The sequence below is a fragment of the Clostridium gasigenes genome, assembly GCF_900104115.1.
GTDB lineage: Bacteria > Bacillota > Clostridia > Clostridiales > Clostridiaceae > Clostridium > Clostridium gasigenes.
In genome coordinates, this window is the sequence record NZ_FNJM01000010.1 from 1 (window position 1) to 108,829 (window position 108,829).

The 108,829-nt window shown below is 28.2% G+C and carries 114 protein-coding genes, 1 tRNA gene, 2 pseudogenes and 2 other annotated features; of the genes and pseudogenes, 98 read left to right on the forward strand and 19 right to left on the reverse strand.

What is annotated here, in order from left to right; translation table 11 throughout:
* The first annotated feature begins 30 nt into the window (after positions 1-30).
* From rplT to BLS77_RS14100, 20 genes and pseudogenes are all read left to right on the forward strand, one after another.
* Positions 31-390 carry a 50S ribosomal protein L20 gene (gene rplT / locus BLS77_RS14010; protein WP_089971157.1) on the forward strand — a complete coding sequence of 120 codons (360 nt, stop codon included), beginning with the start codon at positions 31-33 and terminating at the stop codon, positions 388-390.
* Between the two features lie 161 nt (positions 391-551).
* On the forward strand, positions 552-890 hold the full coding sequence (locus tag BLS77_RS14015) for a PadR family transcriptional regulator (protein ID WP_089971160.1): 339 nt from the start codon (positions 552-554) through the stop codon (positions 888-890).
* Positions 883-1,422 carry a DUF2812 domain-containing protein gene (locus BLS77_RS14020; RefSeq protein WP_175490866.1) on the forward strand — a complete coding sequence of 180 codons (540 nt, stop codon included), beginning with the start codon at positions 883-885 and terminating at the stop codon, positions 1,420-1,422. Before BLS77_RS14015 ends, BLS77_RS14020 begins: the two co-directional genes overlap by 8 nt.
* Positions 1,423-1,523: 101 nt before the next feature.
* Positions 1,524-2,417 carry an ABC transporter ATP-binding protein gene (locus BLS77_RS14025; protein WP_089971168.1) on the forward strand — a complete coding sequence of 298 codons (894 nt, stop codon included), beginning with the start codon at positions 1,524-1,526 and terminating at the stop codon, positions 2,415-2,417.
* Complete coding sequence (locus tag BLS77_RS14030; protein ID WP_089971171.1) at positions 2,417-3,739, forward strand: ABC transporter permease; 1,323 nt, start codon at positions 2,417-2,419, stop codon at positions 3,737-3,739. Before BLS77_RS14025 ends, BLS77_RS14030 begins: the two co-directional genes overlap by 1 nt.
* Positions 3,740-3,951: 212 nt before the next feature.
* Positions 3,952-4,368: an MFS transporter gene (locus BLS77_RS14035; RefSeq protein WP_089971174.1), complete on the forward strand. Its 417-nt coding sequence runs from the start codon at positions 3,952-3,954 to the stop codon at positions 4,366-4,368.
* Positions 4,369-5,076, forward strand: a complete 708-nt coding sequence (locus tag BLS77_RS14040) for an MFS transporter (RefSeq protein WP_089971178.1) — start codon at positions 4,369-4,371, stop codon at positions 5,074-5,076. It abuts the gene before it with no gap.
* Positions 5,057-5,239, forward strand: a complete 183-nt coding sequence (locus BLS77_RS14045) for a hypothetical protein (protein ID WP_089971182.1) — start codon at positions 5,057-5,059, stop codon at positions 5,237-5,239. The genes BLS77_RS14040 and BLS77_RS14045 overlap by 20 nt, the downstream gene beginning before the upstream one ends.
* Before the next feature lie 28 nt (positions 5,240-5,267).
* Positions 5,268-5,750, forward strand: coding sequence for a GNAT family N-acetyltransferase (locus BLS77_RS14050; protein ID WP_089971187.1), 483 nt, complete (start codon positions 5,268-5,270; stop codon positions 5,748-5,750).
* 217 nt (positions 5,751-5,967) lie between these two features.
* Positions 5,968-6,672 carry a hypothetical protein gene (locus BLS77_RS19950; protein WP_089971190.1) on the forward strand — a complete coding sequence of 235 codons (705 nt, stop codon included), beginning with the start codon at positions 5,968-5,970 and terminating at the stop codon, positions 6,670-6,672.
* 150 nt (positions 6,673-6,822) lie between these two features.
* Complete coding sequence (locus BLS77_RS14060; protein ID WP_089971193.1) at positions 6,823-7,656, forward strand: alpha/beta fold hydrolase; 834 nt, start codon at positions 6,823-6,825, stop codon at positions 7,654-7,656.
* Positions 7,657-7,757: 101 nt separating this feature from the next.
* Positions 7,758-8,567, forward strand: a pseudogene (locus BLS77_RS14065) (ABC transporter ATP-binding protein).
* A 107-nt stretch (positions 8,568-8,674) separates the two neighbouring features.
* Positions 8,675-9,391: an ABC transporter permease gene (locus tag BLS77_RS14070; protein ID WP_089971468.1), complete on the forward strand. Its 717-nt coding sequence runs from the start codon at positions 8,675-8,677 to the stop codon at positions 9,389-9,391.
* Between the two features lie 32 nt (positions 9,392-9,423).
* A complete protein-coding gene (locus tag BLS77_RS14075) occupies positions 9,424-9,915 on the forward strand; it encodes a GNAT family N-acetyltransferase (protein ID WP_089971197.1) in 492 nt (163 codons plus the stop codon).
* A gap of 53 nt (positions 9,916-9,968) precedes the next feature.
* On the forward strand, positions 9,969-10,280 hold the full coding sequence (locus tag BLS77_RS14080) for a hypothetical protein (RefSeq protein ID WP_089971201.1): 312 nt from the start codon (positions 9,969-9,971) through the stop codon (positions 10,278-10,280).
* An 87-nt stretch (positions 10,281-10,367) separates the two neighbouring features.
* Entirely contained in the window at positions 10,368-11,141 is a 774-nt protein-coding gene (locus BLS77_RS14085) for an MBL fold metallo-hydrolase (RefSeq protein ID WP_089971204.1), read from the forward strand.
* Between the two features lie 116 nt (positions 11,142-11,257).
* Complete coding sequence (locus BLS77_RS14090) at positions 11,258-11,734, forward strand: GNAT family N-acetyltransferase (RefSeq protein ID WP_089971206.1); 477 nt, start codon at positions 11,258-11,260, stop codon at positions 11,732-11,734.
* On the forward strand, positions 11,731-11,853 hold the full coding sequence (locus BLS77_RS20590; RefSeq protein ID WP_278336673.1) for a hypothetical protein: 123 nt from the start codon (positions 11,731-11,733) through the stop codon (positions 11,851-11,853). Before BLS77_RS14090 ends, BLS77_RS20590 begins: the two co-directional genes overlap by 4 nt.
* 1 nt (position 11,854) lies before the next feature.
* Positions 11,855-12,442 carry a DUF6434 domain-containing protein gene (locus tag BLS77_RS14095; RefSeq protein WP_089971209.1) on the forward strand — a complete coding sequence of 196 codons (588 nt, stop codon included), beginning with the start codon at positions 11,855-11,857 and terminating at the stop codon, positions 12,440-12,442.
* Positions 12,443-12,528: 86 nt separating this feature from the next.
* Positions 12,529-13,245, forward strand: a complete 717-nt coding sequence (locus BLS77_RS14100; RefSeq protein ID WP_089971212.1) for a glycerophosphodiester phosphodiesterase — start codon at positions 12,529-12,531, stop codon at positions 13,243-13,245.
* Positions 13,246-13,354: 109 nt separating this feature from the next.
* Here BLS77_RS14100 and BLS77_RS14105 read toward each other — a convergent pair whose 3' ends face one another.
* On the reverse strand, positions 13,355-13,777 hold the full coding sequence (locus BLS77_RS14105; RefSeq protein WP_089971215.1) for a zinc ribbon domain-containing protein: 423 nt from the start codon (positions 13,775-13,777) through the stop codon (positions 13,355-13,357).
* Between the two features lie 151 nt (positions 13,778-13,928).
* Between BLS77_RS14105 and BLS77_RS14110 the strand changes: the two genes are divergently transcribed.
* The 10 genes from BLS77_RS14110 (at position 13,929) to BLS77_RS14155 (ending at position 21,890) form a co-directional block, all read left to right on the forward strand.
* On the forward strand, positions 13,929-14,312 hold the full coding sequence (locus BLS77_RS14110; RefSeq protein WP_089971218.1) for a hypothetical protein: 384 nt from the start codon (positions 13,929-13,931) through the stop codon (positions 14,310-14,312).
* Positions 14,313-14,345: 33 nt separating this feature from the next.
* Positions 14,346-14,580, forward strand: a binding site (T-box leader).
* 53 nt (positions 14,581-14,633) lie between these two features.
* The gene (locus BLS77_RS14115) at positions 14,634-15,293 is read left to right on the forward strand and encodes an amino acid ABC transporter permease (protein ID WP_089971221.1); all 660 of its coding nucleotides are present in this window, start codon (positions 14,634-14,636) and stop codon (positions 15,291-15,293) included.
* The gene (locus BLS77_RS14120; RefSeq protein ID WP_089971224.1) at positions 15,274-15,951 is read left to right on the forward strand and encodes an amino acid ABC transporter permease; all 678 of its coding nucleotides are present in this window, start codon (positions 15,274-15,276) and stop codon (positions 15,949-15,951) included. Before BLS77_RS14115 ends, BLS77_RS14120 begins: the two co-directional genes overlap by 20 nt.
* Positions 15,952-15,975: 24 nt before the next feature.
* Positions 15,976-16,722 (forward strand): amino acid ABC transporter ATP-binding protein, encoded by a 747-nt coding sequence (locus BLS77_RS14125; RefSeq protein ID WP_089971227.1) that lies wholly within the window; start codon positions 15,976-15,978, stop codon positions 16,720-16,722.
* 61 nt (positions 16,723-16,783) lie between these two features.
* Positions 16,784-17,617 (forward strand): cysteine ABC transporter substrate-binding protein, encoded by an 834-nt coding sequence (locus BLS77_RS14130; RefSeq protein WP_089971229.1) that lies wholly within the window; start codon positions 16,784-16,786, stop codon positions 17,615-17,617.
* A 181-nt stretch (positions 17,618-17,798) separates the two neighbouring features.
* The gene (locus BLS77_RS14135) at positions 17,799-18,395 is read left to right on the forward strand and encodes an NUDIX domain-containing protein (RefSeq protein WP_242873991.1); all 597 of its coding nucleotides are present in this window, start codon (positions 17,799-17,801) and stop codon (positions 18,393-18,395) included.
* Between the two features lie 223 nt (positions 18,396-18,618).
* Positions 18,619-18,801 carry a (2Fe-2S)-binding protein gene (locus BLS77_RS14140; protein WP_089971235.1) on the forward strand — a complete coding sequence of 61 codons (183 nt, stop codon included), beginning with the start codon at positions 18,619-18,621 and terminating at the stop codon, positions 18,799-18,801.
* Positions 18,802-19,081: 280 nt separating this feature from the next.
* Positions 19,082-19,951: a radical SAM/SPASM domain-containing protein gene (locus BLS77_RS14145; RefSeq protein WP_089971237.1), complete on the forward strand. Its 870-nt coding sequence runs from the start codon at positions 19,082-19,084 to the stop codon at positions 19,949-19,951.
* Positions 19,952-20,032: 81 nt separating this feature from the next.
* On the forward strand, positions 20,033-20,863 hold the full coding sequence (locus BLS77_RS14150) for an HAD family hydrolase (RefSeq protein ID WP_089971240.1): 831 nt from the start codon (positions 20,033-20,035) through the stop codon (positions 20,861-20,863).
* 46 nt (positions 20,864-20,909) lie between these two features.
* Positions 20,910-21,890 carry an aromatic acid exporter family protein gene (locus BLS77_RS14155; RefSeq protein ID WP_089971242.1) on the forward strand — a complete coding sequence of 327 codons (981 nt, stop codon included), beginning with the start codon at positions 20,910-20,912 and terminating at the stop codon, positions 21,888-21,890.
* A gap of 34 nt (positions 21,891-21,924) precedes the next feature.
* On the opposite strand, the gene BLS77_RS14160 is transcribed toward BLS77_RS14155, so the two are convergent.
* Positions 21,925-22,845: a DUF1002 domain-containing protein gene (locus BLS77_RS14160; protein ID WP_089971244.1), complete on the reverse strand. Its 921-nt coding sequence runs from the start codon at positions 22,843-22,845 to the stop codon at positions 21,925-21,927.
* A gap of 256 nt (positions 22,846-23,101) precedes the next feature.
* Here BLS77_RS14160 and BLS77_RS14165 point away from each other — a divergent pair, with 256 nt between their 5' ends.
* Both BLS77_RS14165 and msrB read left to right on the forward strand, forming a co-directional pair.
* Entirely contained in the window at positions 23,102-23,281 is a 180-nt protein-coding gene (locus BLS77_RS14165) for a hypothetical protein (protein WP_207713944.1), read from the forward strand.
* A gap of 196 nt (positions 23,282-23,477) precedes the next feature.
* Positions 23,478-23,939 carry a peptide-methionine (R)-S-oxide reductase MsrB gene (msrB, locus tag BLS77_RS14170; RefSeq protein WP_089971249.1) on the forward strand — a complete coding sequence of 154 codons (462 nt, stop codon included), beginning with the start codon at positions 23,478-23,480 and terminating at the stop codon, positions 23,937-23,939.
* Between the two features lie 88 nt (positions 23,940-24,027).
* Here the strand turns inward: msrB and BLS77_RS14175 are convergent, their stop codons facing one another.
* Positions 24,028-25,995, reverse strand: a complete 1,968-nt coding sequence (locus BLS77_RS14175) for a sensor histidine kinase (protein ID WP_089971252.1) — start codon at positions 25,993-25,995, stop codon at positions 24,028-24,030.
* A 332-nt stretch (positions 25,996-26,327) separates the two neighbouring features.
* Between BLS77_RS14175 and BLS77_RS19955 the strand changes: the two genes are divergently transcribed.
* The 19 genes from BLS77_RS19955 to aspS all read left to right on the forward strand — a co-directional run bounded on the left by BLS77_RS19955 (position 26,328) and on the right by aspS (position 46,483).
* Entirely contained in the window at positions 26,328-27,557 is a 1,230-nt protein-coding gene (locus BLS77_RS19955) for a transglutaminase domain-containing protein (RefSeq protein ID WP_207648695.1), read from the forward strand.
* 305 nt (positions 27,558-27,862) lie between these two features.
* Positions 27,863-28,729 (forward strand): DegV family protein, encoded by an 867-nt coding sequence (locus BLS77_RS14185; protein WP_089971255.1) that lies wholly within the window; start codon positions 27,863-27,865, stop codon positions 28,727-28,729.
* A 126-nt stretch (positions 28,730-28,855) separates the two neighbouring features.
* On the forward strand, positions 28,856-29,476 hold the full coding sequence (locus BLS77_RS14190) for a hypothetical protein (RefSeq protein ID WP_089971258.1): 621 nt from the start codon (positions 28,856-28,858) through the stop codon (positions 29,474-29,476).
* A 240-nt stretch (positions 29,477-29,716) separates the two neighbouring features.
* Complete coding sequence (locus BLS77_RS14195; protein WP_089971261.1) at positions 29,717-30,124, forward strand: hypothetical protein; 408 nt, start codon at positions 29,717-29,719, stop codon at positions 30,122-30,124.
* A gap of 163 nt (positions 30,125-30,287) precedes the next feature.
* Positions 30,288-30,884, forward strand: a complete 597-nt coding sequence (ruvA, locus tag BLS77_RS14200; protein WP_089971267.1) for a Holliday junction branch migration protein RuvA — start codon at positions 30,288-30,290, stop codon at positions 30,882-30,884.
* A 9-nt stretch (positions 30,885-30,893) separates the two neighbouring features.
* The gene (ruvB, locus tag BLS77_RS14205; RefSeq protein WP_089971269.1) at positions 30,894-31,922 is read left to right on the forward strand and encodes a Holliday junction branch migration DNA helicase RuvB; all 1,029 of its coding nucleotides are present in this window, start codon (positions 30,894-30,896) and stop codon (positions 31,920-31,922) included.
* A 12-nt stretch (positions 31,923-31,934) separates the two neighbouring features.
* Positions 31,935-32,960: a tRNA preQ1(34) S-adenosylmethionine ribosyltransferase-isomerase QueA gene (gene queA, locus BLS77_RS14210; protein WP_089971272.1), complete on the forward strand. Its 1,026-nt coding sequence runs from the start codon at positions 31,935-31,937 to the stop codon at positions 32,958-32,960.
* Positions 32,961-33,041: 81 nt separating this feature from the next.
* On the forward strand, positions 33,042-34,184 hold the full coding sequence (gene tgt / locus BLS77_RS14215; RefSeq protein ID WP_089971274.1) for a tRNA guanosine(34) transglycosylase Tgt: 1,143 nt from the start codon (positions 33,042-33,044) through the stop codon (positions 34,182-34,184).
* Positions 34,185-34,338: 154 nt separating this feature from the next.
* Positions 34,339-34,617 (forward strand): preprotein translocase subunit YajC, encoded by a 279-nt coding sequence (gene yajC, locus BLS77_RS14220; protein WP_089971277.1) that lies wholly within the window; start codon positions 34,339-34,341, stop codon positions 34,615-34,617.
* 51 nt (positions 34,618-34,668) lie between these two features.
* Entirely contained in the window at positions 34,669-35,037 is a 369-nt protein-coding gene (locus BLS77_RS14225; RefSeq protein ID WP_089971281.1) for a TIGR04086 family membrane protein, read from the forward strand.
* Between the two features lie 200 nt (positions 35,038-35,237).
* Positions 35,238-36,512, forward strand: coding sequence for a protein translocase subunit SecD (gene secD, locus BLS77_RS14230; RefSeq protein WP_089971284.1), 1,275 nt, complete (start codon positions 35,238-35,240; stop codon positions 36,510-36,512).
* A complete protein-coding gene (gene secF / locus BLS77_RS14235) occupies positions 36,505-37,377 on the forward strand; it encodes a protein translocase subunit SecF (protein ID WP_089971286.1) in 873 nt (290 codons plus the stop codon). The genes secD and secF overlap by 8 nt, the downstream gene beginning before the upstream one ends.
* A 191-nt stretch (positions 37,378-37,568) precedes the next feature.
* Positions 37,569-38,423: a DHH family phosphoesterase gene (locus BLS77_RS14240; protein WP_089971290.1), complete on the forward strand. Its 855-nt coding sequence runs from the start codon at positions 37,569-37,571 to the stop codon at positions 38,421-38,423.
* Between the two features lie 44 nt (positions 38,424-38,467).
* On the forward strand, positions 38,468-38,986 hold the full coding sequence (locus tag BLS77_RS14245) for an adenine phosphoribosyltransferase (protein ID WP_089971303.1): 519 nt from the start codon (positions 38,468-38,470) through the stop codon (positions 38,984-38,986).
* Positions 38,987-39,154: 168 nt separating this feature from the next.
* Positions 39,155-41,344 (forward strand): RelA/SpoT family protein, encoded by a 2,190-nt coding sequence (locus BLS77_RS14250; protein WP_089971306.1) that lies wholly within the window; start codon positions 39,155-39,157, stop codon positions 41,342-41,344.
* A gap of 40 nt (positions 41,345-41,384) precedes the next feature.
* Positions 41,385-41,984 (forward strand): MBL fold metallo-hydrolase, encoded by a 600-nt coding sequence (locus tag BLS77_RS14255; protein ID WP_089971309.1) that lies wholly within the window; start codon positions 41,385-41,387, stop codon positions 41,982-41,984.
* A 9-nt stretch (positions 41,985-41,993) separates the two neighbouring features.
* Positions 41,994-43,418 (forward strand): coproporphyrinogen III oxidase, encoded by a 1,425-nt coding sequence (locus BLS77_RS14260; RefSeq protein WP_089971311.1) that lies wholly within the window; start codon positions 41,994-41,996, stop codon positions 43,416-43,418.
* A gap of 13 nt (positions 43,419-43,431) precedes the next feature.
* Positions 43,432-44,679: a histidine--tRNA ligase gene (gene hisS / locus BLS77_RS14265; protein ID WP_089971314.1), complete on the forward strand. Its 1,248-nt coding sequence runs from the start codon at positions 43,432-43,434 to the stop codon at positions 44,677-44,679.
* Between the two features lie 16 nt (positions 44,680-44,695).
* Positions 44,696-46,483, forward strand: coding sequence for an aspartate--tRNA ligase (gene aspS, locus BLS77_RS14270; RefSeq protein WP_089971317.1), 1,788 nt, complete (start codon positions 44,696-44,698; stop codon positions 46,481-46,483).
* 189 nt (positions 46,484-46,672) lie between these two features.
* Here the strand turns inward: aspS and BLS77_RS14275 are convergent, their stop codons facing one another.
* Positions 46,673-47,401, reverse strand: coding sequence for a phosphatase (locus BLS77_RS14275; RefSeq protein WP_089971320.1), 729 nt, complete (start codon positions 47,399-47,401; stop codon positions 46,673-46,675).
* A gap of 315 nt (positions 47,402-47,716) precedes the next feature.
* On the opposite strand from BLS77_RS14275, the gene recQ reads away from it, so the two are divergent.
* The 3 genes from recQ to BLS77_RS14290 all read left to right on the forward strand — a co-directional run bounded on the left by recQ (position 47,717) and on the right by BLS77_RS14290 (position 51,793).
* On the forward strand, positions 47,717-50,155 hold the full coding sequence (gene recQ, locus BLS77_RS14280) for a DNA helicase RecQ (RefSeq protein ID WP_089971323.1): 2,439 nt from the start codon (positions 47,717-47,719) through the stop codon (positions 50,153-50,155).
* A 142-nt stretch (positions 50,156-50,297) separates the two neighbouring features.
* Entirely contained in the window at positions 50,298-51,476 is a 1,179-nt protein-coding gene (locus tag BLS77_RS14285; protein WP_089971324.1) for a pentapeptide repeat-containing protein, read from the forward strand.
* Positions 51,477-51,520: 44 nt separating this feature from the next.
* Positions 51,521-51,793 (forward strand): metal-sensitive transcriptional regulator, encoded by a 273-nt coding sequence (locus BLS77_RS14290; protein WP_089971326.1) that lies wholly within the window; start codon positions 51,521-51,523, stop codon positions 51,791-51,793.
* Between the two features lie 104 nt (positions 51,794-51,897).
* Here BLS77_RS14290 and BLS77_RS14295 read toward each other — a convergent pair whose 3' ends face one another.
* Together BLS77_RS14295 and BLS77_RS14300 are read right to left on the reverse strand one after the other, a co-directional pair.
* Positions 51,898-52,356, reverse strand: coding sequence for a threonine/serine exporter family protein (locus BLS77_RS14295; protein ID WP_089971329.1), 459 nt, complete (start codon positions 52,354-52,356; stop codon positions 51,898-51,900).
* Positions 52,353-53,123, reverse strand: a complete 771-nt coding sequence (locus BLS77_RS14300) for a threonine/serine exporter family protein (RefSeq protein ID WP_089971332.1) — start codon at positions 53,121-53,123, stop codon at positions 52,353-52,355. The genes BLS77_RS14295 and BLS77_RS14300 overlap by 4 nt, the downstream gene beginning before the upstream one ends.
* A 312-nt stretch (positions 53,124-53,435) precedes the next feature.
* On the opposite strand from BLS77_RS14300, the gene glyA reads away from it, so the two are divergent.
* The 8 genes from glyA (at position 53,436) to BLS77_RS14340 (ending at position 60,595) form a co-directional block, all read left to right on the forward strand.
* Positions 53,436-54,668: a serine hydroxymethyltransferase gene (gene glyA / locus BLS77_RS14305; RefSeq protein WP_089971335.1), complete on the forward strand. Its 1,233-nt coding sequence runs from the start codon at positions 53,436-53,438 to the stop codon at positions 54,666-54,668.
* Between the two features lie 233 nt (positions 54,669-54,901).
* A complete protein-coding gene (locus BLS77_RS14310; protein ID WP_089971338.1) occupies positions 54,902-55,282 on the forward strand; it encodes a GntR family transcriptional regulator in 381 nt (126 codons plus the stop codon).
* 3 nt (positions 55,283-55,285) lie between these two features.
* The gene (locus tag BLS77_RS14315) at positions 55,286-56,149 is read left to right on the forward strand and encodes an ABC transporter ATP-binding protein (RefSeq protein WP_089971342.1); all 864 of its coding nucleotides are present in this window, start codon (positions 55,286-55,288) and stop codon (positions 56,147-56,149) included.
* Entirely contained in the window at positions 56,142-56,783 is a 642-nt protein-coding gene (locus BLS77_RS14320; RefSeq protein WP_089971344.1) for an ABC-2 transporter permease, read from the forward strand. Before BLS77_RS14315 ends, BLS77_RS14320 begins: the two co-directional genes overlap by 8 nt.
* Before the next feature lie 381 nt (positions 56,784-57,164).
* Positions 57,165-57,920 carry an exodeoxyribonuclease III gene (locus tag BLS77_RS14325; protein ID WP_089971346.1) on the forward strand — a complete coding sequence of 252 codons (756 nt, stop codon included), beginning with the start codon at positions 57,165-57,167 and terminating at the stop codon, positions 57,918-57,920.
* 247 nt (positions 57,921-58,167) lie between these two features.
* Positions 58,168-58,905: a tRNA pseudouridine(38-40) synthase TruA gene (gene truA, locus BLS77_RS14330; RefSeq protein WP_175490869.1), complete on the forward strand. Its 738-nt coding sequence runs from the start codon at positions 58,168-58,170 to the stop codon at positions 58,903-58,905.
* A 219-nt stretch (positions 58,906-59,124) separates the two neighbouring features.
* The gene (gene mscL, locus BLS77_RS14335) at positions 59,125-59,553 is read left to right on the forward strand and encodes a large conductance mechanosensitive channel protein MscL (protein ID WP_089971349.1); all 429 of its coding nucleotides are present in this window, start codon (positions 59,125-59,127) and stop codon (positions 59,551-59,553) included.
* A 298-nt stretch (positions 59,554-59,851) separates the two neighbouring features.
* Positions 59,852-60,595, forward strand: coding sequence for an N-acetylmuramoyl-L-alanine amidase family protein (locus BLS77_RS14340; protein WP_089971352.1), 744 nt, complete (start codon positions 59,852-59,854; stop codon positions 60,593-60,595).
* 682 nt (positions 60,596-61,277) lie between these two features.
* Here the strand turns inward: BLS77_RS14340 and BLS77_RS14345 are convergent.
* The gene (locus BLS77_RS14345; RefSeq protein WP_242873992.1) at positions 61,278-62,429 is read right to left on the reverse strand and encodes an amidase domain-containing protein; all 1,152 of its coding nucleotides are present in this window, start codon (positions 62,427-62,429) and stop codon (positions 61,278-61,280) included.
* 236 nt (positions 62,430-62,665) lie between these two features.
* Here BLS77_RS14345 and BLS77_RS14350 point away from each other — a divergent pair, with 236 nt between their 5' ends.
* The 10 genes and pseudogenes from BLS77_RS14350 (at position 62,666) to BLS77_RS14390 (ending at position 70,887) form a co-directional block, all read left to right on the forward strand.
* The gene (locus BLS77_RS14350) at positions 62,666-63,640 is read left to right on the forward strand and encodes a metallophosphoesterase (RefSeq protein WP_089971355.1); all 975 of its coding nucleotides are present in this window, start codon (positions 62,666-62,668) and stop codon (positions 63,638-63,640) included.
* Between the two features lie 2 nt (positions 63,641-63,642).
* On the forward strand, positions 63,643-64,578 hold the full coding sequence (locus BLS77_RS14355) for a dipeptidase (protein ID WP_089971358.1): 936 nt from the start codon (positions 63,643-63,645) through the stop codon (positions 64,576-64,578).
* A gap of 52 nt (positions 64,579-64,630) precedes the next feature.
* Entirely contained in the window at positions 64,631-65,374 is a 744-nt protein-coding gene (ymfI, locus tag BLS77_RS14360) for an elongation factor P 5-aminopentanone reductase (RefSeq protein WP_089971361.1), read from the forward strand.
* 47 nt (positions 65,375-65,421) lie between these two features.
* Entirely contained in the window at positions 65,422-66,072 is a 651-nt protein-coding gene (locus BLS77_RS14365) for an HAD family hydrolase (RefSeq protein WP_089971364.1), read from the forward strand.
* 253 nt (positions 66,073-66,325) lie between these two features.
* The gene (htpG, locus tag BLS77_RS14370) at positions 66,326-68,206 is read left to right on the forward strand and encodes a molecular chaperone HtpG (protein ID WP_089971367.1); all 1,881 of its coding nucleotides are present in this window, start codon (positions 66,326-66,328) and stop codon (positions 68,204-68,206) included.
* 413 nt (positions 68,207-68,619) lie between these two features.
* On the forward strand, positions 68,620-68,958 hold the full coding sequence (locus BLS77_RS14375; RefSeq protein WP_089971370.1) for a GNAT family N-acetyltransferase: 339 nt from the start codon (positions 68,620-68,622) through the stop codon (positions 68,956-68,958).
* A gap of 112 nt (positions 68,959-69,070) precedes the next feature.
* Positions 69,071-69,331 (forward strand): annotated as a pseudogene (locus BLS77_RS20785) (GrpB family protein); the annotation flags it as partial.
* A gap of 51 nt (positions 69,332-69,382) precedes the next feature.
* On the forward strand, positions 69,383-69,502 hold the full coding sequence (locus tag BLS77_RS20660; protein WP_341423477.1) for a hypothetical protein: 120 nt from the start codon (positions 69,383-69,385) through the stop codon (positions 69,500-69,502).
* Entirely contained in the window at positions 69,483-69,821 is a 339-nt protein-coding gene (locus BLS77_RS14385; RefSeq protein WP_089971374.1) for a hypothetical protein, read from the forward strand. Before BLS77_RS20660 ends, BLS77_RS14385 begins: the two co-directional genes overlap by 20 nt.
* Positions 69,822-69,942: 121 nt before the next feature.
* Positions 69,943-70,887: a phosphotransferase enzyme family protein gene (locus BLS77_RS14390; protein WP_089971376.1), complete on the forward strand. Its 945-nt coding sequence runs from the start codon at positions 69,943-69,945 to the stop codon at positions 70,885-70,887.
* Positions 70,888-71,317: 430 nt separating this feature from the next.
* Here BLS77_RS14390 and BLS77_RS14395 read toward each other — a convergent pair whose 3' ends face one another.
* Positions 71,318-72,031, reverse strand: a complete 714-nt coding sequence (locus tag BLS77_RS14395; protein WP_139164848.1) for a GxxExxY protein — start codon at positions 72,029-72,031, stop codon at positions 71,318-71,320.
* A gap of 241 nt (positions 72,032-72,272) precedes the next feature.
* Between BLS77_RS14395 and BLS77_RS14400 the strand changes: the two genes are divergently transcribed.
* The 4 genes from BLS77_RS14400 (at position 72,273) to BLS77_RS19960 (ending at position 76,202) form a co-directional block, all read left to right on the forward strand.
* On the forward strand, positions 72,273-73,223 hold the full coding sequence (locus tag BLS77_RS14400) for an alpha/beta hydrolase (protein ID WP_089971382.1): 951 nt from the start codon (positions 72,273-72,275) through the stop codon (positions 73,221-73,223).
* Between the two features lie 175 nt (positions 73,224-73,398).
* Positions 73,399-75,597 (forward strand): DNA topoisomerase III, encoded by a 2,199-nt coding sequence (locus tag BLS77_RS14405; RefSeq protein ID WP_089971385.1) that lies wholly within the window; start codon positions 73,399-73,401, stop codon positions 75,595-75,597.
* Positions 75,598-75,616: 19 nt separating this feature from the next.
* On the forward strand, positions 75,617-75,808 hold the full coding sequence (locus BLS77_RS14410) for a YwbE family protein (RefSeq protein ID WP_089971388.1): 192 nt from the start codon (positions 75,617-75,619) through the stop codon (positions 75,806-75,808).
* A gap of 250 nt (positions 75,809-76,058) precedes the next feature.
* Positions 76,059-76,202, forward strand: a complete 144-nt coding sequence (locus tag BLS77_RS19960; RefSeq protein WP_167867277.1) for a hypothetical protein — start codon at positions 76,059-76,061, stop codon at positions 76,200-76,202.
* Between the two features lie 80 nt (positions 76,203-76,282).
* On the opposite strand, the gene BLS77_RS14415 is transcribed toward BLS77_RS19960, so the two are convergent.
* On the reverse strand, positions 76,283-77,782 hold the full coding sequence (locus BLS77_RS14415; protein ID WP_089971390.1) for a sensor histidine kinase: 1,500 nt from the start codon (positions 77,780-77,782) through the stop codon (positions 76,283-76,285).
* Positions 77,775-78,452 (reverse strand): response regulator transcription factor, encoded by a 678-nt coding sequence (locus BLS77_RS14420; RefSeq protein WP_089971391.1) that lies wholly within the window; start codon positions 78,450-78,452, stop codon positions 77,775-77,777. The genes BLS77_RS14415 and BLS77_RS14420 overlap by 8 nt, the downstream gene beginning before the upstream one ends.
* 183 nt (positions 78,453-78,635) lie before the next feature.
* Here BLS77_RS14420 and BLS77_RS14425 point away from each other — a divergent pair, with 183 nt between their 5' ends.
* From BLS77_RS14425 to BLS77_RS14435, 3 genes are all read left to right on the forward strand, one after another.
* Positions 78,636-79,877, forward strand: coding sequence for a M16 family metallopeptidase (locus BLS77_RS14425; protein ID WP_089971393.1), 1,242 nt, complete (start codon positions 78,636-78,638; stop codon positions 79,875-79,877).
* 13 nt (positions 79,878-79,890) lie between these two features.
* Positions 79,891-80,529 (forward strand): recombination regulator RecX, encoded by a 639-nt coding sequence (gene recX / locus BLS77_RS14430; protein ID WP_089971396.1) that lies wholly within the window; start codon positions 79,891-79,893, stop codon positions 80,527-80,529.
* Positions 80,530-80,612: 83 nt separating this feature from the next.
* Positions 80,613-81,680 (forward strand): transglutaminase-like domain-containing protein, encoded by a 1,068-nt coding sequence (locus BLS77_RS14435; RefSeq protein WP_089971399.1) that lies wholly within the window; start codon positions 80,613-80,615, stop codon positions 81,678-81,680.
* A gap of 29 nt (positions 81,681-81,709) precedes the next feature.
* On the opposite strand, the gene BLS77_RS14440 is transcribed toward BLS77_RS14435, so the two are convergent.
* Positions 81,710-82,066, reverse strand: coding sequence for a tetratricopeptide repeat protein (locus BLS77_RS14440; protein ID WP_089971402.1), 357 nt, complete (start codon positions 82,064-82,066; stop codon positions 81,710-81,712).
* 388 nt (positions 82,067-82,454) lie between these two features.
* On the opposite strand from BLS77_RS14440, the gene BLS77_RS14445 reads away from it, so the two are divergent.
* The 5 genes from BLS77_RS14445 (at position 82,455) to BLS77_RS14460 (ending at position 88,544) form a co-directional block, all read left to right on the forward strand.
* The gene (locus tag BLS77_RS14445; RefSeq protein ID WP_089971405.1) at positions 82,455-83,402 is read left to right on the forward strand and encodes a carbohydrate kinase family protein; all 948 of its coding nucleotides are present in this window, start codon (positions 82,455-82,457) and stop codon (positions 83,400-83,402) included.
* Positions 83,403-83,610: 208 nt separating this feature from the next.
* Positions 83,611-83,742, forward strand: a complete 132-nt coding sequence (locus BLS77_RS20595; RefSeq protein WP_278336674.1) for a CPC_1213 family protein — start codon at positions 83,611-83,613, stop codon at positions 83,740-83,742.
* 17 nt (positions 83,743-83,759) lie between these two features.
* The gene (locus BLS77_RS19965) at positions 83,760-83,927 is read left to right on the forward strand and encodes a hypothetical protein (protein WP_167867273.1); all 168 of its coding nucleotides are present in this window, start codon (positions 83,760-83,762) and stop codon (positions 83,925-83,927) included.
* Between the two features lie 195 nt (positions 83,928-84,122).
* Positions 84,123-84,390, forward strand: a binding site (T-box leader).
* A 471-nt stretch (positions 84,391-84,861) separates the two neighbouring features.
* Positions 84,862-87,504, forward strand: a complete 2,643-nt coding sequence (locus BLS77_RS14455; protein ID WP_089971410.1) for a valine--tRNA ligase — start codon at positions 84,862-84,864, stop codon at positions 87,502-87,504.
* A 497-nt stretch (positions 87,505-88,001) separates the two neighbouring features.
* Positions 88,002-88,544, forward strand: coding sequence for a GNAT family N-acetyltransferase (locus tag BLS77_RS14460; protein WP_089971413.1), 543 nt, complete (start codon positions 88,002-88,004; stop codon positions 88,542-88,544).
* Positions 88,545-88,609: 65 nt separating this feature from the next.
* On the opposite strand, the gene BLS77_RS14465 is transcribed toward BLS77_RS14460, so the two are convergent.
* On the reverse strand, positions 88,610-89,041 hold the full coding sequence (locus BLS77_RS14465; RefSeq protein ID WP_089971414.1) for a hypothetical protein: 432 nt from the start codon (positions 89,039-89,041) through the stop codon (positions 88,610-88,612).
* Between the two features lie 211 nt (positions 89,042-89,252).
* Here BLS77_RS14465 and BLS77_RS14470 point away from each other — a divergent pair, with 211 nt between their 5' ends.
* Complete coding sequence (locus BLS77_RS14470) at positions 89,253-90,551, forward strand: bifunctional folylpolyglutamate synthase/dihydrofolate synthase (protein ID WP_089971417.1); 1,299 nt, start codon at positions 89,253-89,255, stop codon at positions 90,549-90,551.
* Between the two features lie 46 nt (positions 90,552-90,597).
* Here the strand turns inward: BLS77_RS14470 and BLS77_RS14475 are convergent, their stop codons facing one another.
* On the reverse strand, positions 90,598-90,849 hold the full coding sequence (locus BLS77_RS14475) for a TIGR03905 family TSCPD domain-containing protein (RefSeq protein WP_089971420.1): 252 nt from the start codon (positions 90,847-90,849) through the stop codon (positions 90,598-90,600).
* A 255-nt stretch (positions 90,850-91,104) separates the two neighbouring features.
* On the opposite strand from BLS77_RS14475, the gene BLS77_RS14480 reads away from it, so the two are divergent.
* Positions 91,105-91,983 carry a YncE family protein gene (locus tag BLS77_RS14480; protein ID WP_089971423.1) on the forward strand — a complete coding sequence of 293 codons (879 nt, stop codon included), beginning with the start codon at positions 91,105-91,107 and terminating at the stop codon, positions 91,981-91,983.
* Here BLS77_RS14480 and BLS77_RS14485 read toward each other — a convergent pair.
* Complete coding sequence (locus tag BLS77_RS14485) at positions 91,980-92,513, reverse strand: DUF4364 family protein (RefSeq protein ID WP_089971426.1); 534 nt, start codon at positions 92,511-92,513, stop codon at positions 91,980-91,982. The two genes, BLS77_RS14480 and BLS77_RS14485, sit on opposite strands and share 4 nt — an antisense overlap.
* Positions 92,514-92,642: 129 nt before the next feature.
* Here BLS77_RS14485 and BLS77_RS14490 point away from each other — a divergent pair, with 129 nt between their 5' ends.
* From BLS77_RS14490 to BLS77_RS14520, 7 genes are all read left to right on the forward strand, one after another.
* Positions 92,643-93,401 carry a polysaccharide deacetylase family protein gene (locus BLS77_RS14490; protein ID WP_089971429.1) on the forward strand — a complete coding sequence of 253 codons (759 nt, stop codon included), beginning with the start codon at positions 92,643-92,645 and terminating at the stop codon, positions 93,399-93,401.
* A gap of 115 nt (positions 93,402-93,516) precedes the next feature.
* Entirely contained in the window at positions 93,517-94,179 is a 663-nt protein-coding gene (locus BLS77_RS14495; RefSeq protein ID WP_089971476.1) for a single-stranded DNA-binding protein, read from the forward strand.
* A 606-nt stretch (positions 94,180-94,785) separates the two neighbouring features.
* Positions 94,786-95,712, forward strand: coding sequence for an ABC transporter permease (locus BLS77_RS14500; protein WP_089971432.1), 927 nt, complete (start codon positions 94,786-94,788; stop codon positions 95,710-95,712).
* Between the two features lie 13 nt (positions 95,713-95,725).
* Complete coding sequence (locus BLS77_RS14505; protein WP_089971434.1) at positions 95,726-96,688, forward strand: ABC transporter permease; 963 nt, start codon at positions 95,726-95,728, stop codon at positions 96,686-96,688.
* Positions 96,689-96,699: 11 nt separating this feature from the next.
* A complete protein-coding gene (locus tag BLS77_RS14510; RefSeq protein WP_089971437.1) occupies positions 96,700-97,704 on the forward strand; it encodes an ABC transporter ATP-binding protein in 1,005 nt (334 codons plus the stop codon).
* On the forward strand, positions 97,704-98,687 hold the full coding sequence (locus BLS77_RS14515) for an ABC transporter ATP-binding protein (protein ID WP_423231038.1): 984 nt from the start codon (positions 97,704-97,706) through the stop codon (positions 98,685-98,687). The genes BLS77_RS14510 and BLS77_RS14515 overlap by 1 nt, the downstream gene beginning before the upstream one ends.
* A 93-nt stretch (positions 98,688-98,780) precedes the next feature.
* Complete coding sequence (locus tag BLS77_RS14520; RefSeq protein ID WP_089971443.1) at positions 98,781-100,421, forward strand: peptide ABC transporter substrate-binding protein; 1,641 nt, start codon at positions 98,781-98,783, stop codon at positions 100,419-100,421.
* A gap of 181 nt (positions 100,422-100,602) precedes the next feature.
* Here BLS77_RS14520 and BLS77_RS19970 read toward each other — a convergent pair whose 3' ends face one another.
* From BLS77_RS19970 to BLS77_RS14535, 4 genes are all read right to left on the reverse strand, one after another.
* Positions 100,603-100,755 carry a hypothetical protein gene (locus tag BLS77_RS19970; RefSeq protein WP_167867269.1) on the reverse strand — a complete coding sequence of 51 codons (153 nt, stop codon included), beginning with the start codon at positions 100,753-100,755 and terminating at the stop codon, positions 100,603-100,605.
* Between the two features lie 134 nt (positions 100,756-100,889).
* Positions 100,890-101,642, reverse strand: a complete 753-nt coding sequence (dapB, locus tag BLS77_RS14525; protein ID WP_089971445.1) for a 4-hydroxy-tetrahydrodipicolinate reductase — start codon at positions 101,640-101,642, stop codon at positions 100,890-100,892.
* Between the two features lie 16 nt (positions 101,643-101,658).
* A complete protein-coding gene (gene dapA, locus BLS77_RS14530; protein WP_089971448.1) occupies positions 101,659-102,537 on the reverse strand; it encodes a 4-hydroxy-tetrahydrodipicolinate synthase in 879 nt (292 codons plus the stop codon).
* A gap of 28 nt (positions 102,538-102,565) precedes the next feature.
* Positions 102,566-103,555: an aspartate-semialdehyde dehydrogenase gene (locus tag BLS77_RS14535; protein WP_089971451.1), complete on the reverse strand. Its 990-nt coding sequence runs from the start codon at positions 103,553-103,555 to the stop codon at positions 102,566-102,568.
* Between the two features lie 219 nt (positions 103,556-103,774).
* On the opposite strand from BLS77_RS14535, the gene BLS77_RS14540 reads away from it, so the two are divergent.
* The 3 genes from BLS77_RS14540 to hslO all read left to right on the forward strand — a co-directional run bounded on the left by BLS77_RS14540 (position 103,775) and on the right by hslO (position 106,003).
* Positions 103,775-104,026, forward strand: coding sequence for an alpha/beta-type small acid-soluble spore protein (locus BLS77_RS14540; protein WP_089971454.1), 252 nt, complete (start codon positions 103,775-103,777; stop codon positions 104,024-104,026).
* Between the two features lie 268 nt (positions 104,027-104,294).
* Entirely contained in the window at positions 104,295-105,035 is a 741-nt protein-coding gene (locus BLS77_RS14545) for a class I SAM-dependent DNA methyltransferase (protein ID WP_089971457.1), read from the forward strand.
* 95 nt (positions 105,036-105,130) lie between these two features.
* Positions 105,131-106,003: an Hsp33 family molecular chaperone HslO gene (gene hslO / locus BLS77_RS14550; protein WP_089971460.1), complete on the forward strand. Its 873-nt coding sequence runs from the start codon at positions 105,131-105,133 to the stop codon at positions 106,001-106,003.
* A gap of 136 nt (positions 106,004-106,139) precedes the next feature.
* On the opposite strand, the gene BLS77_RS14555 is transcribed toward hslO, so the two are convergent.
* Positions 106,140-106,213 (reverse strand) — tRNA-Cys (locus tag BLS77_RS14555).
* 157 nt (positions 106,214-106,370) lie between these two features.
* Here BLS77_RS14555 and BLS77_RS14560 point away from each other — a divergent pair.
* Both BLS77_RS14560 and ytxC read left to right on the forward strand, forming a co-directional pair.
* Positions 106,371-107,054 carry an HDIG domain-containing metalloprotein gene (locus BLS77_RS14560; protein ID WP_089971463.1) on the forward strand — a complete coding sequence of 228 codons (684 nt, stop codon included), beginning with the start codon at positions 106,371-106,373 and terminating at the stop codon, positions 107,052-107,054.
* Positions 107,055-107,656: 602 nt separating this feature from the next.
* The gene (ytxC, locus tag BLS77_RS14565; RefSeq protein WP_089971466.1) at positions 107,657-108,547 is read left to right on the forward strand and encodes a putative sporulation protein YtxC; all 891 of its coding nucleotides are present in this window, start codon (positions 107,657-107,659) and stop codon (positions 108,545-108,547) included.
* The last annotated feature ends 282 nt before the right edge of the window (positions 108,548-108,829 follow it).

Sequence of the window (108,829 nt, forward strand, 5' to 3'; positions counted from 1 at the left end):
AATAGATATGTATATAGGAGGAATTGAAACATGGCAAGAGTTAAAAGAGCCGTCAACAGTCGTAAAAACCATAAAAAGGTTTTAAAAGCTGCAAAGGGTTATTATGGTGGAAAAAGCAGACTATTCAAAACTGCTAATGAATCAGTAATTAGAGCTTTAAGAAACGCATACGTGGGTAGAAGATTAAAGAAGAGAGATTTCAGAAGTTTATGGATAGCTAGAATAAACGCTGCTACAAGAATTAATGATCTTTCATACTCAAAATTCATGAACGGAATGAAGTTAGCTAATATAGATATCAACAGAAAAATGTTATCAGAAATAGCTATAAATGATCCAAAGGCATTTGCTGACTTAGTAGAAGTTGCAAAAAGCCACATAAGTAAATAACATATTAATGTCACCGAAAGGTGGCATTTTTTTGCGTTTGAAATTATTTATATATTTCCATAAAAAACTATGTACATATTTTCCAAAATAGGATATAATATTTTATAGATAGTATCGGAGTGCGATATAACGCATAACGATGTTGTGTGTGAGGTGATGTTATGTCAAAGGAAGCTATACAGTTTCTGCCATTAACTGAGACAACTTATTTAATTTTATGTTCGCTAAGTAGGCCTTTACATGGGTATGGCATTATGCAACAGGTTTCTGATGTTACAGAAGGAAGAATTCTACTTGCACCTGGAACTCTTTATGGTGCATTAAGTAAATTAAGCAAGGATAATTTAATTTCAACTGTGAGCTCAGTAATGAATGAGGATAAAAAGAAAAACTATATTTTAAGTACTTTAGGTAGTGAAGTAGTTAAATTAGAATTAGTGAGATTGGAGAAACTTTTAAGAGAGTCTAAAATATTATTGGGGGTAAATGAAAGTGAGTGATTTAAAAAGAGTTTTTAAATTATTTTATATTTTTGACATTCACAAAGAAGAAGAATGGCTAAATGAAATGGCAAATAAGGGGCTTCATTTTAAAAATGTAAAGTTCTTATGTTTATATACCTTTAAAAAGGATACATGTGAAGATGTAATATACAGAATAGATTTTAAAGAAAAAATATATGATATAGAGGAATATTACAAGCTTTATAGAGAATATGGATTTGAATATATAAGCAAGATGAGGTATTTTAACTACTTTAAATACACTGGTGAAAAAGAAAATTACAAGAGTGTAGAATTATATAATAATCCGACGGAAGAACTAAAATGGCTAAAAAAATATCATTATTTGATTTTAGGTTGCTTTGTGTTAGAACTTGTAATTCTAACAAATATGATTATAGGAAAGCTTAATGATAATTCTATATCTATTTTTCCAATATTGTTAATTGGATTAGTTTGTATATTAATTTTATTTACAACTACTAGACTAAAAAAGATCGTAAAAAAAACAGGCGAAGTAGAATACTAATAAAACAATTCAATAATGGATGTATTAAAATGTTAAATGGAAGTGCACTCTACATTGAATTGGATTAGTTTAAATATATTAATAAATGAGGGGGAGAAAAAATGGCTTTAACAGTTACAAATTTAAATAAAAATTACGGAGAAAATAAAGTTGTAGATAATTTAAGTTTTTCAATTGATAAACCAGGAGTTTTTGGGTTACTTGGAACTAATGGTGCAGGTAAAACAACTACTATCCGTATGATACTTGGAATGATTAATAAAGATGGGGGAACAGTTACGTGGAATGGAGAAAAGTACACTCCAAATACAGTTTCAACAGGGTATCTTGCAGAGGAACGTGGAATTTATGCTAAATTCTCAATTATAGATCAGTTGGTTTATTTTGGAGAACTTAAAGGGATGTCTAAAGCTGATGCTATAAAAAGTATTGATTATTGGCTTGAAAGATTAGAAGCAACGGAGTATAAAAATAAAAAAGCAGACCAACTATCAAAAGGAAATCAACAAAAAATACAATTTATTGCAGCTCTTATTTCTAATCCATCATTATTAATTTTAGATGAGCCATTAAGTGGATTAGATCCTGTTAATACTGATCTTTTTAAAGAAGTTATTAAAGAACAAATTAGTAAAGGAAAATATATTATAATGTCTAGTCATCAAATGAATACAATAGAAGAGTTTTGCGAAAATCTTCTAATATTAAATAAAGGAAAAACAATATTACAAGGTAATTTGAAAGAGATTAAAAAAGGCTATGGAAGAAACAGGTTATTAGTTAAATGTGATGAAGATATTAAACATTTAATAAAAGAATGTAATATGGAAATTGAAAGTGAAAATGCTGAGGAAATAAATTTAATGGTGAAAAGCCAAGAGGAAGTTAATAGGTTATTAAAAAGAATAACTGATGAAAATATATCTCTTGTAAAATTTGAATTAAGAGAGCCAAGTTTACATGAAATATTCATAGAAAAGGTTGGTGGACAATAATGGATTTGAGAAAATTTTGGAAAGTTGTTAAGTTTACAATAACGCAGCAAGTAAAAGGGAAATCTTTTAAAGTATCAACAATTATTATTTTATTAGCAGTAGCTATTATGACGTCTTTAGTTAATATTATTCCAGCTATACAAGACAAAAAAGCTAATAATAAAGAAATTGTTAATAGTGAAGAAACAGAATTTAAAATTAATACTGCATATTATAATGATAATTCAGGATTAAATATAGATATTTCAAATGATATTAAAAATTCTTTTAAAGATTTAGACCTTGTAAATACATCAGATAGTAAGGAAATTGCAAGCGAAAAGCTTAAAGATACTGAAGAAAATATGGTATATATTTTTGTATCTAAAGGTGAACTTGGATATTCAGTAGAACTTCTAAAGCCTGGTAATGATAAAATTGTAAAGGCTGATGCTAAAGTGCTAGTAGAGGCAGTTTCATCTTCTTTAGATGCTGGTAGATTAATAGGGGCAGGTGTAAACCCTGAAGCATTGCAAAATGTTATGGCACCGATTGGAACTGATATTTTAGAGGCTAAAGATGCAACAATTACAATGGAAGAAAGAATAATGAAGACTATATTACCAATGGTTGCGTGCTTTTTATTATTCTATATTATCTACTTTTATGGATATTGGGTTGCAAATTCAATAGTAGCAGAAAAAACATCAAGAGTAATGGAACTTTTGCTTACATCAACAAAAGCTATGGAACTTTTGGTAGGGAAATGTGTAGGAATGGGATTGTTAGCAATTTCACAATTTGCAACTATAATATTAACAGTGATTCTATCGTTAAAAATAAGTGGGCAACTTGCACAAAAATTAATTTTTGAGGGTGCAAAAGCTATAGATATTACAGGTATAATAGCTAAAATACCACTTATGCAAATGATAGCTGTTATAGTATTCTTTATACTAGGATATGTATTATATTCAATTTTAAATGCATTAGTTGGGGCTACGGTTAGTAAGTTAGAAGATTTACAGATGGCTATGATGCCTGTAACTTTAGTTGGTATATTTGGTTTTTACTTAGCGTATGCAGCGGTAATAGCACATGGTAGTAAAGCTGTTGCAACAGCAGCTGCATATATACCTTTTTCATCACCATTTTATATTCCATCAGCAATTTTAGCTGGTAATGCAGAAATGTCACAAATAATAATTGGATTAATAATATTAATAGTTACAATTGTGTTATTAATGTTATTTACAGTAAGAGTATATTCAGTAGTGATATTACACACCGGAAATAGAGTAAAAATAAAAGATTTAATATCAATTTTTACAAAAGAACAATAAGATATAAATTTAATAATATTTATATTATAAAAGAATATAATAAATATAAAATCTCTGGAACGTAATGTTCCGGAGATTTTTTCTGCGTATTAATATAATAGTAATCAGTGATTTTACTTTTGAAAAAATTGTAATAAATATTAAAAATAATGTTATAATTATTATATAATGTGAAATTAAGTAATAATTAAATTAATGATTGGGGTTAAATAATGAATTTTAAAATTTTAAAAGATAAAAACTTTTCACTTTTAATGTTTGGGAAAATAACATCACTAGTAGGTAGTTCAATGCAGACATTTGCATTATCCCTATTTGTCCTTGCAACAACAGGGTCAGCTACAAAATTTGCATCAATACTTGCAGTTACAATGATTCCACAGTTAATACTTGGGCCATTTGCAGGCGTTTTTGTTGATTGGTTTGATAGAAAGAAAATAATAATTAGCCTAGACATATTAAGTGGGGTGGTAGTATCAACTTTTGCAGTAATATATTTTATAACTGGACAAATGCCAATAGGATATATTTATATTTTAGCAATAACTCTTTCACTTATTTCAACACTATTTCAACCAACTATCCAAACAATTATTCCAACAATAACTAAAAAAGATGATTTAATATAAGTGAATTCAATAAATTCACTTATAATGTCTCTTGGAAATGTGTTAGCACCATTGCTTGCGGGGATACTTTATGGGCTAGTTGGATTAAAAATTATATTTGTTATAAATGCAATAAGTTTCTTTGTTTCAGCATTCTCAGAGTGCTTCCTAAAAATTCCGAAAACAAACAACATGAAAGAGGAACCATCGTTGAACTTGTTTTGGAAAGATTTTTCTGATGGAATAAAGTTTTCAGTAAAAAACAAATCTATTTTAGCAATAACAACTTTAGCTATGATGCTAAATTTTGCACTTGGGTCTTTTACAATAGGTACAGTATATATATGTAAAAGGATTTTAGTAGTTTCAGACTTTCAATTCGGATTAGCAGAATCCGTTGGTGTAGTAGCAATGATTATAGCAAGTTTTACAACGAGTTATTTGGGAAAAAAATATTCAGTAGGAAAGAATATTTATCAAAGCCTATTAGCAGTAGGAATAATAACTACACTTTTTTCAGTGGTAATCTTTGGTCCATTTAAAGATAGCTTTGCAAGTAACCTTCCACCATATAGTCTTCTTCTGGTAATAATATCTTTATTATGTTTATTTATTGGAATAGCAAATATATTTATAGGAACACTTTTTCAAAAAAATTGTACCACTAGATTACATGGGGAGGGTTGGAACAGTTTTAGGAACTATTTCTATGGCGGCAATACCTTTTAGTAGTATGATTTTTGGAATATTATTTGATATAATGCCAGCAACTATAATATTCCCGATATCAGGAATTATGGTTATAATACCGGTATTGTTATATAAAAAAGTTTTATTATCAGTAGAAACTGGAAAATGTGAAGATAAAGAAATAGAGGGGGTTATTGGGTAAGGAATTAAGCACTGTAAGGAGGAGTTTGATGATTGAAAATATTATATTTTCAAAAATTATAGTAGATGATTATGAAAAATTAACTGATATTATGACTAGGGCTTTTAATGAGGATACAAGTATGCATACAAAGCTAAAAGAAGATGGACCAAAAGGTTATAATGATGGAAGCTTAATTAAGAAATTAAATGAAAATATTAGAAATACTAGTATGAAAATACTTTATAAAAATGAAGTTGTAGGTGCTTATACAATTTATGAAGGGGATAATGAGACATTTTATTTAGATATGTTATTTATAGATCCTAATTATAAAAATAAAAGTTTAGGTAAGTTAACATGGCAACATGTTGAGGAGACTTATAGAACGGCTAAAAAATGGAACGTTGAAACACCTGAATACTCAAAGCGGAATCATTATTTTTATAGAGAAAAATGTGGATTTATATTAACTGGTGAAAAAATATATGAAGATGGAGAAAAATCATATGTTTTTGAAAAACAATTTTAATATCAGTTAAAAAATCGCAAACATTATTTCAAAAATACTTTATACCAATGCATCTAGATATTGTTCCAAGATTTAAAATTATTAACTCTAAAATATCTATGAGTGAACGGAGCAACCAAATAAAATTAGAGAAATTACTAACTAAATTGGTACATTTACAAAATGGAGAAATTTTCAATGTAAATGATAATTGAAAAAATATTATAAGGGGTAAATGATGATAGGTAGTATAATCTTAAAGTATATTTTGATTTCTATTTTAATTAGTCTTATTTTTGGAATAACTGTATTAACTAATAACATTACTAATAAAATTAACAGAGGTAAGTTGATAAATCCATATTCTTTTCAGTTAGGGAGTTTGTTGATTTTTATAGTAATTTGGTTTTTTAATAAATCTAAAATAGAAATATTTGAAGTAAGTAGGTTAGTTAATTGGGATAATATAGTACTTATGTTGATTACTATAATACCAACTTCGGTTATTGTATATTGGAAAAACACAGATAGAACAGAGAAACTATTTAGGTTAGTTGATTTCCTAGATGGAGCATCAATGGAGATACCACAAAGATTATTAGTTCAGAATATGTTTGTGATTTTAAATGTTAATACAATCATTTATGGTTCAATGACACTAGCAATAGTTTTGAATTCATTGATATGGGTACAATTTATTATTGTACAAGAATTCATATGTGGTAGAAAAGTCACAAAGAAAATAATGCCAGAAGTTATTGCATCAATTTGGTTTTCGATTTGGGTTGGGATTCTTTATAGTATATCAGGTAATATTATAGTTCCAATGATTGCACATGGATTAGAAAGAATGGTTGCTCACTGGCTAAAAGTAAACTTGAAAGAAGCTATAATAAAATGTCTCAAGAAAGCAAGGAATATTGTAAAACTAAAAAGGATTTGATTCAATCTATATTAAGCTAATGAGCAATATTAACTTTATCATTATAAAGTTAAGTCATATTATACATTAAAAAGTATATAAAATGAAAGGGGGATAGGTTTAGTGAGGGTTTGGTACTTATAATGCACTCTCTCTCACTAAAGATAAAGAATGGAATGTAGGATTAATAATATATCTATAAATTATGAAATAATAGGTGAAGGAAAGCCGATTATTATGTTGCATGGCTATTATGTAGACCACAGGGTAATGGTTGGATGTATGGAACCTATATTTAGCGATAAAGATAGATATAAAAGAATATATATTGACTTGCCAGGTATGGGCAAATCAGAGAGTGCAGAATGGATTAATAACTCTGATACTCTACTTGATATTGTAATTGGGTTTATCGAAAAAATCATTCCCAATGAAAATTTTCTACTTGCAAGTCAGTCATATGGGGGATATCTGGCAAGAGGAGTAATCTATAAAATGACAGATAGGGTAGATGGTGCTTTATTAATTTGTCCAGTTATAATAGCAGATTATAACAAACGAAATGTTCCTGAACATATTATTTTAGTAAAGGATAATAATTTATTATCTAAACTGACACCAGAGGATGCTGAAGATTTTAATTCTGGGGCAGTAGTTCAAAGTGAAAAAATCTATGAAAGATATCAAAATGAAATAATGGCAGGTGTAAAAATTGCAGATGGTAAGTTCTTACAAAACGTTCAACGAAATGGTTACGCTTTTTCCTTAGATGTAGATAAGTTAAATAATAAATTTGATAAACCTGTTCTTATATTGTTAGGGAGACAAGACAATTGTGTTGGTTATGAGGATGCTTGGAATATCTTATCAAACTTTCCTAGAGCAACTTTTGCTGTGATGGATAGATCAGGACATAGTTTGCAGATAGAACATGAAGAACTATTTAATTCATTAATTAATGAATGGCTTGTTAGGGTAATGAGTCATAATATTCGTATAAAATGAACTAATAACATATTATACAGTAAAAAGCGTATAAAATGAAAGTGGGATAGGTTTAGTGAGGGTTTGGTACTTATAATGCACTCTCTCACTAAAGATAAACTATGAAAGAAGTTGATGAATTAAAGTCTGCGTTATTACAAGTGAAAAATATTGTGAAGATCTATGGGGATAATACCGTTCTTAAGGGAGTTAGTTTTACTGTGGAAAATGGGGAAATCTTTGCTCTTCTCGGGGTGAATGGAGCTGGTAAGACAACTATATTATCTTGTATAGAAGGTATTCTAAAATATGATTCGGGAGAAATTTCTATTATGGGACACTTTCCTAGTAGTAGAGAAGTTAGAAAGAATATAGGGGTGCAATTAGAGTCTACATCATTAAATAATAATATAACTGTATTAGAAGCCTTAAAGCTTTTTTAAAAATGGAACAAGGTTAAGGTGAATTTGGAATTACTAAATACATTTGGACTTATTAGTATAAAAAATAAGCAGTATGAGCAATTATCAACAGGGCAAAAACGAAGATTACATTTAGCGTTAGCTCTAGTAAATGACCCTAAGGTGATTTTCTTAGATGAGCCAACAGCAGGATTAGATGTTGAGGGTAGAATAGCCCTGCATCAAGCTATTAGAGATTTAAAGAAACAAGGTAAGACCATTATTCTGGCTAGTCATGATATGGCAGAAGTAGAAGCTTTATGTGATAGAATAGCTATTTTAAAGGGTGGGACAATTGTATTTACAGGTACTACTGAAGAAATAACATCAATTTATAATAATGTGGTCAACATTTATGTTAAAACATTAAAGCCAATTAGTAATAGTTCTTTTAAATATATAAAATTAATAAATGAAGAAAGTGATTATAGTATTTATTCCACATCTAATGTACAAGAAGGGTTATTTTAACTTTTGGAAAATATTAAAGGTAATGATAATAATATTATTGATATTAAAATAGAACGTCCAACCTTAGAGGATAAATTTATGGAAATATCACAGGAGGTAAAATGTTAATGGAAGCATTTATGTATAATGTGGGGTTACAATGGAAATTAGATTTTAGAAATAAGGGAATTTTACTTGTATATTATATAATACCATTAGTATTTTTTCTATTTATGGGAGGGGTATTTTCTTCAATTAATCCGGAGTCAAAAAATACATTAATTCAGTCAATGAGCATATTTACAGTTACTATGGCAGCAGTGATGGGATCACCAACGCCACTAATAAACCTTTATAGAAGTGAGACAAAGAAGGTATATAAAGTTGGAAACATTCCATTATGGGTAGCAGCAGTAAGTAACTTTATATCAGCATTTATCCATATATCTATAAGTTTCATAATAATATTTGCAATTGCTCCAATTATATTTAAAGCTAAGATTTCAGATAATGTGCTAGTATATTTTATCTTACTAGTCCTTTGTATAATTACTTCATTATTAATTGGAACAATTTTAGGGTTATTAATTAAAAATACATCAAAGTTAACAATGATTTCACAACTTGTATTTCTGCCATCAATAATGTTATCAGGAATTATGTTTGATTCGGCACTTTTACCAAAGGTTTTCCAAAAAGTTAGTGAAATATTACCTGCTACACAATCAATGAAACTAATGACTAGTAGCTATATTGATTTTAAATTAATGTTACCTATTATTTTAATAACCATTGCACTTATTATAGTAACCGGGATACTGTTAAGAAAGATTTCTGTAGAATAATATATATTTTGTGGAGGAGGAAAGAATTTGATATGTTAAAGTTTGAGTTATTAGAAGAGAAGGATATAGAAATATTAACACCAATTATGGAGAAATCTTTTGATGAAGATGCAAGAATACATCTTAATGAGCCAAAAGGTGGACCACCAGGGTATGATAATGGTGATTTTCTGCGAGAATATGGATTAAGTAAAGAGGCTACTTCATACAAAATATCATTAGAGGGAACGGCAATAGGTTGTGTAATATTATGGATAAATAACGAAACTAAAATTAATTTCTTAGGTAATATTTTTATTGATGTAAGTCTTCAAAATAAGGGGCTTGGAAAAAGAGTTTGGAGATTTATAGAAGAAGAATATCCAAATACAATTAAATGGTGTACAGATACTCCAGGTTTCTCAAAAAGGAACCATAATTTTTATGTGAATAAGTGTGGATTTCATATTGTAAGAATTGAAAATCCTATGGATAAATATGAATGTAGTTATATTATGGAGAAGGAAATTAATCTGAAATATTAAAAAAATATGGTTAATAAATAGTTTAAGGTACACGGTATATAGGAGTGATTATAATGAAAAATAAAGGATATCTAATATTTGGAGTTTCGTTAAGCATAGTATCCTTAATATTAGTATTTATAGGAGCTATATTAAATATAGTAGTATGTATTATAAGCTTGATTTGTCTTTTTATTGGGATATTAATAGTTATGCATTGGAGTACTAGTGGTTATATGTGGGTCTGTGACAAGTGTGGAGAAAAATTTAGAATAACACTAAAAGAAAATATTATAGGGGTTAATTCTGGAGTGAATTATAAAAATTTATATTGTCCTAAATGTAATAAGAAAACCATGTGTAAGGGGATAGTATATAAGAATTAATAAAAAATACTAGGATAGATAGTATGTTGATTTAAAAAAATTATCTGAATGATATTAATTATAATGTAGAATAGGCGGAGAGTAGAGATGTATAATTGGTTTACTATTGAAAAAATTGATGATATGACATTTGCCATAAGTGAATATGGACATTGGGAAAAAGTACACTCCTATCTTTTAATTGGAACTAAATATGCACTTTTAATAGACACTGGGTTAGGTATAGGAAATATAAAAAATGAAGTTGATAAATTAACTAGTCTACCAGTTAAAGTCATTACTACTCATTGTCACTGGGATCATATAGGCGGGCATAAATATTTTAAAGATATTTATATACATGAGGATGATGCAGAATGGCTTAAAAGAGGGCTGCCAATACCAATTGAAGTAATAAGAAATAGCATAGTTAAGGAGCCGTTTAGTAAAGAAACACCTAAAAAGTTTGATATAAAAAAATATACCGTTTATAAAGATGAATCAACGAAAATATTGAAGGATAATTATATTATAGATATTGGTTCAAGAAAAGTAAGAGTATTACATACACCAGGACATTCACCAGGGCATATTTGTCTCTTTGAGGAAGAAAAAGGTTACTTATATACTGGGGATTTAATATATCTAGGAACACTTTATATATTTTATCCAAGTACGAATCCTATAGAATTTAAAAAATCTATTGAGAAAATATGTTGCTTGAATAATATAACAAAAATTTTACCAGGTCATAATGAGTTAGACTTAAAGTTAGATATTATAAGGCAAATTCAAAATTCGTTTATATTAATAGAAAAAAATAATTTATTAGAACATGGCAGTGGAACTTTTGATTTTGGAGATTTCAAAATACAACTATAGATGATATAGCTATATAATAGTTTGTTAAATGAGTAAAATAGAGTATCGATTGATAATATATATAGTTGAAGATTTAGTTATAATGTACATGAAATAATGGTTGGGGGAATAAACTTATGAATATATCTTTAGTAAAAGCAAAGTTAAAGGACTCAGAAGTTATCCATAAGATGCAAATTGAATCATTTAGTACATTATTGAATAAATATGAGGATTTTGAGACTAACCCTGGAAATGAACCATTAGAAAAAATAATTAATAGAATAAAACAGCCTTTTACAGATTACTATATTGTTAATTGCGATAATATATCTATTGGGTGTATTAGAATAGTTAAAATGGATAATAAGCACTATCGTATCAGTCCTATTTTTATATTGCCAGAATATCAAGGAAGAGGAGTTGCTCAAAAGGTTTTTAATATGGTTGAAGAGATATATTATTATACAAAAATATGGGGATTAGATACAATATTACAGGAAGAGGGAAATTGTTATTTGTATGAGAAGGTAGGTTATAAAAAAACTGGAGAAACTAAAGTTATAAATGATAAACTTACATTAGTATTTTATGAAAAGGACATTCTTATATGAAAAAATCAAAGATATTGGTCTATGATTGTATTATTTTAGTTGCTTATGGGGTAACAATTGAATATGTTATACAAAAAACAAGGGCTAATAAAGATAAAAAACGACAAAAGGATGGATAAAATGAGAACTAGACCTATATTAAGCAGTGAGTTAGATGGCGAGACATTTAAATCATATTATTATTTAAAAGAAGAGTTGCTGTTGTTTTGTAAACAAGTAGGACTGCAATCAACTGGAGGGAAAGAGTCATTAACAGAACGAATTTATTGCTTTTTGGATACTGGTAAAAAATTAAGGGTTACAAATAATAAGAAAGTAACAGTTGATATTGGTAAAATCACATTGGAGAGTGTTATTGAAGAAAATTTTGTGTGTTCAGAGAAACATAGAGCTTTCTTTAAAGAGGTTATTGGAAGTGGATTTTCATTTAATGTGATATTTCAAAAATGGTTAAAATCTAATACAGGAAAAACATATTCAAGAGCTGTGGATGCCTACTATAATATACAAGAGAAAAAGAAAGTAGCGGCAACAAAAATTGACAGTCAATTTGAATATAACACTTATATTAGAGATTTTTTTAATGATAATAAAGGAAAGTTATTAGCAGATGCTATTAAATGTTGGAAATATAAAAAAGGGTTACAAGGGCATAATAGATATGAGAGAAAAGATTTATTAGTATTGGATTTAGACATTATAAAATAAATAATCAAGGATAATAGGCTGCTATTTATTTTATGATGCCTTAGGTTAGTGATATAGAAATAAATAGATATATAGGAGGATTTCTAATGATAGTTTTTGCACATAGAGGGGCAAGTTCAGATTATCCTGAAAACACAATTTTAGCTTTTGAAAAAGCAATAGAAATAGGGGCTACTGGTTTAGAACTAGATGTTCACAAAAGTCGCGATAATAAATTAGTTATAATTCATGATGAGGACATTGAACGTACTTTTAAGGGAAAAGGACAAGTTTGTGATTTTACATTAAAAGAGCTTAGAAAATTTAAAAATAGAAAAGTTATGTTTAGTGAAAATAATAAATGTGAAATTCCAACATTAGAAGAGGTGCTTGACTTAATTAAGAATGAAGTAGAAATAGTACTTAATATAGAGTTGAAAACAGATGTTATTAGCTATAGTGAAATTGAAAATGATGTAATAAAATTAGTAGAAAAATATAATATGGAGAATAGGATTATATTATCTAGTTTTAATCATGAATCAATTAGAAAGTGTAAACAAATAAATCATAATATAAAAACTGGAATGTTATATTATGAGGTTTGTGATGCAATAAAAATGGCGAAAAAAATTAATGCAGACGCAATTCATCCAAATGCACAATTAGTTACAAAAGAACTTATTGAGGAATGTCATAAAAACAACATAAAAGTTAACTCATATACTGTTAATTCACCTATTGCTATGAGAAAGTTTGTGGAGTGGAACATAGATGGCATGTTTACAGATTCTCCAGAACTTTTACTAGAAGTTGTAGAATAAATCTAAATAAACAAATAAAGCACTAGTAGAACTTAATTATACCTAAGTATTAGGGTGGTTATTTTATACTAGTGCTTTTATTAGTTCTCTAATGTTTTTTTTGAGTTCCCTAAGTTCTTGAATCAAATTTATTAGAACATTTTTTACATGTTACTACAATCTTTCCTCTTTTCCTTGGTAATCTTAGTTTCTGCTTACAGCTTGGACATTTGATTATTTTATATTTCCTCTTTTGAGCCATAGAAAGTTTAATTTGATTAATAGCTACTGATAAACTATTTAAATCTAGGTTTGGTACAGAACTAGGTAATTTTTTTCCAAATTTACCTAAAAGTTTATTTGCATAGCTAGTAAATTTATTAAGTTCCATTTTTCTTCTATAAATATCTTTAGAAAAAGCTCTATAAATAGCGAAAAATAAAAGTGCTAATCCTAGATATTTAGTAAAATCCCAAATGCTAAATATACTACTTAGCAATATTAGGAAAACTGAAAACATATCAAAACCATATGTGTTTTTAAAGAAATTCATATTATCACTCCTCATCTATTCATCTTTGTGTTTAATAATATTATAACGGACAATTAAGAAAGTGTATAGAAGATAAATATTAATTGTTTATGTCAACTTTTTTGTAAATAAGCATAGGATAAATAAAGAAATAAAAGTAGGTGATAAAATATTGGGTATAAAAGAAATGATGATAAAAAGATTTTTAAGATTCAAAATAATTAGAGATCTCCCAGGTCAATTAGTAATAAGGTTTGACAATAATACAAACATACAAAGTGAGGGTGAACAGTATGAAAGTCTATTAGTTAAAGGGGTAAAACTATTAGATGGAATAAATGATTTGCAGTTTGACTATAGTAGAAATCTCATTGGCATAAGCTATGATATAAAAAAATTACAAACAAAAAAGGTATTAGCTTGGATACAAATTATAATGGATACGCTAGTAGACAATTTTAGTTTTATAAAAGATAATTGGGAAAGAAATTCAAACGTAGTTGTGAATAAAATTGAAAGTCAATTAAAAACTAAGAAACAAAACCTGTATAAATAGATTGACAGATATATGAAATTAAGATATTATAAAATAAATACATTGAAGAAGGAAAGTAATTATTGTTTAAGATTACAGAGAAGAAGATTAGCTGAGAGCTTCTATCAAGAATATTAATGAAGTGCCCTTTGGAGTAGGATGTTCGAAATTTTTAGTAGAGCATTTGCGGATCGCCGCTTACAGCGAAATGGTATGTTTGTACCAATATTCAATGGGATAATTTTATCCCGCATAGAGTGGAATAACGAAGTTTAGCTTTGTCTCTTTTAATAGAGGCAGAGCTTTTTTTATTTACACAAATTTCAAAAGAGGAGTGAGAGCATGGATTGGAGTTTTATTATTAAAAATGTACCTATATATATTGAGGCAACTATTTTAACGCTAACATTAGCAGCCCTTGGAATAATATTGTCAATAGTTATTGGGGTAATATGCAGTAATATAATTTATTTTAAAGTTAGGGTTTTGGGAGTGTTAGCAAAGGGATATATAGAAGTTTCAAGAAATACGCCATTATTAATTCAATTATTCTTTTTATATTATGGGTTAACTAAGCTTGGAGTGAAAATTACAGGATTTACCTGTGGAGTTATAGGACTATCATTTTTAGGCGGAAGTTATATGGCAGAAAGTTTTAGGGGAGGGCTTGAGGCAGTACCTAAATCACAAATAGAATCAGGGATAAGTTTAGGATTATCAAAGTTTCAAGTTTTTAGATATATAATAATTCCACAAGCTTTTTCAATAGCAATACCTTCAATAGGAGCAAATTGTTTATTTTTGTTAAAAGAAACTTCCATAGTTGGTGCTATAGCAATAGCAGATTTAATGTTTGTAGCTAAGGATTTAATAGGAATGTATTATAAAACAAAAGAAGCTCTATTTATGCTAGTTATTGCATATTTAATAATTTTATTGCCAATGTCTATATTAATAACTTGGATAGAGAGGAGGTCAAGAAATGCTGAATACGGATTATAGAGTTATATTTGAAGGAAATAATTTAATGAGATTACTTGAAGGGTTATTTGTAACAGCGAGAATAGCTTTTATATCAGTAATAATTGCTTGTATTTTAGGCTTAGTATTTGGAGTAGTAATGACATCAAAATCTAAAGTAGTTAAGATTATTTCAAAAATATACCTAGAAACAATTAGAATAATACCAATTTTAGTTTGGTTATTTATAGTTTACTTTGGAGTTGCTAGTGCTTTTAATCTTAATTTAAATGGCGAGGTAGTTTCTATAGTAGTATTCTCTCTATGGGGAATAGCTGAAATGGGAGATATAGTTAGAGGTGCAATAACATCAATACCAAAACACCAAGAAGAAGCAGCTCTTGCACTTGGATTAAATAAAATTAATATTTATATATATGTGTTAATACCACAAGCGGTTAGACGGATTATTCCAGGGGGCATTAATTTAGCTACTAGAATGATAAAGACAACTTCATTAGTAGTATTAATTGGAGTTGTAGAAGTAGTTAAAGTTGGTCAACAAATAATAGAGGTTTCATTATTAAAAGCACCAACAGCATCATTTTGGGTATATGGATTTATATTTATACTTTACTTTATAATATGTTATCCACTTTCGGCTTTATCTAGAAAACTAGAGCAAAAGTGGGTAGGGTAATTAGCAAAATTGGGAGGAATAGTTATGGAAAACGAGATTTTATTAAAAATAGATAATTTGAAAAAAAATTACGATAATATTACAGCTTTAGAAGATATTAATTTAGAAGTTCATAAAGGAGAGGTTTTAGTAATACTTGGACCTTCAGGTTGTGGTAAAAGTACCTTTTTAAGATGCTTAAATGGTTTAGAAGAAATAAAGGAAGGAACTATAACTTTTGGAAACAAAGGAATAATAGGAAAAGATGTTAAATGGGAAGAGGTTAGAGGGGAAATAGGAATGGTATTTCAAAGCTATGAATTATTTCCACATATGAATGTTATAGATAATATTTTACTTGGGCCTATGAAAGCTCAAAAGAGAGATAAAAAAGAAGTAGAAAAGCAAGGCGAGGAGCTATTAAAAAGAATAGGACTAGAAGATAGAAAAAAATCTTTTCCAAGACAATTATCTGGAGGACAAAAACAAAGAATAGCTATAGTACGAGCCTTGTGTATGAACCCTAAGGTAATGTTGTTTGATGAAATTACAGCAGCCTTAGATCCGGAAATGGTAAGAGAAGTATTAGATGTAATGCTTGAACTTGCAAAGAATGGTATGACTATGATTATAGTTACTCATGAAATGCAATTTGCTAAAGAAGTAGCAGATAGAATTGTATTTATGGATAAAGGGAAAATATGCGAAATATCAAATCCAAATGAGTTTTTTGAAAATCCAAAATCAGAAAGAGCAAAACAATTTCTAAATATATTTAAATATAAGGTATAAAATAAGTAAATACAATCCGTCTAGAATATGCTAGACGAGATATTATAAGGGGGAAAATAAAATGAAATTAATTAAAAAAGTATCATCATTATTAGTAATATTAACAGTTGGAGTTGGGGTTTTTGTAGGATGTGGAAATAAAAGTTCTGAAAAAAGTGCAATAGATATTATTAAAGAACGTGGAACAATTAAAGTTGGAGTATTTAGTGATAAGCCACCTTTTGGATACGTAGATGCTAATGGGGAAAATCAAGGTTATGATGTGTTTATAGCTAAAAAATTAGCGAAAGATTTACTTGGAGATGAATCAAAGGTAGAATTTGTGCTTGTAGAAGCTGCGAGTAGAGTAGAGTTTTTGCAATCAAATAAGGTTGATTTAATATTAGCAAACTTCACAGTGACTCCAGAAAGACGTGAAGTAGTAGATTTTGCAAATCCTTATATGAAGGTTGCATTAGGAATTGTATCACAAGATGGAACAAAAGTAACTTCAATAGACCAATTGAAGGGGCAAAAAGTTATAGTTAATAAGGGAACAACAGCTGATGCATACTTTACAAAAAACTATCCAGATATAGAATTAGTAAAGTTTGACCATAACACAGAAGCTTTTGAAGCATTAAAAGATAATAGGGGAGCTGCGCTAGCTCATGATAATACATTATTGTTTGCATGGGCAAGAGAAAATGCAGGATATACAGTTGGAATATCATCATTAGGAGAGGAAGATACAATAGCGCCAGCTGTTAAAAAAGGAAATGAAGAATTATTACAATGGGTAAATGCAGAAATAAAATCATTAGGGCAAAATGGTACTATAAGAGAAGCTTATAATGAAACCTTATTACCAGCCTATGGAGATACAGTGAAAATAGAAGATGTAATAATAGAGTAATTATAGTAGAGAAGTTTTATTAATAATTAATATGGAATATTTTTAATAATTAATAAATTAGTATATAATGATAGTAGAAAAGTTTCAAATGATTAAGGGAAATTTAAATAAATAGAAAGTTAGTATATTTATTTGAATTTCCCTAAACTAAAGAAATAACTATGGAATGGAGATTTTAATTATGGAAAGACAAGATGTTAAAATTAAAAATATTACTACTATTGCAGATACACCTTATTTAAAGATGTATAATGCAGAATATACTAATAAGTTTGGGGCTACTAAGAATTGGTCTATTGCATCTAGAAAGCCTTTAGAAACTATTGAAAATATATTTTTTAATGGTGAAGAAGGTAAAATAGATGCTGTTATAATAGTAGCAACTCATATAGATGAAAATAAATTAGTGGTGATAAAGCAATTTAGGGTTCCTCTAAATGATTATGTTTACGAAATTCCAGCAGGGCTTATAGATGCTGGTGAAGAGTTTGAAACAACTGTAAGACGTGAATTAAAAGAGGAAACAGGTCTTGATTTAGTCAAAATTGATTATGAAAAAACTAAATCAAAGTTATATATATCAACAGGAATGACAGATGAATCAGTAGCATTAGTTTATTGCGATTGTAATGGAGAAATATCTGATGATGACTTAGAAGATGATGAGGATATTGAAGTTAAGTTAGTTTCTAAGGAAGAGGCTAAAGAAATAATAGCATCAAGTGAAAAAATAGATATTAAAGCATTGCTTGTAATACAAAATTTTCTTGCTATATAGTTTTTAAAAAACCTTCAACTTGGAGGTTTTTTTTCTTAAAATAAAATTAATGAACTTTGAAAAAGAAAGTCTTAGAAATTTTAGAAGAGATATGAATATTTAATATAAGTTGTGGAAAGATATTAAATATAAAAAAATAATTATATGAATGATAGCTATTTACAAATAATGATTATTATTTTATAATAAAATTACAAACTAACTAATGATTGGAGATAAAATAATGAGTAATGATAAAGTAGTATGTATTTGCAAAAATATAACAGAAGGAATTATAATTGAATCGATAAAAAGTGGTGCTAAATCTTTAGACCAAGTTAAAGAAAAGACAGGGGCAGCTACTGGTGGATGTAAAGGTGCAAGATGTGGAAAGAGAATAATTGAATTAATACAAGAAAATAAATAATTTAAAAAGCTCTTATAAGTAAAATGTAAAAAACTAGTAGAATCATCCTTTACTAGTTTTTTTTGTATATATATTTATATTTTTAAAAAGAAATATTAAAAAATAACAAGCTAATTTGATGGTCTATTTTAAACTATAGTTACTCAATTAAAAGCATTATTTTACTTTATGAAAAAAATATATTATATTATAGATATCAATAAGAGAGCTTCAAAAAATAACTAGTTATTTTCTTTTAGCTCTATAAAAATTAATAGTACATAAGAATAGGAGCATTTTAATGAGAAAATTTAAAAAAGTATATATAGAAATAACAAATATATGTAACTTGAATTGTAATTTTTGTCCTAAGACAGGAAGAAAGTTAGAATTTATGGAGGAAGAAGCATTTAAACATGTTTTAAAAAGTGTAAAACCATATACAGATCATATATATTTTCACTTAATGGGAGAACCTTTATTAAATCCAAAGTTAGGAAGGTTTTTAGAAATAAGTAATGAATATGGGTTAAAGGTTAATATAACAACTAATGGAACTTTAATAAAAAATGCGAGGGAGGTATTACTATCGTCACCTGCATTAAGGCAGGTAAATATGTCACTTCATAGCTTTGAAGCTAATGAAGATGATGTTGATTTTGATGAATACATAGATAATATTATTGAATTTGTAAAAGAAGCAAGAGATAATACTAATATAATTACATCTATGAGACTATGGAATTTAGATACAAGACATAAGGCTAGTAATTCATTAAATAAAAATATATTTAAAATACTAGAAGAAAAATTTGAACTTAATTATGATTTAAAAGAGACTTTTACAGAAAAGAATAGCACAAAACTATTTAAAGACGTATATTTAAGTATGGCAGAAAAATTTGAATGGCCAAACATAAATATTGCCCCTTCAAATGAAAGAATGTTTTGTTATGGGCTAAGAGACCAATTTGGAATATTAGTTGATGGAACAGTTGTACCTTGTTGCTTAGATAGTGAAGGAAATATGAATCTTGGGAATATATTTGAAACAGAATTAGAAGAAATATTAGAATCTAAAAGAGCTAGTGATATATATGATGGTTTCTCAAGAAGAACAGCAGTAGAAGATCTATGCAAAACTTGTGGATATGTAAATAAGAAAAGATAAGGCATTTTCAAAAAAATAATAAGCCAATATGTAGAACCCATTGACTTGTTATTTTTGCAAATGACTAAAAAGGAGTTATAAATGCAGTTATTCGTATCAGATTTAGATGGAACATTATTAAATACAGATAGAGAAATATCAGTATACTCTAAAAATGAATTAAACAAGTTAATAGACAGAGGTGTTAATTTTACAATAGCAACAGCAAGAACACCTGCAACAGTAGTCGATATATTAGAAGGACTTAATCTTAAGCTTCCGATTACCCTTATGAATGGAGTTTTGATTTATAATGTAAATGATAGAAAGTACATAGACATTAAAGAAATAGAAAAACCTTTAGTCGAAGATATAATTAATATATTTGAAGAGTTTAATAAACAAGTGTTTATTTATGCAATAAAAAACAATCATTTATTTGTATATCACAAAGAACTTATTAATAAATATGAACAAAAATACTTTGATGAGAGGTGCCATAAATCATTAAAAACTTTTGTGAAAGTTGATAACTATAAAGACGCGTTAAAAGATTCTAAAGTAATTAATTTTGTAATTTTAGATGATTTTAATAGAGTTAACAAAATTCATGACAAAGTAAGTAATATAAAAGGACTAATTGCAGAATATCACAAAGATATATACGGGGAAGGTCATTATTTTTATGAAGTATATAGCGATAAAGCATCTAAAGCAAATGGTGTTAAATACTTGCAAAGATATGTAGATAGCAAAGAAATTATATCATTTGGAGACAATTTAAATGATATTCCTATGTTTGAGATTTCAACAGAATGTTATGCTATGGGAAATGCAGTAGAGAAATTAAAGGGAATTGCAACAGCTACTATAGGTGATAATAATAGCGATTCAGTTGCAATATTTATAAAAGATAGAATTTTAAAAAAATAGAAAATAAAAAGATAGGTAGATAACTATATATTAGATGGAGGAAAAAATGAAATATATTTATAATTTAGCTTTCAAAATGGCAGTATCAGCTACGATAGCATTAATAATAGCTGAATTGTTAAATTTAGATTATGCAACAGTAGCAGCAGTGATTGCAATTTTGAGCATTCAAGATACTAGAAAAAAAGCCTTGGTTATTGGTAAAAATAGAGTTTTAGCATGTTTAATAGGACTAGCACTATCAATAATTATATACAACTTTATAGGTCATAATTCAATAGGGTTTGGAGTATTTTTAATAATATTTATACCATTAACTTCAAAATTAAAAGTAGAAGAGGGTATGATAGCTACTGTAGTATTATCAACTCATCTTTTAGTAGCGAGTAATATTACTTTAATTATGTTGAAAAACGAACTGCTTTTAATGTTTATTGGGATAGGTATAGCATCAATAGCTAATTTATTTATGCCATCTCTTGAAGATAGTTTTAAAGATGATAGAGAGCAAATTGAAAATAGTTTTAGGATTATAATTTCAAGAATGAGTAAATCTTTAATTACTCATTCAGTAGATATTTACGAACAAAAACTAATGGATGAAATAGAAGAAAATCTTAAAGAAAGTAAAAATAGAGCTTATAAAATTGTTAACAACAATTTCTTTAATAGAAGTTCATATTATATAGATTATATAAATATGAGAATAAATCAATTTGATATAATTAAAAAAATGAGAATTCATTTTGAAAAATTTTATATGTCATTTGAACAAACAAAATTAATAGCTGAGTTTACAAATAATGTAGCAGAGAATATAACAGAAGATAATGACTGTAAGGAACTTATGAAAAACGTTTTACTACTAAGAGAAGAATTTAAGGGAATGGAACTTCCTAAATCTAGAGATGAATTTGAAAATAGAGCGCAATTGTTACAATTCTTAAATGATATTGAAGAGTTCCTAAACCTGAAAAGAAACTTTGCAATAACTTATATAGACAATAAAAATAAGACTTTAGAATAGTGATTTTTACTACTCTAAAGCCTTTTTATTATATTTAAGTATAATGCGGGTCAACAGCTGAATCCTTAGAAGCTAAGGATTTAAACCAATCACCTATGCCACTTAAGAAATCACCAATACCATCTAGTGCTTTTTGAAAAAAACCACTGTCAGATAGCTGGGTACCTGCTTTATCAAGTGCAGTAGATAGTTGATCAGTAAGATTGTTAAGAGTATCTTTTACTTTACTATAATCTATATTAAGATCTTTTATATCTACCATTAAATTTGTAACATTCTCTTTTTGAGTATCAGATAAAGGGATTTTATAATCTTTAGTAACATCCTGTACTATAGAAGAAACTTCTTCTTCGGTTTTAGGAGCCTTTTTAATTACTGCTGTTTTAACATCGTTAATTACTGCAGCAGCTTCATCAAAACCTATTTCATCAGCTAAAGTAGATGTAGTTTCAATTTCTTTTTGAGCTGTTTTCTTATTTTTTAAAGATAATTCTTTTCCTTGAATAGCTTCAAAGCCTTTTAATATACCTGACAGGGCAGAAGTACCAGTTACTGGAAAAGGAGAGCTAGCTTTAACTTCAGCATTAGTAACACCAGAGGTCAAAAGAGCGTTTGAAAGCATTAAACCTGTTACTTCAGTTAGGTTTTTAGCATCAACTACAATTCCATTATCATTTTTTAATTTTACATAAGAAGAAGAATAGCAACCTCCTTGATAATTAGATTTATCATTAGGATCTAATCCAAGTTGTTTTATAATATCTTCGTTAGTTATTCTATCTATGCTTACGTTATCAGAAGAAACACCAAATCCCTTTAACATTTCTTGCTCTTGAGCATCTGTTAAGTCAGTTCCAAAAGTTACTCTTTCTTTATTTTCAGCTTGTACATTTAAGGTAAAACCAGAAAAAATAAAAATAAAAAGAGTAAGTGTTGATATAATTCGCTTTTTCATATAAAAATTCTCCTTTTAAAAGTTAGGCATTTTTTGAAGATGCCTTATAATTATATTGTACTTTAATATTATTAATTAAACTACTCAAATATTATAGTTTTAAGAATAAATTAAGAAATTCTTATAATGGTGAAATAAAATATAATTTAGTTATAATTATTGTTATTAAATGGTAAAATATAAAGAGAATAATTAAGAGGAGTGGTTTATTATTAATAATTATGATGAGAAGCTTCAAGAGAATAAAAATAAAATAATGGAAAATATAGAATACGGCAGAAGTGTTGGAATTAATAAAATATCAGCAATTTTTGCTATAGAAGATGAAGACAAAGAAGCTTTAGAGAAAGAATTAATAAATTGGTTAATATTAGAAGGCTACAAAGTTTCATTGATTCAAGATGAAATGAAGATATTAGTTATAGAATTAACATGATGTAGACTTTGAAATTTTTTTACAGAAACAGTAAATTTTTGAAGTGATTAGTTATACTACGATAGGTAGTAATAGGATACAGTGTAAGTTTATAATGGATATGTGTAAATGTACTACGGATTAAGGTGGATAAAGTAGAGAATAATAAGGTTATAAAGGAACATCAAAAAACAATATAAAAAGTAGGTGAAGATTAATGGAGAAAAAATATGTAAAGAAAAGTAAAGAAAAATTAAAAGAAGAACTTTTAAAAATTGAATATAAGGTAACACAAGAAAGTTTTACAGAACCACCTTTTGATAATAAATATTGGAATTCTTTCGAAGAAGGATTATATGTAGATATTACTACAGGGGAACCTTTATTTATCTCCACTGATAAATTCGAATCTGGCTGTGGATGGCCTTCGTTTTCAAAACCAATTGAAAAAACAGCGGTTAAAGAAAAGAGAGATACAAGCTTTGGAATCCATAGAACAGAGGTAAGAGGTAGAAACTCTGAAAGTCATTTAGGACATGTGTTTTGTGATGGACCAGAAGAATTAGGAGGTTTAAGATATTGTATAAATTCTGCAGCATTAAGATTTATACATTTTGAAAATTTAGAAGAAGAAGGATATGAAAAATACTTAGAATTATTTGGGGTTTTGGACGTTTGAAGAAGAGGTTATGCTTTTAGCATAACCTTTTTATTTATATGTTTGAAAAATAACAAATCAAGGTGAAATCTATATTTTTAAAGACCACTTACATATAATTTAGAAAATCTGAATATTCAACTTGAATAATATCATGTTTATTTGTATTTTGTAAATTAGGAACATGATTAGGATTTTCTGATTTTTCTATAGGAATAGTTAAAATAAATGATGTTCCTTCATTTATTTTGCTTTCTACTTTAATTGTACCATTATGCATTTCAATCATAGATTTACAAAGTGCAAGACCTATACCACTACCTTCGCTTTTGTTATAGGTAGGTCCATCTACTTGTCTAAATCTCTTGAAAATAATATCAAATTGGTCTTCTGCAATTCCAATACCTGTATCAGTAATAATAACAGTAACACAAGTTATATTATCTAAAACAGTAACTGTAATTGTTCCACTTGGAGGTGTGAATTTTAAAGCATTAGATAATAGGTTAAGAATTATACGTTCTATTTTATCACTATCAACAGGTAAAATTATTTCTTCCACATTTGTATCGAAAATTAAATTTATTTCTTTTTTTTCAGCATAGGCAACTGAACTTAATGTTACTTCTTCAATAACCTCAACAATATTAATTGAAGTTTTATTTATTGAAAAATAGCCAGAATCTATTTTTGTGATATCAATTATATTATTAACAAGTCGCAGAAGTCTAAAACTATTACCTTTTAAATATTTAGTTTTTTCTTTTGCTCTATCGCTGTTGTATATTATTTCTCCATTCTCAGAATAAACATCAAATAATTGTATAGTACTTATTATTATATTAAGGGGAGTTCTTAGTTCGTGAGATACATTTGCAATAAAATTAGTTTTAATAAAATCTAGTTTTTGTCGTTCTTTAAGAGCTTTTCTTTTAAAACAATTTATAACTATACAAATAATTAATAGAAAGAGTGTAATAATAGCTACAAAAGATAAAATTCGAATTTTTCTTTTGCTATAGTTAGACTCTGTATTACCTGCATTATAGTAAACTGTTTTATAAAATTTGTTAGGGAACTTATATAAAGATTGGAGTTCTTCGTTGATAAAGAGTATAGGCCCTTTATGAACTGGATTAATGCCTAAAGTACTTATTGATAAAGAACCCTTTAATATGCTAGATGCATAATCTCCAAGTTTAGTGCCAATAGAAAAACCATCATACATACAAGCTCCAATATTAAATCTAGTGCCAAAGGTTTTAAAGCCTCCGTAAGTTGGATTAGATGTTTTAGAAAAAATTTTTTCAAGGGAACCATAAGGTGTACTATATCTACCTAAATCGTTTTCTGAATACTTTAACCTTATAGGCGAATAAACTATATTAAGAGAGTGTTCCTTTGTTAAAGGCGGAATTGAATCATAAGATTGACCTGCATCTACAACATTATAATATAAAGTGTTATTTGGATCAGATAATTTTTTGTTTATATATTCTTCTATTTTATCAAAAAAATAAGTATCTCTTATAGCTTTACTTATTAAAAAGTTTATTTGAGTAGTATCCTTATGTTGAATAAGTATAGTGTCTAAAAATTCTTCTAAGTTATAAGGTGCAAAAATACCGCCCATATTAGGGCCTATAGGAATAGGATTATCTCCTTCATATCCAAATAAAATTGGGGTAGAGCCAAAGAGCTCAACACCATATTTTTCAAAGAAAGAAGTGGAGTTAGCATCTAGGCAAACGACTAATTTTATATTGTTTTTACTATCTCTAATTAAAGATTTAATATTTGCTATGATTTCATCATCAGATAAACCTAGTGTACTATTTTTGAAAATTTTATAGTTAGGTAAATTATCTTCAATAGATAAACTAAGACCTTCAAATAAAGAACTATGAAAATCAGTCTTATTACATGAATTCATAACAAGAATATTATTGGATGGAATTGCATCAGATACATATTTATTATTATATAAATTAGTATTAGCAAATGATGATATATTAAATAAAAAAGTAATTAAAATTGATAAACAAAATATTAGTAAAAGCTTCTTTATATTAATCATAATTCCTCCGAATGAAATAGTATATAGATATGATATAATTTAAACAACCAAATGTCAATAAATAGATAAAAAACCCTAAATTTGAAATAATATAGAATGAAAATATTCTTAAATTAAAAATGTTTAATCTGCTTGATAAAAAATATCCCAAAAAAAAACAAAGAACAAAATTTAATATAGTTTAATCCTTTTAAGTGGTGTAAAATAATATTAATATAATTTAGTCATTTTAAAAAATAAGAAATCAGGTTTAGATATATATTTTTAAAAATGTCTTAAGGTTAGGGAGTGAGGAAAGTGGTTAATATAATGACAGGTAAATATTGATAATTATGATAAATGGAGCTTTTGGAGTAGGCAAAACCTCTGTTGGCAAAAAGTTAATTGATAAAATACCAAATAGTATGATTTATGATCCTGAAGAAGTTGGTTTTATGCTAAAAAATATTATTATAGATAATGTAAAAAAAGACAAAGAATTAACTGATGACTTTCAAGATTTAGAAATATGGAGGAAATTAGTTGTTGAGATAGGTGGAGAATTAATACTTAAATATAAGAAGAACTTAATAGTTCCAATGACAATAAGGAAAAAAGAATATTTTAATTATATATATAATGGATTTAAAGCCTTAGATGGTCAAGTGTACCATTATTGCTTAACAGCATCGTTAGATGAAGTGTACAAAAGACTTTTAAATCGAGGAGATAATATAGGCTCATGGCCATATAAACAAGGTGAAAGTTGTGTTGAATTATTTAAAGAAAGTTTTTTCAAACATCATATTAATACAGAAGATAAGAGCACTGATGAAGTAGTAGAAATAATATTACAGAAAACATCACAGTTTACAGATAAATATTTTTTAGATGAGTTTTTAGGAGAAAGAACGTATACAATAAAAGCTGATAATTTAGATTTAACAGCACTAAATTCAGCTCATCAAAGAATAAAGAATATAGTGAGGAAAAAACCTTGTTGTGAAGTCATAATAAAAATTAATCCTTTAATTATTCAACAACAATTAGATATAGGAGATTTAAATAAATATTTACAATATACAAAATATATACAAAGTGATCACGTTGAAGTTAATAAATTAATAAAGAAAATAATAAAAGATGAAAAGCAGGAAAATATCATTGTTAAGAAAGCATTGAACTTTACAAGAAATATAAAAAATAATGAAGACTTGCTTAAAAGAATCCATAATGGAGAAACTTTTGGAGAAAGTGTAACAGAAACAATAAGAAATGGAACGGGAACCTGCTTTGAATGTACAAATGTTTTTATTGCTATAATGAGAAATATTGGTATTCCGTGCAAGTTTATTCTAGGTAAAATATCAGCGGAAAACTATCATTCATGGGCAGAAGTATTTATTGAGGAGCAAGGGTGGATTCCTGTTGAAACTCAAAACTATACGAATGATGATATAGAAAATTGGTATTTTGGAATAACGAATAAACATGTTAAAATATTTGAAGGATTAGATTATGATGATATAAATATTAGAATAAATGATATGCAAATAGAAATCAAATCAATAGGGCAGATTTAATTTTAAAGGAATTTTTAAAAAGCATAGTCCATTATCAAAGTAATACTTGTAGACTGAACATATGAAAAAAGTGTTTAGTCTATGAGTTTTTTTATGTTCTTTTTTTTAGAAAATTGAAATAATAATAGTGTAAGAAGTTATTATTTTCTAAAAGTGCTATACTAAATATAGAACTTTCAAGGTATTGTAGAGAAAATGGATTATGAGCTGAAGAAGTCAATAAGATTAAAATCAATAAAATTGAGTAATCACAAGCTTTAAAGAGTTACTGTGAGAGCTAAATGTGTTATGGGGGAGAAAATAATATGAAAGTAGTAATTATGACGGATTCTTGTTGTGATTTAGCAATAAGTTTTGTAAGAGAAAATAAGATTGAGGTAATGCCTTTAATAGTTAACATAAAAGGAGAAGATATTCCTGATGATTTAGGCGAAACATTAGAGAATAAGGAGTTCTATAATGCACTAAGGGGAGGAGATCTAACATCTACAGCTTGTGCAAATACTTTTGAATATATTAAAAGTTTTAAAAAACATGTAGAAAAAGGTGAAGCAGTTATTTATATAGGTTTTTCATCTGGATTAAGTGGATGTATAAATAGTGCTAGTATTGCAAGAGAGACAGTTCTAGAAGAATATAAAGATGCGGATATTACCGTAATAGATTCTAAAAGCGCATCATTAGGTCTTGGATTAATTGTACATTATGGATGCAATTTATTAAATAGAGGATATACAAAAGAAAAAATAGTAGAATGGATTGAAGAAAATAAACTTAAAGTTAATCATTGGTTTACAGTTGATGATTTAAATCATTTAAAGAGGGGTGGAAGAGTTTCTCAAACAGCAGCAACAGTTGGAACTGTTTTGCACATAAAGCCTATAATGAATGTAAATAATGATGGAAAGCTTATTCCTATTTCAAAAGTTAAAGGGAGAAAAAAATCGATTAGAACTTTAGCTGAGATAGTTAAAGAAAGAATTATAGAGTCAGAAAAGCAAGTAATATTTATAAGTCATGGAGATTGTATTGAAGAGGCTGAACATTTAAAGAACTTATTATTAGAAGAAAATAAAGTTAAAGATATTATTATTAATCCTGTAGGACCTGTTATAGGTTCACATTCAGGACCTGGAACTTTAGCTGTGTTCTTTATTGGAGAAGAAAGATAATTATTTTTTTGAAGATGCCTTGAGAGATAAAAAAGTTATTATAAGAGAAATCTTATAATAACTTTTTTTATTTATACTGATTAAAAAGGCTATGAAAGGGAAGAATATGGATAAGGAGTGATGGAAATGAATAGTATAGAAAATAATAACAACAATAATAATGAAAAAAAACCAGTAGATAAAAATAGAATGGCAAAAGTGTTATCAGCTATAGCTTTTTTAGCAATACTTTTTTGTGGAACTTATTTTATCACTGATTATTTTAATAGTCCAAGTAAAACAAGTGCTGAAGATGATGAAAGTGGAAAGGTTGTTCTTAATCAAACACCCCAAGCTTTAAAAGATGATACAATAGTTATATTAAAAACTAAAGATAATATTGATAGTGAAAAAAAAATATCTGAATTAAAAGTTGAATTAGGATTAACTGGTGAAGTTACAAAGGAATCTTTAGCGAAAGCTTTAAAAAGTAAAGGATATAGCGGTGGTGAAATAAACGAAGATAAACTAGTTTTTAATAGACAAAGTGAACATGTTTTAATTCCAAATAAATTTTATTTAGGTGAAAAGGATGGGATGCTAGCTATATTTAAAACAGATGAGAATGGTAAGCCAAATGATATTTATGTGGGTGAAGCTCCTATAAATATTCTTCCAGAAGTAAATCAGCAATCATTAAGAAATTTTGAAAAATATTATGATACTGAAGAAGAAGCACATATGAGGTTAACCGCATATACATCATAGAAAAGGGTTTGAATTCAGTATAAATGAAGATGTACAAATTCAATATAATAAAGAAACAGAGGAATCTAATGTTAAAAGTAGAATTCTCTGTTTTTTTCATATTTAAGGTAAATATGACTAAAGTATAAATATTTTAAGTTAGTAATATTAATTTTTACCAAGTTACATTTGGAGTAAACTAAAAGAAAAAAGGGAATAAATAAAATGTAAAAAGATTTCATTTATTGAGGAGGAATTATTATGAGCCTAAGTCCATATAATGAATTTATTTTAGTTATGCCAAGTGGAGCCGCAAAAGGGTTTAATGATTTAGATTTAGCGAAAGCATGTATAAATCTGTATTATGAAAATAAAATTAAAGAGTATTCTAAGGAAGAAGAATATAATGATTCACAAGAAATGGTTGGTGAAACTAGGTTAAACATTTGTCAACACTTAGGAGTGGAGGAAGGCGAATGTATAGTTTATTATTTAGAAGATTTTTTAGAGAAGTTAAGAGAAGAATTGGTTTTTGATGAAGAAAAAGAAGAAGTTATATCTAAACTATTAAAAGAAAAAATAGATTTTAATATATATAATTTAGGATTAGATGTAATTTTACATGATGTGAAAACTGTTGATATGATAGAACCTTTTGGAGAAATGTAAAAGTGAAATTATGATTAATGGATTTGAAAGAAAATAACAAGACAGCTTGACTTGTTATTTTTTTCTTTTTCTTTAAATCACTAATTTTGTAATGGTTGAATTATTTGGGGTATAATGATAAAATATAGTGTAGATTTACTTTGAACAGTGGAGGAAAAATAGTATGTATGAATATATAAAAGGAAAGTATATAGGTATAAATAAAGATTATGTAATTGTTGAAAATAATGGATTTGGATATAAAATTTTTACTTCAGGAGCAACAATGTCCTCCATGCCTAAAATTGGAGAAAATGTTTTGTTATATCTTGAACAAATAGTAAGAGAAGATTTTATAGGTCTTTATGGGTTTGATTCAAAAGAGGAACTTCAGATGTTTAAAATGCTTATAGGAATTAATGGGGTTGGAGCTAAAGCAACTTTATCATTATTATCAATAAGTAGAATAAATAATTTAAAATATTCAATACTGATGGGTGATGAAAAACATCTTTGCAGAGCTCCGGGAATAGGAAAGAAAACAGCTGGTAGAATTATTTTAGAGCTTAAAGATAAATTAAAACCAGATGAATTAGTTGAAGGCGTAGAAGGCTTTGAGAATATAGATGCAAGTTATGCAAGTGTTATAAGCGAAGTTTTAGGAGCATTACTTGCACTTGGATATTCAGAAAAAGAAGCAGAAAATGCTTTAAAGAAGGTTGATAAGACTGAAACATTGGAGAGTATGATTAAAAGTTGTCTTAAAGTTTTAATGGGATAGGGGTGAGTTATGGAACGAATTATAACCCAATCAGAAATACTAGATGATGTAAATAATGAATTAAGTTTAAGACCTCAGAGATTAAGTGAATATATAGGACAAGATAAAGTTAAAGAAAGACTGAATATATTTATACAAGCTGCAAAAACAAGGGGAGAAGCTTTAGATCATGCCCTTTTATATGGACCACCAGGCCTTGGAAAAACAACTCTTGCAAATATTATCGCAAAAGAAATGGGTGGAGAACTTAAAATAACCTCGGGGCCTGCAATCGAAAGAGCAGGAGATTTAGCAGCTATACTTACAACATTAAAAGATAATGATGTTTTATTTATAGATGAAATTCATAGGTTAAACAGAAGTATTGAAGAAATACTATATCCTGCAATGGAAGATTATGTGCTAGATATAGTTATTGGTAAAGGTGCAGCAGCTAAATCTATTAGATTAGACCTATCAAAGTTTACTTTGATAGGGGCAACTACTAGAATTGGAATGTTAACAGCACCTTTAAGAGATAGATTTGGCGTTTTATGTGATATGCAATACTATACAGATGATCAATTAAAAGAAATAATTATTAGATCTTCATTTGTTCTAGGATGTGATATTACAGAAGAAGGTGCTATTGAAATAGCAAGAAGATCAAGAGGAACTCCAAGAATTGCAAATAGACTTCTAAAAAGAGTTAGAGATTATGCTCAAGTTTATTCAGAGTCATTAATTAGCTTTAAAGAAGCGAAAGCAGCTTTAGAAATGCTAGAAGTTGATGCAGAGGGATTTGATAGAGTTGATAATAAAATTTTAGAATCTATTATAGATAATTTTAATGGAGGTCCTGTTGGGATAGAAACATTATCTTATTTTATAGGCGAGGAACTGGGAACTCTAGAGGATGTTTATGAGCCGTATCTTCTTCAAAAAGGTTTTATAATAAGAACATCAAGAGGGAGAGTGGCAACAGATAAGGCTTATGAGCATTTAGGAAAGATAAAAAGTAAAAAAATAGAAACACAAGAAAACTTTTTTGAAAGTTAGGAGAGAGTAAATATGAAAGTAAGTGATTTTGATTTTGAGCTACCTCAAGAATTAATAGCTCAACATCCATTAGAAAAAAGAGATTCTTCAAGATTAATGGTTTTAGATAAAAAGACTGGAGAGTTAAATCATAAAAATTTCCATGATATTTTAGAATATTTAGGTTGTGGAGATACTCTAGTATTAAATAATACTAGAGTAATGCCAGCAAGATTAATAGGCGAAAAGGAAGAAACAGGTTCCAAAATAGAATTTCTTCTTCTGAAAAGAATAGAAGGAGATAAATGGGAATGTCTTGCAAAGCCAGGTAAGAGAGCTAAAATAGGGCAAAGGTTCATATTTGGAGATGGTAAGCTTAAATGCGTGGTTGTAGATATAGTTGAAGAAGGAAATAGAATAATAGAATTTTCTTATGAGGGTATATTTGAACAAGTTTTAGATGAACTTGGCGAAATGCCACTTCCTCCATATATAACAGAGAGGCTAGAGGATAGAGAAAGATATCAAACTGTTTATTCTAAAGAAGAAGGATCAGCTGCTGCGCCAACAGCTGGGTTACACTTTACCCAGGAACTATTAAAAAAAATTAAAGCTAAAGGTGTTAATATAGCTTATTTAACACTGCATGTAGGTCTTGGAACTTTTAGACCAGTAAAGGTTGAAAGTACAGATGATCATGTAATGCATTCAGAATTTTATTCCTTAACAAAAGAAGATGCTGATTTAATTAATGATACAAAAAGAAAAGGAAATAGAGTTATTTCTGTTGGGACAACTTCTACAAGAACATTAGAAACTATTGGTGACGAAAATGGATTTGTAAAAGAAGATAGTGGATGGACTAATATATTTATATATCCAGGTTATAAATTTAAAGTAATAGATGCACTAATTACAAATTTCCATTTGCCAGAATCAACATTAATAATGTTAGTTTCTGCATTGTCAACTAAGGAAAATGTTATGAATGCATATAATGAAGCAGTAAAGGAAAAATATAGATTCTTCTCTTTTGGAGATTCAATGTTTATACAATAGTTAATCATCTGAAAAAATAATAGACCAATTTTCTAGTCTATTATTTTTTCAAGTGCTAAAATACAAAAGGAAGTGAAGTTTTTGAGTAAAAAGAGATATACATTATTAAAAAAAGAAGGAAAAGCAAGAAGAGGTAGATTTGAAACACCTCATGGAACTATAGAAACACCAGTATTTATGAATGTTGGTACACTGGCAGTTATAAAAGGTGCGGTATCATCAATGGATTTAAAGGAAATAGGATGCCAAGTTGAACTTTCAAATACTTATCATCTTCATTTAAGACCATCAGATGACGTTGTTTATAAGCTAGGTGGATTACATAAATTTATGAATTGGGATAGACCAATATTAACAGATTCAGGTGGATTCCAAGTTTTCTCACTTGCAGGAATGAGAAAGATAAAAGAAGAAGGTGTTTATTTCTCATCTCATATAGATGGTAGGAAAATATTTATGGGACCAGAAGAAAGTATGCAAATACAAAGTAATTTAGCATCAAGTATAGCTATGGCTTTTGATGAGTGTATTCCAAATCCATCAACTAGAGATTATGTAGAAAAATCAGTAGAAAGAACTACAAGATGGCTTGAAAGATGTAAAGTGGAAATAGATAGATTAAACGAACTTCCACAAACTATAAATAAAGAACAAATGCTATTTGGGATCAACCAAGGTGGATGTTATGATGATATAAGGATAGAACATGCTAAAACTATTACTAAAATGGATTTAGATGGGTATGCAATTGGAGGCCTTGCAGTTGGTGAAACACACGAAGAAATGTACAAAGTAATTGATGCTGTTGTACCGCATCTTCCAGAAGATAAACCAATATATTTAATGGGTGTTGGTCTTCCAAGTAATATTTTAGAAGCTGTTGAAAGAGGTGTAGATTTCTTTGACTGTGTATTACCTGCAAGAAACGGAAGGCATGGGCAGGTATTCACTAAGAATGGAAAAATAAACTTAAGGAACGCTAAATTTCAATTAGATGCAACTCCTATAGATGAAGGTTGTGAATGTCCTGCATGTAAGAACTATACAAGAGCTTACATAAGACATATGTTTGTAGCAAAAGAAATGCTTGCAATGAGACTATGTGTTCTGCATAACTTATATTTCTATAACAAATTAATGGAAGATATAAGAGCGGCTTTAGATAATGGTTGCTTTAAGCAATTTAAGGCGCAAAAATTAAAAGAATGGGATGGTAGAGCTTAAGGAATTTGAAAGTAAGTTCTATTGTTTAAAATAATTGACAATACTATGTAAGTAATATAACATTAATTAAGCATTGTAAAATAAGGAATTTGAAAAAATTAGTCAAAGATTCTTAAGGATCTTTGGACTAAACAAGGAAGGGAAGGGTTCATATATGGATTTAAAGTTAATAACAACCTTTGTACCAATTGTATTAATGTTCGGGCTTATGTATTTATTACTTATACTACCTGAAAAAAAGAGAACAAAAAAATATAATGAAATGATGTCATCATTAAAAGTTAATGATGAAGTTTTAACAAGAGGCGGAATAATGGGTAGAATAGTAACTTGTGAAGAGACTTATTTTGTTATAGAAACAAGTACAGCAAGAACAAAATTAAAGATTTCAAAGAATGGAATAGCAAGTAAAATAAATAAAGATGTAGAATAAGAATAATACCTCTAGATACCTCATAAAATGAAGTGTCGGGGGTGTTTTTTTATGGAAATAAAAGATTTTTCAAAAAATATTATTAAAGGAGTGCTATATGCACTTGTTATATCAATTGTATTTAATTTAATATTTTCTATTGTTATGACTAAAGTTGATTTTAGTGAAACTGTATTAAATGTAATTTACGTTGTAATATCATGTGTAGCTTTAGTTATCGGAGCAATTGTTGCAGCAAAATCTCAAGGTAGTAAAGGGTGGATGATTGGGCTCACAGTTGGAACTATTTATTACATAGCTTTATACCTAATATATATTCTTTTTGGTGGGGAGGCTCATCTTGGTATGTATGAATTCTATAGATTTCTAATGTCTATAGGGGTTGGAACTTTAGCTGGTATGCTTGGTATTAATTTATAATTTAGACATCTTAAAAAAATAAGAAGTTAAGAACTTGAAAATTAAGTTCTTAACTTCTTATTTTTTAGGCCTTTTTTTAGAAATATGTGTATAGGTTGCGATAATACTACAATAAAATTTTAAATTTTTACAATGAGTATTGAAATTAGTTAACATAAGTAATATAATTTATAGTGAAAACGTAACAGAGGGGGAAGACAATGAAAGCACAAAGCAAACATAAACATAAACGTAAAAGCGCAATAATATTTATACTATGTGTCGTTGCTATATTTTCATTAGCATTTATAGGCTTCAAGGGGTTTAAAATAGCAGGATATGAGTTCAAATCATTTGATAAGGTAATAACAAAGGGCTTGGATCTTCAAGGTGGAGTTTCTGTACTTATGGAAATTAAAGATGAAGATGTGAAAAAAGAAGATTTAGAAAAGACAAGACAATTGTTAGCGCTTAGAGTTAACAAGCTTGGAGTATCAGAAACAACTGTTACAACAGAAGGTCAAAAAAGAATAAGAGTAGATATTCCAGGAGCTTTCGATTCAAGTGATATAGTTAAGAATTTAACTAAATCCGGAAAATTAGAATTTAAAGATTCAGAAGGTAGTGTTGTTTTAGAAGGTAAAGATGTATCAAAAGCAACAGCTATATTAGATAATCAAACAAATAAACCTGTTATATCTTTAGAATTAAATGATGACGGAAAAGGAAAATTTGCAGAAGCAACAGGAAATAATATAGGAAAGAAAATTACAATATTTATGGATGAAGACGAAATATCAAGTCCAGTAGTTGAAACAAAAATTGCAGATGGAAAAGCGATTATATCAGGAAGTGAAAATCTTAAAGAGGCTCAAAATACAGCAAGCCTTATTAATTCAGGAGCACTTCCAGTTGCCCTAGAATCTGTATCAGTTAAAAATGTAGGAGCTCAGCTTGGTGCAGAAGCATTACCAAATGCATTGAAAGCAGGTGCTGTAGGTATAGCACTAATCTTCATGTTTATGATAGCGTATTACAGAGTACCAGGATTAATAGCAAGTATTGCATTAGTAGCATATGTTACTTTAGTATTATTAATATTTGTAGAAGTAGGGGCAACACTAACATTACCAGGTATTGCAGGGTTCTTGTTAACCATTGGTATGGCAGTAGATGCGAATGTATTAATATTTGAAAGAACCAAAGAAGAATTATCTAAAGGTATATCAATAAAAAGTGCAATTAAAAAAGGTTTTGAAAATGCAGCATCATCAATTATAGATTCAAATGTAACTACAATAATAGCAGCACTTGTTTTATATTTTGTAGGAACAGGAGCAGTTAAAGGTTTCGCAGCAACTTTAATGATAGGTGTATTTGTAAGTATGTTTACAGCGTTAGTAATTACAAAAAAACTAATTAACTTATCAGTTGAAATGGGATTCTTAAAAAACATTTCTCAATTTAGAGTTAAAGGGGGATCTAAAGATGCTTAGAATAATAGAAAAGACTAAAATATGGTTTGCATTCTCCCTTATAATTATAGTAATAGGACTAGGATTTATTTTTACTAGAGGTCTTAACTTTGGAATAGACTTTAAGGGCGGTACACAAGTTGTAGTGGAAATGGGAAAAGACTTTGATAAAGAAGAAGCTGATGTAATAGTTAAACAATATGCATCAGATGCATCAACTAATAAAATAGACAAAACTCAATATGAAATAAAATCTAAAGATTTACCAACAGAAAAGGTTTCAGAATTATTCTCAGAATTAAAAAAGACTTATAATTTAGAAGAAACTGCACCAGTTTCAGAGGACTCAATTGGGGCATCGGTTGGTAAAGAATTAGCTAAGAATTCATTAGTTGCACTAGGAATAGCATGTATAGCTATGCTAATATATATTCAAATTAGATTTGAAATGAATTATGGTATTGCTGCACTTGTAGCATTAGTACATGATGTGTTAATTACATTAAGCGTATTTGCCATATTTTATATTCCAGTTAATACACCATTTATAGCAGCTATATTAACTATAATTGGTTATTCAATAAACGATACTATAGTTATTTTTGATAGAATGAGAGAAAATTCTAAAAATATGAGAAGATCTACGCCAGAAGTAATTGCTAACGTAAGTTTAACTCAAACAATGGGCCGATCAATTAATACTACATTAACAACATTATTTTCTATAGTAGCTGTTAATATATTTGTGCCTACAGTAAGAGAATTCTCATTCCCATTAGTTATAGGTATTGCCTTTGGAGCATATTCTTCAATATTTATTGCATCACCAGTATGGGTTATTTTAAAGAAAAAAGTAAAAAAGAAAAATGTGGTTGAAACAGCTTAATGTAGATAAGGGAGCTAAAAGTTGTGAAGTTCCCCTAATTAAAAGAAGATATTTTAAGCTTGGAAGCTCGCTATAATGTTAAACCTCCATAATAATTTGGAGGTTTACTATTTTTCTAAAGAAAACATTTGAAAGATGTAACTTTATACATTATAATATACCTGTTTTCTTATTTTATGGAGGAGTTTATCATGCGCAAGTTTTGGGAGAGTATTTATAGTCCAAATTATATAACCGGATATAATCCCTTTATACTTAAGGGGATGAACAAAGCAATTGAACGTATGGTAAAAGCAATAAATAACAGAGAAAAAATAGTTATTTATGGTGTGCCTGACGTAGATGGAATATGTGCAATATCGTCATTAATTTTAGTTTTAAGGTATTTAAATGCAGATATAGAATACATAATTCATGATAATAGCCAAAAAAACTCTGGAATAACGTCTAAAGATATAATTAATAATGTTGATTTTTTAGGGGGCCAGCTTTTAATTACCCTAGGAATAGGCCTTAGTTCCATAGAAGAGGAGTCTCTTTGCAACGAACTTGGTATAGAATTAATGGTTTTGGATAATAAAAATATTAAAGAAAATCATAATTACATATATATAAATCCAAATCAAAAGGGTTGCCAATACAGATATAAAAATTTATCAGTAAGTGGTTTAACTTTTAAACTAATGCAAGCAATTGCAATATACTATAATATTAAAAGTATTAACAAATACTTGGATTTAATATTAATAGGAGCACAGTGGGCAGAGGTTCCTTTAAAAGGTGAAAATGGAGTTATATTAAAAGAAGGCAGAAAGTTTTTAATAAATACAAATAATTATGGTTTAAGAGCAATAATGGAATATTACTCTATAATAGAAATGGATAATGAATGTATACTAAAGATAATTGAGGTTATTACACCTATAATTAATGCAGTCAGAATGATGGATAATGCTCGTATTATTATTGAATTATTAACTACTGATAAAAAAGAAAGAGCAGAGCAAATAACGAAATATTTAAACCAATCAAAGATAACTATATAATTTAATTATATAGTTTCTAATTTCTAATAGATGGAGGAATTAATATGGATTTAAAAGATAAGATAAGAATAATTGATGGGTTTCCAAAACCAGGAATAAGCTTTAAAGATATTAGTACTGTAATTGCTGATGGAGAGGCTTTAAGATATTCTATAGATGAAATAGTTAAACACTTACAGGACAAAAAAATTGATTTAATAGTTGGACCAGAAGCGAGAGGGTTTATTTATGGAGTGCCAGTTGCTTATGCAATGGGAATTGGATTTGTTCCAGTAAGAAAGCCAGGTAAGTTACCAGGTGAAACAGTTTCAGTAAAATATGAACTTGAGTACGGCAGCGATGAATTACAAATACACAAAGATGCAATTAAAAAAGGTCAAAGAGTTGCTATTGTAGATGATTTGTTAGCAACTGGTGGAACAATAGAAGCTGTGGCGAGACTTGTTGAAATGGTTGGAGGAGAAGTTGTTACATTAGATTTCGCAATAGAATTAACAGAGTTAAATGGAAGAGGAAAGCTTGGAAGTTATGAAATAATGTCATTAGTACAATATGATATCTAATATTAGACATTTTTTAATAAAAAATCCTAAGAATCTTTCAGTTGTTATTTTTTAAGGATGACTTATTGAAAATACTAACTAAATAGGATATAATTAAGGAAAATGGCTGGTTTTTTAACCAGCCTTTGATTTTAGAATTTTAATGTATCCAAAGGAGAGTAGTCCATAATGATAGAGAACCTGCTTGAAAAAATAAAAGAAAATTGTAACAATGTTGATATTAGTGTTGTTAAGAGTGCCTGTGACCTGGCAACGGAAGCTCATAATGAGCAAAGGCGTGAATCAGGAGAACCTTATGTTATACATCCAATAGATGTTGCCACCATACTCGCAGAAATGGGTATGGATACTAGTACGATAGTAGCAGGGTTACTACATGATGTTATTGAGGACACTCACTATACTTATGAAGACATAAGTGAAATGTTTAATGAAGAAGTAGCTAATCTAGTTCAAGGTGTTACAAAGCTTGGAGAGATAGAATATAAGACAAAAGAAGAACAACAAGCGGATAATGTGAGGAAAATGCTTCTTGCTATGGCTAAAGATATAAGAGTTATTATTATTAAGCTAGCAGATAGATTACATAATATGAGAACACTTAAATTTATGACCGAAGAAAAGCAAAAGCAAAAGGCGAAGGAAACATTAGATATTTATGCGCCGCTGGCACATAGACTTGGGATGTCTAGAATTAAATGGGAACTTGAAGATCTTTCTTTTAGATATTTACATGAAGAAGAATATTATGATTTAGTAAAACAAATAGCAGAAAAAAGAGTAGAAAGAGAAAGTTACATAGAAGATATTACAAAAGATTTATACAATAGATTAGAAGATTCAGGAGTAGATTCGGACATAGAAGGAAGACCAAAGCATTTTTATAGTATTTACAAAAAGATGGTTAGTAAAAATAAGAGCATAGAACAAATATTTGATTTAACTGCAATAAGAATTTTAGTTAATTCAGTAAAGGATTGTTATGGTGTGTTAGGTATTGTACATACAATTTACAAACCTATTCCTGGACGATTTAAAGATTATATTGCTATGCCAAAACAAAATATGTACCAATCATTGCACACTACTGTTATAGGGCCACAAGGAAAAACTTTTGAAATACAAATAAGAACCTTTGAAATGCATAAAACAGCTGAGTATGGTATTGCAGCCCATTGGAAGTATAAAGAAGGGGATACTCATGAGGATAAAGATAAAGATAAGGGCTTTGGAAATAAACTCGTTTGGCTTAGAGATATGCTTGAATGGCAAAAAGAAACCTCAGATGCAGAGGAGTTTATAGAAGGATTTAAAATAGATTTATTCACAGATGAGATTTTCTTATTTACTCCTAAAGGGGTTGTCTTAAATCTGCCAAATGGAGGAACTCCAATTGACTTTGCATATATAATACATACTGATGTAGGAAATAGATGTGTTGGAGCAAAGGTTAATGGGAAAATAGTTCCCTTAGACTATAAACTTAAAACTGGTGAAATAGTTGAAATTTTAACAGCGAAAACAGCAAAAGGTCCTAATATGGATTGGTTAAATATTGCGAAGAGTAATCAAGCTAAAAGTAAAATTAGACAATGGTTTAAAAAGCTTAAAAAGGAAGAAAATCTTTGCAAGGGTAAAGAAATTTTTGAAAAAGAGCTTAAAAAGCAAGGTGTAATTTATTCGGAAATTTCAAAAGGCGAAGTTTATGAGAGAATAATAAAAAGAAATAACATTCATAGTATGGATGATTTATATTCAACAATAGGAGTTGGATTATTATCTGCATCAACTTATATTTCAAAATTGAAAGAAGATAATATAGTTGAAAAAGAAAAGCCAACGCAAGAAGAAGTAATTAAAACTATTGATGAACATATATCAAAAAATGAAAAAGATACTAAAACTAACAATTATGGTATTACAGTTAAAGGACTAAATAACCTTATGGTTAGATTTGCAAGGTGTTGCAATCCAGTACCAGGTGATAATATAGAAGGTTATATTACAAAAGGTCGAGGAATATCTGTTCATAGAAAAGATTGTAGTAACCTTAAAGCCTTAATTGAATATGATAAGGAAAAAGTTGTAGATGTATCTTGGGGAACACAACAAGGCGCAGGGTATGTAGCTGAAATACAAGTTGAAGCAGAAGATAGAATGGGAATATTATCTGATATTATGATGATAATAACAGAGACAAAGCTACATTTAAATGCTTTAAATGCAAAATCATCAAAGGGAAATATTGCAGTTGTAAATATAAAGATTAAAATAAATACTGTAGAGCAACTTAAAGAAATTATTAAAAAAATAAGAAGATTAAATGGTGTCATAGATGTTTATAGAATGAACAATTAGATATTGAAAGTAAGAAGACTTTTAATTTTAGGAGGATATTATGATTATAAAGGTAATACCAGCAGGCCCACTACAGACTAATTGTTATATAGTAATGGATGAAAAAGTAAAAGAAGCTATAGTTTTAGATCCAGGTCAAGATCCAGATTTGATAATTAGAGAAATAGAGTCTCTTAATTGTAAAGTTTCAGCTATTTTATTAACTCATGCTCATGCAGATCATGATGATGGCGTTGTTGATGTTAAAAATAAATATAATGTGCCAGTTTATATGAATAGAGAAGAAGAAAAATATATGGATTTAGATAATTCTGTATATGGCAAATTACCTAAAATATATGATTTTATAGAAGATGGAGATATATTAAAGGTTGGAGACCTGGATATTAAGTGTATCCATACTCCAGGTCACACTAAAGGTGGGATGTGCTTCTTAATAGAAGACAAAGTCTTTACAGGTGATACTTTATTCCAAGGTTCTATTGGAAGAACAGATTTTATAGGTGGAGATTTTGACGAAATAATAAAAAGTATAAATGAAAAGCTTCTTATTCTTGAAAATAATGTAGAAGTTTATCCAGGTCATGGACCAAAATCTACAATAATATTTGAAAGAACGAGAAATCCTTTCCTAGCATAAGGAGAAAAAATGGAAATTAAAATTACTTTAAATGATTTAAAATATAGATATGATGTATATCAAATGTTTAATATTTATTATCCACTTCATGAATTGAAATTTTTAGAGGATGGAGAATACTTTGTAAATATAAATAAAGAAACAATAGATTTTAGATATAAAGATTTATATAGTGAAGTTAAAATTAGTGAAAACTTAAAAGAAGATATAAAAAAGTTGATTTTTTTAAGCTTAAGAAATATTACAGGGGATCAATACCCATGGGGAATACTTGTGGGGATAAGACCTTCTAAAATTGCACTTAAGTACTTAGAAGAGGGCAAAACAGAAGAAGAAATAGTAGATTTATTTAATAATAAACATTTAGCTTCAGAAGAAAAGGCAAAACTTTGCATTGAAGTTGCTAAAGCTGAAGAGCATTTTGTAAATAGAGATGAAAAGAGTATTGCAATTTATATTGGAATGGCATTTTGTCCAACAAGATGTTTTTATTGTTCATTTGCAGCTAACCCAATAGGGGGAAATAAAAAGCTAGTTAATCCATACTTAGAAGCTTTAATTTATGAAATTAAAGAAATTAAAAAATATGTATACGAGAGAAATCTTAAAATTGAAAGTGTTTATTTTGGAGGGGGAACTCCAACTGCTGTGAACAATGAAGAGTTCGAAAATCTTATGAATGAAATTTTTAATGCTTTTGTTAAGGATAGAAATCTTTTAGAATTTACAGTAGAATGTGGTAGACCAGATAGTATAAGTAGAGAAAAGCTTCTTTCTATGAAAAAGTATAACACTACGAGAATAAGCATTAACCCTCAAACAATGAAAGATGAAACATTATCTATGATAGGAAGAGGACATAATTCGCAAGATGTTATAGATAAGTTTAATTTAGCTAGGGAACTTGGATTTAATGATATTAATATGGACATGATTATAGGATTACCAGGAGAAGGGTTAGAAGATGCGAAAAATACTGCAAGAGAACTTTTAAAACTAAAACCAGATAACCTAACAGTTCATGGATTATCATTAAAGAGAGCGTCTATACTTTATGAAAACTTTATACTTAAAAAAGGACTTCAAATAAAACCACAAACAGAATTATCAGAAATGTATGAAGAAAGTAGAGACCTTGCTGAAAAATTAGGATTAAGCCCATATTATATGTATAGACAAAAAAATATGGTTGGAAATATGGAGAACTTAGGTTATTCTAAAAAGGGAAAAGAATGTGTTTATAATATTCAAATGATTGAAGATAAACAAACTATAATAGCTCTTGGTGCAGATGCTGTATCAAAGGTTGTCTTTCTAGATGAAAATAGAATAGAGAGATTCTCTAACATTAAAGATGTTAAGGGTTATACAAGTAGAATAAAAGAAATGGTAGAGGGGAAAAGGAAACTTTTGGATACTCTTTATCTTAAATAGGAGGAAATAAAAGATGGAAATGCAAGCACCTAAGGGGACTAAAGATATGCTTCCAGAAGATGCTTATAAATGGCAGTATGTGGAGAGTATATTAAGAGATGTAGCTAAAAACTATGGAATAAGAGAAGTTAGAACTCCAATGTTTGAAAATACAGAATTATTTTCAAGAGGTGTTGGGGAAACTAGTGATATAGTAACAAAGGAAATGTATACTTTTAATGATAAGGGTAATAGAAGTATTACACTTAAGCCTGAAGTAACAGCTCCAGTTGTTAGAGCTTTTGTAGAAAATAGATTGTTTAATGAAGCTCAACCAACTAAGTTATATTATATAAGTCCATGTTTTAGATATGAAAAGGCGCAAAGAGGTAGATTCAGACAGTTCCACCAATTTGGTGTAGAAGTATTCGGTTCAAAAGAACCTTCAATGGATGTTGAAGTAATATCTGTTGCAATGACTTCACTTAAAAAAATGGGGTTAAAGAGCTTAAGTTTAAATATAAATAACTTAGGTTGTGCAAACTGTAGACCAAATTTTAATGAAGCATTAAAGAAATATTTAGAAGATAATAAAGAATGTCTTTGTGGTTTATGCCAAACAAGACTTGAAAAAAATCCAATGAGAATTTTAGATTGTAAGGAAAAGAAATGTGGAGAAATTACAAAAAATGCTCCAATTATCTTAGATTATATGTGCGAAGAGTGTGATACTCATTTTACAGAAGTTAAAAAGTACTTAGAAGTTTTAGAAATTCCATACAAGGTAGATCCAAGTATAGTTAGAGGATTAGATTATTATACAAAAACTACATTTGAAATATTAAGTTCTGAATTCACAGTCTGTGGTGGAGGTAGATATGATAAACTTATTGAAGAAATAGGTGGACCTGATATGCCAGCTGTAGGATTTGGACTTGGACTTGAAAGATTATTATTAACTCTAGAAAAAGAAGGAATAGAAATTCCAAAGGAAAATATTTTTGACCTTTATATAGGGGCAAGAGGTGACAATGCTGAAATGGAAGGATTTAAACTTGCAAATAAGCTAAGAGCAGCTGGAATTAAATGTGAAACAAATCATATGGGAAGAGCTGTAAAGGCACAAATGAAGTATGCTAATAAAATAGGAGCAGCTTTTACAACAATACTTGGTGATGATGAACTTCAAAATAAAACTATAAGATTAAAGAGAATGTCTGATGGTGAACAATTTGAAGTAAGTTTAGAAAATATAGAAGAAATAGCAAATGTGCTAAAATAGTTAGGAGGAAATTACAATGGGAGAAGCTTTAGGTGGCTTAAGAAGAACCATGATGTGTGGTAAGCCAAGGGAAACTAATGTAGGAGAAAAAATTACATTAATGGGATGGGTTCAAAGAAATAGAAGACTTGGGGGTCTTAATTTTATAGATCTTAGAGATATAACAGGGATAATGCAAGTTGTTTTTGGTGAAGAAATTAATAAAGAGGCCTTTGTAAAAGCACAAGCAGTTAGACCAGAATATTGTATAGCTGTTACTGGAGAAGTTGTAAAAAGACAAGATCCAAATACTAATATGGAAACTGGACTTGTTGAGATTAAATGTGAAAGTATAAAAATACTTTCCGAATCAGAAACTCCACCAATATATATTAAGGAAAATTTAGATGCAGCTGAGAGTATAAGATTAAAGTATAGATACTTAGATCTTAGAAGACCAGATATGCAAAATATATTTATGATAAGAAGCAAAACTTCAAAGGCTGTACGTGATTACTTGGATTTAAATGGATTCTTAGAACTTGAAACTCCAATGTTAACTAAAAGTACTCCAGAAGGAGCTAGAGATTATTTAGTGCCTTCAAGAAACTATCCAGGAATGTTTTATGCACTTCCACAATCACCACAAATATTTAAACAATTATTAATGGTATCAGGTTTTGATAAGTATTACCAAATTGTTAAATGTTTTAGAGATGAAGATTTAAGAGCAAATAGACAACCAGAGTTTACTCAAATAGATTTAGAAATGAGTTTTGTAGAAGCTGATGATATTATGGCAGTAAATGAAGGCTTAGTTGCTCATGTATTTAAAGAAGTAATAAATCATGAAATTAAACTTCCTATAAGAAGAATGACATTTAAAGATGCTATAGAAAAATACGGTAGTGACAAGCCAGATTTAAGATTTGGAATGGAAATAACTAATCTTTCAGAAGAAGCTAAAGCTATTGATTTCAAAGTATTTAGTGATGCACTTTCAAATGGAGGGTCTGTAAGAGCTTTATGCTTAAAAGGCGGCGCTTCAATGGGAAGAAAAGATATAGATAGATTAGGTGAATTTGTTAAGACTTATAAAGCTAAAGGGTTAGCTTATATAATACTTAAAGACGATGAGATAAAATCACCAATAGCTAAGTTCTTAAAAGAAGAAGAAATGAATGCAATTATAGCTAAAATGGGAGCAGAAAAAGGGGATATTATCCTAATAGTTGCTGATAAAGATTCAGTAGTATTCCAAAGCTTAGGTGCATTAAGATTAGAATTATCTAAGAAATTTGAATTAGTTAAGGATAAATCAGAATTTAACTTCTGTTGGATTACAGAATTTGCACAATTTGAATATAATGAAGAAGAAGGAAGATACCATGCAGCTCACCATCCATTCACAATGCCAATGGATGAAGATATGCACCTTCTTGAAAGCGATCCAGGTAGTGTTAGATCAAAAGCTTATGATCTTGTGTTAAATGGAGAAGAATTAGGTGGTGGATCTGTTAGAATTCATGAAGCTGATGTTCAAGAAAGAATGTTTAGAGCTTTAGGATTCACTACAGAAGAAGCTTATGAAAGATTTGGTTTCTTGCTTGAAGCATTTAAATTTGGGCCACCTCCACATGGTGGATTAGCATTTGGTTTAGATAGAATGGTAATGTTCTTAGCTGGAACAGAAAATATTAAAGATGTTATAGCATTCCCTAAAAACCAAAATGCGTACTGTAACTTAAGTCAAGCACCGAATGTTGCAGATGCAAAACAAATAGAAGAACTTGGATTAATGATAAATACTACAAAAGAAGTATAAGATATATTAATTTGATAGTCTGTTATTTTATTTCAAGAGTCTAAATAGAACCCTCAAATTTTCTTATGAAATATCCTCTTAGAAGGGATACTTTACAAGAAAATGTAGAGGGTTCTTTTTTAGGCATTGTAAAATAAATAATAGACCAAGGATACTGGTCTATTATTTATTTTATTATGTGTTAGTGACTTATATCTCTAAATCAAGTGCTTTCCATTTACTATGTAATTGAGCTAGTAGTTTAGATGGGTCGTTCATTATAAGTTCTTCTGGCATTTCTATTTCTCTTAGCATTTTTATAGCATTATCAAAAACACCAATAGTAGTACAAAAATGGGAATCAGAACTTAAAATTATTTTAACTCCATATTTTTTACATAATAGTGCGATATTTTTACATATAATATCACTACCTTTTCTCGAGTTACCAAGTAAAGAACTATTATTTATTTCAATCATAACATCTTTATCTTTAGCCTTTTTCAGAATTTTGTCAAAGTCTAATTCATAAGATGGATTTCCAATATGTCCTAAAATTTGAATGCTGCTATATCTGTCTAAAACATTTAGAACAGCATTTGTGTTTTCTTCTTTAGTTTTAGGTTTAAAGCATACCTCATGTAGAGATGCTATAAGGTAATCTAAAGATGGATGATCACCTATATCTAAGTCACCTTCAACTGAGAGTATATTAGATTCGCAACCTCTTAGTATAATAACATTATTTATAACTCTAGGTAATACTCTTAAGTTATGAAAGTACCAAGTATGTGGGGCTCCAGGCATAGTAGGTCCATGATCTGATACTCCAAGTATTTTCATACCTTTTTCAGAGCATTGTTTAACATTTTCAATTAAAGTGCTATATGCATGACCACTGACTATGGTATGTGTATGCAAGTCTGATAAATAATTCATTTTAACATCTCCTTCGTATATATTATTTGTACTGTATATAAATATAGCATAACTTAAAATATATAACAAAAGGATAAATAAGATTGTGTAAGGTAGCTTCAACAAAATAACAGCTTAAAGTACCATATATATTGATTAGTCTATTTTTTTGAAGATGACTAAAATTATGATATAATAGAATTTGAATAGGTAAAGACTATAAAATAATTGAATAAATATAATCTTATAGTATAAGAACATATGTTTAAGTCTATAATTTAAATATGATAAAGTAAGAAGAAATTTTATTTAGTAGAACAATTAGGGGTGGAAAATTTGATTGATAAAGGATTAGAAATTTTAGAAAAATATTACGGATATAAAAGTTTTAGAAAAGGTCAAGATGAAATAATAGAAAATATATTAAAAGGAAAAGATGTTTTGGCAATTATGCCAACTGGTGGAGGTAAATCAGTTTGTTATCAAGTTCCAGCGATGCTTTTAGAAGGGGTTACATTAGTAGTTTCTCCTTTAATATCGCTTATGAAGGACCAAGTTGATGCTATAAAAGCAATGGGGATTAATGGTACCTATATTAATAGCTCTTTAAGTACTGTTGAGTTTAATAGCGTTTTAGATGGAGTTAAACAAAATAAATATAAAATTATTTATATTGCTCCAGAAAGATTAGATTCTAATGAATTTATTAATGCGGTAACACAAGGAAATATAAGTCAAATTGCAATAGATGAAGCCCATTGTGTATCTCAATGGGGACATGATTTTAGGTCAAGTTACAGAAGAATTGCAGGGTTTATAAATAAATTAGAAGTAAGACCAATAGTAACTGCATTTACAGCAACAGCAACAGAAGAAGTTAAAGTTGATATAGTAAAACAATTAGCACTTCAAAATCCACAAGTGTTTTTGACAGGATTTGATAGAGAAAATCTTTCAATTAATATAAATAAAACAGGAAATAAAAGAAATTATCTTGTAAAGTATGTAGAAGATAATAAAGAACAATCGGGTATAATATATGCATCTACAAGAAAAGAAGTAGACTCTGTTTATGAAATTTTAAAAGAGAGGGGCAATGCTGTAGGAAAATATCATGCAGGGCTATCCGATGAAATTAGAAGAAGAAATCAAGAGGATTTCACACATGATAGATTAAATATTATGGTTGCAACAAATGCCTTTGGTATGGGAATAGATAAATCCAATATAAGATATGTAATTCACTATAATATGCCACAAAACATAGAAGGATACTATCAAGAAATAGGTAGAGCAGGTAGAGATGGAGAAAAAAGTGAGTGTATTTTGCTTTTCGCTCCAGGGGATATCCATACACATAAATACTTAATTGAAATTGGTACAGAAAATGAAGATAGAAAAAATAATCAATATAGAAAGCTTCAACAAATAGTAGATTTAGTTTATAGTAATGGATGTTATAGAAACTATATTCTTAGCTATTTTGGAGATGTTCGTGAAAAACCATGTAATAATTGTAGTAATTGTTTAAATGAAGGTGAATTAATAGATAAAACAGTAGATGCTCAAAAAGTACTTGCTTGCATTTATAGAATGAAAAGAAGTTTTGGAGCAACAATGGTAATTGATGTTTTAAGAGGTTCTAAAAATAAAAAAGTAACTCAATTTAAATTTGATGAATTATCAACTCATGGGATTATGAAGGATTATTCAAATGAAAGCCTTAAAGAATTTATAAATACGTTAATTTCTCATGGATATGTTGATTCTTTAGAAGGAACATATCCAATATTAAAATTAAATAATAAATCTATGAAAGTGTTAAAAAGCGAAGAAAGTGTACAATTTAAAGAATTTAAAATTGAAAGAACAATTAGTGATGTTAATGGATTATTTGATATACTAAGAGAATTAAGACTAGAAATTTCAAAAGAAAGTGGAATACCTCCATATATGATATTTGGAGATGGAACTATTCGTGAAATGAGTATTAAATTCCCAATATCTAAATCTGAAATGCTAGATATATCAGGAGTTGGAGAAAACAAATATGAAAAATATGGAGATAGATTTAGTGAAGTTATTAGTAGCTATGTAGAAGATAATAAAATAAAGGTTGAAAGAACTTTCGTAGAAGAAGAAAAAGAAGTTGTTAATATTCCTTTTGAAGTTTCTACTGATGATGAATTGTTATGTAGATTAATGGAAGTAAGAAAAGAATGTGCAAAAAAAGAAAAAACGCTACCTCAATTAATAATATCTAAAAATACATTAAAAGAAATAAGTGGAAGATATCCATTAACTCTAGACAACTTAAAGGATATTGGCGGAGTTGGAAAGAAGAAAATAGATTCTTATGGTAAAAGTCTAATTTCAGAAGTCCAAGGTTATGTAGTAGAAAAAAATATAGATACAAAATGGATAGAGAAAAAGAGAAGAAAATTAATAATAGATGGTGAAAATAGAACAAATCAAGAAATAGCTATAGATATGATAAAATCTGGAAATGATTTAGATAATATAGTTGAAGAAATAGAACTTTCTCTTTCAACTATACTTGGCTATGTTACAGATTATATAAAGGAAAGTGGAGATGTAAAATTTAATTTGAATTTAGATGAACTATATAACGAAAGTGATTTTGAAGTGATTTTAAAAGCTTGTGAAAAACATGGATATGATAAAGTAAGCATAATAAAAAAAGAAGTTCCAGATGGGATAAAGTATGAAGCTATAAGAGCAGTAATACTTAAGGAATACTTTAAAGTTTCATAAAAAAAATTAAAGCATTAAAAAAAATATATTTTAAGAATGCTAAATTAATCAGTATGTAGAATAAATATTTTTTAAAATGATATGTAATAAAACTCAGTTAATTGCACAACATATATAGATAATACTTTATGAGGTGAAGATAATGGGATATATTAATTTTAAAGAAGAGAGATCAGCAGCATACGAAGAACTAAAAAAAAGAAAAGAAAATAATGAAAATATCTTTAGAGAAATGGCAAAGGATAGAAACTTAGATAAAAATTTTAAACCAGATAATAAGTTTAGTTATAAGACTTTTAATAAAGAATTTTTTGGAGATAAAAAAGATAAAAGTGAAGATGAATTTCAGTTAATTGAGAACATAGATATATTATGTGGAAAATTTTTAGAATGTAATTTTAGTAATATTAGATTTAAAGATTGTAAATTTATTGGATGTTATTTTGAAAAATGTAACTTCAAGGGTGGTGGAGTCACGTTTGATAATTGTATTTTTGTAAAATCAGATACAAATAAAGTTCCATCTTTAAACATAGATGATAATTTTTCTTGTTCATTTAATAAGTGTAATATATATAGTAAATTTATAGGATGCAATTTAATATATAGTATTTTCGAAGAGTGTACCCTTACTAATACTAATTTTGAAGATAGTGATTTAAGTAATGCAATATTTATAAAAAATCAGTGGAAAAAAATAGCGATTAAAGATTCTAATTTAAAAGGAATAAAGGTAGTGAAAACATATATCGAAGACTTAGATTTTAGAGATATATTAAAAAGTAAATTAGATGAAAAAAGCTTCTTTGATAAAATAGAGGTGAGAAAAAAAACAAGAGATGAGTACGAAGGTTTATATATGGTTTATGAAACTTTAGCAGATAAGTTTAAAGAAAATACTTTGAGTAATAACTTTGGAGAATATTACTATCTTTGTAATATTGAAAAGAGAAAAACTTTAAGACCACTGCCTAAAGCACAATCAATAGTATCCTGGGCAACTTGTGGTTATGGAGAGCGTCCTGAATTTACATTTATATCAGGAATAATTATTATTTTAATATTTTCAATAATATATTTATTTTCAGGAATTATTGTAGAGGAAGAGGTTATTCAGTACACATTTAGAGAAATTCCAAGTATTACATTAAGACATTTAAATGAAGCTATGAATTTAAGTTTTGGAATTTTTGGAGGAGTTGGATGGAACAGTTCAGAATTAACAGGGCTTAGTTACATAATAGAGAATGTACAGATTATAATTAGTGTTATATTAATAGGGTTAGGAATAGGTACATTAACTAGAAAAATAGTTAGATAAGATATAAATTTTGTATAATAAGTACGTTAATGGGAGAGGTAAAAATGAATGATGATAATGAAAAATTAAGAAAAGACATTCTTAATAGGCTTAATAGAATAGAAGGTCAAGTTAAGGGTATTCACGGGATGATAGAGAAAAATGTCTGTAGTGGAGATGTATTAGTGCAAATTTCAGCAATTAGATCTGCTATAAATAAAGTTGGTGGACTTGTAATAGAAAACTATGCTAATAATTGTTTAGGTATAGAAGAAGATACTCAGCAACAAGAAAATTTAAAAAAATTAATAAAGACAATAAATACTTTTGTTAAGTAGTATAAAAGATAGTAACAAATCGAAATAAACTATAATTGTTATTTCATTGCTCTAATATGAAAACCTTAAGGTAGACTTTACCTTAAGGTTTTCATTTTAAGATACTATAAATTTTGTCCTAAATTTTTAATTTCTATTTTTCTTTTATGAGACATTATCAGTTTAGTTATAGTTGAAACAAAAATTATACCAAGTGCTAAAACACCTGCACTTGAAATAGTATTTAGGCCAAGTGCTAATGATTTATTTATATCTCCAGTAACTGCTTCAAACATTGTGTAGTACATTCCGCCCCCAGGAACTAATGGAATTAAAGCGCAAACTACAAGTGTTGTTACAGGAGTTTTTAAAATTCTTGCAAATATTTCAGAATATGTACTAAATATTACTGAAGATAAGAAGAGCGATGATATTTCTGTTAAGCCAAGATTTAGACAAAGTGAATATACAAACCAACTCAGGGCGCCACCAAAAGCAGCAAAAAACAATTTTTTTCCTTTTATATTAAATATAATTCCAAATCCGAAGGTTGCAATGAAAGCTATAATAGTTTCTAAAATCATAATATAGAACCTCCAAATATACTAATCCAAAAGCTTATTACAGAACCAGTACCTACAGCAATTGATATTGCAACTAGGAAAGCTTCTGTTGCACGAGTAATACCAGCTAATAGATCACCGGCAATAGTATCACGGATCGCATTAGTAATTGATAAACCGGGAACAAGCATCATTATTGAGCCTATGATAGTTTTATCTAAATTATCAGCTATACCATATTTTACAAAAATAATTGCAAATGCAGCTGCAACAGCACCACAAATACTATTTATGAAAAATTGGTTGATTTCAAGAGCCTCGCCTTTTATATTAACAAGTTTTACTAGTAAACCAATTAAAAATGCGGAAAATAAATCCATGAATGTTCCTCCGAATAAAACAGAAAAGCATCCAGCACCTAGAGCAGAAAAAATTATGGTAATAGGCATTGAGTATCTTTCTCCATTTTCAATAAGTTGTAACTCACTTTTCAACTCAGATACAGTAAGATTTCTTGAAAGTATATTTCTAGATAAGTCATTAACTTTATCTATTTTATCTAAATCTACAGTTCTTGTAGATACTCTTCTTATTAATGAATAAGTTTTTCCTTTATTGCAAATAGAAACCATTACTCCTGTTGGAGTTACAAAGCTTTCAGCTTCATCAACACCATATAATTTACATATTCTGCAGATTGTTTCTTCAGATCTATAAGTTTCACCGCCACTTTCAAGAAGTAGTTTACCGGCAAATGTGGCTACGTGAAGTAATTCATTCATATTCATATAGTTCGCTCCCAAAATAAAATTATTTTAATATTATATCATAAACATTAATATTAAAATATACACAAAGTATCCTTGCAGCAAATATAAATAAGTACTAGGGTAGTCCACTTTTACATATAATAATATGCTTTAAATAATACGTATCTTAATATTTTAAATATAAAAAATATTCGGAATAGCTTAAAATAGAGTAAATAGGAGAAAATAGGAAGAAAAACTAGCATGTGGAGTATTATTATGTTAAATAACTGTTGATTATTATAAGAATTAAACATATAATCTTATAAAAAGCAAATTGGGGTGAATGATATGAATTTTGATAAAATATCAAGAGAAGACGAAGAAATTTATGGATTAATGAAAAGTGAATTAAAGAGACAAAAAAATGGAATAGAACTAATAGCATCAGAAAATTTTGCATCAGAAGCAGTTATGGAAGCTATGGGTTCATATCTTACAAATAAGTATGCAGAAGGATATCCAAATAAAAGATATTATGGTGGGTGTCACGTTGTAGATAAAATTGAGGATATTGCAAGAAATAGAGTTTGTGAAATATTTGGGGCAGAGCATGCAAATGTTCAACCACACTCAGGATCACAAGCAAATATGGCAGTTTACTTTACAATATTAGAACCAGGAGATACTGTTCTTGGAATGGATTTAAGTCATGGAGGACATTTAACTCATGGGTCACCAGTTAACTTCTCAGGAAAATTATTTAACTTCGTTTCTTACGGGGTAGACATAGAAACAGAAGTAATTGATTATGAGGTAGTAAGAAAATTAGCTCTTGAACATAAGCCAAAACTAATTGTAGCTGGAGCTAGTGCTTATTCAAGAATTATTGATTTTAAAAAGTTTAGAGAGATTTGTGATGAAGTAGGGGCATTCTTTATGGTTGATATGGCTCATATTGCAGGGCTAGTAGCAGCAGGAGTTCACCCATCACCAGTACCTTATGCTGATTTCGTTACATCAACAACACATAAAACTTTAAGGGGCCCAAGAGGGGGATTAATACTTTGCAAAGAAAAATATGCAAAGGCATTAGATAAAAACATATTCCCAGGAATACAGGGTGGTCCATTAATGCATGTTATTGCAGCTAAGGCTGTATGTTTTAAAGAAGCTTTACAACCAAACTACAAAACTTATATGGAAAATGTAGTTGTAAACTGTAAAGTCTTGGGAGAAGAACTTATAAGTCATGGTTTCAAAATAGTTTCAGGTGGAACAGATAATCACTTAATATTAGTAGATTTAACATCTAAAGATATAACAGGTAAGGATGCGGAAATTCTTTTAGATACTATTGGTATTACAGTTAATAAAAATACAATACCAAATGAAACTAGAAGTCCATTTATAACTTCTGGTATAAGAATTGGTACAGCGGCAATAACAACAAGAGGATTTAAACTTGAAGATATGAAAGAAATAGCAGTTATTATAAATGAGGCTATTTCAAATAAAGGACAAGATTTAGAACCGCTTAAAGCTAGAGTAATAACTTTATGTGATAAATATCCTTTATATTAAGAATTTTTAAAATAAGCAGATAGAAATAATATATTTCTATCTGCTTATTTTATTTTTATACTTTTTTAAATTAGAGATATATAAAGTTCAATAATTTAAGAATCTAAAAATAAATTATTTTAAGGAAAGTATTGACAAAATATGTGTATAAGTATTAATATGTGTATATAGATAATATATACACATATTTTAGTTTGCTAGGTTAATAATAAGATGAAAAGAGAGGCGATTTTTTGAATATAGTAATTAGTAATTCATCCCCAATTCCTTTATATGAGCAAATTCAATCTCAGATAAAGAATCATATTCTAAATAGTGTATTAAAGGCAGGGGATATGCTTCCATCTATTAGAATGCTTGCAAAAGAATTAAAAGTAAGCATTATTACAACAAAAAGGGCTTATGAAGAATTAGAAAAAGAGGGATTTCTTAAAACATCTGCTGGAAAAGGTACATTTGTATCAACGGCAAATACCCAAAGACTTAGGGAAGTAGCTTTATATGAAATTGAAAGTAAATTAGAAGGGGTTATAAAATCAGCTAAGATAATAGGATTGTCATTAGAAGAAGCTATGGAAATATTTAAAAGTTTATATGAGGATGAGGAGGTATAAGTAATGAATGCAATTGAAATTAGTAACTTAAAGAAAAATTTCGAAGGTTTCAAATTAGATATATCAAAATTCAATGTTAAAAAAGGTTATATAACTGGATTCATAGGACCTAATGGAGCCGGGAAAACAACAACTATAAAATTAATAATGAATATGCTTTTTAAGGATGAAGGAACTATTAAAATATTAGGGGAAGAAGTAGACAGTGACAATATTAATATAAAAGAAAAGATAGGATATGTTGGAGAGACTTCAGGATATTTAGCAGAGTCTAAATTAAAGCATATTAAAAGAATGTTTTGTAGATTTTATAAAGAATGGGATGAGAATATATACAAAAAGTATATTAAAAAATTCTTGCTAGATGAAAATAAAATATATAAAGAATTATCATCAGGAGAAAAAAGACAATTTGATCTTGTAATAGCATTAAGTCATCATCCAAAGTTAATTATAATGGATGAGCCAACAGCAAACTTGGATCCGTTAGTAAGAAATGAGTTTTTAGAAATATTACAAGAACATATGGAAAATGAAAATGTAACGGTATTTTATTCGACGCATATAACTTCTGATTTAGACAAAGCAGCAGATTATATTGCATTAATATTTAAAGGTAAAATCATTTTATATGATGAAAAAGATGCTTTAATAGAAAAACATTCAATAGTTAGAGGAAAAAGAAGTTTGTTAACAAAAGAAACAAAGACATGTCTTGTTTCTTATAAGGAAAATTTATGTGGATTTGAAGGGTTAACAAATAATAAAGAAGAAGCGTATCAAGTATTTGGAGAAGAGGTTATTTATGACAAAGTTAATTTAGAAGATATATTAATGTACTATACAAGGGGTGGGGATAATGAATAATATAGTGAATTTAACAAAGGGTTATATAGAAACAATTATTACAATAAAAAAACAATTTATTTTCATTGGGATTGCTGCAGTAATATTTGGTGTTATAGGCGAACAATTTATAGTATATTCACCAGCAGTAGCGGTTATTTTACTTGTAAATCAAGTTTTAGCTTATGAGGATATAAGTAAAATTGATTTTTTAGTAGCGGTATTACCAGTAAGAAAAAAAGAATATGTAATATCTAGGTATATAGGGGCATTAATAGCACTTGTTATATCTATTATACCAATGACAATATCTTATTTGCTAGCAAATTTAGTTAATCAATCAGGGATAACATTATCATATGTTTATTTCTTAATAATTACAATTACATCATCTACAGTAATGATATCAGCAGTTATACCAATTAATTTGAAATATGGTCAAAAAGGTAGGTTAATAACAACGCTAGCTAAATTACTACCATTAGTATTAGCTATGTCTATGGTTGAAGTTTTAAGTTCATCTAACACTTTCATTACAATTATAAGAAATCCTACAACTTTAATCTTAGGCGTATTAGTATTAGATATTATATTAATATGTATATCGTATTTTATAGCAGCAAAATTATATGAAAATAAGGAAGTTAAAAAATAATGTGTATTCATAATTCATAGTAAAACTTTCATTTTAGATATTAATATTTTAGTCCAACTTGAATAGAATAATAATAAGTAAGATATTGGAGTTCTAAATGTCACATAGAAATTCAGAAAAAGATAAGTATATGACCAGAAATAAAGGAGAGCCAATTACTTTCAATGGATAAGTACACTTTCAGAGATCTAAGGGTGTAGATAGAATAAAATAGATCTAAGATTTTAAATATCTAGTAAATAATTAAAAGTTATTTACTAGATATTTTTTTATAAACAAAAGCTAGGTAAGTCAATAATAATTATTATATAATTTCTATTCATTCAATGGTATAAATGTTATAATAAAGGAAATAACTAAAGGTAAAAAGGAGATGGAGATATGAAATTAATATCATGGAATGTTAATGGAATAAGAGCTTGTGTTAAAAAAGACTTCTTAAATTATTTTAATGAAGTAGATGCAGATATATTCTGTATTCAAGAAAGTAAATTGCAAGAAGGACAAATAGATTTAGAATTAGAAGGATATCATCAATATTGGAATTATGCAGAAAAAAAGGGGTACTCAGGTACTGCAATATTTACTAAAAAGAAACCTTTAAGTCATAGCTATGGGCTTGGAATACAAGAACATGACACTGAAGGAAGAGTTATTACTTTAGAGTTTGAAGATTTTTATATGGTAACTGTATATACTCCAAATTCAAAGGCAGAGCTTTTAAGATTAGATTATAGAATGGTTTGGGAAGACGCTTTTAGAGATCATTTAAAGAATCTTGAAAAAAGTAAACCAGTAGTAGTGTGTGGTGATTTAAATGTTGCCCATAAAGAAATAGATCTTAAAAATCCAAAGCCTAATAGAAGAAATGCAGGGTTTACAGATGAAGAAAGAAATAAATTTACAGAACTTTTAAAATCAGGGTTTGTAGATACTTTTAGATTTATTTATCCAGAGGCGGAAGGAAGATATTCTTGGTGGTCATACAGATTTAATGCAAGAGTAAAAAATGCAGGATGGAGAATTGATTATTTTTGTGTTTCACAGATATTAAAAGACAAAATCCAGGATGCAGATGTACATAGTGAAACTTTAGGATCAGACCATTGTCCAGTAGAATTAATATTGAATATATAAGGTATCTAAAAGAAATAAGCGTATAAGATAGTTAATAAATAATAATTAGCTAATTAGTAATTAATGAGTTATAATAAGGAGTCCGTATAGGGCTTTCTTAAATTAGAAATATAAAAATGTAGACTAAGACATCTGAAAAAATGTCTAAATAATAAATTATTATTTAGGTGCTTTCAAAAAAAAGACCAATTCGATAGTATATTTTTTTGAAAGTGCCTAGTATAAACAAGTGAAGGTGGATAAAAAAATGAGAAACTTAAAAATAGAAATTGAATATGATGGATCAAGATATAAAGGATGGCAAACGCAAAAAGGAAATATTGCAACAATCCAAGAAAAATTAGAAAGTGTAATAGCTAAAATGACTAAAGAGGAAATTCAAGTAATAGGTTGTGGAAGAACGGATACAGGAGTTCATGCAGAAAATTACATAGCAAACTTTACAACAAATTGTGAAAAAACTGTAGAAGAAATGTTAGATTATCTATGTGAATACTTACCAGAAGATATAGTGGTTAAAGCTATGAAAGATACAAGTGAAAGATTTCATGCTAGATATAACGTAATTTCAAAAACTTATGTTTATAGAATTAATAATAATAAATATAGAAATGTATTTAATAAGAAATATACTTGTCATATTCCAGAAAAGCTAGATATTGAGCAAATGCAAAAAGCTGCTGCTATTTTAGTTGGAACACATGATTTCATGAGTTTTACAACATTAAAAAATAAGAGTAAGGCAACTGTTAGAACTATTAACTATATAAACATTAGAGAAAATGATGGAAACATAGAAATGGAGTTTAACGGAAACGGGTTCTTAAAGAATATGGTTAGAATAATTACAGGAACACTTATAGAAATAGGCCTTGGGACTAAAAAGTTTGAAGATATGAAAAAAATACTTGAAGCTAAGCAAAGATCAGAAGCGGGCCCAACAGCTCATGCTCATGGATTAGCTTTGAAAAATGTACAATACTAAAAATAGCTTGATAAAAATTGGTTTATATTACTTATTATTATATAATAAGTAATATTTTTTTACTATTAGGACATAATATTTTTAGAATGTTCTTATTGATGTTAGATATAAATGAAACAAGTATATTTTTAGGTCGTCTAAAAACAAATTATTATTCAAAGGAAAAGATGATAATGATATATAGAAAATGTATTGGAAGATACAAAGGAGGAATAAGTAATGAAAAAAATTTTAGGAGAATTTAAACAATTTGCACTAAAGGGAAATGTACTAGATTTAGCAGTAGGTGTTATTATAGGTGCTGCATTTCAAGGAATAGTTAAATCTTTGGTTGATGATATAATTTCACCAATTATAGGGTTATTTGCAAAAAAAGATTTTAGCGATTTAGTATTAACAGTATTTGATGTTAATATTCGTTATGGTGCATTTATTACAGCAGTAATTAATTTCTTAATTATGGTATTTTTAATTTTCTTACTAGTTAAGGCTATGAATAAATTAAGCAATATTGGTAAGAAACAAGCAAATAAAACAGAGAAAGAAGTAACTACAAAGGATTGCCAGTTTTGTTGCACTAAAATTTCAATTAAGGCAGTCCGCTGTCCTAACTGTACATCAATTTTGGAAAAAGAAAAAATTAACTAAATTTTAATTATATTACATTAATAAAAACCTTGATAGTATATAATATGACTGTTGGGGTTTTTAGTTTATAGAATAATAAATAATCCTTAGGGCAACTTATTAATAAGGTGTAATTAGGGACGTAAAAATAAATAACAAGTCAACTATGCCATGGATATTTTTTTGAAATGGCAAAGAGCGGTAGCGATTTGCTAGTGAAGTATCAGAGGTATCTGCCGATAAAGTATGATGAAAAATAGATTATAATACTGACGCACTATTTATTTAAATGTCCTTTAGCTAATCTAAGGAGGAAAATATGAAAAAAATAATAAGTACAATGCTATTATCAATATTAATAGTTACAAATCTAATTACTGTAGTTCCAAATGCATTAATGGTAAAAAATGATATAGTGGATAACAAAGATTTTACTATTTGTATTGATCCAGGTCATCAAGAAAAAGGTGATAGTAAAACAGAACCGATAGCTCCAGGATCAGGTCAAAGAAAAGCAAGAGTATCATCTGGAACAGCAGGAGTTGCAACTAAAAAAGCTGAGTATATAGTTAATTTAGAAGCATCTATAATTTTAAAAGAAATTTTAGAAAACAAAGGTTATAAAGTAGTCATGACAAGAGATTGTCATGATGTAAGGATAAGTAATGCAGAGAGAGCAGAAGTTGCAAATAAGTGCACTTCTGATTTAGCGATAAGAATACATTGTGATAGCTTAAATGATAGCGGAAAAACTGGTACAACAATTTTAGTGCCATCTAAAAATGGAAAAGATACTAAATGTATTTTTGAAGATAGTAATAAGTATGGAAAAATATTAGAAAAAACTTTGAAAACTTCTGGAATAAAGGTTAATGGAGTTTTTGAAAGACCAGATATAACAGGCTTTAACTGGTCACAAGTGCCAGTTGTAATATTTGAAATGGGATTTATGAGTAATTGGAATGAAGATAAAATGTTATCTGATCCAGTTTATCAAAAGAAACTTATGGAAGCTGTTGCAAAATCAATAGATGAATATAAAAATGAAGCTGTATGTGAGTGATTTAATATTATACCAATATATTACAGCTAGGGAACTTCGGAAAATAACTAGTCAGATTTACTAAGGAACTTTCAGAAATGATAGTTCTTTTTTTGTAGGAAACAATTTAGTAATAACTTCACTATAATTGGTATAATATTAAATTTATTTATAAAAACAGATTTAGAAGATGTTAATATAGTAGCAATAAAAAGTGATATGGAACAAATTTTAATTAATTTAATAGATAATGCAATTAAATATACAAAAGAAGATGTTATAGAAATTAATTTAAGCAAAGTAAAAGATAGAATTATATTTATGTAATGAAATTGAAAAAAATGATTTTATATTAACTTATGAGATTTTACAAGCGGAGATAGTTTTTGATCTAATTATTATAATTTAATATAAAACTTCAAATTGTAATAATTACACTATTTAAATTAAATAATACATTATGACAAAGACGATTCTTTATAAGTGTCTTAATGGATTTAATTATGAATATAAAAGAGAGGATTATGAATGAAAGGTAAGTTATAAAAATATTTTTTATAACAACGATGTTATTTGTATTTTTAACTGGATGTAGTAGTAAATAGCTAACATAAGTAAAGAAAGAAGAAATAAATAAAATTGAAGTAAAGAAGAAAGAAGTAAAGAGACTACGATAAATATCGCAGTCCCTTTACTTATATATTTAATAATGTGTATGAACTAAATGGAAGGTTATATTTTCATTACTCCAACCTAAATCATAAGGAACAAGCAACCTATCTGTGTTATGACAAGTTACTAAAGGATAACCTTTAGAATCTAATCCAGTTACAGTTGAAATATGAATAATACGACCTTTTCTTTCATAAGCTACAAAATCTCCAGGACGCATATTATAGGCTGCTTTATAAACTTGTTGGTAGCTACCTTTTGCTATACAAGATCCTCTGCCACTTCCTACCATGTAACTTTTAAATCCTTGTGCATTAAGCCAAGCTTTTGTTCCGTTTTTTCCTGCATAATTCCAAGTTCCATTTTTCTTAAAGCCACCACCTTCGTGAAGTATTTGGGAAGCAAAGTTTGCACAGTCTCCTCCATCTGGGTTATGGTTTTTATATTTTGAAGAATTATATTTAAACATAAACTCTTCATTTTTAGAAGCACCACAATATGTATTAGCATAATCAATAGCTTTTTGCACTTTTTCACTAGGCGTATACTCGGGAGCTTCTTTAGCCAAAATATATTTTTTCACTTCTTCTGTTTTAATATTATTTAAATTAAGAGAATCCGCAAAGGGGTCAGTGTACCATTCTTTTGTAATAATATATCTATCTTCAGTTTTTTTTAGATTTAGATAATGATTAGTTCCAAGCCTAAAAGTATTTATTACTTCTGGTGAATCAGTATAATAATAGTTGAATTCAGTAATTACATCACAAATTACTCCGAATAATCCTGGTTCTTTTTCTTTAACTTTTCGTACCTTTACAATAGAATCTAAATCTTTAAATACAACAGCCTGTTTACCAGACCAGTTAATAAGATATTGGGCTTTTTTAACTTCACTTTCATAAGCATATCGGCTTACTTTAACATTTAAATCATAAAAATCTTTTAATTCTTCACAATCTCCAGAAACAACTGAAACATTCCTTTTAATAAATAAATCCTTAATTAAACAGTCGAACTCAGATTTGAGGGCATCGCTTGTAGGTGAAGTATCATTTAAGGTTGAAGCTGCTTCCTCTGGTAATGCACAGGGTTCATCAGCAAAAGCTAAAGTGTTTCCAAGTGGGTCTAAAATTAAAATGATTATCATAAAAACTATGAATTTCTTTATGTTATTCTTCACATTCAAATCTCCTTTATGGTAGCTTTTTAAAAATACTAAATAAAGATTACATCTTTAATAATTTTGGCTAGTTCATCAACATTCTTTTTAGATAAGTTTAGTTTGTACAAAATACTATTATTTTATATATATTTATTTTTTTATTTTGTAATGAAAATATCAGTTATTTAATAATTAGCACATAGCTATGCTAATTCATATTATAAATTGGATAATAATAATTAATGGAGCGTAATATGTCTATAAAAAAATTAGAATATTTATATAATAATTCAAAAGAAATTAAATTTGATAATAAAGATAAAATAGTATTTATTTCAGATGTTCATAGAGGTGACGGAACATTTTTTGATGCATTACTCTCAAATAGAAATATTTATAAAACAGCTTTAGGATATTATTTTAGGCAAGGATTTACTTATGTTGAAGTTGGAGATGGCGATGAACTTTGGAAAAATAAGAATTTTAAAGATATTGCATATGCCTATGAAAATGTCTTTAAAATATTAAATAAATTTAAAGACAAAAATAGACTTTATATAATATATGGAAATCATGATATAATAAAGAAAAGAGAAAGTTTTTATAGCAGTCAATATAGGTCTTTAAGAAAATGTGGATCAGCTTATGGGGAAAATTTTTTGAAATTTATTAAAGATATAGAATTTTATGAAGCATTAACATTTAAATATGAAGAAGTTTCAGAAAAATTTCTAGTTACCCATGGTAATCAAGGAGATTTTATGAACTCTACTGGATGGATGGTTAATAGATTTTTAGTTAGATATGTGTGGAAGTTTTTAAATGGCATAGCGGGATTTAAAGATCCCACAAGCCTTGCAAAGAGTAACACTAAAGGTAATAAAATTGATAGACAGCTTAAGGGATGGGCAAAAAGTAACAGCAAAATGTTATTGTGTGGACACACTCATAATAGTAGGTTCCCAAAGAAAAATGAGCCACCATATTTTAATGATGGATGTTGTGTGTTGCCAGATTCTATGACATCTATAGAAATAGAAAATGGAGAAATTAGTTTAATAAAGTGGAGTGTAGAAGCACAAGATACAGGAATTCTTTGGGTTAGAAGAAAAGTTATTGGTGGACCTGAAAAAATTGATGATTATCTTTTATGGGTAAGAAATGAAAGATATAGAATGGAAGATGAAGTTAGAAATAAAATGCAAAATAAAACAAAGGAAGGAAGATAATTATGAACTCAATAGATTTACATTGTGATACAGCTCTTAGATTATTTCATGAGAATTTTAAATTAGAAAAAAGTATTTGTAAGGTAGATATAGAGAAATTAAAAAAATCAAAAGCATTAGCGCAGGTTTTTGCAACATTTATAGAATTAGATTGTGTAGATAATCCTTATAGTGAATTCAAAAGAATTTTTAGTAATCTTATTGCTGAAATAGAAGTTAACTCAAAGGATATAGTTATAGTTAGAAATTTAGACCAATTAGATAAAGCTAATGATAATGGGAAAATAGGAGCTTTTTTATCAATTGAAGAAGGTGAAGTTCTTGAAGGGAAAATTGAGAGAGTTAAGGAAATGTATGACCTTGGAATAAGGTTTATAACTTTAACATGGAATTTCCCAAATAGCATAGGATATCCTAATAGTAACTTTGAGCATAAAGATAAAGGACTAACAAAAAGAGGAAAAGAAATAGTAACCGAAATGGAGCATTTTGGAATTATACCAGATTGTTCTCATTTATCAGATGCAGGTTTTTATGATTTAATAGATATTTGCAAAAAGCCATTTATAGCAACTCATTCAAATGCAAGAGTTATAACAAATCATTCAAGAAATTTAACTGATGATATGATAGTAAAGCTTGCAAATAAAGGTGGAGTTATGGGATTAAACTTTTGCGGGGCATTTCTTGGGGAAAAAGAAATTCCTACAATTGAAGATATGATTTTACATCTTAAACATACAAAAAATATTGGTGGAATAGATGTTTTAGCTTTAGGAACAGATTTTGATGGAATAGAAAATGAAGTTGAAATTGATAATATAGGAGAAATAGGAAAGCTTTCTTATGCTTTAAATAAAAATGGATTTAATGATGATGAAATAGAAAAAATATTTTTTGGCAATGTAAAAAGAGTAATGAAAGAATGTTTAAAATAACATTAATTGATAATAATTTTGAAATAGTAAAGATAGTGAGGTAAATGAAAAAATGGGAAGCTTAAGAGGAAAAGTAGCATTAGTAACAGGCGCATCAAGAGGAATAGGTAAAGCAATTGCATTAGAATTAAGCAGGGATGGCGCTTCTGTAATAATAAATTATTCAAAGGATGATAATGGAGCAGAATTAACATTAGTAGAAATAATTGCAAATGGTGGCTCTGCAAAATTATTGAAGGGTGATATATCTTCGTTTGAAAAGTCAAAAATAATAATTGATGAAGCAATAAAAATGTTTGGTAAAATAGACATTTTAGTTAATAATGCAGGAATATCACAAATAGGATTATTTATGGATTCATCAGAAGAGGATATAGATGCTATTATAGGAACTAATCTTTTAGGTGCAATGTATTTAAGTAAACATGTGCTTCCTCATATGATTAGTAAAGGGTGTGGAAATATAGTTAATATATCTTCAATGTGGGGGGAAGTTGGAGCTTCATGTGAAGTTTTATACTCTGCAAGTAAAGGTGGCTTAAACTTGTTTACAAAGGCGCTTGCAAAGGAAGTAGCACTATCTGGAGTTAGGGTAAATGCAATAGCACCAGGAGTTATAGAAACTGAAATGAATAGTTTTTTAGGCGAAGAAGAAAGGAAAGCTTTAGAAGAGGAAATACCAATGGGTAGATTTGGTGATGCAAAAGAAATAGGAAAAGCAGTATCATTTTTATGTGATGATAATTGTAAATACTTAACAGGACAAATTATAAGAATAGATGGTGGAATGATTTAAGACATGTTTATATGTTGAATTTTTGAATATTACAAGGAGGATTAAAAATGTATAAGGCGATTATTTTTGATTTAGATGGTACATTATTAGACACATTAGAGGATCTTGCAAATGCTTGTAATTATGCTCTTAAAGAGTGTGGACTTGGCACTTATGAAGTTAATAAATACAAGAAATTTGTTGGAGATGGAAGATATAAATTAATAGAGAGAATAATTCCAAAAGAGGATTATACGGAGGACCTATTTAATAAGGTATTAAAATTATATGATGATTATTACTTAGAACATATGGTTGATGAAACAAAACCTTATGAAGGTATTTGTGAACTTTTAGATGAATTAAGAGGATTAGGAATTAAACTGGCAGTAGTTTCAAATAAGCCACATGAGTTTACAACAGAAATGGTTAACAATTATTTTAATAATAAAATAGATATCGTCTTTGGGCAAAGAAAAAATTATCAAGTTAAACCAAATCCAGAAACTATTTTTGAAGTAATGAATGAGTTTGAATTAGAAAAAGAAGAGTGCGTTTATGTAGGGGACTCAAATGTAGATATGCAAACAGCTAAGAATGCCGAAGTTAAATCTATAGGAGTATCATGGGGGTTTAGAGGCAGAAAAGAGTTAGAAGAATCAGGCGCAAATATTGTTGTTGATACGGTAGAAGAACTAAGAAGTGTACTTATGAATTAATAAGTTTACAAATATAAAAAGAATAAAAAACAGATGATCTAGTGCTGGGTATTAGAAGTTTGAAAGAAAATAAAACAGAATTTGACTAGTTATTTTTTTGAAGTCACATTAATTGTGCCTATAATAGGAAATAAGAGGGAAATTATATGTTGACATCAATTTTAAAATGGGTATATAATAATTATTATTAGCACTCTTAATGGTAGAGTGACAAAAAAGAAAATAGTTTTTAATGGGAAAGGAGACGGTTAATTTGGAAACAAAACAATTTAAAGCAGAATCTAGAAGACTTCTAGACCTTATGATTAACTCAATTTATACACACAGGGAAATTTTTATGAGGGAGATTATTTCTAATGCTAGTGATGCAATTGATAAAAGTTATTATAAAGCATTAGTAGATGATTCTTTAACATTTGAAAAAGATAATTATTTTATAAAAATAACAATGGATAAAGAAAATAGAACATTAAAGATTTCAGATACTGGAATAGGAATGACTAAGGAAGAACTTGATGATAATCTTGGAGTTATAGCAAAAAGCGGGTCATTACAATTTAAAAAAGATAATGAGGCTAAAGATGGTCATGACATAATAGGTCAATTTGGTATTGGGTTCTATTCATCATTTCTAGTAGCTGATGAAGTTACTGTAATAAGTAAATCATCTGATAGTAATGAAGCTTACATGTGGGAATCTAAAGGGGTAGAAGGTTATACAATAAATCCTTGCGAAAAAGATTCTATTGGTACAGAAATAATACTTAAGTTAAAAGAAAATACAGAAGATGAAAATTATGATGAATATTTAGATGAGTACAAACTAAAAGCACTTATAAAAAAATATTCTGATTTTATTAGATATCCAATTAAAATGGATATAACTAAGAGCGAATTAAAAGAAGGAACAGAAAATGAATATGATGAGCATATAGAAGAGCAAGTTGTTAATAGCATGGTTCCTATATGGAGAAAAAATAAAAGAGAACTTACTAAAGAGGATTATGAAAATTTCTATAATGAAAAACATTATGGTTTTGATAAGCCTTTAAGTCATGTTCATATAAGTGTTGATGGAGCAGTAAGTTATAATGCAGTTTTATACATTCCAGAAAAAACGCCATACGACTTTTATACTAAGGAATATGAAAAAGGTTTAGAACTATATTCAAGTGGCGTTATGATAATGGATAAGTGTTCTGATTTATTGCCAGACTATTTTGGATTTGTTAGAGGTGTTGTAGATTCAGAAGATTTATCATTAAATATATCAAGAGAAATACTGCAACATGATAGACAGTTAAAGCTTATTGCTAAGAATGTAAAAACAAAGATAAAGAATGAATTAGAAAATATGTTAAAGAATGATAGAGAGAACTATGAAAAATTCTATGAGTCTTTTGGAAGAACATTAAAATATGGTGTGTACAATGAATATGGCGCTAATAAAGATATTCTAAAAGACTTATTAATGTTCCATTCTTCAAAAGAAGGAAAAATGATAACTTTAGCTGAATATATAGAAAGAATGCCAGAAGATCAAAAGTATATTTATTATGCAGCTGGTGAATCAGTTGAAAGAATTAAAAAGATGCCACAAACAGAGAGTGTCTTAGATAAAGGATACGAAATACTTTACTTTACTGATGATATAGATGAATTTGCAATAAGAATTCTAATGAATTATAAAGAAAAAGAATTTAAATCTGTATCAAGTAGTGACTTAGGTATAGAAGCAAATGAAAATGAAAATACATCTGAAGCTGATAATAAGGAAAATGAAGAATTGTTTAAAGCTATGAAAGATATATTAAGTAATAAAGTGAAAAATGTAAAAGCATCAAAGCGATTAAAAAATCATGCTGTATGTTTATCAAATGAAGGTGAACTTTCAATTGAAATGGAAAAGATTCTAAAAGCTATGCCAAATAACGAAGCTGCAAAGGCGGATAAGGTTTTAGAAATAAACGTAAATCATGAAGTGTTTAAATCGCTAAAAGCTGCTTATGAAAATGATAAAGATAAGCTAAATATTTTTACAGATTTATTATATAATCAAGCATTACTTATAGAAGGATTAACTATAGAAGATCCAATGGAGTTTGCAAATAATATGTGTAAATTAATGATGTAATTAAAATAGAATTATAAAATATATAATATAGAAAACGGTGATAAGGATTAAACTTTATCATCGTTTTTTATTTTTATTAATTTATAGAACGGGAATAGTACATACATTTAATAACATAATTACCTTAATATATTACAATGTTTAATTTAATAGGGTATAATAAAATAACGAAGTAGGGAACTGTAGTTAGAAAGTAAAAATAATATATAAAAAAAATAATAGAGTATAATTGTAGATTAAGACGAAATAATGATTGTTTATATATAACGGGAGGAGTAGAGATGCTAAGGATAATACAGATTTCAAGCGACATTGCAGATATTGTTCACAATATACAGAAAAAATCATTTAAACCATTGCTTGATAAATATCAGGACTATGATGTGAATCCTGCGATGTAAAGCGTTGAGGTAATTAAAGCGAAGATTGATAGAGCCAATACCACAGCATATATTTTTCAACTAAATGACATTAATGTTGGCTGGGTTAGAGTAATGGAATTTGGGGAAATGACATATAAAATTTCGGCTTTATCTGTTATTCCAGAATACCAAAATAGAGGAATTGCAAAAGAAGCATTAAAACAAATAGAAAATTATTATCCAAATGCAAGCAAATGGATTTTGGATACAATATTTCAGGAAAAGGGCAACTGTCACCTATATGAAAAATTGGGTTATGTAAAAGTCGGTGAGCTAAGACTTATAAATGAAAGAATGACACTTGTTAATTATGTAAAGATATGCAAATAATTATTTTTTGTAAATATTTTAGGAAAAGGACCCCTAGGGAGTAAGATAGTTGTCGTAGGAAATAAAAAATTAAGAGAGAATTTAGAAAAATTAAAAAGTAGGTGTTGATGGAAGACTCTTTTTTGATAAAGGGAGTGAAGAAAGAAGAACACGCTACTTACATATAGAAGTATATGGTTCAAACATATGGAAAAACCATATTTATTTTAGAAATTATCTTAAAAAATATAATGAATATATAGATGAATACTCAAAGTTAAAAAATGAATTAGCAATAAAATACGAAAATGATAGAGCTAAATACACAAATGGAAAGAATAAATTTATTACTATGATATTAGAAAAAGCAAAAGAAGAATTTGATAATAATTAAAATCTACTTATTAAACACTAAAAAGAGTATAAAATGAAAGGGGTATAAAAGATGCCAACTAAATTGATTATAATAGAGGGTTTACCAGGGGCGGGAAAATCAACAACAGCTGAAAAAGTATATGATATTTTTAAAGATAGGGAGAAAATTTATGAAATTTATAGAATGTAAATCAGAAAAAATAGTCAAAGGGATATTTCTAGGTGGATTAGTTTATTTAATTGGGTATATATTAATATTTTCAGGACAAAGTTCCACTTCATCATCACTTGTTGGGCATTATATAGCAGCTGCTTTATTGCTTATTGGAACACTTTTTAGACCAATAGCAGACTCAATATTATATATAATTAGTTGTTTTAATTGCTTAGCAGTTAAATCGGTTTTTAATGCGATAGTTTCACTATCTAAAATATCTAATAAATTCTTATCAATTTCTAGCGTAGTTTTTTGTAAAAAAGTAATTAACGGTAAAAATCTAATAATATAGTGTTTAAAGACAATGTAAAATAATATGGTGCAATTTTTATAGAGGTTGAGTGGAAATCATATCGACACAAATGTAATTTAACACGAAGTAAGGAATATTAGTTAAGGTGGTGAATAAGTAAATGATTTCTTCATATACAGATTATGGTAGTCTGCTTAAAAGGATAAATCAGTTATATAAAGTTGATGTTGTTAAGGTCAAGCTGCATAGGGATATGATCGGGCGTGTATATTTATTTCAAAGCAATAATAAAAAGTATGTACTAAAATTATATCGTAGCTCAAAGTGCGGTGACGCTTTTCAGACAATTGATATCCTGCAATACTTAAGAGAAAATGGTTATCCGGCAATCTCAATCGTGCCTACAAAAAATGATAAAATGAGTGTTTATCTAGATACTCCGGAAGGTCGTTGTGTCGGAATATTATTTGATTTTGTTGAAGGTAAAGAGCCTGATAGAAAAATTGAAATCGAGAATATTGGCTTGCAAATTGGCTGGCTTCATAGGTTGATGGGAAAATATCCGTATAAACTTATTATTAGAACTAAAAGTGATTATATTGACGATTATATCTCCATTATGAGAGAAGTGAACTATATTCCGGAGCGCATTATAGAACTTGAAAAATATGGGGATGAATTATGGAACCGCATAGGGATGCTGCCTAGAGGGTTTTGCCATGGTGATTTACATGTTGGGAATATGTTGCAAACAGAAGCTAGTGAATATGTTTTGCTTGATTTTGATGATGCATCAGGAGATTTCCCCATTATGGATGTAGCCTATTTAAGTGATGACACAAATTTTAATAACTTTAGCGAGGAATCATATGATAAAACAACTCGTTTATTTGACCGGTTTTATAAGGGGTATATTAAAGAACAGACAATAAGTGCTGTTGAAATCAATTCTATCTATGACTTTGTTGCAATTAGACACTATCAAATAATTGCTAGGATTGTACGTTGCCAAGGATTTCAAAGTATCGACCAAAAGGATATGGATAAGCAATATGAATGGTTATTGCATTGGAAAAATCTTTGCGAAATGAAAAGACATTATTAAGATGATAAACATATTTATCAGTTAATGTAATGGATAATATTCTTGTTCACTTAACATATATTTCCTTGTCTTTAAGTACAATTGTAAGTTCCTTTATATTGTATTTTTAAACTCAGCAAGAAAATTAATTGATAAAGACCATAAAAAGAACTCTAAGTAAATATAATATAAATTAGACGCCAGTCGTTGGATGTTAGCCTTGATGTGGTAAAAAAAAATGAAATAATATGTTATTTAATTTGTATGGGGCGTAATAAACATTGCTTTGGTAGAATTATATACATTAATACTTTTAATAAAAGCTTTAAAAATAATTACTAATATAAACAAATGGACTATATTATTATTAAGAGAAACAACATCAGTAATTCTTATTATGAATTACTGATATTGTGTTTAATTAGCAGATTATATTTCATGGTTTGTATCTTTATAAATATACCGTAAATAAATTTTTATTATTAATTTTAATTACTTCATCTTTATATTCTTTATCGGCATTAAAGTTAAATATTAATAGATACCCCTCATCTACACTGTGAATATCTAAATAATCATAAAGTTGCTGAATTCCTTTTTTGTGATAGCTTTCTCCACGCCATATCTTTAGTTCTATAATATATTTGAAGTTATTATAGGTAACAACTATATCTAAGCGTTTTTCTTCAGAAATTTGAACTTCTTTAAAATCAAAAACCACACCATTAATTATATGTTTCAAGAATGCTAAAAATAATGTTCTTCCATTGTGTTCTAAGAATTTCAAATCTTTAGTAGAGTATTGTTCCTTCATAAATTGTTGAAACTTCAAAAGAACTTTATTCATATCTAATCCACCATTTAATAGCAGAAAGTTATTTCTGAAATTATAATTAATAATATTAGAAGTAGTATTTTCAAGTTTAGATGACAAATAATCATATATTATTTGTTCGTAAACTCTATTGCTCATTTTTATAATAGTATTCTCTTCTTTAAAGATTCCGTATAAATAACCTAGTGCAATTAAGGGATTATTTATATTAAATATTTTCATTTCTCCATTAAAAATAATATCAAAAATATAATCTGCATTTAACCATGTAATGTTTTTTAGGTACACATACACCAGTAGTGTTGAAATACTTTTCCATAGGTTTCTCATTTTAACTAGATGACTTTAAAATTTTTCTGATAATTTTATTATATCTAACTAAATTATTTAAAACAACTTTAAAACCAATATTAGAATAAACTATTTTAATGAAATAGTTATTAATATTTCTAGAGAATAACTTAAAATATTATAATGATTGCACCTATTTTAATTTTATAGTGAAAATATTTGACAATCAAAGCATGTTTTGTATAATTATATATAATAAACAAAGGATTTAGGAGGAATTATGATAAAGAAAAATAAAATAAAAATAGCTATAATATCATTAATAATACTATTCGTAGGTATAACATATATTGTTGGGAAGATGGTTTATGATGGGTCTATAGGATCTAAACCAGAAGTTTCAGTGCAAGCAATGGCAGAATATTATGAATCTAACGAGGACAAGCTCCTAGAAAAACTGGCTAATTATAAACAGGAAAAGAAACTTATTAAAAGTGAAAAAAACGGATATGATATTGAAGTTTTAAATATAAAATCAAATAAAGAAACAAATAATTCGATGATAGTTGTTCATGGAATTGAGAGAAATTATCATGATGTATTAAATACAGCATTTAACTACTTAGAAAATGGTTATAATGTAGTAGTATATAATCAAAGACAAACTGGAAATACTGGTGGAGACAATTACACTTTTGGATTATATGAAAGATTTGATTTAGATTCAGTTGTGGATTATACAGCAGAAAGTTATAAAGATGGACTTCTTGGGGTTCATGGATTTTCAATGGGGGCGGCAACTGCAACTATGCATACAGAATTAAATGAAGAAAAGAAAAATGTTGATTTTTACATATTAGATGCACCATATCATACAATGAAAAGTGGAATAGAAATGGGTATAAAAAGAAAAGATATACCTTTACTACCTGTTGAGTATGCAACTTTTGCAGGGAGTGTTTATGCAAAGATAAAGTGTGGGTTTTCATATAATGATGTTAAACCATTTGAATCAGTAAAAAACATAACAACTCCAATAATGTTAATACATGGAAGTGAAGATGATTACACATCAGTAGCTGGAAGCAAAATTATATATGATACAATACCTCATAATAAAAAGGAGTTATGGATTATAGATGGATTAAAGCATTGTGAGGCTGATGATATAATTGAAGAGGAGTATTTTGAAAGAATATATAAATTTATAAGGGGAAAAATTAAGAACTAAAGCATATTAAATAAATATAATTTCTTAATAAACCTATTATGAATAAAAAAGCCTATATAATTGTGAAATCTCATATTAATGTTATAATAAAGAGACAGTATAAATTTTAAAATAATTAAATTAGAATACTAAATAACAAGTTATAGAGTGTTTTAGAAAGAAAGGATATAAAAATATGGGAAAAATTTTAGTTTTTGCAGAGAAACCAAGTGTAGGGAGAGAACTTGCTAAGGTTTTAAATTGTAATCAAAACAAGGGAAGTTATATAGAAGGAAGTAAATATGTAGTAACATGGGCACTTGGGCACTTAGTTGGGCTTCAAGACCCTGAAGACTATGATGTAAAATATAAAAAGTGGAGCATGGAAACTCTTCCAATGATTCCAAAGCCAATGAAACTTACAGTACTTAAAAAAACATCTAAACAATTTTATGAAGTTAAGAAATTAATGCTAAGATCTGACATAGACGAAATAATAATTGCAACTGATGCAGGGCGTGAAGGTGAACTTGTAGCTAGATGGACAATAGAAAAAGCTGGAGTTCGTAAACCAATAAAAAGATTATGGATATCATCACAAACTAATAAGGCTATTTTAGATGGGTTTAAAAACCTAAGACCTGGTAGTGAATATGTTAATCTTTATAAAGCGGCTGTATGTAGAGCAGAAGCCGATTGGGTTGTTGGGCTTAATGTAACAAGAGCATTAACTTGTAAATATAACGCACAATTATCAGCAGGTAGAGTTCAATCTCCAACACTTGCGATGATAGTTCAAAGAGAAGAAGACATTAAAAGCTTTAAACCTAAAAATTATTATACAATTACAGCTAAAAACAATAATGTTTCACTTCAATGGGTAAATAATAATAACACTCAAAGTATTTTTGAAGAAAGCACAGCTAATAATATTTTAACTAAGGTTAAAGGAAGAGATGCAAAAGTAGTTAGTGTTACAGAAAGTCTTAAGAAAAAATTATCACCAGCTCTTTATGATTTAACAGAACTTCAAAGAGATGGTAATAAAATTTGGGGATATTCTGCAAAACAAACTCTTTCAATTATGCAAAGACTTTATGAAAACCATAAGGTACTTACATACCCAAGAACAGATTCAAGATATATTACAACTGATGTAGTAGCTACATTGCCAGATAGGTTAAAAGCAATATCAATAGGGGCTTATAGAGCTGCTGCAACTCAAATATTAAATGGTAGAATTGTAGCAAATAAAAGTTTTGTGGATAATAGTAGAGTATCAGATCATCACGCTATAATTCCAACAGAAGAAAGACCAAATTTAACTAACCTTAGCACTGAAGAAAAGCATATTTATGACTTAGTAATTAAAAGATTCTTAAGCGTAATGATGCCTCCTTTTGAATATTTACAAACAAACATAGAAACTGAGATAAATGGTGAAAAGTTTGTAGCTAAAGGAAAAGTTATAAAGTCTAAGGGTTGGAAAGCAGCTTATGATAGAGAAGATATGGAAGATGGTCCTAGTGAAGACGGGTTAAAGGATCAAGTCCTTCCATTATTAAAGAAGGGTGATACGCTGGAAATTAATTCAGTAGATTCAAATAAACTTCAAACAAAAGCACCAGCTAGATTTAATGAAGGAACTCTTTTATCTGCAATGGAAAACCCTCAAAAGTTTATATCTGTAGATAAAGATTCAGCAAGAACTCTTGGAGCAACAGGTGGGCTTGGAACAGTTGCAACTAGAGCAGACATAATTGAAAAACTATTTAACTCATTCTCATTAGAAAAGAAGGGTAAAGAAATAGTTCCAACAGCAAAGGCAAAACAACTTATGGAACTTGTTCCAAGTGAACTTAAATCACCATTACTAACTGCAAAGTGGGAAGGTGACTTAGAAGATATAAGTAAAGGACGCAAGGATGCAGAAAAGTTCTTAGTAGATATGAGAAACTATGCAACTGCATTAGTACAGAATGTTAAAGTTAATGGAAACAAGTTTGTTCATGAGAATATTACAGGTAAGAAATGTCCTAGTTGTGGAAAATATATGTTAGAAGTTAAAAATAAAATTGGTGTAATGAATGTATGCCAAGATAGAGAATGTGGACATAGAGAAGGGGTAAGCAGAACTACAAATGCTAGATGCCCAGAATGTAAAAAGAAGTTAGAACTTAGAGGGCATGGAGACGGTCAAATATATGTTTGTCCAGGAACTAGCTGTAACTTTAGAGAAAAAGCAGTTCAATTTAACAAAAGATTTAGTAATACGGGTAAAGTTGATAAGAGAGAAGTAAGTAACTACATGAATAAGATGAAAAAGGAAGCTGAAGAGGGGCTAGATAACCCATTTGCAGCATTACTTGGGAATATGAAATTTGATAATAAATAAAGAAAGTGAGATATAAATTATGGATGGAACAAATAGATCAAATATAAAAATTGGCGGGAAAGTTTTAGTTGTACAAAAGCAAGATCAACGTAGTGGGAAATTAACAGAGGGACTAGTTAAAAGAATACTTACAAATTCAGCAAACCATCATCATGGCTGCAAAGTTATGCTTGAAGATGGAATTGTAGGAAGAGTGCAAAAGATATTATAAAATATTATAAAATAAAATGTTGGTATAATTTATCAACATTTTATTTTTTTTTAGCTTTATAACGTAATAATGTTTTTCTATAAGGTAGAAAATAATAAAAAAATATAATTAATTTTCAAAAAAATAGAAATAATTTACAAATAATGAGTATAATATATGTATAGGGTTCTTTTAAAATGTACATGATACTTTTTACTGTTATTTTTTTCAGTTCCCTAATAAAATATATCATGAGATACGGAGGAATAAAATGGTGAATATAAACAATACTAAGATTGTTATATGTAGTAAATGTGGAACTGAGAATGTTGTAGATGATAATAATAAATTTATATTATGTACACAATGTAAATCTATAAAAAAAATAAAAGATAGCAAAATTGAATGTTATTAGTGCTAGGATAAGAAGCTCTCTTAACATGAAAAATAAAAAAAAGTAGTCGATTAAATAAAATCCACTGCTTTTTTTATTATTTATTCACAATCACTAGAGTCACCTTTACTTAGAGTAAAACTAAAATCTACACCTGAATTTGTATTTTTAATAGTATAAGCACTTTTATGTAGATTTAGAATTCTTTCAACAATTGATAGTCCAAGCCCTGTGCTATTATCGGTTCTTTTTCTCGATTTATCAATTCTATAGAATTTAGAATAAATATTTTCAAGTTCGTCATTAGGAATTGATGCCCCTGTATTCTCAATAGAAATTAGAAAATCAGAATTTTTATCAATTACAGATATAATAACTGTTTCTCCACTTGGAGTATATTTTAAAGTGTTTGTAAAAAGATTAGTTAACACCTGATCAAGTTGAAAAATATCACCGTTCACATAAGCATATGGAATAGTATAATTAAAAACTACTTTAATTTCTTTTTCTTTAAAATTAAGAGTGTGTTTATTTATAATTTTATTAATAAGTCTTAATATATTAAAGTTTTCAATATTAAGTTCAATAGTTCCTGATTCTAATTTAGAAAGCTCTAGCATATCTGAAACAAGTTTACTCATTTTATGAGATTCATCAATAATTGTTTCTATATATAAATCTAAATCTTTTCCAGAAACAATACCATCTTTTATTCCTTCCGCATAGCCCTCTATAATTCCAATTGGAGTTTTTAATTCATGGGATACCCCAGCAACAAAATCTTTTCTAAGGTTCTCAAGTTTTCTTTCTTTATCAATATCATCCTCAAGCTTTTTGTTTTTATTTTTTAAATCTGTAAGGGCATCTTTAAGATTAGAGGATAAAAAGTTTAATGTTTTACCAAGATATCCTATTTCATCTTCAGAATTAACTTCACACTTAGCACTAAAATCCATAGAAGACATTTTTATTGCTACCTTGTTAATTTTAAGAAGAGGCTTCGAAATAAGATTAGCATATAGATAGGCTAAAAAAATTCCTAGAAGTAGAAATCCAAAAATTAAATATTTATAAAAATCTCTAATTACAAGAGCCGCTTCTTCTATTGGTTGAGTAGGGGATACTGAAATAATTAATGAATCATTATCCTGGGATAATGACATAGGAGCTATTACTCCTATTTTTTTATTGTCACTACCAGCATTTTTAAATACTGTAGTTTTTGTTTTGTTAGAAGATAATACCTCATTAATTAAAGCCTTATTGGATAAAAGTTCGCTACAGAAAGCTGTAAGTGTTTTAGCATCTTCATTTTGATTATCTCCACCAGCTATATAAATACCGTTTGTAGAGAAAATAGCTATTTTTGAGTTATTTCTATGTTCGTAGTCAGTTAAGGCTTTACTTAAGCTAATATTATCAGATATTTGATATGCATAAAGGGTTCTGAAATTATTCACTTCATGAACTAGTTGATTAGTCTTCTTTGAGAAATAAAACCTTTCAAAGAATAATAATTGAAATAATATTGATGATACAATAAGAGTAAGAATTAGTCCGAAAGTAATTGTGAATATTTTTTTAGAAATACTTTTACTCATTATTGCCCTCGAATCTATAACCACTACCACGAACTGTAATAATATAAGAAGATTTTTCCTTAAGTTTTTCTCTTAATCTCTTTATATTAGTATCAACTGTTCTAATATCTCCATAATAATCGATTCCCCATACTTTATCTAAAATGATATCACGTGATAAAGCTATACCTTTATTATCAGAAAGGTAGGTTAATAGCTCGAATTCTTTAGGGGATAGGTTAATTATTTCATTGTTTATTTTCACCTCATGAGATAGTTTATTTATAGTTAAACCGTTAAAGTCATTTGTAATTGAAACTTTATCTTCAGAAGTTCTCTTAAGCAGTGCTTTAACTTTAGCAATAAGTACTTTGGGTGAGAAGGGTTTAGTGATATAGTCATCTGCACCAACTTCATAGCCAAAAAGTTTGTCGTCTTCCTCACTTTTGGCAGTTAATAAAATAATTGGCACATTAGAAACCTCTCTTATTGTTTGTAAAACTGTAATTCCATCAACTTTAGGCATCATTATATCAAGAAGTATTAAATCTACCTCATTTTCTTGAAAGGCCTTAAGACCTAAATCTCCATCCTCGGCTTCTATTATGTTAAATCCTTCTTTAGCAAAATAATCTCTAAGAAGAAATCTAATTCTAAGTTCATCTTCAATAATTAAAATATTTTTACTCATTATAGCCTCCGTTAATAATATGTATTTGAAATGTTACTTAAGCTTAGTATATTATAATATAATGTCAAATTGAAGACAAATATATTATTATACTTTATTTTAGTTAAATATATATGGTTTTTAGTATATAATGATAGTATAATAATAAGTCTAAAGAAAAATTAAAGGAATGGGTGTATATACATGTTAAAGTTAAATTTTGATGTCAAAAGACATTTTTTAGATAATGGATTGGAAGTATTAACTATAAAAAAGGATACTCAAATAGCGTCAGTAAATGTTGGTATTAGTGTAGGATCTTTATATGAAAATAAAGAAGAAAAAGGGATAGCACATTTTATTGAACATATGTTATTTAAAGGAACAAAAAAGAGAAGTTATGAAAAAATTAATGATGATTTAGAACTTTTAGGGGGAGAGTACAATGCATATACTGATTATGCAGCCACTGTTTACACTATTAGCTGTTTAACAGAAGAAATTAAAAATGGAGTAGAAATTTTAAGCGATATGATAATAAACTCTGCCTTTATAGAAGATGAAGTAGAAAAAGAAAGAGGAGTTATTTTAGCTGAAATTAGGACGAGTAAGGATGATATTGAGGATTTAAGTTTTAAGAGAATTAATGAAGAAGCTTTTGAAAATAGTCCATTAAGATATGATGTTGCAGGTCTTGAAGGAAATGTAAAGACTTATAGTAAAAGTGATTTGGAAAAATTTTATAGTAAATATTATGTTCCAAATAACGCAGTAATAACAATAGTGTCATCTTTTGACCATGAAGAATCTTTACAAACAGTTTTAAAGTGGTTTAGCCCTTGGAAAAAAGGAGAAGATATTAAAAGAGATATTATAGAAGAAAAGAATATAGAGAAAATAGTAACAACAGAAAAAGCCAATATAGAGCAAAGTACAATAGTGTATCTATATACTTTCTATGACTTAGATAAAAAATATGAATTGCCTCTTAGGATATTAAATCATAGACTTGGAGAAAGTGCTAATTCGCTATTGTTTAGAGAAGTTAGAGAAAATAAGGGGTTAGCCTATGATATTTATACAAACTTAGATATGACTAAAAATGTTAAAACTTTATATATTTATACAGCAGTTGGAGAAGATGATGTGGATGGCGCATTACAAGCTATAGATGCAACTTTAGAAGGGATAAAAAATAGAAGTATACCTATTGGAGATAGAGATTTAACATTAATGAAAAAGGTTCATAAAACAGCAGTAATTTCTACTTTAGAAGATCCATCAGAATTATGTAACTATATACTTCACCAATCTTTAGAGGGAGAAGATATACATGAATTTGTAAAAGATATGGAGAGATTAAATAATTTAGATACTAATAAAATTTATGAAGTTTCCAAAGAGGTTTTAAAAAATCCTACAATTCATATATTAAAATCATCTTAAGGTGGCAATAATTATGGGTATAATAACAAAAATAGAAGCTCAAAAGAGAAATAAAGAAAGAGTTAATATTTATATTGATGAGGAATATGCATTTTCTTTAAGTGCAGAGATTGTTTATAAACAAGGTTTAGTAGCTAAAATGCAGGTAGATAGTGAAGCTTTAGGTAATCTCGCTGAAGAAGAAGGCTTTTTAAAATGTAAGGGTTCAGCCCTTAGAATAATTGAGAGAACTTATAAAACTGAAAAAGAAATAAGAGATAAACTACTTTTAAAAGAATTTGATATTGATTCAATTGAGAGAACGATAGAGTTTTTAAAAGAATATAATTTACTAAACGATGAAGACTATGTAAGAATGTATGTTAAAGATAAAATGAAAAATCAAGGGCAAAATAAAATAAAATATGCTCTTATACAAAAAGGTATTAGTGAAGAATTAATTAAAAAAGAAGTTTCTAAATTAAATGAGGATTCACAAAAAGAAATAGCTTATGACCTTGCAGTTAAAAAATATAATTTATTAACTAAAAGAGAAGATGATAAATATAAATTATCACAAAAAATCTATAGGTTTTTAACAGCTAAGGGATATGATTATGCTATTGTGGGAGAGGTTGTTAAAAAGGTTGTTAATTCAAAGGAACTATACTAAAATAAGAAATCTTCAAAAAAATATATACAAATAGTGTTTTTTAAAATATCAAATATATTTTAAAATGACTAAAGGAGAAGCTAATGAAGGGTAATTTATCATATGTTTTATGTTTTGCACTATTATTTATTGCAATTAGAGGAAGCGTAAAAGAATCATTAGAAGGGCGTAACTCAAAATATGCCTTAGATAGGTTAGTATATTATTTTGCGGTTTTTATAACATTTTTAATTATGATGTTGAGTCTAGATAAACTATATATTGGTATATTAAAAATTAGTAGTAATTATTTAAATATAGTAAATATAAATAGTAATATAGTAAAAATAGTGGGACTTACATTAGTGTTTTTATTAGGTCAATTTATAATTTACAAAATATTACTTGTGTTATCTAGTCCATTGATTAAAGCGTATTCTCTTTTCTTATCTAAAGGAAAAGGTAGAATAATAATATTCTCTACTATTTTTGGGTTTATTAAGGGCTTAATTATTATATTAATTTTATTTATTGGAGTTAGTGCTTTTAATAATACTGTTGGTATTAATAATAATATAAATATTTTTACAAATATAAAGGGATATAATACAGTTCAACAACTAATGGCAACTAATAGACCTGTAATTTCTAATGAAGAATATAAAGAGTATTCACAGTCAGGTGCAAATATAATAATCTATTATAACGGAGTTACTTTGGAAGATGGGATAAAATCAACAGATAAAATTGATAAAAAAGCAGTTGATTTAGTTAAAAATATTAAAACAGATAGGGAAATAGCTAAAAGACTATATGCTTGGATTGGATCAAATGTAGAATATGATTTTGATAAAGCAAATAGAGCTTTAAGCAATGATAATTTAAGTAATAGCGGAGCTATAGAAGCCTTTAACACAAAGAGGGGGATATGTTTCGATTACGCTTGTCTTTACGTTGCTATGGCTAGGAAAGCAGGACTAAAGGTGAGAATAATTACAGGCCAAGGGTTTGATGGTAAAAATTATGGACCTCATGCGTGGAATGAAGTTTATATTGAAGAGGAAGGTAAATGGATTAATGTAGATCCTACTTTCTATTTTGCGGGAGATTATTTTGATAATAAAGATTTTGATAAAGACCATATAAAAGAAAGTGTAGCTGGAGAATGGTAAGATAAATAGTAAAAACGTCATAACCTAGGTTATGACGTTTTTTTATTTTTAGACATAATTAAATTAATTGCTTTTTCACAATCTACATCCTTGGAATCTAATGACCAAGCCATGTTAAAGTAAATTAAGGCTTTATTAGTATCTTCTTTCATAGCATAGCAATAAGCTAGGTTAAAGAAGTATTTACTTTCTTTTTGAATAGACAGAGCATTTTTTATCATTGCAATAGCATTATCAAAATCTTTAAGTTTTATAAAGCATACACCAGAATTATAGCAAGAACAGGCCTCATTTTCACCAGTAGCTATTGCTTTTTTATAATGTGTAAGAGCTTTAGAATATTCTTTTGTGTTATAAAAATTATTGCCTTCATTAAAGTTACTCATTTATACCTCCAAATGTTTAGAAAATTTATAAAATACATTTAGATTATAGACAGTAGTGTTATTTTATATTCAATTATATATATTTAATTTTAAATTAGAATAGTACAAAGTTTCATTAATAACTTAATAAAAATGTGAAAAACTAATAAAAATAAAAGAATTCGACATAATTATTAAATTTAGCTTTATTTTTTTGCATTCCTCTACTATAATATATTTAGGTTTTTTCTTTAGGTATTTAAAATAAATTTACTAGAAGAGTGGGTTGATATTTATTTTAAGCATCTTAAAAAAAATAACTAGTTAATATATATGATGCTTTGACTCGTTATTTTTTAGGTGCCTTAAGAATACTTAGTAAAGAAAAATAAAAATCGGGAGAGATAGTATGATTAATAACAGTCCGTACATATTAGTATTAGGAGTTTCTATAGTAGACATAATAGGATTTAGTAAAAAAAATTATAGCTCAAAAGATTCTATTCCTGGAAATATTAAAATCTCTTTAGGTGGGGTTTGTAGAAATATATCTGAAAACTTAGCTAGAGTTAATGTTAGAACAGAGTTTATATCTATTTTAGGAGATGACGATCAAGGAAGAAATATTATATCCAATTCAAAAACTATTGGATATAATATGGAACATTCGCTTATTTTAAAAAATGAGGTTACTCCAACCTACATGGCAATTTTAAATGAACATGGAGAAATGGAGTCTGCAATAGTTGATATGGAAAGTTTAGATAAAATGGATAAATCATTTATAGACTCTAAAGCAGATATTATCTCAAATTCAGAATATACTATTTTAGATTCTGATAATCCAGAAATAATGGAATATTTATTAACTAATTTTAGAGATAAGACTAATTTTATATTAGATCCAGTATCTGCAACTAAAGCAGGGAAAATAAAGCACTTAGTCAAATATTTTCATACAATTAAACCTAATAGAATAGAAACGGAAGTATTATGCGGGTTTGAAATTAATAGTACAGATGATATTAGAAGAGCAGGAGAATACTTTTTATCTCTTGGAGTCAAAAATGTATTTATAAGTTTAGATGAAGACGGGATTTACTTTACTAATGGAACTGAAGAAGGGAAAATTGCATGTGGTAAAGTGGAGGTTAAAAATGTTACTGGAGCTGGAGATTCATTTGTAGGAGGCATAGGCTATGGATATATGAAAAACTATTCTTTAAGAGATACAGTTAAATATGCTATAGCAATGTCGGTAATTACAATATCCCACGCCGAAACGATAAATCCAAATATGAGTGAAGAGTATGTAAATGGATTTATGAAAAAAATGAATTGGATAGAAGAATTTTAAATAGTAACAAAAAGGGGACATTGCTTAAAATAATTTTAAGCAATGTCCCCTTTTTATCACAAAGAAGCTTCGAAAGCTGTGGCTTCTTGGTGATCACATATTGATATTTAAAGCACTTTCAAAAAAATCCATTAATAAACTATTATGTTTTAAATTTAATAAAATAAAAAAGATGATATTTGTACAACATAATACCGAGGTGATAATAATGGGTAATAAAATGATAAAAACAAAAAAACAACATAAAAATGTAAGTCATAATCCACAAGTAGAAAGTGTAAAAGCTTGCTTTGGAGAACCAAAAGCTAAAACCTACGATCCTACAGATTTTAAAATCTAAATTGTGAGGTGTTAAATATGGATAATAATAAAGGTAGATTAAAAGAAAGACCAAAATCAAATGCAGAAATGAGAAAAATAAAGCCTAATGATAATTCAGACCTTGGAATAATTGATGGAGAAAAAATAGGGTCACATGCACAGGGGAAAAATCCAGATAAAACCTATGAATGGCTTAACAAGTAATTTTAAATATAGCAGAGAAAATTTATTGTTTCTATTTAAAAAAAATAAAACGTTGATGAAAATCGACGTTTTTTATTATTATAATATTTAAGAAAAATATTATAATTTATATATGCATTATTTCTAAAAAAAAATAACAGGAATATTGACAAATTAAGTTATATAGAATAAAATATTATTACAAAACTATATATTTATAAAGCAGTGATAAAGAGGAGTAAGGAATATAGAGTATTTAGAGAGGAAGGTTTTAGCTGTAAGCCTTCTATACAAAGTATCCTGAAGGTAGCTTTTGAGTTTCTTTACTGAAATTAAGTAAGTAAAGACGGCTTTCTTAGTCGTTATTATATAAGAGCCCATTAAAAGTAAAATTCATTTTATATTTTAGTAGAGTAATTAACTATTAAATTTGAAATCTTTTATTTAAGGGAAAAAAGGTGGTACCGCGGTCTTCGTCCTTTTGTGATGAAGGCTATTTTTATGTCTTAATTTAAGTCATACTCAAAAAATATGACTAACTTGCGCAAGTTATTTTAAGTTTATAAAAAATAAATTAATACATAATTTCAATTTGAAACTATATATTAAAAATACTGGTACCCAAAAAGACTAAATTCTATTAAAAAAGGTAATAATCTAATTATTATTAGAAGATATAGGTTAGAGAATACAAAGTAAAATTTAAAATGAAATTAATAATGGACCTTCAACCGTATTAATAAACTTAAATTTATAAGTTGATTATATGAAAATATAATAGTATTCAATAATTTTAATCAATAATATAAATATGATTAATGACTTGTTTAGTAGTTTAAGGGCTCTTAAAGAATCTGATTAGTTATTTTTAAAAAACGCCCTAATTTAAAGGCAATTACTATAAATAATTACATAAAGACACTGTTTTAAATCTAGATAAAGGAGGGATATATATATGTCAGAAAAGAAAAATATATCTACAACTTATGATCCTAAGGAATTCGAAGAAAGAATCTATAAAAATTGGGAAGAAAAAAAATATTTCTCGCCGGAAATAGATAAAAGTAAGAAGCCTTATTCTATAGTTATGCCACCACCAAACATAACAGGTAAGCTTCACTTGGGTCATGCACTTGATAATACTCTTCAAGATATGCTTATACGTTTCAAAAGAATGCAAGGATACTGCACTCTATGGCTACCAGGTCAAGATCATGCAAGTATTGCTACTGAAGTTAAAGTGGAAAACGAACTTCTAAAAGAAGGTTTAGTTAAAAAAGAAATGGGTAGAGAAGCATTCCTTGAAAAAGTATGGGAATGGTCTGATGAGTATAGATCAACAATAAGGCAACAACTTAAAAAAATGGGATGTTCTGCTGATTTTACAAGAGAAGCTTTTACAATGGATGAAAATCTTGATAAGGCAGTTAGACAAGTGTTTGTTAAGCTTCACAATGAAGGCTTAATTTATCAAGGAAATAGAATAACTAATTGGTGTCCAAAGTGCCAAACAGTACTTTCAGATGCTGAAATAGAATATGAGGAACAAGATGGTCATTTTTGGCACATTAACTATCCATTAAGCGATGGATCAGGTTTCTTAGAAATAGCTACAACTAGACCAGAAACAATGCTGGGGGATAGCGGAATTGCTGTTAACCCAAATGATGAAAGATATAAGCATTTAATTGGTAAAACTGCTATATTGCCACTAGTTAACAGAGAAATCCCTATAGTTGGGGACAATTATGTTGATATAGAATTTGGAACTGGAGCAGTTAAAATGACCCCAGCTCATGATCCTAATGATTATGAAGTTGGCAAGAGACATAACTTAAGAGAAATTAAGGTTATGGATGAGAAAGGTGCTATAAACGAACAAGGTGGCAAATATCAAGGGTTAGATAGATATGAAGCTAGAGCTCAAATTGTTAAAGATTTAGAGGAGCTAGGATTGCTTGTTAATATTAAACCTCATACTCATAATGTAAGTACTCATGATAGATGTGGTACTTGTATTGAACCAATGATTTCAAAGCAGTGGTATGTTAAGATGGAATCTCTTGCAAAACCAGCTATAGAAGTTGTTAAAGATAAAAAAACTAAGTTTGTTCCTGAAAGATTTGAAAAAACATATTTTAATTGGATGGAAAATATTCAAGACTGGTGTATTTCAAGACAATTATGGTGGGGCCATAGAATACCTGTATGGTATTGCCTAGATTGCGGTGAAATAATAGTGGCTACTGAAGCTCCATGCAAGTGTACGAAATGTTCTTCGAAAAATCTTAAGCAAGAGGATGATGTATTAGATACGTGGTTCTCATCAGCATTGTGGCCTTTCTCAACTTTAGGCTGGCCAGATGCTACAGAAGATTTATCATACTTCTACCCAACTAATGTTTTAGTTACTGGATATGATATTATATTCTTCTGGGTTGCTAGAATGATATTCTCAGGACTTCACAATATGGGAGAAACTCCATTTGATACTGTATTAATGCATGGTTTAATAAGAGCTGCAGATGGTAAAAAAATGAGTAAATCTCTTGGTAATGGAGTAGATCCACTAGAAGTTATTGAAGCTTATGGTGCAGATGCTTTAAGATTTATGTTAGTTACAGGAAATTCACCTGGAAATGATATAAGATATTTACCAGAAAGAGTTGAAGCTTCAAGAAACTTTGCAAATAAAATCTGGAATGCATCAAGATTTGTTATGATGAACTTAGATAAAGAAGTTATGGCAAAATACAAAGATGTTACAGATTATAGTTTAGCAGATAAGTGGATTTTATCTCATGTAAATACATTAGTTAAAGAAGTTACAGAAAATCTAGATAAGTATGAACTTGGAATTGCTATGCAAAAAGTTTATGACTTTATGTGGACTGAATTCTGTGATTGGTATATAGAACTTGTTAAGCCAATATTATATGGAGATGATGAAAAGCAAAAGGGAATAGTTTATAATGTATTAAACACAGTATTAATTACAGGATTAAAATTATTACACCCAGCAATGCCTTTTATCACCGAAGAAATATATACTACTTTAACAGATGGTGAAACAATAACAATTTCTGCGTGGCCAGAATATAACGAAGATATGAAGGCCGAAAAAGCAGAAAAAGATATGGAATACATTATCGAAGCAATAAAGGGATTAAGAAACGTAAGAGCTGAAATGAACGTTCCTCCTTCAAGAAAGGCTAAAGTGATAGCTTTTGTAAATGAAGAGGCTAAGGATGCCTTTAAGGCGGGTAGTAGCTATATAGAAAAGTTAGGATCAGCATCTGAAGTTTTATTAATTATAGATAAATCTTTAGTTCCTGAAAATTCAGTATCACTAGCTATTAAGGGTGGAGAATTATTTATGCCACTTTTTGATTTAGTTGATAAGGAAAAGGAAATGGATAGACTAGACAAAGAAAAGAAAAAGCTAGAAGGTGAGATTGAAAGAATTAATAAAAAACTTTCAAATCAAGGATTTTTAGCAAAAGCTCCAGCGTCAGTAGTTGCAGGAGAAGAAGAAAAGAGAACTAAGTATCAAGAAATGCTTGATGCGACACTTGAAAGAATAAACTCTTTAAAGTAAATCATTAGATTTAGGTGGAACCTGTGAATGCTATACAACAACATTTACTAAAATAACTTAAAACTAGAGAAAATTTCGAAATAAGCTGAATGCTATACAACAAATATTATTTATGTTTATACGAAATACTATTAAATGAAAATCTATCATTTAAAGCATATAAAAAAGCAATCCATTCATACAGGTAATTGTTTTTAGAATGTGTTTGATATAAAATTAAGTGTCAGATAAAAGGCAGCTAAGGCCCTAAATACTTATTTATATAAGTATTTAGGGCCTTAGTTGTTTTTAGCATGTTAAAAAACAATGTAAAGTGGAAGTACACATTGGATTATTTTTTTGTGAAATGACTTATTTACATAATAATATATATAGGGTATAATTTACAGTAATAAAAATCTATAGATTATATATAGGATCTTAAAAAAATAACTAGTAAGAATTTTTGATTTATTATTTTATTTCAGCTTATATATATTGAAAAAGGGGGAGAAAAAATGTATAAAGGAAAGCTAGTAGAACTTAGGGCATATAAAGAAGAGGATATAGAAATTGCTACTAATTTTATAAATGATGAAGAAATTAAAAAATTCTTGTGTCTAGGGGTACCTTTTCCAATGACTAAATGGGAAGAGGAAGCATGGGTGAAAAGTAGAAAAGCAGGAGCGGATTTTACTTATGATTTTGCTGTTTGTGATTTAAAAGATGGAAAATATATTGGTGGGTGTAGCATTAATGAAGCAAACATTAAAAATAAAAATTGTACTATAGGAATTATGATTGGTGATAAGGATTATTGGAGTAAGGGGTATGGTACAGATGCGTTAAATATACTTATAAAGTTTATATTTGAGGAGTTAAACATGGAAAAAGTGAAACTATCTGTATTTGGATTTAATGAAAGAGCAAAAGCATGTTATAAAAAAATTGGATTTAAAGAAGAAGGAACATTTAAAAAAGAAATATTTAGAAATGGAAAATATCATGATGAAATAAGGATGGCCATATTTAGAGAAGAATGGCAGGATAAAAACATATAAATTTTATTGAAATCTAAAAAAAGAGTTGTTGTTAATTTTTAATAACAACTCTTTCCTTCGGAGTGCTAATACATTTCAATTATGGTATTAGCTATAATGCTTTCTGAATTAATTTTAAGAACTTCTTCTGCAAGTTTTAATATATCATAAACCTTCATAAAATTATTTGGTAATGTTCCAAACACAAGAAGCCATTCTTTGTATTTAATATCTGAGCTTAGATTAGTGGCTGTAAAGCTATGAGTAAAGGCTAACTCTTCATAACATAAAGGAGTTAGTATAATAAAAATATAATAAGATATTAAATAGTGACAATAGGCCAATTCATCAGTTTTATTTTCTTTTTCTAATTTATAAGATTTATTTATAAGCCAAAAATACAAATTGCTTTGAGTATAATAATCTTCCGATTTTAAAGCTATTAGTTTTTCTTCATCGATACAAAACAAACTAACAGTGTTAAGCTGTAAATCAAGTATGGTATTTAAATTGTTCATTCAATTTCTCCTAGTAATATAATTTGTTATCTTCTTTCAACTCTTTAATTATAAATGAAAAAATAAAAAAAATAAATACATATATAATAATAGAAATTTATTATGACTTTTATTATTTTGCAATTTATATTATTATAGTAAGTAAATTAGAAATATAGAAAGTTTGAAAAAATAACTAAATTTAGTAGAAAGATTTAATGAGGTAAAAGTAATGAAATATGAAGATGCAATGAAATATATAACAGAGGTAGGTAACTTTGGTTCAAACTATGGACTTAAAAGAACTTTTAGATTATTAGAGTTATTAGGTAATCCTCAAAATAAGATTAAACTAATACATATTGCAGGAACTAATGGTAAGGGATCAACAACTGCCATGATTAGCAAAATACTAATGGGAAATGGATATAAAGTTGGAATGTACACGTCACCATTTCTTGAAGAGTTTGAAGAAAGAATACAAATAAATAGAGTTAATATTCCAAAAGAAAAGTTAGCTAATTTAATGGATGAGTTAAAAATAGCTGTAGATAAAGTTATTGAAGAAGGATATAATCATCCAACAGAATTTGAAATAATAACTTGTCTGATGTTTTTATATTTTTATAAAGAAAATATTGATTTTGGAGTAATAGAAGTCGGACTTGGTGGAAGATTAGATTCAACTAATGTAATAACACCAATAATATCAATTATTACATCTATAAGCTATGATCATACAAATATTTTAGGAAATACTTTAACTAAAATTTCTAGAGAAAAATCTGGAATAATTAAAGAATGTGTACCGGTTGTAATATTTCCACAAGAAGAAGAAGTGTTAAAAGTTATAAAAAGTAAATGTAAGGAATTAAATGCTCCTTTGCATATAATAAATGAAATAGATAGTGAATTAATAGAAATATTACAAGAAGAAAAACCTTATCAAAAGGTAAAGATTAAAGGAATAAAGGCTGAATATAATATAAAATTACCATTACTTGGAGAACATCAAATATTAAATTTATCATTAGCCATAAAAGCAATAGAACTTTTAGAAAGAAATAAAAAGGTAAAAATTTCCAAGGAAATATTGGAAAAAAGTTTAGAAGATGTGTGTTGGAATGGGCGTTTAGAAGTTATGAAAAAATCTCCATTAGTTGTTCTAGATGGAGCTCATAATATTCAAGGGATAACAACACTTAAACAAAATATAGAAAAATACTTTAAATATAAAAATATATATTTAATATTAGGCATTTTAGCTGATAAAGATGTAGAGGAAATGATCAAAGTTATAACACCTATGGCAAAGGAAGTTTATGCTGTAACTCCAAATTCCATAAGAGCAGAACTTGCAGAAGATTTAAAAAATGAGGTTTTAAAATATAATGAGAATTGTATTGCCTTTGAAAAATATGAATATGCTTTAAATAAAGCGTTAGAAATAGCAAAAGAAGATGATATTATTGTTGCGTGTGGATCTCTTTATATGGTAGGTGGAATGAGAACAATAATAAAAAAATTATAAAAAGGAATCTCAGCTTTAAATAAGCTGAGATTTCTTTTTATATATTTTAATTATAACTATGATTGAATTCTTCTAAGGCTTTTGCTAGTTGATCAGGGCAGGAAGTGTCTTTATATCCACATTTTATTCCTTTTAATTTATTAATAGCTTGGTCTATTTCCATGCCTGTTACAAGGCTGCCTATTCCAAGCGCGTTACCGGCACATCCTCCAATGAATTCTACAGATTTAATTTTGTTAGCTTCTACATCCAAGCGTATTTCAGTTGAACAAACTCCTTTAGTTTTAAATATAAACAAATTTATATTCCTCCTTGTATAATGAACATTCAAATGTTATGTCCCTAATTTAGTTATTTTTTCAAGTGACTTAAATAAACTAGATAAAAATATTATATAGTTAAAATGAAAATATTTAAAGGCTGATTAAGGATCTTTAAAAAAATAATTATTTATTCCCTTATTAGAAAAAATCAAAATGAATAGTAAGTCACATTTTATCGATATTTGAATATATTAAAGAATATATAGGTTTTATCCTACGGAGGTGCAAAAATGAAATCTTTATTTGTTTGTAATACAGGATCAGATTCCATTTCTAAAATTAATATTAAAGATTTTTCTGTAGAAAATTTGGTGCTGAAAATAGGTGAAAAGCCAATAGGCCCGCAAGGGATATGTTTAAATGAGAATCTAATGTACACAGCTAATAATTATAATAATAGTATATCTATAATAGAAAAAGAAACATTAATTGAAATAGATAACTTTTATATTGGACCATATCCTAATGACTTAGTATATTATCATAATAGATTATATATAGCTTGTGGAGACGCTAATGCAATTATTGTCTATGATTTAATTGAGAAAAAAATAGTATTTAAATTGCCAACTGGATTATGGCCGCATAATATAGAATTAGCAAAAAGTAAGGGATTGATATTGGTATCTAATCTTCAAGGCAATAATGTAAGTATAATAGATGCTAATATTAATAAAGAAATTGCTAATATAAAAACTTTAGAATATCCAACACAAATAAGAATTTCAAAAGATGAGAATAAGTTTTACGTTTGTGAAAGCTATATTGGAGATATTAAATGTGGATATATAGAAGTATTTTCATTAGAAGATTTTAAATCTTTAAAAAGAATAAAGGTTGGAAAATCACCTATGGATATATGGGATGATGGTAAGCTTTTATATATTTCTAATTTTAATGATGGAAGCATAAGCGTTGTAGATGTTAGTTTAGGTATGGAAATTGATAATATAATTGTAGGTGGAATGCCAAAAGGGATTTTGAAATATGGAAACAATTTACTTATAGGAGACTATTTAAGAAGTAAAGTAATAGTTTTAAATTTAGATAACAAATTAACAAAAGCCATAGCGGTAGGTGTTGAACCTAATGCTATGGCACTATGTTAAATTTCATCGTTAAACAATGAATTTATGATTTTAGTATAAAGGTCTGTAGGGTTCTCTTTCCACCTGCTGCATAAAGAAGCTGCTTGCTTTTTAGAGGGAACCGATACTTTAATCTCCATAAGAAGATTTTCATCTTCTAGAGCTTTAAGATCAACTATGAAGGTGTCATCCTTAACTATAGTGTAATCACTGTGAATAGTAAGTTCTCTTTTTATTGAATCAATAGTTGAAAGAAGGTAGTCATCGATTACTTTCTTTTTTATTGATGAAATTCTTCCATTAAAGAAAGAGAGAACACTATCACCTTTTTCGGTTAGTGTTAAAAGGTTTTTCTCATTCATTACTTGGTATTTCAAAAAGTCAGATAAAACAAGTTCACTAACATATTGTTGAAGTGTAAAGTAATTTATGAAATTATTCTCTAATATTATTTCAGTTAGTTGAGTATTAGAGATTGGATGTTTTAATGCTTTAATAACATATAAAACAAGTAACTTATTTTCTGCAAGCTCAATTGAGTTTTCGTACATAATAAACCTCCATATTCGAAAGTATCTATTTAATTATATCATAAAATTTACAAAGTGGAATATTATAGTCATTAATATTATATAAAAAGAATATTAATGATTATAATCAATGTAAAAAAGGTTGAATATATGAAAAGAAAAAATAAAATATTTATATCATTAGCATTAATATGCGGAGTTATGATTTCTTCGTTAATGATGAAGAATAGCAGCACTGAAGTATTTCTAAATATCACTGAGGAGCAACCTATATTTAGAGTTGAGAGGGAAGATAAATCGATTTCTTTAACAATTGACATAAATTGGGCGGAAACCGATTATCTTTACAGCATATTAGAAGTATTAGATAAATATAATGTAAAAGGTACATTTTTTATTATGGGAGGATGGGTAAATTATACACCTGAAAATAAGGAAAAATTATTAAAAATATACAAGGAGGGACATGAGATAGCAAGTCATAGTTATATACATCCTATTTTCACTAAAATAGGAAAGGATAGAATTAAAGAAGAACTAGATAAGACAGATAAAATTATAGAAGAAACAATAGGAATAAAACCAAAGTTGTTTAGATTTCCAAGTGGAGAGTACAATGAACAGTCATTTAATACAGTTACAACACTGGGGTATAAGTGTATTCAGTGGGATGCAGACTCTGTTGATTGGAAACAATTAGGAAGCGAAGTGGAGTATCAAAGAGTAATGAAGAAAGTTAAACCAGGATCAATTTTACTTTTTCATAATAATGCAAAGTATACACCTGATAATCTTGATAGAATAATTAATAAGCTTCAAGCAGATGGTTATAACTTTATACCTGTAGGAGATTTGATATACAATGAAAATTATTACATTGATGAGACGGGTGAGCAAAGAAAAAAATAAATATTAGAAATATATTGAAAAAGGAACTTATAATGTATTATAATGGAAATATATAATTGTAAGATTATAAACAGATATAAAAATAAAATTAATTACTAAGGGAGAGGGGATTATGATGGACAATTTGATGTTAAATAATAAAATCTATTTAGAGGGAACTGTAATATCAGGCTTAGATTTTAGTCATGAAATGTATGGGGAAGGGTTTTATACATTTTCAATTGAGGTTACAAGATTAAGTGATTCAGTAGATGTTTTAAACATAACTGTATCAGAAAGATTAATTGCTAATTTAGATTTAAATATTGGCAACGATATCATAGTAGAAGGACAATTAAGATCTTATAATAAATTTGTAGATGGATCAAACAAGCTAATATTAACTGTATTTGCGAGAAACATTGAACCTTGTATAGAAAGAAGTAAAAATCCGAATGAAATATTCTTAGATGGATATATATGTAAAGAACCTGTATATAGGACAACTCCATTTGGTAGAGAAATAGCAGATGTTTTATTAGCGGTTAATAGGGCGTACAATAAATCAGATTATATACCAACTATTGCTTGGGGAAGAAATTCAAGATTTTGTCAAAATCTTGAAGTTGGTGATAATATTAGAGTATGGGGAAGACTACAAAGTAGAGAATACCAAAAAAAAGTTACAGAAGAAGATGTTATAAAGAAGATTGCTTATGAAGTATCTATTTCTAAAATGGAGAAAGTGGGCAAGGAAGATGAAGTTGATATTATTATGCCTGAAGAAGGCGCAGTTTAATAAATAAATGAATATAGATAAGAAGGGATGAAGAAATTCATCCCTTCTTTTTAAGTTGCTTTTTAATAAGGAATATTCAAAAGAATAACAGACGAAGCTCGTAATCTAGTATAAAATATATATAACATCGTGACTTGTTAATTTAAAAAATGCTTAATTTTAAAAAAATAATGGTTTATGAATAAAATTAAATAAAGATACAAATAAATAGTATATATAAACGATAGTAACAAGAAAAATGTAATAATTATATGTAGAATTTTAATAAATAATGAAGTAAAATACGGACAAATAATATATATGTCCGTATAGTGTGGATTTATAAAAGAAATTATAAAAATTAATTTGTTAAATTTACAATAATAAGAAAAATGAATTAAACATGTTAATAGCTTTCATAAACCTAGATAAATAGTCAATGTAAACGTTTCTAATAGATTTAGATGAAATTATCATATTGAAAAATAATAGGGGTTAATATTGATGCTTTAATAATATAACAAATATAAAATTACTAAAGTGCATTGACAAAAATTTAAAATATAATATAATTATTAATATCTATATTTGCAGAAAATGTAGAATCATGAATGGGGGTTAAAACAAATGGTGAAGTATATAGGTAAAAGGATTTTTACAAGTATTTTAACAATCTGGGTAGTTGTTACCTTAACATTTTTTTTGATGCGTGCTATGCCAGGTGGTCCTTTCACTGGAGAAAAGATGACACCAGAAATTAAAGCGAATCTTGAAGAAAAATATGGATTAGATAAATCTTTGGGACAACAATATGGAATGTATATGAAAAATTTATTAAAGGGAGACCTTGGTGTTTCAATGATTTTTAAAGGTAGAGAAGTAGTTGATACTATAAAAACATCATTACCAGCATCGGCTAAGGTTGGTGGAGCTGCAATTATGTTTTCAGTAGTTCTTGGAGTGTTACTTGGTATAATATCAGCACTTAAGATCGGAAAATGGCAAGATAAATTGTGTATGCTTATTGCAACACTAGGAGTAACAATACCAAGCTTCGTTATAGGAGCAACATTAATTTATATATTTACAGTTGAATTAAGATTGTTACCAGCAACTGGATTATCCAGCTGGAAAAATTATATAATGCCGGTTATTGCGCTGTCAGGAAGCTCATTAGCATTCATAACAAGATTAACTAGAAGTAGAATGTTAGATGTTTTAAAGGCTGATTATATTAGAACAGCCAAGGCTAAGGGATTGAGCAAAAAAACAGTTGTATTTAAACATGCATTAAGAAATTCATTAATACCAATAGTTACATATTTAGGACCGCTAATAGCGGGTGTATTAACAGGAAGCTTTATAGTCGAGAAGGTATTTGGAATACCTGGACTTGGTAATGAATTTGTTTCGTCAGTAACAAATAGAGATTATTCAACAGTATTAGGTTTAGTTGTATTTTATTGTACATTTATTATTATATGTAATTTAGTAGTTGATATTTTATATGTAGTAATAGATCCAAGAATAAAACTAGAAAATACAGAAGGTTAAAGGGGGTATGGATATGAAAGAAGCAATGGATTTTGACAAGAGTTTATTTACTCCTCTAACAGCTGAAGAAAAGAAAGTTCCTGCAATAGTAAGACCAAGTGTTGGATATTGGAGTGATGCTTGGAGGAGATTGAAAAGTAATAAGGTTGCATTAATATCATTAATAGTACTTATTATTATTATAATATTAGCACTAGTAGTTCCAGATTTGTGGAGAGTTAAAGGATTAGGTATGTTTAAATTTGATCAAACAGATTTATCCATAGTAAATCAAAAACCTAGTGGAGCGCATATGTTTGGAACAGATGCATTAGGTAGAGATTTACTTGTTAGAGTTATGTATGGTGCAAGATACTCATTAATTATAGGGTTTGCAGCAGCGATTATAAATTTAGTTATTGGAGTAGTTTATGGTGGTATAGCAGGTTTCTTTGGTGGAAAAGTTGATAACATCATGATGAGAATAATTGATATTCTATATTCAATACCAACTATAATATATGTAGTAATCATAATGGCTATGTTATATGATCCGGATAAAGCTACCGGAGGGCTTGGTCCAATTATAATGGCACTTGCCATTTCATATTGGATTGGTATGGCTAGAATAGTAAGAGGAGAAGTTCTTCAGTTAAAAGAGCAAGAATTTGTATTAGCTGCAAGATCGCTTGGAGCATCAAAACTTAGAATATTATTTAAGCATTTAATTCCAAATTGCTTAGGATCAATAATAGTAACTATGACTCTTTTAATACCTCAAGCTATTTTTACAGAGGCTTTCTTAAGTTTCATAGGTCTTGGGTTAAACCCGCCACTTGCATCACTTGGAACATTGGCTAATGAAGCTATGCAATCAATTTATGTATATCCATATCAATTATTATTCCCATCCGCAGTAATATGTATTATTATTTTAGGATTTAACTTATTGGGTGATGGATTAACAGAAGCACTTGACCCTAAAAATAAGAGGTAGGAGGAGCAGAAATGAGTAGATTATTAGAAGTAAAAGATCTGAGGACCTCCTTTACAACACATATTGGAGAGGTACACGCAGTAAGAGGAGTCTCTTTTAATTTAGATAGAGGAGAGGCTATAGGAATAGTTGGAGAATCAGGTTGTGGAAAATCAGTAACAATGATGTCAATTATGAGATTATTATCAGATAACGGTAAAATTGCAGGTGGAGAAATAATTTTCGATGGAAAAGATATTTCTAAAGCTGATGAAAATGTTATGGAAGGAATTAGAGGAAATGATATTGGAATGATATTCCAAGATCCTATGACTTCTTTAAACCCTGTATTTACAGTTGGGGATCAATTAATTGAGCCACTTATTAAACATAGAAAGTTAAGTAGAAAAGAAGCTAGGGAAGTTGCTTGTAAAATGCTAGAACTAGTTGGGATGCCAAGTGCTGAAAAAAGAATGAAGCAATATCCCCACGAATTCTCAGGTGGTATGAGACAAAGAGTTATGATAGCTATGAGCTTGGTTTGTGAACCAAAACTTATTATAGCAGATGAACCAACAACAGCACTTGATGTAACAATTCAAGCACAAATATTAGATTTAATGAAGGATTTAAAAGATAAATTAAATACTTCTATAATATTAATAACTCATGATTTAGGAGTTGTTGCAGATCTTTGTACAAAAATAAATGTTATGTATGGTGGAATAGTTGTAGAAGCTGGTAGTGATGAAGATATTTTTTATAGAGGACGTCATCCTTATACATGGGGATTATTAAATAGTATACCTAACCCAAAGAGTGATGTTAAGGAAAAACTTAAACCCATAGAAGGGCAACCACCAGATTTGTTAAATCCACCAGTTGGATGTCCATTTACGGCTAGATGTGATTACTCAATGAAAATATGCTTAGAAAAGCAACCTCCACTGTTTGTTGTTGGAGAGGGGCATAAAGTTGCGTGCTGGCTATGTCATGAGAATGCACCAAAAGTTGAATCGCCAATAGGGAGGGAATAATAGTGAAAAAGAAAAATGATGTAATTATTGAAGTTAATAATTTGAGTAAATACTTCCCTGTGAATAAAGGTATATTTTCAAAGAAAAGTTATGTAAAGGCTGTAGATAATGTTTCTTTTACTATTAAAAGAGGAGAAACTTTAGGTTTAGTTGGTGAATCTGGTTGTGGTAAAACTACAACGGGAAGAACTGTATTAAAGCTATATAATTCTACTGCTGGACAAATAATTTTTAATGGAGAAGATATAACTAATTTTAGTGAAAAACAAATGGTGCCACTCCGAAAAAATATGCAAATGATATTTCAGGATCCATATGCATCACTAAATCCAAGAATGACAGTTGGAGATATTATTGGTGAAGCTATAGATATTCATAAAATATTACAAGGCGAAGAGAGAAATAAAAGAATAAGATATCTATTAGATAAAGTTGGATTAAATGGAGATCATATAAATAGATATGCTCATGAATTCTCAGGAGGGCAAAGACAAAGAATAGGAATAGCAAGAGCATTAGCTGTTGAACCAGACTTTATAGTTTGTGATGAACCTATTTCGGCATTAGATGTGTCAATCCAAGCTCAAGTTATTAATATGCTTGAAGAAATTCAAGAAGAATTTGGATTAACTTATTTATTTATAGCTCATGATTTATCAATGGTAAAACATATATCAACTCATATAGGTGTTATGTATCTTGGAAGAATGGTTGAAAAGGGCCCAAGTAATGATGTTTATTCAAAGCCAAAGCATCCTTATACACAAGCACTTTTATCAGCAGTACCAGTGCCGGATCCTAGAGCGTCAAAATCAAGTAAGAGAATAATCCTAGAAGGCGATATTCCATCACCTATAGATCCACCACCGGGGTGTAGATTTAAAGGGAGATGTCAATATGTTAAGCCGATATGTGATATGGTTGACCCTGAGTTAAAAGAAGTAGAACCAGGGCATTTTGTAGCATGTCATCTATTTGAATAATACAGTTAAAGATGTTTAAAATAGCAATAAGTAAAAAGTTAGTAATTTGCATGTGCAATTATTATAGAAATATTTAAAAGGGAGGCTATAAATATGAAATCAAGTAAAATGAAAAAACTATGTGCTTTAGCACTAAGTCTTGTACTTGGAACATCAGTTCTTGCCGGATGTGGCGGAAAAGATAGTTCAGCGAGTAAACAACAAGTTATCTATAACTTAGGGGCAGATCCTAAAACTTTAGATCCACAATTAAACACTGCAAGTGATGCAGGAAATATAATATTAAATGCATTTGACGGTCTTACAAGAATGGATAAGGATTCAAAAGCAGCACCTGGGGTAGCTGAAACTTGGGATGTATCTCCAGATGGATTAAAATATACATTCCATTTAAGAAAAAATTCTAAATGGTCAGATGGAAAAGATGTTACTGCAAATGATTTTAAATATGCATGGCTTAGGGCGTTAGATTCAAAGACAGCAGCAGATTATGCTTACCAACTGTACTATATTAAAGGTGGAGAAGAGTATAATACTAATAAAGGAACAGCAGAACAAGTAGGAATTAAGGTTGTTGATGACTATACTTTAGAAGTTGAACTTGTTGCTCCGACTTCATACTTTACTCAACTTACTGCATTTGCAACATATATGCCAGTAAGAAAAGATATAATTGAAGCTAATGGAGATGCTTGGGCAACTAAGCCAGAAAGTTATATTTCAAATGGACCTTTCAAAATGACAGATTTTAGAATGAAAGATGCTATAGTTTTAGTAAAGAATGAAAATTACTGGGATGCAGCTAACGTTAAGTTAGATAAAATTGATATAAGAATGGTTACAGAAAATACTACTTCTTATGCTGAGTTTAAAGCAGGAACATTTGATATGATTAATGAAGTTCCACCTGCAGAAGTAGAAAATGCTTTAAAGGATAAAGATGCTGCAGTATTTAAAGAGTTTGGTACTTACTTTATGTGTCTAAACGTTGGAAACAACAGTGATGCATTAAATCCAGAAGCTGTAAAAGCTTTAGGAAATAAGAAGTTTAGGCAAGCACTTTCAGTGGCAATTGATAGAACAGCTTTAGTTGAGAATGTAACTAAAGGACAACAAGTCCCAGCAGTAGGATTTACACCTCCAGGAGCGCCAACTCCAGATGGTAAAGATTTTGCTGAAAGTAAAAAATATATTGAACCAACTGGAAATATAGAAGAAGCTAAGAAATTATTAGCAGAAGCTGGATATCCAAATGGTCAAGGTTTACCAAAATTCAACTTGTCAATAAATTCAGAGGGTGTGCATAGTGCAGTTGCTCAATACTTACAATCAGTGTGGAAAGAAATTGGTGTTGAAACTGAAATTTCTTCACAAGAGTTTAAAGTATATCAACAAGTAAGAAAAGATGGTAAATATATGATAGGAAGACATGGTTGGAGTGGAGATTATGTAGATCCAATCACATTCTTAGATATGTGGATAACTAATGGCGGAAATAATGAAGCTGGTTATAGTAATGCTAAATACGATGCTTTAATTGAAGAAGCTAAGACTACTCCAGATGAAGCTAAGAAATATGAAGCTTTAAGAAATGCCGAAGATATATTAATGGATGAAATGCCAGTTATTCCATTATACTATTACACTAAGGTAAGAGCTATTAAAGAAGATATTAAAGATTTACTTATTTCACCACTAGGAAAAGTTGACTTTAAGAATGCTTACAGAGGATAGTATTTATATTTTAAAAAAGGCTGTTGTTAAAATGATTTTAACAACAGCCTTTTTCTATTTAATAATATAAAAGAATTTTAAAAAACAGACCAATATACATGATATATTGGTCTGTTTTTATATGTACTGGATAAATTATTCTAAATTTCATATGGAGTGTAATCCCATATAAAATTTATAATCAGTTTATATGTGCGCTTTGAAATCCTTCTTTTTTAATAGAATGTTTTTTAGCATTCTTATTTTGGTTTTGATTTTCTTGTGTTATTGGAGTTTGATAATTACATTTTCTCATTCTAGCTTCTTTATTATCTGGTTGACTATCTTTTGCCATAATAAATCCTCCTAAAAATTAAATTAGTTTAATAAATTTTTTTATATTAAACTTATACTTATAGTATCTCTAAAATTTCTTTTAATATAGGTAGTAATTAATGGGCAAGAAAAAAAGCGCCAAGGCGCTTTTATTTATAAATCTATTATATTATCCATTGTATAAAGTCCAGGTTCTGAAATAGTGCCCATATAATCACAGGCCTTTAATGCACCTACTGCAAAAACCTCTCTAGAAATAGCTTTATGAGTAAGTTCAATAACTTCTCCGGTACCAGCAAATATTATTTCGTGGTCACCAACTATAGAACCTCCTCTAACTGCGTGAATACCAATTTCAGTTTTCTCTCTTTTCTTTTGACCATCTCTCCCGTGAACAAAGTTAGTTTCTACCGGTAGAGAGTTTTTAATTGTATCTGCAAGAAATAGAGCAGTACCACTTGGGGAATCAACTTTTTGATTATGATGTTTTTCTACTATTTCTATATCATAATTACCATAAAGAAGAGGCGTTATTTTTTTTAGTAAAGAATTAATCAAATTTATTCCAAGAGACATATTAGCGGATCTAAATATAGGAAGATATTTGCTTTTTTCATCAATTAGCTTTAAATTTTCTTCTGTATAACCAGTAGAACATAGAACTATTGGTTTTTTAGTTTTTTCTGTTAATATTAATAAATCATTTAACGCCTCAGATCTAGAAAAATCTAACAACACATCATATTCTAATGTTAAATCATCACAAGTTTTAAATATGGGATATGAACATTCTATAGGATATTTATCAATTCCGCCTATTATTTCAAGGCTTGGAAATTGAGAAGAAACTTCTGTTATTACTTTACCCATTTTTCCAGAGCAACCATTTAAAATAACTTTTATCATATAAATAAGCCTCCTATTAAATTAATTTATAAGTCTTTAGTACCTTTATTAGTTTAGCAAGATTAACATCTTCCATTTCACATAAAGGAAGTCTTAAAGGACCAACATCTTTTCCCATTAAATTAAGAGCTACCTTAACTGGAATAGGATTAACTTCTATAAATAGTGTATTTATAGCCTCAAGCGCTTCTAATTGAATATTTAATGCTTCTTTAACATTACCATCTAAATAATTTTTACATAGCTTATGAATAGCTTTTGGCATGATATTAGCCACTACGGAAATAACACCTATTCCTCCAATGGACATTATAGGAACTATTAGATCATCATCTCCAGAATAAATATCTATTTTATCACCACATAGTGCTTTCATTTTAATTGCTTGACTAATATTTCCACTAGCTTCTTTTATAGCAACAATATTATTAAGATTTGATAATTCTTTAAGTTGTATAGGTGTAATATTCATTCCAGTTCTACCTGGAGCATTATAAAGAATTATAGGTGTCTTAACTTCATCATTAATAGCTTTGAAATGTTTAATTAAGCCTAAGTTAGAAGTTTTATTATAGTAAGGTGTAATTACAAGTAAAGCATCAACACCTACACTTTGCGCATATTTACTCATTTCAATAGAATGCTGGGTATTATTGCTTCCTGTACCTGCAATAACGGGTATTCGTTTATTTACTGTATCTACTGTGAATTTTATAGTTATTCTTTTTTCTTCCTCAGTCATAGTTGTAGCTTCACCAGTTGTACCACATACTACGATAGCATCAGTACCTTCTGATATATGCCATTCAATTAATTCTTTAAGTTTAGGATAATTTACTCCTTTATCTGTAAAGGGAGTAATAATAGCTACGCCAGAACCTTTAAAAATTGACATTTTAAATCCTCCTTATATTTTAGTTATATTAATTAGACTTAATTAATAATTCAGCAATTTGAACTGCATTTAAAGCAGCACCTTTTCTTATGTTATCAGCTACCACCCAAATATTTAAACCACTATCTACACTGAAGTCACGTCTAATTCTTCCAACATAAACATCATCTTTCCCTGCCATTTCAAGTGGTGTTGGATATTTTAGTTCTTTAGGATCGTCATACACAGTTAAGCCTTTTGCTTTTGAAAAATAATTAACTACGTCTTTTAAGTCAAAATTCTTTTCTAATTCTATATTTATGCTTTCACTATGGCTATTTAAAACTGGAACTCTTACTGTTGTTGCAGTTATTTTTAAATTTTCATTGTGAAGTATTTTTTTTGTTTCTTCAATCATTTTTATTTCTTCCTTTGTATATCCATTTTCAAGAAAAACATCAATTTGAGGAATGCAGTTACCAACAATTGGATAAGGGAAAATTTTAGGGGCAACACCCTGTATTCCATTTTCTAAATCTGATATTGCGGCAACACCAGCACCAGATACCGCTTGATATGTTGAATATACAATTCTTTTAATACCAAAGTTATCTAGTAGTACTTTTAAAGGTACCATAGCTTGTATAGTTGAACAGTTTGGATTAGCAATAATTCCTTTATGCCATTTTAAATCTTCTGGATTAACTTCAGGAACAACTAAAGGAACTTCCTTGTTCATTCTCCAAGCACTAGAATTATCTATTACAGTTGCTCCCAATGAAGCAAACTTTGGAGCATATTCTAAACTAACATCACCACCTGCTGAAAATAGTGCAAAATCTATTTTTTTATTATTAATGTTTTCAGGGCAAGTTTCTTCAACTATTACCTCTTTGTCTTTAAAATATAGCTTAAGGCCAGCGGACCTTTTAGATGCAAAAAGATATAAATTCTTAATAGGAAAATCTCTTTCAGCTAATATTTCTAAAAACTTTCTACCTACATTTCCTGTAGCCCCAACAATTGCAACGTTAAACATTGTAAATCCCCCTTAATATTTAATTTTATCTAAATACCAATATAGCAAATAATCAATATAATTACTAGAGTGAAAATTTAGAAAAATTTCAATAGTCTAATAATAGTATATACCAAAAATAAATAATAGTTATATGAGCAAGTAAATTATTTTTGTATAATATATAAATTTTTGGAGAAAATATAATTATTACTTTTTGATAGGGGGTATTTAAAAAAAATGAGCAAAACACCATTAAAAAAAATAATAAAATCTAAAATAAAATCTAATAAGGAATTATCTCAAATTGAAATGTCTAGGGAAAAACTTAAATATGAAATAGCAGATGAATTAGGTTTAAGTGATAAAGTAGATAAAGAAGGATGGGGTGGATTAACATCCGAAGAAACAGGAAGAATTGGAGGAATAATGACAAGAAGAAAAAAAGAACTTAAGATTCCAACAAATGAAGAGATATTAGGCAGGAAATAAGCCATTGACTAAAGTGAAATTTACCTTTAAACTAGTTTTTAGAATTGTATATAATAGAAATGAATTTTGAAATTAAATTAGGGATTTGAAAGAAAATAATAAGTTGAATATTCTGAGGGTATTTTGTGTTATGCGAAGACTCACAACCTGCACATAGTGAGTCTGTGCAAGGGTTGTGGTGATGAAGCATAATGAAAAAGAGACTGGAATATGATTAGTTGTTTTTTGAAGGTCCCTTATATGAAAAAGATTTTTATGGGGGAGACATATGGCGTACGGTGAATTTGCTAAAATTTATGACGAGCTTATAAATGAGGATATTAATTACGATAGTATGATTAATAAAATTCTTAAAGTTTGCACTGAAAACAACATTGAGTTTAATAATTATTTAGATATAGCTTGTGGTACGGGTAACGTTACAGTTAGACTTGCAAAGTCTTTTAAAGAGATATATGCAGTTGATTTATCAGAAGATATGTTAAGAGAAGCTTATGAAAAATTTAAAAAAGGTAAAATTAAAGGAAAAATAATATGCCAAAATATGGCTAAGTTAAATCTTAATAAAAAGTTTGATCTTATTACATCTGTATTAGATTCAACAAATTATATAATAGAAAAAGAAGATTTAATTAGTTATTTAGAAGGTGTAAAAGAGCATTTAAATGATAATGGATTATTTATTTTTGATATTAATTCTTATTATAAATTATCAGAAATTCTAGGGAACAACATTTATACTTATAATGAAGAAGAAGTGTTTTATACTTGGGAAAATATCTTTGAAGAAGATCTTTTAACTATGTCATTAACTTTCTTTGTTAAAAAAGGAGAGTTATACGAAAGATTTGAAGAGGAACATTTAGAAAGAGCTTATACTGAATATTTTATAGAAGAATCGCTTCAAAAATGCGGTCTTAAGGTACTATCTAAATATAATGGATATACTGAAGAAAAAGTTCAAGATAAAAGTGAAAGAATTATGTACATAGTAAAAAAAGATATTTAATTATTAAAAAATAACGAAAAAAGACTAGAATATTTACTAGTTATTTTTTGAAGATTCCTTAAATAATTAATATGTTTAAAATGATGGAGGAAATTATGAAAGATAAAATTATAATAGCAACAGCTAAAGATGGAATGGTTAGAATTATTGCAGGTGTTACAACAAACCTAGTTAATGAGGGAAATAAAATACATAATTGCTCACCAGTTGCAGCAGTAGCTTTTGGAAGAATGCTAACAGCGGGAGCTTTAATTGGAAACACATTAAAATCAGAAAAAGAAGTAATGACTTTAAAAATAAATGGTGATGGTGAGGCTAAAGGTGTAACAGTAACTGCCTATGAAGGTGGGAAAGTTAAAGGGTTTATTGGAAATGCAGAGGTTGACTTACCTTTAAAAGAAGATGGGAAACTTGATGTTGGTGGGTATATTGGTAAAAAAGGAGAATTTATAGTTATTAAAGATTTAGGATTGAAAAATCCTTATGTTGGACATGTCCCTCTAATAACAGGGGAAATAGCAGAGGATTTAGCTTATTACTTCACTGTGTCAGAGCAAACACCATCAGCAGTATCACTTGGAGTGTTAGTAGATAAAGATAATTCAATTAAAGCAGCTGGCGGATTTATTATTCAAATGTTACCAGATGCTGATGAGTTATTAGCAGATATGATAACTTATAGATTAGAAGAAGTTCCAGCAATAACAACAATGTTATCAGAAGGTAAAACAATTGAAGAAATAATTGAATTTATTTTTGAAGGAATGGATTTGAAAATATTAGAAGAAACAGTGCCAAGTTATACGTGTAATTGTTCAAGGGAAAAAGTAGAAAAGGCTTTAATATCAATTGGTAAAAAAGATTTAACTGAAATATATGAAGAAGGAAAAGTAGAAGAATTAAAATGTCATTTCTGTAATACTGCATATAAATTTACTAAAGATGATATTGGAAATCTATTAAAATAGATAATTATATATTTTTAAGAAAAAAGAAAGAAATCCATTCAAATATGGATTTCTTTCTTTTTTATTTTATAAATTATTTAATATAGTAGATATTTTTTTAAGGTTCATTAATTGATAATATTAGGGAGATTAAAGTTGGAGGCGCCACCCAGATTTGAACTGGGGATGAGGGTGTTGCAGACCCATGCCTTTCCACTTGGCCATAGCGCCATATTTTGATTTATTTTCTTTACTAATCTCTAATATCTTATGGTAATAAGTTAAAAATGATACTTAATAAAATTATTTTTTTTTGGAATACTAAACTTAGGCATATTAGCTTGTTATTTTAAAAAATGCCTTGAATAAAAAAATAGGAGCGATATTTATGAAAGAGACAAATATCTTTAAAGAAATAGAAAAAAACTTACAGCAGTTAGAGAAGCCTTCTGAATTTTTAAATAAATTAAAGGATTCACAAGAGTTTAAAGAAAGTAGTTTTAAAGTATTAGGGGATTTAGTTAATACGCCTCAGGAACTTAAATATCACCCGGAGGGTAATGTATGGAATCATTTATGTATGGTTGTTGATGCAGCTAGTGTTGCGAAGTTTTTATCATATAATAAAAGAGAATTTATATGGGCAGCTTTATTACACGATTTAGGTAAGCTTACTACAACTATAAAGAGAAATGGCCGATGGACTTCGTATAATCATGATACTGAAGGTTATAACATGGTTAAAAGTTTATTAATTAAAGAAACTGGAGATGAGAAATTTGCTGAAAAAGTAGCTGAACTTGTTAAATTTCATATGCATCACATATACATACTTAAAAATCTTCCCTTTGGAAATATAAAAGAGCTACTAGAAACAAATAATATTAATGATATATTATTACTTTTTGCTTGTGATAAGCTTGGGCGTGGAGGTCAAACTAGTGAAGATAAAAAAATAATGTTTGAAGAAGTTTTAAGGATACTTGATATATTAGAAAAAAAGAGTGGGATTAAGTATAATGATGCTAGAGAAAATATTATTAGATTTAAAGAGAAAATAGTAAATGAGTAAGACTTACAAAATGATGAACTAATTTTACTTCATCATTTTTTATTTGGGAAGTATTAATATATATTTCGAAAAATAACTAGAATTTTAAATTAATTATATTATTATCAACATTTAACTAGGAGTAACGTATTATATAAAATAACTATAGGGGTAATATAATATTTTACTATAGCTTTAAAAATAAGCGCTCAAGAGTATGTACTATTTATAAAACGAGCTGTTTATTGAAATTTTATTCGCTTATATATAAATAAATTATTGAAATTTTCAACCATATTTTTATGAATTACTACTTCTTTTTTACATTTGTCTAAAAGGGCTAACCCTATGTCCACATAGCCAATAATGGCAGAATGTAAGCTAGTACATTTAAGTATGAAAATACAGGCGAAACCTTGGGGTTATAAGGCTTTTATTTCTTTTTGAGTGGCAGAATAATCTATAAAACAAAACATCGTAAAAACTCCTTTGACAATATTTTATAATTATAAAATTAATACTGAAAAAAAGAAAAAACAATACTTTTGTCGATTGTTTTAAAATAATTTTTGAATATAGTAAAAAAATTAATACATACTATTATTAAGAAGGGAGTGAAATCTATGCTCGTACTAAAGCTTGTATATAATGAGGACTTAGATTTTATTAGAGAGATTCAAGAGTTAAAGACTATGCTTAAAAAAAAGAATATAATAATAGGAGTAGTAGAAAGTATAGAAACAAATATTCATATGATTAAAATTATTTGTGATGATGAATGTTATAATGAAAAAGTTAAAAAAATTATTGATTTATATGTTAGCAATATTTTATATAAGATAGTAATTGATAAATATAAAGAAAAAGAAATGTTTGATTTTTTAATAGATACTTATTTTTTCTTAAAGCAAGATGAAATTATAGAAGTAGAAGAAGAGATAATGAAAGTATTGTATTGTGAAGAAGATTTAAAAAATGAAAACCTTGTATATTATATGAATAAGATGAATACAGTAATAAGAAAAATACAAGATTGTCTACAAGAAAATACTGAAATTAATATTAATGGGTTCATAACATTTAGAATGAAAGACCTAAGAGAAGATATAGAGGAAATAATTGATAAAGTAGTAGAAAATTATATGGTTGAAAAAGAATATAAAGAATTTGTAAAGCTATTAAAATACTTTGTTGATATTCAAGAAAGTAAAATAGAAGAAATAGATATATGTATTGGTGAAAATGGGAATTATTCAATTAGAGATGACAATGGGAATGATATATTTAATGAATTTATGAAAGAATTAGCAGAGTGTAGAGTAGATACGGATGCTAATATAGAAGATGTAATAATAAGTGGATTAATAACTAATGTACCAAAGAAGGTTGTTATTCACGGAAAAGAAAATTGTGGGAATAAAGAGTTTTTAGAAACTATATCTAGTGTCTTTGGTGAAAGAGTATCATATTGCCAGGGGTGTAGCATTTGCACCCTACCTAAAATAAAATTTTAAAATTATATTGACAATATACTTTGACGATGATAAAATAAATTTTGTTAAGAGGAAACGAGCCGTTTCTCACCTTACGGCATAAAGCTTAGTAAGGTATTTATTTTAGAACGATTATTGGCGTATGTGGCCAATTAAGTATAGAATAAAAAGGACGGCGTAAATACGCCGTCCTTTTTATTCTATTTATGTTTTTTATTTGGTACACTTTGCGGAGGTGAAAAATATTAGTAAAAAATTTATTTGTAACGAAGACATAAGAGAGAGAGAAATTAGAGTTATAGG

What these genes read in the sequence shown, in the direction of transcription:
- rplT (WP_089971157.1), top strand. Translation starts at nt 31, where the DNA reads ATGGCAAGAGTTAAAAGAGCCGTCAACAGTCGTAAAAACCATAAAAAG.
- BLS77_RS14015 (WP_089971160.1), top strand. Translation starts at nt 552, where the DNA reads ATGTCAAAGGAAGCTATACAGTTTCTGCCATTAACTGAGACAACTTAT.
- BLS77_RS14025 (WP_089971168.1), top strand. Translation starts at nt 1,524, where the DNA reads ATGGCTTTAACAGTTACAAATTTAAATAAAAATTACGGAGAAAATAAA.
- BLS77_RS14030 (WP_089971171.1), top strand. Translation starts at nt 2,417, where the DNA reads ATGGATTTGAGAAAATTTTGGAAAGTTGTTAAGTTTACAATAACGCAG.
- BLS77_RS14035 (WP_089971174.1), top strand. Translation starts at nt 3,952, where the DNA reads ATGAATTTTAAAATTTTAAAAGATAAAAACTTTTCACTTTTAATGTTT.
- BLS77_RS14045 (WP_089971182.1), top strand. Translation starts at nt 5,057, where the DNA reads ATGGCGGCAATACCTTTTAGTAGTATGATTTTTGGAATATTATTTGAT.
- BLS77_RS14050 (WP_089971187.1), top strand. Translation starts at nt 5,268, where the DNA reads ATGATTGAAAATATTATATTTTCAAAAATTATAGTAGATGATTATGAA.
- BLS77_RS19950 (WP_089971190.1), top strand. Translation starts at nt 5,968, where the DNA reads ATGATAGGTAGTATAATCTTAAAGTATATTTTGATTTCTATTTTAATT.
- BLS77_RS14060 (WP_089971193.1), top strand. Translation starts at nt 6,823, where the DNA reads ATGGAATGTAGGATTAATAATATATCTATAAATTATGAAATAATAGGT.
- BLS77_RS14070 (WP_089971468.1), top strand. Translation starts at nt 8,675, where the DNA reads ATGGAAGCATTTATGTATAATGTGGGGTTACAATGGAAATTAGATTTT.
- BLS77_RS14075 (WP_089971197.1), top strand. Translation starts at nt 9,424, where the DNA reads ATGTTAAAGTTTGAGTTATTAGAAGAGAAGGATATAGAAATATTAACA.
- BLS77_RS14080 (WP_089971201.1), top strand. Translation starts at nt 9,969, where the DNA reads ATGAAAAATAAAGGATATCTAATATTTGGAGTTTCGTTAAGCATAGTA.
- BLS77_RS14085 (WP_089971204.1), top strand. Translation starts at nt 10,368, where the DNA reads ATGTATAATTGGTTTACTATTGAAAAAATTGATGATATGACATTTGCC.
- BLS77_RS14090 (WP_089971206.1), top strand. Translation starts at nt 11,258, where the DNA reads ATGAATATATCTTTAGTAAAAGCAAAGTTAAAGGACTCAGAAGTTATC.
- BLS77_RS20590 (WP_278336673.1), top strand. Translation starts at nt 11,731, where the DNA reads ATGAAAAAATCAAAGATATTGGTCTATGATTGTATTATTTTAGTTGCT.
- BLS77_RS14095 (WP_089971209.1), top strand. Translation starts at nt 11,855, where the DNA reads ATGAGAACTAGACCTATATTAAGCAGTGAGTTAGATGGCGAGACATTT.
- BLS77_RS14100 (WP_089971212.1), top strand. Translation starts at nt 12,529, where the DNA reads ATGATAGTTTTTGCACATAGAGGGGCAAGTTCAGATTATCCTGAAAAC.
- BLS77_RS14105 (WP_089971215.1), bottom strand. Translation starts at nt 13,777, where the DNA reads ATGAATTTCTTTAAAAACACATATGGTTTTGATATGTTTTCAGTTTTC.
- BLS77_RS14115 (WP_089971221.1), top strand. Translation starts at nt 14,634, where the DNA reads ATGGATTGGAGTTTTATTATTAAAAATGTACCTATATATATTGAGGCA.
- BLS77_RS14120 (WP_089971224.1), top strand. Translation starts at nt 15,274, where the DNA reads ATGCTGAATACGGATTATAGAGTTATATTTGAAGGAAATAATTTAATG.
- BLS77_RS14125 (WP_089971227.1), top strand. Translation starts at nt 15,976, where the DNA reads ATGGAAAACGAGATTTTATTAAAAATAGATAATTTGAAAAAAAATTAC.
- BLS77_RS14130 (WP_089971229.1), top strand. Translation starts at nt 16,784, where the DNA reads ATGAAATTAATTAAAAAAGTATCATCATTATTAGTAATATTAACAGTT.
- BLS77_RS14135 (WP_242873991.1), top strand. Translation starts at nt 17,799, where the DNA reads ATGGAAAGACAAGATGTTAAAATTAAAAATATTACTACTATTGCAGAT.
- BLS77_RS14140 (WP_089971235.1), top strand. Translation starts at nt 18,619, where the DNA reads ATGAGTAATGATAAAGTAGTATGTATTTGCAAAAATATAACAGAAGGA.
- BLS77_RS14145 (WP_089971237.1), top strand. Translation starts at nt 19,082, where the DNA reads ATGAGAAAATTTAAAAAAGTATATATAGAAATAACAAATATATGTAAC.
- BLS77_RS14150 (WP_089971240.1), top strand. Translation starts at nt 20,033, where the DNA reads ATGCAGTTATTCGTATCAGATTTAGATGGAACATTATTAAATACAGAT.
- BLS77_RS14155 (WP_089971242.1), top strand. Translation starts at nt 20,910, where the DNA reads ATGAAATATATTTATAATTTAGCTTTCAAAATGGCAGTATCAGCTACG.
- BLS77_RS14160 (WP_089971244.1), bottom strand. Translation starts at nt 22,845, where the DNA reads ATGAAAAAGCGAATTATATCAACACTTACTCTTTTTATTTTTATTTTT.
- BLS77_RS14165 (WP_207713944.1), top strand. Translation starts at nt 23,102, where the DNA reads ATGGAAAATATAGAATACGGCAGAAGTGTTGGAATTAATAAAATATCA.
- msrB (WP_089971249.1), top strand. Translation starts at nt 23,478, where the DNA reads ATGGAGAAAAAATATGTAAAGAAAAGTAAAGAAAAATTAAAAGAAGAA.
- BLS77_RS14175 (WP_089971252.1), bottom strand. Translation starts at nt 25,995, where the DNA reads ATGATTAATATAAAGAAGCTTTTACTAATATTTTGTTTATCAATTTTA.
- BLS77_RS19955 (WP_207648695.1), top strand. Translation starts at nt 26,328, where the DNA reads ATGATAAATGGAGCTTTTGGAGTAGGCAAAACCTCTGTTGGCAAAAAG.
- BLS77_RS14185 (WP_089971255.1), top strand. Translation starts at nt 27,863, where the DNA reads ATGAAAGTAGTAATTATGACGGATTCTTGTTGTGATTTAGCAATAAGT.
- BLS77_RS14190 (WP_089971258.1), top strand. Translation starts at nt 28,856, where the DNA reads ATGAATAGTATAGAAAATAATAACAACAATAATAATGAAAAAAAACCA.
- BLS77_RS14195 (WP_089971261.1), top strand. Translation starts at nt 29,717, where the DNA reads ATGAGCCTAAGTCCATATAATGAATTTATTTTAGTTATGCCAAGTGGA.
- ruvA (WP_089971267.1), top strand. Translation starts at nt 30,288, where the DNA reads ATGTATGAATATATAAAAGGAAAGTATATAGGTATAAATAAAGATTAT.
- ruvB (WP_089971269.1), top strand. Translation starts at nt 30,894, where the DNA reads ATGGAACGAATTATAACCCAATCAGAAATACTAGATGATGTAAATAAT.
- queA (WP_089971272.1), top strand. Translation starts at nt 31,935, where the DNA reads ATGAAAGTAAGTGATTTTGATTTTGAGCTACCTCAAGAATTAATAGCT.
- yajC (WP_089971277.1), top strand. Translation starts at nt 34,339, where the DNA reads ATGGATTTAAAGTTAATAACAACCTTTGTACCAATTGTATTAATGTTC.
- BLS77_RS14225 (WP_089971281.1), top strand. Translation starts at nt 34,669, where the DNA reads ATGGAAATAAAAGATTTTTCAAAAAATATTATTAAAGGAGTGCTATAT.
- secD (WP_089971284.1), top strand. Translation starts at nt 35,238, where the DNA reads ATGAAAGCACAAAGCAAACATAAACATAAACGTAAAAGCGCAATAATA.
- secF (WP_089971286.1), top strand. Translation starts at nt 36,505, where the DNA reads ATGCTTAGAATAATAGAAAAGACTAAAATATGGTTTGCATTCTCCCTT.
- BLS77_RS14240 (WP_089971290.1), top strand. Translation starts at nt 37,569, where the DNA reads ATGCGCAAGTTTTGGGAGAGTATTTATAGTCCAAATTATATAACCGGA.
- BLS77_RS14245 (WP_089971303.1), top strand. Translation starts at nt 38,468, where the DNA reads ATGGATTTAAAAGATAAGATAAGAATAATTGATGGGTTTCCAAAACCA.
- BLS77_RS14250 (WP_089971306.1), top strand. Translation starts at nt 39,155, where the DNA reads ATGATAGAGAACCTGCTTGAAAAAATAAAAGAAAATTGTAACAATGTT.
- BLS77_RS14255 (WP_089971309.1), top strand. Translation starts at nt 41,385, where the DNA reads ATGATTATAAAGGTAATACCAGCAGGCCCACTACAGACTAATTGTTAT.
- BLS77_RS14260 (WP_089971311.1), top strand. Translation starts at nt 41,994, where the DNA reads ATGGAAATTAAAATTACTTTAAATGATTTAAAATATAGATATGATGTA.
- hisS (WP_089971314.1), top strand. Translation starts at nt 43,432, where the DNA reads ATGGAAATGCAAGCACCTAAGGGGACTAAAGATATGCTTCCAGAAGAT.
- aspS (WP_089971317.1), top strand. Translation starts at nt 44,696, where the DNA reads ATGGGAGAAGCTTTAGGTGGCTTAAGAAGAACCATGATGTGTGGTAAG.
- BLS77_RS14275 (WP_089971320.1), bottom strand. Translation starts at nt 47,401, where the DNA reads ATGAATTATTTATCAGACTTGCATACACATACCATAGTCAGTGGTCAT.
- BLS77_RS14285 (WP_089971324.1), top strand. Translation starts at nt 50,298, where the DNA reads ATGGGATATATTAATTTTAAAGAAGAGAGATCAGCAGCATACGAAGAA.
- BLS77_RS14290 (WP_089971326.1), top strand. Translation starts at nt 51,521, where the DNA reads ATGAATGATGATAATGAAAAATTAAGAAAAGACATTCTTAATAGGCTT.
- BLS77_RS14295 (WP_089971329.1), bottom strand. Translation starts at nt 52,356, where the DNA reads ATGATTTTAGAAACTATTATAGCTTTCATTGCAACCTTCGGATTTGGA.
- BLS77_RS14300 (WP_089971332.1), bottom strand. Translation starts at nt 53,123, where the DNA reads ATGAATATGAATGAATTACTTCACGTAGCCACATTTGCCGGTAAACTA.
- glyA (WP_089971335.1), top strand. Translation starts at nt 53,436, where the DNA reads ATGAATTTTGATAAAATATCAAGAGAAGACGAAGAAATTTATGGATTA.
- BLS77_RS14315 (WP_089971342.1), top strand. Translation starts at nt 55,286, where the DNA reads ATGAATGCAATTGAAATTAGTAACTTAAAGAAAAATTTCGAAGGTTTC.
- BLS77_RS14320 (WP_089971344.1), top strand. Translation starts at nt 56,142, where the DNA reads ATGAATAATATAGTGAATTTAACAAAGGGTTATATAGAAACAATTATT.
- BLS77_RS14325 (WP_089971346.1), top strand. Translation starts at nt 57,165, where the DNA reads ATGAAATTAATATCATGGAATGTTAATGGAATAAGAGCTTGTGTTAAA.
- truA (WP_175490869.1), top strand. Translation starts at nt 58,168, where the DNA reads ATGAGAAACTTAAAAATAGAAATTGAATATGATGGATCAAGATATAAA.
- mscL (WP_089971349.1), top strand. Translation starts at nt 59,125, where the DNA reads ATGAAAAAAATTTTAGGAGAATTTAAACAATTTGCACTAAAGGGAAAT.
- BLS77_RS14340 (WP_089971352.1), top strand. Translation starts at nt 59,852, where the DNA reads ATGAAAAAAATAATAAGTACAATGCTATTATCAATATTAATAGTTACA.
- BLS77_RS14350 (WP_089971355.1), top strand. Translation starts at nt 62,666, where the DNA reads ATGTCTATAAAAAAATTAGAATATTTATATAATAATTCAAAAGAAATT.
- BLS77_RS14355 (WP_089971358.1), top strand. Translation starts at nt 63,643, where the DNA reads ATGAACTCAATAGATTTACATTGTGATACAGCTCTTAGATTATTTCAT.
- ymfI (WP_089971361.1), top strand. Translation starts at nt 64,631, where the DNA reads ATGGGAAGCTTAAGAGGAAAAGTAGCATTAGTAACAGGCGCATCAAGA.
- BLS77_RS14365 (WP_089971364.1), top strand. Translation starts at nt 65,422, where the DNA reads ATGTATAAGGCGATTATTTTTGATTTAGATGGTACATTATTAGACACA.
- BLS77_RS20660 (WP_341423477.1), top strand. Translation starts at nt 69,383, where the DNA reads ATGCCAACTAAATTGATTATAATAGAGGGTTTACCAGGGGCGGGAAAA.
- BLS77_RS14385 (WP_089971374.1), top strand. Translation starts at nt 69,483, where the DNA reads ATGAAATTTATAGAATGTAAATCAGAAAAAATAGTCAAAGGGATATTT.
- BLS77_RS14390 (WP_089971376.1), top strand. Translation starts at nt 69,943, where the DNA reads ATGATTTCTTCATATACAGATTATGGTAGTCTGCTTAAAAGGATAAAT.
- BLS77_RS14395 (WP_139164848.1), bottom strand. Translation starts at nt 72,031, where the DNA reads ATGAGAAACCTATGGAAAAGTATTTCAACACTACTGGTGTATGTGTAC.
- BLS77_RS14400 (WP_089971382.1), top strand. Translation starts at nt 72,273, where the DNA reads ATGATAAAGAAAAATAAAATAAAAATAGCTATAATATCATTAATAATA.
- BLS77_RS14405 (WP_089971385.1), top strand. Translation starts at nt 73,399, where the DNA reads ATGGGAAAAATTTTAGTTTTTGCAGAGAAACCAAGTGTAGGGAGAGAA.
- BLS77_RS14410 (WP_089971388.1), top strand. Translation starts at nt 75,617, where the DNA reads ATGGATGGAACAAATAGATCAAATATAAAAATTGGCGGGAAAGTTTTA.
- BLS77_RS19960 (WP_167867277.1), top strand. Translation starts at nt 76,059, where the DNA reads ATGGTGAATATAAACAATACTAAGATTGTTATATGTAGTAAATGTGGA.
- BLS77_RS14415 (WP_089971390.1), bottom strand. Translation starts at nt 77,782, where the DNA reads ATGAGTAAAAGTATTTCTAAAAAAATATTCACAATTACTTTCGGACTA.
- BLS77_RS14420 (WP_089971391.1), bottom strand. Translation starts at nt 78,452, where the DNA reads ATGAGTAAAAATATTTTAATTATTGAAGATGAACTTAGAATTAGATTT.
- BLS77_RS14425 (WP_089971393.1), top strand. Translation starts at nt 78,636, where the DNA reads ATGTTAAAGTTAAATTTTGATGTCAAAAGACATTTTTTAGATAATGGA.
- recX (WP_089971396.1), top strand. Translation starts at nt 79,891, where the DNA reads ATGGGTATAATAACAAAAATAGAAGCTCAAAAGAGAAATAAAGAAAGA.
- BLS77_RS14435 (WP_089971399.1), top strand. Translation starts at nt 80,613, where the DNA reads ATGAAGGGTAATTTATCATATGTTTTATGTTTTGCACTATTATTTATT.
- BLS77_RS14440 (WP_089971402.1), bottom strand. Translation starts at nt 82,066, where the DNA reads ATGAGTAACTTTAATGAAGGCAATAATTTTTATAACACAAAAGAATAT.
- BLS77_RS14445 (WP_089971405.1), top strand. Translation starts at nt 82,455, where the DNA reads ATGATTAATAACAGTCCGTACATATTAGTATTAGGAGTTTCTATAGTA.
- BLS77_RS20595 (WP_278336674.1), top strand. Translation starts at nt 83,611, where the DNA reads ATGGGTAATAAAATGATAAAAACAAAAAAACAACATAAAAATGTAAGT.
- BLS77_RS19965 (WP_167867273.1), top strand. Translation starts at nt 83,760, where the DNA reads ATGGATAATAATAAAGGTAGATTAAAAGAAAGACCAAAATCAAATGCA.
- BLS77_RS14455 (WP_089971410.1), top strand. Translation starts at nt 84,862, where the DNA reads ATGTCAGAAAAGAAAAATATATCTACAACTTATGATCCTAAGGAATTC.
- BLS77_RS14460 (WP_089971413.1), top strand. Translation starts at nt 88,002, where the DNA reads ATGTATAAAGGAAAGCTAGTAGAACTTAGGGCATATAAAGAAGAGGAT.
- BLS77_RS14465 (WP_089971414.1), bottom strand. Translation starts at nt 89,041, where the DNA reads ATGAACAATTTAAATACCATACTTGATTTACAGCTTAACACTGTTAGT.
- BLS77_RS14470 (WP_089971417.1), top strand. Translation starts at nt 89,253, where the DNA reads ATGAAATATGAAGATGCAATGAAATATATAACAGAGGTAGGTAACTTT.
- BLS77_RS14480 (WP_089971423.1), top strand. Translation starts at nt 91,105, where the DNA reads ATGAAATCTTTATTTGTTTGTAATACAGGATCAGATTCCATTTCTAAA.
- BLS77_RS14485 (WP_089971426.1), bottom strand. Translation starts at nt 92,513, where the DNA reads ATGTACGAAAACTCAATTGAGCTTGCAGAAAATAAGTTACTTGTTTTA.
- BLS77_RS14490 (WP_089971429.1), top strand. Translation starts at nt 92,643, where the DNA reads ATGAAAAGAAAAAATAAAATATTTATATCATTAGCATTAATATGCGGA.
- BLS77_RS14495 (WP_089971476.1), top strand. Translation starts at nt 93,517, where the DNA reads ATGGACAATTTGATGTTAAATAATAAAATCTATTTAGAGGGAACTGTA.
- BLS77_RS14500 (WP_089971432.1), top strand. Translation starts at nt 94,786, where the DNA reads ATGGTGAAGTATATAGGTAAAAGGATTTTTACAAGTATTTTAACAATC.
- BLS77_RS14505 (WP_089971434.1), top strand. Translation starts at nt 95,726, where the DNA reads ATGAAAGAAGCAATGGATTTTGACAAGAGTTTATTTACTCCTCTAACA.
- BLS77_RS14510 (WP_089971437.1), top strand. Translation starts at nt 96,700, where the DNA reads ATGAGTAGATTATTAGAAGTAAAAGATCTGAGGACCTCCTTTACAACA.
- BLS77_RS14520 (WP_089971443.1), top strand. Translation starts at nt 98,781, where the DNA reads ATGAAATCAAGTAAAATGAAAAAACTATGTGCTTTAGCACTAAGTCTT.
- BLS77_RS19970 (WP_167867269.1), bottom strand. Translation starts at nt 100,755, where the DNA reads ATGGCAAAAGATAGTCAACCAGATAATAAAGAAGCTAGAATGAGAAAA.
- dapB (WP_089971445.1), bottom strand. Translation starts at nt 101,642, where the DNA reads ATGATAAAAGTTATTTTAAATGGTTGCTCTGGAAAAATGGGTAAAGTA.
- dapA (WP_089971448.1), bottom strand. Translation starts at nt 102,537, where the DNA reads ATGTCAATTTTTAAAGGTTCTGGCGTAGCTATTATTACTCCCTTTACA.
- BLS77_RS14535 (WP_089971451.1), bottom strand. Translation starts at nt 103,555, where the DNA reads ATGTTTAACGTTGCAATTGTTGGGGCTACAGGAAATGTAGGTAGAAAG.
- BLS77_RS14540 (WP_089971454.1), top strand. Translation starts at nt 103,775, where the DNA reads ATGAGCAAAACACCATTAAAAAAAATAATAAAATCTAAAATAAAATCT.
- BLS77_RS14545 (WP_089971457.1), top strand. Translation starts at nt 104,295, where the DNA reads ATGGCGTACGGTGAATTTGCTAAAATTTATGACGAGCTTATAAATGAG.
- hslO (WP_089971460.1), top strand. Translation starts at nt 105,131, where the DNA reads ATGAAAGATAAAATTATAATAGCAACAGCTAAAGATGGAATGGTTAGA.
- BLS77_RS14560 (WP_089971463.1), top strand. Translation starts at nt 106,371, where the DNA reads ATGAAAGAGACAAATATCTTTAAAGAAATAGAAAAAAACTTACAGCAG.
- ytxC (WP_089971466.1), top strand. Translation starts at nt 107,657, where the DNA reads ATGCTCGTACTAAAGCTTGTATATAATGAGGACTTAGATTTTATTAGA.